Origin of the sequence: Pseudomonas sp. ANT_J12 (assembly GCF_008370045.1) — a bacterium.
In the GTDB taxonomy this organism is placed as follows: Bacteria; Pseudomonadota; Gammaproteobacteria; order Pseudomonadales; family Pseudomonadaceae; genus Aquipseudomonas.
Genome location: NZ_VOBN01000015.1, coordinates 56,560 through 149,709, shown reverse-complemented (window position 1 = coordinate 149,709; position 93,150 = coordinate 56,560). Strand labels below are relative to the sequence as shown.

The 93,150-nt window shown below is 61.6% G+C and carries 83 protein-coding genes (1 of these 83 only partly in view); 34 read left to right on the top strand and 49 right to left on the bottom strand.

The window, feature by feature from the left end; translation table 11 throughout:
- Window positions 1-455: 455 nt before the first annotated feature.
- From FQ192_RS25200 to FQ192_RS25155, 10 genes are all read right to left on the bottom strand, one after another.
- On the bottom strand, window positions 456-2,654 hold the full coding sequence (locus FQ192_RS25200; RefSeq protein WP_149660975.1) for an OsmC domain/YcaO domain-containing protein: 2,199 nt from the start codon (window positions 2,652-2,654) through the stop codon (window positions 456-458).
- 144 nt (window positions 2,655-2,798) lie between these two features.
- A complete protein-coding gene (locus FQ192_RS25195) occupies window positions 2,799-3,956 on the bottom strand; it encodes a glutathionylspermidine synthase family protein (protein ID WP_149660974.1) in 1,158 nt (385 codons plus the stop codon).
- A gap of 12 nt (window positions 3,957-3,968) precedes the next feature.
- Window positions 3,969-4,697, bottom strand: a complete 729-nt coding sequence (locus FQ192_RS25190) for a DUF1190 domain-containing protein (protein WP_149660973.1) — start codon at window positions 4,695-4,697, stop codon at window positions 3,969-3,971.
- A 20-nt stretch (window positions 4,698-4,717) separates the two neighbouring features.
- Entirely contained in the window at window positions 4,718-5,146 is a 429-nt protein-coding gene (locus FQ192_RS25185) for a DUF350 domain-containing protein (RefSeq protein WP_149660972.1), read from the bottom strand.
- 16 nt (window positions 5,147-5,162) lie between these two features.
- Entirely contained in the window at window positions 5,163-5,837 is a 675-nt protein-coding gene (locus FQ192_RS25180; protein ID WP_149660971.1) for a DUF2491 family protein, read from the bottom strand.
- On the bottom strand, window positions 5,824-6,858 hold the full coding sequence (locus tag FQ192_RS25175; RefSeq protein WP_149660970.1) for an ion channel: 1,035 nt from the start codon (window positions 6,856-6,858) through the stop codon (window positions 5,824-5,826). The genes FQ192_RS25180 and FQ192_RS25175 overlap by 14 nt, the downstream gene beginning before the upstream one ends.
- 60 nt (window positions 6,859-6,918) lie before the next feature.
- Window positions 6,919-7,482 carry a rhomboid family intramembrane serine protease gene (locus tag FQ192_RS25170; protein WP_149660969.1) on the bottom strand — a complete coding sequence of 188 codons (564 nt, stop codon included), beginning with the start codon at window positions 7,480-7,482 and terminating at the stop codon, window positions 6,919-6,921.
- Between the two features lie 219 nt (window positions 7,483-7,701).
- Entirely contained in the window at window positions 7,702-8,400 is a 699-nt protein-coding gene (locus FQ192_RS25165; RefSeq protein WP_149660968.1) for a PspA/IM30 family protein, read from the bottom strand.
- A 24-nt stretch (window positions 8,401-8,424) separates the two neighbouring features.
- The gene (locus FQ192_RS25160) at window positions 8,425-9,006 is read right to left on the bottom strand and encodes a YjfI family protein (protein ID WP_149660967.1); all 582 of its coding nucleotides are present in this window, start codon (window positions 9,004-9,006) and stop codon (window positions 8,425-8,427) included.
- 292 nt (window positions 9,007-9,298) lie between these two features.
- Window positions 9,299-9,853, bottom strand: a complete 555-nt coding sequence (locus FQ192_RS25155; protein ID WP_149660966.1) for a cysteine hydrolase family protein — start codon at window positions 9,851-9,853, stop codon at window positions 9,299-9,301.
- 101 nt (window positions 9,854-9,954) lie between these two features.
- On the opposite strand from FQ192_RS25155, the gene FQ192_RS25150 reads away from it, so the two are divergent.
- The 3 genes from FQ192_RS25150 to FQ192_RS25140 all read left to right on the top strand — a co-directional run bounded on the left by FQ192_RS25150 (window position 9,955) and on the right by FQ192_RS25140 (window position 13,064).
- Window positions 9,955-10,944 (top strand): GlxA family transcriptional regulator, encoded by a 990-nt coding sequence (locus tag FQ192_RS25150; protein ID WP_149660965.1) that lies wholly within the window; start codon window positions 9,955-9,957, stop codon window positions 10,942-10,944.
- 262 nt (window positions 10,945-11,206) lie between these two features.
- Window positions 11,207-12,316 (top strand): DUF3182 family protein, encoded by a 1,110-nt coding sequence (locus FQ192_RS25145; RefSeq protein ID WP_149660964.1) that lies wholly within the window; start codon window positions 11,207-11,209, stop codon window positions 12,314-12,316.
- A complete protein-coding gene (locus tag FQ192_RS25140; RefSeq protein WP_149660963.1) occupies window positions 12,306-13,064 on the top strand; it encodes a S9 family peptidase in 759 nt (252 codons plus the stop codon). Before FQ192_RS25145 ends, FQ192_RS25140 begins: the two co-directional genes overlap by 11 nt.
- 136 nt (window positions 13,065-13,200) lie before the next feature.
- Here the strand turns inward: FQ192_RS25140 and FQ192_RS25135 are convergent, their stop codons facing one another.
- The 5 genes from FQ192_RS25135 to FQ192_RS25115 all read right to left on the bottom strand — a co-directional run bounded on the left by FQ192_RS25135 (window position 13,201) and on the right by FQ192_RS25115 (window position 18,563).
- Window positions 13,201-14,187, bottom strand: coding sequence for a lysylphosphatidylglycerol synthase domain-containing protein (locus FQ192_RS25135; protein ID WP_149660962.1), 987 nt, complete (start codon window positions 14,185-14,187; stop codon window positions 13,201-13,203).
- Window positions 14,174-15,466 (bottom strand): cardiolipin synthase ClsB, encoded by a 1,293-nt coding sequence (gene clsB / locus FQ192_RS25130; RefSeq protein WP_149660961.1) that lies wholly within the window; start codon window positions 15,464-15,466, stop codon window positions 14,174-14,176. Before clsB ends, FQ192_RS25135 begins: the two co-directional genes overlap by 14 nt.
- Window positions 15,463-16,260, bottom strand: a complete 798-nt coding sequence (locus FQ192_RS25125) for an endonuclease/exonuclease/phosphatase family protein (RefSeq protein WP_149660960.1) — start codon at window positions 16,258-16,260, stop codon at window positions 15,463-15,465. The genes clsB and FQ192_RS25125 overlap by 4 nt, the downstream gene beginning before the upstream one ends.
- Window positions 16,257-17,183 carry a DUF72 domain-containing protein gene (locus tag FQ192_RS25120; protein WP_149660959.1) on the bottom strand — a complete coding sequence of 309 codons (927 nt, stop codon included), beginning with the start codon at window positions 17,181-17,183 and terminating at the stop codon, window positions 16,257-16,259. The genes FQ192_RS25125 and FQ192_RS25120 overlap by 4 nt, the downstream gene beginning before the upstream one ends.
- A 177-nt stretch (window positions 17,184-17,360) precedes the next feature.
- Window positions 17,361-18,563: an MFS transporter gene (locus tag FQ192_RS25115; RefSeq protein WP_149660958.1), complete on the bottom strand. Its 1,203-nt coding sequence runs from the start codon at window positions 18,561-18,563 to the stop codon at window positions 17,361-17,363.
- A gap of 373 nt (window positions 18,564-18,936) precedes the next feature.
- Here FQ192_RS25115 and FQ192_RS25110 point away from each other — a divergent pair, with 373 nt between their 5' ends.
- Entirely contained in the window at window positions 18,937-21,057 is a 2,121-nt protein-coding gene (locus tag FQ192_RS25110) for a mechanosensitive ion channel family protein (RefSeq protein ID WP_149660957.1), read from the top strand.
- 132 nt (window positions 21,058-21,189) lie between these two features.
- On the opposite strand, the gene FQ192_RS25105 is transcribed toward FQ192_RS25110, so the two are convergent.
- Window positions 21,190-25,509: a DEAD/DEAH box helicase gene (locus FQ192_RS25105; RefSeq protein ID WP_149660956.1), complete on the bottom strand. Its 4,320-nt coding sequence runs from the start codon at window positions 25,507-25,509 to the stop codon at window positions 21,190-21,192.
- A gap of 346 nt (window positions 25,510-25,855) precedes the next feature.
- On the opposite strand from FQ192_RS25105, the gene FQ192_RS25100 reads away from it, so the two are divergent.
- Window positions 25,856-26,740: a sugar nucleotide-binding protein gene (locus tag FQ192_RS25100; protein ID WP_149660955.1), complete on the top strand. Its 885-nt coding sequence runs from the start codon at window positions 25,856-25,858 to the stop codon at window positions 26,738-26,740.
- A complete protein-coding gene (locus tag FQ192_RS25095; RefSeq protein ID WP_149660954.1) occupies window positions 26,733-27,662 on the top strand; it encodes an NAD-dependent epimerase/dehydratase family protein in 930 nt (309 codons plus the stop codon). Before FQ192_RS25100 ends, FQ192_RS25095 begins: the two co-directional genes overlap by 8 nt.
- A gap of 231 nt (window positions 27,663-27,893) precedes the next feature.
- Here the strand turns inward: FQ192_RS25095 and FQ192_RS25090 are convergent, their stop codons facing one another.
- From FQ192_RS25090 to FQ192_RS25070, 5 genes are all read right to left on the bottom strand, one after another.
- Window positions 27,894-28,592 (bottom strand): OmpW family protein, encoded by a 699-nt coding sequence (locus tag FQ192_RS25090; protein ID WP_149660953.1) that lies wholly within the window; start codon window positions 28,590-28,592, stop codon window positions 27,894-27,896.
- 247 nt (window positions 28,593-28,839) lie between these two features.
- Window positions 28,840-29,352 (bottom strand): DUF3299 domain-containing protein, encoded by a 513-nt coding sequence (locus FQ192_RS25085; protein WP_149660952.1) that lies wholly within the window; start codon window positions 29,350-29,352, stop codon window positions 28,840-28,842.
- A gap of 11 nt (window positions 29,353-29,363) precedes the next feature.
- Window positions 29,364-30,629 (bottom strand): ABC transporter permease, encoded by a 1,266-nt coding sequence (locus tag FQ192_RS25080; RefSeq protein WP_149660951.1) that lies wholly within the window; start codon window positions 30,627-30,629, stop codon window positions 29,364-29,366.
- A gap of 1 nt (window position 30,630) precedes the next feature.
- Complete coding sequence (locus FQ192_RS25075) at window positions 30,631-31,341, bottom strand: ABC transporter ATP-binding protein (RefSeq protein ID WP_149660950.1); 711 nt, start codon at window positions 31,339-31,341, stop codon at window positions 30,631-30,633.
- A 136-nt stretch (window positions 31,342-31,477) separates the two neighbouring features.
- Entirely contained in the window at window positions 31,478-32,056 is a 579-nt protein-coding gene (locus tag FQ192_RS25070) for a DUF2796 domain-containing protein (protein ID WP_149660949.1), read from the bottom strand.
- A 135-nt stretch (window positions 32,057-32,191) separates the two neighbouring features.
- Here FQ192_RS25070 and FQ192_RS25065 point away from each other — a divergent pair, with 135 nt between their 5' ends.
- Complete coding sequence (locus tag FQ192_RS25065; protein WP_149660948.1) at window positions 32,192-32,542, top strand: hypothetical protein; 351 nt, start codon at window positions 32,192-32,194, stop codon at window positions 32,540-32,542.
- A gap of 219 nt (window positions 32,543-32,761) precedes the next feature.
- Here FQ192_RS25065 and trxA read toward each other — a convergent pair whose 3' ends face one another.
- The 3 genes from trxA to FQ192_RS25050 all read right to left on the bottom strand — a co-directional run bounded on the left by trxA (window position 32,762) and on the right by FQ192_RS25050 (window position 34,927).
- Entirely contained in the window at window positions 32,762-33,634 is an 873-nt protein-coding gene (gene trxA, locus FQ192_RS25060) for a thioredoxin (RefSeq protein WP_149660947.1), read from the bottom strand.
- A 175-nt stretch (window positions 33,635-33,809) separates the two neighbouring features.
- Window positions 33,810-34,466, bottom strand: coding sequence for a methyltransferase (locus FQ192_RS25055; protein WP_149660946.1), 657 nt, complete (start codon window positions 34,464-34,466; stop codon window positions 33,810-33,812).
- Window positions 34,463-34,927, bottom strand: a complete 465-nt coding sequence (locus tag FQ192_RS25050; RefSeq protein ID WP_149660945.1) for a hypothetical protein — start codon at window positions 34,925-34,927, stop codon at window positions 34,463-34,465. The genes FQ192_RS25055 and FQ192_RS25050 overlap by 4 nt, the downstream gene beginning before the upstream one ends.
- Window positions 34,928-35,054: 127 nt before the next feature.
- On the opposite strand from FQ192_RS25050, the gene nrdR reads away from it, so the two are divergent.
- The 12 genes from nrdR (at window position 35,055) to FQ192_RS24990 (ending at window position 43,757) form a co-directional block, all read left to right on the top strand.
- Window positions 35,055-35,519 carry a transcriptional regulator NrdR gene (nrdR, locus tag FQ192_RS25045; RefSeq protein ID WP_003228656.1) on the top strand — a complete coding sequence of 155 codons (465 nt, stop codon included), beginning with the start codon at window positions 35,055-35,057 and terminating at the stop codon, window positions 35,517-35,519.
- Entirely contained in the window at window positions 35,516-36,649 is a 1,134-nt protein-coding gene (gene ribD, locus FQ192_RS25040) for a bifunctional diaminohydroxyphosphoribosylaminopyrimidine deaminase/5-amino-6-(5-phosphoribosylamino)uracil reductase RibD (protein ID WP_149660944.1), read from the top strand. Before nrdR ends, ribD begins: the two co-directional genes overlap by 4 nt.
- Before the next feature lie 43 nt (window positions 36,650-36,692).
- Window positions 36,693-37,358, top strand: coding sequence for a riboflavin synthase (locus FQ192_RS25035; RefSeq protein WP_149660943.1), 666 nt, complete (start codon window positions 36,693-36,695; stop codon window positions 37,356-37,358).
- A gap of 16 nt (window positions 37,359-37,374) precedes the next feature.
- A complete protein-coding gene (gene ribBA, locus FQ192_RS25030; protein ID WP_133837507.1) occupies window positions 37,375-38,466 on the top strand; it encodes a bifunctional 3,4-dihydroxy-2-butanone-4-phosphate synthase/GTP cyclohydrolase II in 1,092 nt (363 codons plus the stop codon).
- Between the two features lie 91 nt (window positions 38,467-38,557).
- Complete coding sequence (gene ribE / locus FQ192_RS25025) at window positions 38,558-39,034, top strand: 6,7-dimethyl-8-ribityllumazine synthase (RefSeq protein WP_003185938.1); 477 nt, start codon at window positions 38,558-38,560, stop codon at window positions 39,032-39,034.
- A complete protein-coding gene (gene nusB / locus FQ192_RS25020; RefSeq protein ID WP_123509921.1) occupies window positions 39,031-39,531 on the top strand; it encodes a transcription antitermination factor NusB in 501 nt (166 codons plus the stop codon). Before ribE ends, nusB begins: the two co-directional genes overlap by 4 nt.
- 22 nt (window positions 39,532-39,553) lie before the next feature.
- On the top strand, window positions 39,554-40,519 hold the full coding sequence (thiL, locus tag FQ192_RS25015; RefSeq protein ID WP_149660942.1) for a thiamine-phosphate kinase: 966 nt from the start codon (window positions 39,554-39,556) through the stop codon (window positions 40,517-40,519).
- On the top strand, window positions 40,516-41,019 hold the full coding sequence (locus FQ192_RS25010) for a phosphatidylglycerophosphatase A (protein WP_149660941.1): 504 nt from the start codon (window positions 40,516-40,518) through the stop codon (window positions 41,017-41,019). Before thiL ends, FQ192_RS25010 begins: the two co-directional genes overlap by 4 nt.
- A 21-nt stretch (window positions 41,020-41,040) precedes the next feature.
- A complete protein-coding gene (locus FQ192_RS25005; RefSeq protein ID WP_149660940.1) occupies window positions 41,041-41,775 on the top strand; it encodes an ABC transporter substrate-binding protein in 735 nt (244 codons plus the stop codon).
- Window positions 41,776-41,923: 148 nt separating this feature from the next.
- On the top strand, window positions 41,924-42,541 hold the full coding sequence (gene ribA / locus FQ192_RS25000) for a GTP cyclohydrolase II (protein WP_054052350.1): 618 nt from the start codon (window positions 41,924-41,926) through the stop codon (window positions 42,539-42,541).
- Window positions 42,538-42,957, top strand: coding sequence for an MFS transporter (locus tag FQ192_RS24995; RefSeq protein ID WP_149660939.1), 420 nt, complete (start codon window positions 42,538-42,540; stop codon window positions 42,955-42,957). The genes ribA and FQ192_RS24995 overlap by 4 nt, the downstream gene beginning before the upstream one ends.
- The gene (locus FQ192_RS24990; protein WP_149660938.1) at window positions 42,957-43,757 is read left to right on the top strand and encodes a cobalamin-binding protein; all 801 of its coding nucleotides are present in this window, start codon (window positions 42,957-42,959) and stop codon (window positions 43,755-43,757) included. The genes FQ192_RS24995 and FQ192_RS24990 overlap by 1 nt, the downstream gene beginning before the upstream one ends.
- A 112-nt stretch (window positions 43,758-43,869) precedes the next feature.
- Here the strand turns inward: FQ192_RS24990 and FQ192_RS24985 are convergent, their stop codons facing one another.
- The 5 genes from FQ192_RS24985 to FQ192_RS24965 form a co-directional block, all read right to left on the bottom strand.
- Window positions 43,870-45,753 carry a TonB-dependent receptor domain-containing protein gene (locus tag FQ192_RS24985; protein ID WP_149660937.1) on the bottom strand — a complete coding sequence of 628 codons (1,884 nt, stop codon included), beginning with the start codon at window positions 45,751-45,753 and terminating at the stop codon, window positions 43,870-43,872.
- Between the two features lie 138 nt (window positions 45,754-45,891).
- Window positions 45,892-47,790: a 1-deoxy-D-xylulose-5-phosphate synthase gene (dxs, locus tag FQ192_RS24980; RefSeq protein WP_149660936.1), complete on the bottom strand. Its 1,899-nt coding sequence runs from the start codon at window positions 47,788-47,790 to the stop codon at window positions 45,892-45,894.
- Between the two features lie 91 nt (window positions 47,791-47,881).
- A complete protein-coding gene (locus FQ192_RS24975; protein ID WP_149660935.1) occupies window positions 47,882-48,769 on the bottom strand; it encodes a polyprenyl synthetase family protein in 888 nt (295 codons plus the stop codon).
- Window positions 48,766-49,008, bottom strand: coding sequence for an exodeoxyribonuclease VII small subunit (locus FQ192_RS24970; protein ID WP_056743654.1), 243 nt, complete (start codon window positions 49,006-49,008; stop codon window positions 48,766-48,768). The genes FQ192_RS24975 and FQ192_RS24970 overlap by 4 nt, the downstream gene beginning before the upstream one ends.
- Window positions 49,009-49,229: 221 nt before the next feature.
- Window positions 49,230-50,369, bottom strand: coding sequence for a Fic family protein (locus FQ192_RS24965; protein ID WP_149660934.1), 1,140 nt, complete (start codon window positions 50,367-50,369; stop codon window positions 49,230-49,232).
- A 277-nt stretch (window positions 50,370-50,646) separates the two neighbouring features.
- Between FQ192_RS24965 and FQ192_RS24960 the strand changes: the two genes are divergently transcribed.
- The 6 genes from FQ192_RS24960 to FQ192_RS24935 are packed head-to-tail and all read left to right on the top strand — an operon-like array spanning window position 50,647 to window position 60,860.
- Window positions 50,647-51,438 carry a YfaP family protein gene (locus FQ192_RS24960; protein WP_149660933.1) on the top strand — a complete coding sequence of 264 codons (792 nt, stop codon included), beginning with the start codon at window positions 50,647-50,649 and terminating at the stop codon, window positions 51,436-51,438.
- A gap of 51 nt (window positions 51,439-51,489) precedes the next feature.
- Complete coding sequence (locus FQ192_RS24955) at window positions 51,490-53,214, top strand: DUF2138 domain-containing protein (RefSeq protein WP_149660932.1); 1,725 nt, start codon at window positions 51,490-51,492, stop codon at window positions 53,212-53,214.
- Window positions 53,184-53,849, top strand: coding sequence for a DUF1175 domain-containing protein (locus tag FQ192_RS24950; RefSeq protein WP_372242362.1), 666 nt, complete (start codon window positions 53,184-53,186; stop codon window positions 53,847-53,849). Before FQ192_RS24955 ends, FQ192_RS24950 begins: the two co-directional genes overlap by 31 nt.
- A complete protein-coding gene (locus FQ192_RS24945; RefSeq protein WP_149660930.1) occupies window positions 53,846-58,420 on the top strand; it encodes an alpha-2-macroglobulin in 4,575 nt (1,524 codons plus the stop codon). Before FQ192_RS24950 ends, FQ192_RS24945 begins: the two co-directional genes overlap by 4 nt.
- Window position 58,421: 1 nt before the next feature.
- On the top strand, window positions 58,422-60,041 hold the full coding sequence (locus FQ192_RS24940; protein WP_149660929.1) for a DUF2300 domain-containing protein: 1,620 nt from the start codon (window positions 58,422-58,424) through the stop codon (window positions 60,039-60,041).
- Window positions 60,042-60,044: 3 nt separating this feature from the next.
- A complete protein-coding gene (locus tag FQ192_RS24935) occupies window positions 60,045-60,860 on the top strand; it encodes a YfaP family protein (RefSeq protein WP_149660928.1) in 816 nt (271 codons plus the stop codon).
- Window positions 60,861-60,929: 69 nt separating this feature from the next.
- Here the strand turns inward: FQ192_RS24935 and FQ192_RS24930 are convergent, their stop codons facing one another.
- The 6 genes from FQ192_RS24930 to FQ192_RS24905 form a co-directional block, all read right to left on the bottom strand.
- Window positions 60,930-61,895, bottom strand: a complete 966-nt coding sequence (locus FQ192_RS24930) for a fatty acid desaturase family protein (protein WP_149660927.1) — start codon at window positions 61,893-61,895, stop codon at window positions 60,930-60,932.
- Window positions 61,896-61,936: 41 nt separating this feature from the next.
- Window positions 61,937-63,031 (bottom strand): glycosyltransferase family 1 protein, encoded by a 1,095-nt coding sequence (locus tag FQ192_RS24925; RefSeq protein ID WP_149660926.1) that lies wholly within the window; start codon window positions 63,029-63,031, stop codon window positions 61,937-61,939.
- Entirely contained in the window at window positions 63,028-63,762 is a 735-nt protein-coding gene (locus FQ192_RS24920) for a hypothetical protein (protein ID WP_149660925.1), read from the bottom strand. The genes FQ192_RS24925 and FQ192_RS24920 overlap by 4 nt, the downstream gene beginning before the upstream one ends.
- On the bottom strand, window positions 63,759-64,793 hold the full coding sequence (locus tag FQ192_RS24915) for a hypothetical protein (RefSeq protein WP_149660924.1): 1,035 nt from the start codon (window positions 64,791-64,793) through the stop codon (window positions 63,759-63,761). Before FQ192_RS24915 ends, FQ192_RS24920 begins: the two co-directional genes overlap by 4 nt.
- Window positions 64,794-64,845: 52 nt before the next feature.
- Entirely contained in the window at window positions 64,846-65,907 is a 1,062-nt protein-coding gene (locus FQ192_RS24910) for a glycosyltransferase family 2 protein (RefSeq protein WP_256672368.1), read from the bottom strand.
- A gap of 65 nt (window positions 65,908-65,972) precedes the next feature.
- Window positions 65,973-67,433, bottom strand: coding sequence for a fatty acid desaturase (locus FQ192_RS24905; protein ID WP_149660922.1), 1,461 nt, complete (start codon window positions 67,431-67,433; stop codon window positions 65,973-65,975).
- Window positions 67,434-67,638: 205 nt separating this feature from the next.
- On the opposite strand from FQ192_RS24905, the gene FQ192_RS24900 reads away from it, so the two are divergent.
- Window positions 67,639-68,304, top strand: coding sequence for a hypothetical protein (locus FQ192_RS24900; RefSeq protein ID WP_218585800.1), 666 nt, complete (start codon window positions 67,639-67,641; stop codon window positions 68,302-68,304).
- The gene (locus FQ192_RS24895; protein WP_149660920.1) at window positions 68,298-69,410 is read left to right on the top strand and encodes a hypothetical protein; all 1,113 of its coding nucleotides are present in this window, start codon (window positions 68,298-68,300) and stop codon (window positions 69,408-69,410) included. Before FQ192_RS24900 ends, FQ192_RS24895 begins: the two co-directional genes overlap by 7 nt.
- Here the strand turns inward: FQ192_RS24895 and FQ192_RS24890 are convergent.
- Both FQ192_RS24890 and FQ192_RS24885 read right to left on the bottom strand, forming a co-directional pair.
- Entirely contained in the window at window positions 69,398-70,048 is a 651-nt protein-coding gene (locus FQ192_RS24890; RefSeq protein ID WP_306108900.1) for a hypothetical protein, read from the bottom strand. The two genes, FQ192_RS24895 and FQ192_RS24890, sit on opposite strands and share 13 nt — an antisense overlap.
- Before the next feature lie 245 nt (window positions 70,049-70,293).
- Window positions 70,294-71,172, bottom strand: a complete 879-nt coding sequence (locus FQ192_RS24885) for a metal-dependent hydrolase (RefSeq protein WP_149660918.1) — start codon at window positions 71,170-71,172, stop codon at window positions 70,294-70,296.
- Between the two features lie 175 nt (window positions 71,173-71,347).
- Here FQ192_RS24885 and FQ192_RS24880 point away from each other — a divergent pair, with 175 nt between their 5' ends.
- From FQ192_RS24880 to FQ192_RS24870, 3 genes are read left to right on the top strand one after another with little or no spacing between them, the layout of a single operon-like run.
- On the top strand, window positions 71,348-72,277 hold the full coding sequence (locus FQ192_RS24880; RefSeq protein ID WP_149660917.1) for a fatty acid desaturase: 930 nt from the start codon (window positions 71,348-71,350) through the stop codon (window positions 72,275-72,277).
- On the top strand, window positions 72,277-73,878 hold the full coding sequence (locus FQ192_RS24875) for a GH3 auxin-responsive promoter family protein (protein WP_149660916.1): 1,602 nt from the start codon (window positions 72,277-72,279) through the stop codon (window positions 73,876-73,878). Before FQ192_RS24880 ends, FQ192_RS24875 begins: the two co-directional genes overlap by 1 nt.
- Window positions 73,863-74,948: an aromatic ring-hydroxylating dioxygenase subunit alpha gene (locus tag FQ192_RS24870; protein WP_149660915.1), complete on the top strand. Its 1,086-nt coding sequence runs from the start codon at window positions 73,863-73,865 to the stop codon at window positions 74,946-74,948. The genes FQ192_RS24875 and FQ192_RS24870 overlap by 16 nt, the downstream gene beginning before the upstream one ends.
- A 70-nt stretch (window positions 74,949-75,018) precedes the next feature.
- Here the strand turns inward: FQ192_RS24870 and FQ192_RS24865 are convergent, their stop codons facing one another.
- The 10 genes from FQ192_RS24865 to FQ192_RS24815 all read right to left on the bottom strand — a co-directional run bounded on the left by FQ192_RS24865 (window position 75,019) and on the right by FQ192_RS24815 (window position 86,129).
- The gene (locus FQ192_RS24865) at window positions 75,019-76,059 is read right to left on the bottom strand and encodes a YhcG family protein (protein WP_149660914.1); all 1,041 of its coding nucleotides are present in this window, start codon (window positions 76,057-76,059) and stop codon (window positions 75,019-75,021) included.
- A gap of 576 nt (window positions 76,060-76,635) precedes the next feature.
- The gene (locus FQ192_RS24855; RefSeq protein ID WP_149660913.1) at window positions 76,636-77,373 is read right to left on the bottom strand and encodes a S24 family peptidase; all 738 of its coding nucleotides are present in this window, start codon (window positions 77,371-77,373) and stop codon (window positions 76,636-76,638) included.
- Window positions 77,374-77,604: 231 nt separating this feature from the next.
- Window positions 77,605-78,132 (bottom strand): inorganic diphosphatase, encoded by a 528-nt coding sequence (gene ppa, locus FQ192_RS24850; RefSeq protein WP_054052377.1) that lies wholly within the window; start codon window positions 78,130-78,132, stop codon window positions 77,605-77,607.
- Window positions 78,133-78,245: 113 nt separating this feature from the next.
- Entirely contained in the window at window positions 78,246-79,058 is an 813-nt protein-coding gene (locus FQ192_RS24845) for a zinc-dependent peptidase (protein ID WP_149660912.1), read from the bottom strand.
- Window positions 79,059-79,063: 5 nt separating this feature from the next.
- Complete coding sequence (locus FQ192_RS24840) at window positions 79,064-79,720, bottom strand: DedA family protein (RefSeq protein ID WP_149660911.1); 657 nt, start codon at window positions 79,718-79,720, stop codon at window positions 79,064-79,066.
- A 352-nt stretch (window positions 79,721-80,072) separates the two neighbouring features.
- Window positions 80,073-80,534 carry an N-acetyltransferase gene (locus FQ192_RS24835; protein WP_034148104.1) on the bottom strand — a complete coding sequence of 154 codons (462 nt, stop codon included), beginning with the start codon at window positions 80,532-80,534 and terminating at the stop codon, window positions 80,073-80,075.
- A gap of 113 nt (window positions 80,535-80,647) precedes the next feature.
- Window positions 80,648-81,472, bottom strand: coding sequence for an ethanolamine ammonia-lyase subunit EutC (gene eutC / locus FQ192_RS24830; protein WP_149660910.1), 825 nt, complete (start codon window positions 81,470-81,472; stop codon window positions 80,648-80,650).
- A gap of 8 nt (window positions 81,473-81,480) precedes the next feature.
- Window positions 81,481-82,875 carry an ethanolamine ammonia-lyase subunit EutB gene (locus tag FQ192_RS24825; protein ID WP_149660909.1) on the bottom strand — a complete coding sequence of 465 codons (1,395 nt, stop codon included), beginning with the start codon at window positions 82,873-82,875 and terminating at the stop codon, window positions 81,481-81,483.
- Window positions 82,876-83,046: 171 nt separating this feature from the next.
- The gene (eat, locus tag FQ192_RS24820) at window positions 83,047-84,417 is read right to left on the bottom strand and encodes an ethanolamine permease (protein WP_149660908.1); all 1,371 of its coding nucleotides are present in this window, start codon (window positions 84,415-84,417) and stop codon (window positions 83,047-83,049) included.
- Between the two features lie 191 nt (window positions 84,418-84,608).
- On the bottom strand, window positions 84,609-86,129 hold the full coding sequence (locus tag FQ192_RS24815) for an aldehyde dehydrogenase family protein (RefSeq protein ID WP_054052388.1): 1,521 nt from the start codon (window positions 86,127-86,129) through the stop codon (window positions 84,609-84,611).
- Window positions 86,130-86,430: 301 nt separating this feature from the next.
- On the opposite strand from FQ192_RS24815, the gene FQ192_RS24810 reads away from it, so the two are divergent.
- The 4 genes from FQ192_RS24810 to FQ192_RS24795 all read left to right on the top strand — a co-directional run bounded on the left by FQ192_RS24810 (window position 86,431) and on the right by FQ192_RS24795 (window position 90,872).
- Complete coding sequence (locus tag FQ192_RS24810; RefSeq protein ID WP_149660907.1) at window positions 86,431-88,350, top strand: sigma-54-dependent Fis family transcriptional regulator; 1,920 nt, start codon at window positions 86,431-86,433, stop codon at window positions 88,348-88,350.
- A gap of 251 nt (window positions 88,351-88,601) precedes the next feature.
- Entirely contained in the window at window positions 88,602-89,951 is a 1,350-nt protein-coding gene (gene mpl, locus FQ192_RS24805; RefSeq protein WP_149660906.1) for a UDP-N-acetylmuramate:L-alanyl-gamma-D-glutamyl-meso-diaminopimelate ligase, read from the top strand.
- Window positions 89,948-90,595 carry a flavin prenyltransferase UbiX gene (gene ubiX, locus FQ192_RS24800; RefSeq protein ID WP_149660905.1) on the top strand — a complete coding sequence of 216 codons (648 nt, stop codon included), beginning with the start codon at window positions 89,948-89,950 and terminating at the stop codon, window positions 90,593-90,595. The genes mpl and ubiX overlap by 4 nt, the downstream gene beginning before the upstream one ends.
- On the top strand, window positions 90,588-90,872 hold the full coding sequence (locus tag FQ192_RS24795; protein ID WP_149660904.1) for a YceK/YidQ family lipoprotein: 285 nt from the start codon (window positions 90,588-90,590) through the stop codon (window positions 90,870-90,872). The genes ubiX and FQ192_RS24795 overlap by 8 nt, the downstream gene beginning before the upstream one ends.
- Window positions 90,873-90,967: 95 nt before the next feature.
- Here FQ192_RS24795 and FQ192_RS24790 read toward each other — a convergent pair whose 3' ends face one another.
- Both FQ192_RS24790 and FQ192_RS24785 read right to left on the bottom strand, forming a co-directional pair.
- Complete coding sequence (locus FQ192_RS24790) at window positions 90,968-91,609, bottom strand: oxidoreductase (protein WP_149660903.1); 642 nt, start codon at window positions 91,607-91,609, stop codon at window positions 90,968-90,970.
- A 27-nt stretch (window positions 91,610-91,636) separates the two neighbouring features.
- Window positions 91,637-93,150 carry the 3' portion of a C13 family peptidase gene (locus FQ192_RS24785; RefSeq protein ID WP_149660902.1) on the bottom strand. 205 nt of this gene lie beyond the right edge of the window, so the window shows 1,514 of its 1,719 coding nt (coding positions 206-1,719); its start codon lies beyond the right edge, outside the window — the gene reads right to left on this strand; it ends in the stop codon at window positions 91,637-91,639.

The window sequence follows — 93,150 nt, the reverse complement described above, 5'->3', positions numbered from 1 at the left end:
TGCCTGAAAGTGTCCGGATGGCCGTGGAATCGGTGTCCGGATGCTCGTGGAATGAGTGTCCGGATCAGCGTGGAATCAGTGTCCGGATGTTGGTGGAATGGGTGTCCGGATGGTCATGGAATCCCCAGCTGTGCTACTAGCTTTACGAAAAGCTTTACAGAGCGGCTTTGTCCGTCACTTTTCAAGTGATTTTCCTGGCTCCTTGCTTCCTCTTTCGATCTTTACAGAATCAGGAAGCGCTAGCTTTACAGATGTTCAGCCGTGACTATCGAGCTGATTTTCAAGGAATTTGCTTTACAAAATTAAGTCTGGAGACCTTTAAATATATGAAAAAGATATATTAATCAGTGTCTTACAGTCTTTTATCAGCACCCCCATTTTGATCCCTAACTGGTTCAGAACCGCGAACAAAAAAAAGCGAAGCCATCTGGCTTCGCTTTTTTGTGGGCGCTGTTTTAACGGGCGTTCACATTGGCCCGGGCCGAGTGCAGCTTCTTGTAGCTTTCGATCAACCGCAGGTGCCGGTCGAGCCCCTCGAGTTTCATGCTGGTCGGCGTCAGGCCGTGGAAACGTACGCTGCCGTCCACCGAGCCGATCGCTGCTTCCGTACGCTCGTTGCCAAACATCCGGCGGAAATTGGCCTCGTAGTCTTCCAGTTCCAGGTCTTCGTCCAGTTTCATCTCCAGCACCACATTGACCGCCTGGTAGAACAAGCCGCGCTCAACCGTGTTGTCGTTGTACTGCAGGAACATTTCTACCGCTTCTTTCGCCTCTTCATATTGCTGCAGGGCGAGATAGATCAGCAGCTTCAACTCCAGGATCGTCAGCTGACCCCACGCCGTGTTGTCGTCAAATTCGATGCCGATCAACGAGGTGATGTCGGTGTAGTCGTCCAGCTCGCTTTCCACCAGACGTTCAACCAGCGCTTGCAGTTCGTCTTCGTCCAGGCGATGCAGGTTGAGGATGTCGGCGCGGAAGAACAGCGCTTTGTTGGTGTTATCCCAGATCAGGTCGTCCGCAGGATAGATTTCCGAGTAGTCCGGCACCAGGATGCGGCACGCCGTTGCGCCGATGTGCTCGTAGACCGCCATGTACGATTCTTTGCCCATGGCTTTAAGAATGCCGAACAAGGTCGCGGCTTCCTCGGCGTTCGAGTTTTCACCCTGGCCGGAGAAGTCCCACTCTACGAATTCGTAATCCGACTTGGAGCTGAAGAAGCGCCACGACACCACGCCGCTGGAGTCGATAAAGTGCTCGACGAAGTTGTTCGGCTCGGTCACCGCATGGCCTTCAAAGGTCGGCTGTGGCAGGTCGTTGAGGCCTTCGAAGCTGCGACCCTGGAGCAATTCGGTGAGGCTGCGTTCCAGCGCCACTTCCAGGCTCGGGTGCGCGCCGAACGAGGCGAATACACCGCCAGTGCGCGGGTTCATCAACGTGACGCACATCACCGGGAATTCACCGCCCAGGGACGCATCCTTCACCAGCACCGGGAAGCCTTGTTCTTCCAGCGCCTGAATACCGGCCAATATCCCGGGGTACTTCGCCAGCACCTCGGCCGGCACATCCGGCAGAGCAAATTCGCCTTCGATGATTTCGCGTTTGACCGCGCGCTCGAAGATCTCCGACAGGCATTGCACCTGGGCTTCAGCCAAAGTATTGCCGGCGCTCATGCCGTTGCTCAGGAACAGGTTCTCGATCAGGTTGGACGGGAAATACACCACTTCACCGTCCGACTGGCGCACGTACGGCAGCGAGCAGATGCCGCGCTCTTCGTTGCCCGAGTTGGTATCGATCAGATGGGAGCCACGCAGCTCGCCGTCGCGGTTGTAAATCTTCAGGCAGTACTCGTCGAGGATTTCGCTCGGCAGTGCATCTTTACGGCCAGGCTTGAGCCAGCGTTCGTCCGGGTAATGCACGAACGGCGCGTTGGCGATGTCTTCGCCCCAGAACTGGTCGTTGTAGAAGAAGTTGCAGTTCAGACGCTCGATAAACTCGCCCAATGCCGACGCCAATGCGCCTTCCTTGGTCGCGCCCTTGCCGTTGGTGAAACACATCGGCGAGTGCGCGTCGCGGATGTGCAGCGACCATACGTTGGGCACGATATTGCGCCACGAAGCGATTTCAATCTTCATGCCCAGGTCAGCCAGGATGGCCGACATGTTGGCGATGGTCTGCTCCAGCGGCAGGTCCTTGCCGGCAATAAAAGTGCTCGCCTCGGAACTGGACGCCGGCATCAACAATGCCTGGGCATCGGCGTCGAGGTTGTCGACTTCTTCGATGACAAACTCAGGCCCGGCTTGCACCACTTTTTTCACGGTGCAGCGGTCGATGGAACGCAGGATGCCTTGGCGGTCCTTGTCGGAAATGTCCGCGGGCAGCTCGACCTGAATCTTGAAAATCTGGTTGTAGCGGTTTTCCGGATCAACAATGTTGTTCTGCGACAGGCGGATGTTTTCCGTGGGAATGCTGCGCGTGTCGCAGTACAACTTCACGAAATAAGCCGCACACAACGCCGAGGACGCCAGGAAGTAATCGAACGGACCCGGTGCCGAGCCATCGCCCTTGTAGCGGATAGGTTGATCGGCCACCACCGTGAAGTCGTCGAACTTGGCTTCAAGTCGAAGGTTGTCGAGAAAGTTGACCTTGATTTCCATGGGGGATTACCAGCATGACGGCAGACGAATTGGCCGCCATTATCCGGCTTTTCAGACGTATGTCTTGTCGTTGTCGGGGCCAGAGCCTGTTTCACCCGAAAGCCCGATGCACGGCACCGGGCTTTTTTATAAGTGAAGTGCCGATCAATCAAGAATCAGGTGCGGCAGAAACCGGCTCGAATCCTTGGTGATCAGGCTGTTGTCTTCCCGCACGCCGATGCCGGCCGCCTGGTCGCCAATCACCCACGAACCCACCAGCGTGAAGCTGTCGCCAAACTGCGGCAACGGCGCAAATTCCTGAAGGATAAACGGCGCATCCGTGTAGGGCCCGTCCTCTTTCACAATCAGACCGTCGGCCGTTTGCAACTCGATGTTGGCGCCTTCCCGGGAGAAAAAAGGTTTACGCACCCAGCCTTTCGGCACGGCTTTGTTCGGGTCGGTATCCACGTGCGCCGCGAGCAGATTCGGGTGACCTTTGTTGAACGCCCACAACAGCGGCAGGATGCCTTTGTTGGAGATGATCGCTTTCCAGGCTGGCTCGAAAAACTGCGTATCGCTCTGGGCAATCGCAGCGCCGAACGGTTCGTGGAAGATGAATTCCCAGGCATGCAGCTTGAACAGGTGCGGGATCCAGCGATCTTCAAGATCGACGAAACGTCCGTCACTGGTCAGGCCGATGTCTTCGAGGTCGATGTGGCGGGATTCGATTCCGACCTTCTCCGCAATCAGGCGCAGGTAGTCGGTGGTGCCTTTGTCTTCGACCGAACCTTTCATCGAGGCGAAATAGAACGGCTGCTTGAGTTGCAGTTGGGCAAAGGCCTGGTGCAGCTTGGTGTCGATGCTGTTGAACTGGTCAGCATGCTTGGGCAGCAGGCCGCGTTCGATGCATTGCTCCAGCCAACCCCACTGAAACGCCGCCGCTTCGTACAGGCTGGTCGGCGTGTCGTAGTTGAGTTCCAGCAACTTGGCCGGGCCGCTGCCGTTGTAGGAGAAGTCCATGCGCCCGTACAAATGCGGGTGGCCTTCGAGCCATGAAGTACGGACCAGGTCGAAGAACGGCGCGGGAATGCTCAGGCGCTCCAGCAATTCCTCGCTCTGCACCACCCGGGCCACCAAGTCCATGCACATCTCATGCAGCTCGGTGGTCGGGTCTTCCAGGTCGTTCTCGATCTGCTTGAGCGTGAACTGGTAATACGCGCTCTCGTCCCAATAGGGCTCGTCGTCGATGGTGTGGAACATAAAGCCGAGGCTTTCGGCAGTCTGTTTCCAGTCGGGACGCTCTGCGCAGAGGATTTTCTTCATGGCCCTGTTCCCTTAGCTGCTTGAGCCGCCCGAACTCTTGCCCGAACCGCCCCAGCCACTGCGTGCGCTGGCCTGGCTGCCGAAGCCGCCGCGAGAGGTCGCTGAGGAAACCGTCGCCGACTTGCTGCGGCTGACGGTGTCGGCGTAATTGCTGCTGCCGTAGCGCGCCTGATTGGACTTGTTGAAGGTCGAACCCGACGAAACCCGCTGGCTGAGTGTCGAGTTCGAGTAGCTGCCGCGATCATCGCGGTAGCGGTAGACGGGTTCGGAGTAGTAGCTGCTGCGGTTGCCGCTGAGCATGTTGCCCACCAACATCCCCATCAGCAGGCTGCTGCCGGAGAATCCGGAATCACCGACGGCGCTCGCTTCCGACGCCGGCAGTTTCGACTTGGCCGCGTCCACTTCCGATTGCGTCACCTCGCCATCGGCGTTCAGTTCGAAACCGCCAAGTTTGGGGATGAACTTGCCGGCGGAGTCCTGTTGGCACCAGTCGGCGACGAAGTCAGCATCGCAATCGGCCTTGTTGTCGTACACCGGCGCAATGCTGCGATGCTGGGTCATGGCCTTCATGTAGGCGTCAGAGCAGATGTCGACCGGAAGCTTTTCATCGGCACACTGCTGGACGGACTGGAAGTTGTACTTCTTGTGGATCTCGTAGGTTTTTTCTGATGGCCCGCAGCCTGAGATCGCCATGGCAACTGACGCGGCGAGCGAGAGCTGAACGTACTTGCTTCGTTTCATCACAATCTCCGTTTGCGCGATCAGTTCTGGGACGGGGTCATGCACGCGGCGTTGAGCATGCCGACGCTGATGGCCACGGCTGCCACGTAGATGCCGGCAGCGATTTCACCGTTGCGAATGCGCTCGGACGTGCCCTTGAGTACCAGGCTGGTCATCAGGAACGCCAGCAGTTGGACGAACGCGGCAATGACCGCCCAGACCACGAAGTCGAGGATGCTGATCGAGTAGGCAATCACGTTGCTGGCCGGAATGGCGAAGCCGATGATCGCGCCGCCCAGGGCAATCGCCGCCGCGACGTTGCCCGAGCGGATCAGTTCGAACTCTTTGTGCGGGGTAATGCGGGTATAGATGAACTGGAACAGCGCGAACAGCACGGCCGCGCCGATGATATAGGCGACAAACCCGAGCACAGCGGCCTTGTTCAGGGAGATAGAGAGCGCTTCTAGCATGGCATTCTTCCTTTTTTTAAATGGTGTTCAGATCGGTGGTGTACAGCGAAATGCCCAGCGATGTGCTCAAGCTGATGCTGCCTTCGGCGTCCTCTTCGACGGAGAACAGCAGGAATTCCCGTCGATCGGTCAGCCCGGTTTCACGGGCGTACAGCATCGAGCGGTGCTCAATGGTGTAGGCCTCGTTCGGGTTCTTCAGGTTTTCGCTCAGGGCGACCAGCTCGGTTTGTCCGTTCTCGGTGCCCCATTCGCGGGTGAATTCGACGCCTTTGTGGGCGTAGTACGGCAGCCCGATCAGGCTTTGCGGGCCGGCCAAGCGACTCAACTCCGCCTCACTGCTGATGGTCACGTAGCTGAGGTAGTTGAACAGGATGACCGACTCGACCTGCCCGGCGATGTCGCCGGTGGTGTGCACTTGCAGCCAGTAGTCTTCGTCGTTCATGTAATAGCGTGACAGCCAGTTCGACTGCCCGAGATCGACCGTGCCGGCGCACCAGATCTGCTGGGAGCCGGGGATGGTCACGGCGGTTTTTTCGTCGAGCAGCAATGTGAGCGTGCTGTCGAACATCACGCCTTTACCCAGCGCCAGGCCCAGCGGGCCGACTGCCTGCTGGCTGGCGTTGGCTGTCCAGTTCGGGTCCGCTTTAGGGGCCGGGGCCTCAAGCCCCATCAACTGTTTAAACCATCCCATTGGAGATTTCCTTGAGGCGAGTGGAGGCGATGTAGAAGAGTTCACCGCCCTCAATGCGCGTGGCGTTGGGCGGATTGATCGATGGTTGCTGGGCGCCTTTGGCGCGATAGCCGATGAGGGTCGCGTTGTGGCGGTCTTTCATGCGCGCGTACAGCTCGCCGAATGTTGCCACATAGTCCGGCGCCAGTTTCATGAGGTATTGCGTGGCGCCCTGGCCGACGCATAACAACTCGTTGATGACCACGGACGAGCCCGGGTCCTGCGACGCGCGCACCAGCATCTCGATGGCCATGCTTGAGGTGCATTCCAGGCTGGGCGCGTAGGAGCTGGCGAGGGCGGCGATTTCGCTTTCGTTGAAGTGCGCCACCACGTGTCCGACCGGGCTCAGTTGATTGACCGCCAGCACGGTGGCCAGGGTCAGGTCGTCGGAATGGGTGCGCACCAGCACGCGTTCGGCACCGGGCACACCGGCCCGTATCAGTAGCGCGCTGGAGGACAGGCTTTCACCTTTGATGAAGGCGGCTTTGCCCGGCATGGGGTTTTCTTCGAGGTCGCAATCGCAAATGACGATCAGGTTGTCATTGGAGGTTTCATCCTCCAGCAGCAGCTCGATGACCCGCTCACTGGACGAACCTTCCCAGCCAATCAGCACCGTATGGCCGGACTTGCCGCTGAAATCGCCTTTGCCCTTCATGCCTTTTCTCCATACATCAATGACGCTGCTGGTGGTTTTGCCGATGGCTGCCGTGAGCAGCGCAATGCCGCCAAGCATGACCCAAGTGGCCACGAACACCCGCCCGGCCGCCGTTTGCGGCGCGAGATCGCCGTAGCCGACCGTCAGCGTGGTGGTGAGATAGAAGTAGGTGAACGTCGCGGGGGCGGTGAGGTGTTGTTCGCCCAGAAGCACCAGGCCGAGGTAAGCCGTGCTCAGGTGTATGCCCAAGGCAATTGCCAGTCCTGCCCAGCCGAAACGGTGGAAGAAGGTCGCGGCATACACGCGTAATAAAAGAAAAATCGACATGGCGTCCCTGACTCCGTGGGAAAACTCGTTCCAGGCACTATGCGTGGTTCGAATCCGCATCTACCGGGCGGCATTAAACCTGTTGCCGGGCGCCGAGAGAAGTACCTTTGCCGCAATAAATCCGGCGAATGCCCCGGCGATATGGCCTTCGAAAGAAACCCCCTGGCGCGGCAGGAAGCCAAACACCAGCCCGCCATACAACAAGGCGACGACCGCCGCCGTGATCAGGTTGCCCCAACTGTGCTGGAACCAGGCGCGGAACAGAATGTACGCCCACAACCCGAACACCCAGCCGCTGGCGCCGATGTGCAGGCCGGAAAAACCGAACAGCCAGACCAGCAAACCACCCAGGCCAATGATGATCGCGCTGACGGCCAGGAAGCGGTTGAGCCCATCGACGATGACCAGGGTGCCGAGGATCAAAAAGGGAATCAGGTTGGCGCTCAGGTGCGCGAACGAGGCGTGGAGGAAAGGCGAAGTGAGGATGCCGGGCAGTCCGTAGAGTGTCCGCGGGACCAGGCCGAATGACAGCAGGCTGTAGCCGCTCACGAAATTGAGCACTTGCAGCGCCACCATGAAAAGGGCCAGGCCGGCGATTGTCTTGAAACCCTTCAGGGCATCCATTCTTGACCTCGACTCTACAAAAAAGGGCAAACAGGTGCGACGAACACACACCTGTGGCGAGGGGGGCTTGCCCCCGTTGGGTCGCGCAGCAGCCCCAAAACCTGCAAACGTCCTGTATCAGGTACGCCGCTTGAAACGGTTTGCGACTGCTTCGCAGCCGAACGGGGGCAAGCCCCCTCGCCACAGGATGTTCGTCGCGCTCCAGATTGCCCGGACCGATTACTCAGCCGATTTTTTCTTCAGACGATCCAGGATCGCATTGGCACTGCCCGAATCCGGGGTGATGCCAGCTTCGCGCAGTTTGCGCTCCAGGTCCGTGCCGGTCGACGCGTCGGCCAGTTCATCCTGGGCTTGCAGTTCGGCAGCGCGTTGCTGCTGCTTGGCCTGCAAACGGTTCAGCGTGCCGACGGCCGTTTCCAGCTTGCCGTTGGCGCCGCCACTGGCGATCGAAGCGCTGACCTGGGCTTTCTGTACGCTTTCGCGCGCCTTGGCCATGTCCACTTGCTGGCGCAGGCTCTTGATGCGGTTTTCGGCCTTGGTGATGTCTTTGCGCATGTTGTCCGCGTAACCGCCGAATTCGCTGGCCTGCTTTTGCTCGACCTCGAGTTCGTTGGTCAGGGTCGAAATGGCTTCGGCGACTTCCAGCGCCAGGTCTTCGCGGTTGGCCTGGATCGCGGCCATGGCCTTGGTTTCCAGGTCCTGGATCTTGGCGTTGTACTCGGCCACACGATCCGCCGACAGTTTGTGCTTGGCCATGATGGTGACCAGCTCGCGCTTGGCGTTGGCCAGGGCGGTGTCAGCATCGCGGATTTCCTGGTCGAGGATGCGCAGGGCCTGTTGATCGACGATGGCTTCGCCGACTTCACTGGCACCGCCGCGCAGCGCGGTGAACAATTTGCTCCAGATGGACTGAGTCATTGGATATGCCCTATGGCTGAATAATTAATGGAAGAAACGTTCAAAGGCTTCGCTGGCGCGCTGCACATTGTCGACGAGGGTTTTGACCTCGGTCACGACGTTGGTCAGGCTCGAATCGGAGCTCAGGGCGCCGAACATGTTGTAGACGACCTGGCCGTTCGGCATCGACTCGATACCAATCGAGGACAGCGGGAACAGCTCGCGGCTGCGCAGCACGGCGTCGTTGAAGGCTGCGACGTCCTTGATCGACTCGACGTCCACCAGCACGGTGTCGACGATGATCTGCTCGCCCACGACCGCGATGTAAATCGGCAAGCCGCCAAAGTCGTTCATTTCCAGCTTGATGCTGGATTCGGAGCCTTGAACGAGGGAAAGGGTGATGTCGTTGGAAACCACGTCATCCAGGGCCTGGAGGGCGCTGAAGAGGCGGTCGATGTTCCAGTTGTTACCTGCGCTCATGAAATTCTCCGACATGAATGAGCCAGCCAGGATCGGTTGGCGTAGCTGTTTCTCCATCTGCTTGAGCAGGCTTCGGTTTTCGGGAAGCACCCAAGTCTCGTGTTTCACATAACCGGCGGCACCCAGGCCCGCGCGCATCTGCTTCATGTAGAAGCTCGACGGTTTTTTCGCGGACGGTTTCGAGCGCTCTCCCTTGCGACTCGCTGTATCGGTAACAGGCTCGGCAGGCGGACCTGATGCAGAGCTGCTTTTCATACTGGTGACTCCGTTGTGAAATCTCACGCGTGAGAAACACTACAGGGATTGTCTGGCCCTCTCAATAGCTCACGCGTGAGGATTTTTACCAACGGAAATACAAAAGCCCGCAGCGCGAAAACACTGCGGGCCTCAAATCGCCTCCCGAAGGCTGCGATCTTTTGATTTTTCTCAGGTCATGCCGTTAGCGCCCAGCCCCAAGAAACTCATCAGCCGACACCACGCTCGCATAAGCAAACCCCAGTGCCGACATAAACGCGGCGTGAACGTGGGCGGCAGGCACCGTAACGCCATTGAACTCCAGATCGCGAGTGGCGCAGGCGTCATGGATCACGGTCACGGTGTAGCCCAGGTCGGCGGCGGCGCGGGTGATGCCATCGACGCACATGTGGCTCATGCTGCCGACGACCACCAGATGCTCGATGCCTTGTTCATCGAGGATGGCTTGCAGCTCGGTTTCGCGGAACGAGTTGACGAAATGCTTGAGCACCACCGGCTCGTCGGCGCGGTTGAGGACTTTGGGGTGCAGCTTCGCGCCGTCCGATCCCGGGGTGAAGAACGGCGCGGCGTCGGAAGTGAATTCATGGCGGATATGCACCACCGGGTCGCCGGCTTCGCGAAAGGCGTTGATCAGGCGTACGGCGTTGTCCGCCGCCGCGTCGGCGCCGACCAACGGCCACTTGCCTTGGGGGAAGTAGTCGTTCTGGATATCAACTACGATGAGCGCTTGCTTGGCCATGGGTGTTTCCTCGAAGTGTGTGTAGGTGTGGAATCAAGTATTGGCGCTGGCCGACCTTCCGGGGATTGGCCGCACCGACAATAAAAGGGGGAAAACTGACAATGGGCCTAGAAAGAGCGGTCGCCGAACTGGGTGTGCTGATCTATCCCGGCGCGCAGATGGCGGCGGTGCATGGGTTGACGGACCTGTTCGGCGTTGCCAACCGGATCGCCGCCGAGCATCAGGCGGCGCAATTGCCGTTGCTGCGGGTCAGTCATTGGCGGGGCGAGGGCGATCAGGTGCCCGAGCGGGTGTATGACAGTCATCCCGGCCCGGACAGCGGCTTGGTGGCGGTGATGATCCCGCCGTCGATTGGCGGTTTTTCCGAAGGTCAGGCGCCCCAAGGGCTGCTGCGCTGGATTCGTCAGCAACACGGGCAAGGCGCGACGCTGGGCGGCGTGTGCGTGGGTTCGATCCTGTTGGCCGAAAGCGGTTTGCTCGATGGTCGCAGCGCCACCACCCACTGGACCTCGGCCAAAGCCTTTGCCGAACGTTACCCGGCGATCAAGCTCCTGGCCGATACGCCCATTGTCGATGACGGCGACCTGATCACCACCGCCGGGCTGATGGCCTGGTCCGAGCTGGGCTTGCGCATGGTCGACCGCTTGCTCGGGCCGAGCATCGCCGCCAGCACTGCGCGGTTTCTGGTGATCGAACACAGCGACAGCGCGAGCCAGTGCGGCAGCAACTTTGCGCCGATCCTCAGCCATGGCGATGGGTCGATTCTCAAGGTCCAGCATTGGCTGCAAAGCACCGGCGCGACCGACGTGTCGCTGACCGCGATGGCCGAACGGGCAGGGTTGGAGGAGCGCACCTTCCTGCGCCGATTCCGCGCGGCGACCGGGCTCAAGCCTACCGAGTATTGCCAGCACCTGCGGGTCGGCAAGGCCCGGGAAATGCTGGAGTTCACCAACGGCACCATCGATCACATCGCCTGGACCGTGGGTTATCAGGACCCAAGCGCATTTCGCGCCACGTTCAAGAAAATCACCGGGCTGGCGCCGAGTGATTACCGGACCCGGTTCGGCATAACACCGCCTCGAAACCTGTAGGAGCGGAGCTTGCTCGCGAAAGCGTCGGAACATCCAACATCGATCTGCCTGACAGGCCGCCATCGCGAGCAAGCTATGCTCCTACAGAGGAGCGTCGTGCAAAATGCCGGGGCCCGGGAACAGGTCGTGCAGAATAAACGGGCTCAATGCCACCACGGCTAGAGCAAATGACTGATCTCAAAGTCATTTCCAACCGGCCACCGTTGGCCTGATCTCTGCACCATCAAGCCACACTCATCAAGCGCAGATTGAAGGGGGACGCATGACCCCAACAAACCGCAAAAAACTGGTCGTCGCTCATTCCGTGCGGCCTGAAGCCCCGCTGCACGAAGTCGAGACCAATCGCGCGCTGGCCCGTTGGCTGGCGCAGATCCTCGGGCTCAAATACGGCGGCAGCTACGACCCCGAATTGCACAACGGCCGAGACTTGTACCTGTTGCCGACCCAGACGCTGGTCGGCGCCGCCGCTGCGCTTAAGTTTGGCGTCAAGGGGCCGGAAGATCTGTGGGGCGGTTATGTCGACTACGACTTTATCTGCACCAAAGCCATCAGCCACGGTTTGCTCAACCGCGATGCATTCGCCCCCGAAGGCTGGTCGCCACTGTTTTCCGAGCGGGTGCGCAGTGTGGTGCTCGACGGTCTTAGCGTGTTTTCCCTGGAGGATGCGCGGCCGGCGGCGGAGCACTTGCTCTACAGCGGCCCGATCCGCCTCAAACCGATTCATGCCTGCGCCGGGCGCGGCCAGGAAGTGATCAAGAGCCTCGACCAGTTCGATGCCATCCTCGCCCGCCCCGACGCCGAGCAATTGTTCACCGAAGGCGTGGTGCTGGAGCAGGACCTCGACCAGGTCATCACCCACAGCGTTGGCCAGACGTTTATCGGCGACAAAGTGCTGAGTTACTGCGGTGATCAATACTTGACCGAAGACGGGCAGGGCGAGCAGGTTTATGGAGGCTCCAATCTGCTGGTGGTCCAGGGTTACTACGAGGACCTGCTGGAACTGGACCTGCCCGAGGATGTGCGCCTGGCGATTCAGCAAGCCCAGGTGTTCGACAGCGCGGCGGACGAGGCTTACCCCGGTTTTTATGCGTCGCGGCGCAATTACGACATCGCCCAGGGCCTGGACAGCAACGGCAAACAGCGCAGCGGCGTGCTTGAACAATCCTGGCGCATGGGCGGTGCCAGCAGCGCCGAAATCGCGGCGTTGCAAAGCTTCGTCAACGATCCGGGGATGCGCGCGATTCGTGTGTCGTCGGTGGAAACCTACATCGAGCAGCCGCTGCCGGCGGACGCCATCGAGGTCTATCGTGGCCCGGCGCAAGACAGTGACTTTCTTCTCAAGTACGTAACGGTCAAATCCTATGACGGCTAGAAGCGAAACCATAGAAATCGACATCGACGGCGAACAGATGACCGGGCATTTCCTCAGCCCCAAATCGAAAGTCCCGGGCGTGTTGTTTGTGCACGGCTGGGGCGGCAGTCAGGAACGGGATCTGGAACGGGCCAAAGGCATCGCCGGCCTCGGTTGTGTGTGCCTGACCTTCGATCTGCGCGGGCATACCGGCGGCACCGGCATTGCGTTGTCCCAGGTGACCCGGGAAGACAATTTGCGCGACTTGCTGGCGGCGTACGATCGCCTGCTCGCGCATCCGGCCCTCGATACTTCGGCGATTGCGGTGGTCGGCACCAGTTATGGCGGTTACCTGGCGGCGATCCTCACGTCCTTGCGCCCGGTGCGCTGGCTGGCGCTGCGGGTCCCGGCGCTGTACCGCGACGAGCAGTGGCACACGCCCAAGCGCGAACTGGACAAGGTGGATTTGCTCGATTACCGCAGCACGCTAGTACATGCCGCGAACAATCGGGCGCTGCATGCCTGCGCGGCGTTTACCGGGGATGTGTTGCTGGTGGAATCGGAGACGGATGATCACATTCCCCATGCGACGATCATGAGTTACCGCGCGGCGTGCCAGCAGACCCATTCGCTGACCCACCGCATCATCGACGGTGCCGATCACGCGTTGACCGACCCGATTGCACAGCAGGCCTACACCTCGATCCTCGTGGACTGGATCACGGAAATGGTGGTGGGTGAGCGGTTGAGCATTATTCAGTCCAGTTGAATTTGCGGTGTTCTTAAGACCATTCGCGGGCAAGCCTCGCTCCTACAGGGGATGTGTCGTTCGCGAAATCCCATTCACCACGAGCCCGTAGGAGCGAGGCTTGCCCGCGAAGGCGTCTTCCGCATCACCGCTAATCTCAAGAAGGTTTCTTCGAAATCCGCAATGATTTGGCCTTCGCCTCCACCACCAGGTACATCACCAACGCAATCAACAGCGGCAAGATGAAATAAATCGCCCGATACGCCAGCAACCCCGCCACCAGACTGCCCCGCGACACCTCATGTTGCAGCAACGCCACAAACACCGCTTCCAGCACCCCGAGCCCCGCCGGAATGTGGGTGATGACCCCGGCAATCGCGCTGATCAGCAACACTCCCAGCACCAGCGGATAGTCGAGCTTGCTCGGCAGCAGGGTGAAAATCACCGCCGCCATCAACGACCAGTTCAATGCCCCGAGCGCCAGTTGCAGCACCGCCATGCGCAGCGACGGCAAGTCGATTTCCACCCCGCGAATCGCCCACTCCCGGCGCTTGGAAAACTGACACGCCGCCAGATACCCCGCGCTCAGCAGCAGCAACACCACCCCGACGATTTGCAACGCATCGCTGCTCAGCTTCCAGCCCGGCGGCATCCTCACCAGCCCGCTGCTGAAGATCGCGCCGGCAATTAGCATGTAGCCAATCCAGTTGGTGGCCAGGCTCAGCCCGAGGATTTTCGCGATGTTGCTTTTGCTCACGCCGAGGCGCGAATACAGGCGATAACGCATGGCGATGCCGCCGACCCACGCGCTCAGATTCAGGTTGAAGGCGTAGCTGATGATCCCCACCGGCAGGATCTGTTTCCAGGTCAGGTCCTGGCGGATGTAGGTGCGGCCGATCAGATCGAAGCAGGCGTAAACCAGGAAACTCAGCAGCGTCACGCCAGACGCAATGATCAGCGTGCGCACCTTGAAATCCGCCAGGGTGTCGAACACCTCGTTCCATTCCAGGCGCTGGGCGAGCATCGTCAACAGCACGATCAGCGCCAGGAAAAACAGCATCGTCAGCGGTTTTTTCCAGCGGCTCCAGCGGGATTTTGCCGGGCTGTCGGCCTGGGCGACGGAGGGGGCATCAGCGCGGCTCATGGTGGTCGCTCCCGGTCGGATGAGTGAAGGGTTTGAGCCGCGGCTTGTGCGCCGGCAGCCAACCGGCCCACGCCGGGAAATGGCGCAGGAAGTGGAACACCAGGAAGCCCACGGTCATGTGCCAGACCCGCCCGCGCGGTGCCTTGTCCGGGGACATGGCCTTGCAGTGGTGATTGCTCAGCTCTTCCAGGCGTTCGAATAACTCGCGGTTGAAGGTCCGGTCGCGGATCAACACGTTGGCTTCCAGGTTCATCGACAGGCTCAACGGGTCGAGGTTGCTCGAACCGACGGTGCTCCAGTCCTCGTCCACCAGCGCCACTTTGCCGTGCAACGGTCGGTCGCAATATTCGTAGATCCGCACCCCGGCCTTGAGCAAATAGTCATAGGTCATGCGCGCCGCCAGCTTGGCCACCAGCATGTCCGGCTGGCCTTGCAGGATCAGCCGCACATCCACGCCCCGGCGCGCGGCGTTGCGGATCTCGCGCAACAGGCGATAACCGGGGAAGAAGTAGGCGTTGGCGATCACCACCCGGCGTTGGGCGCTACGCAACGCCAGGCGATAAACCTCCTCGATGTCGGTGCTATGGTCGTTGTTGTCGCGGTACACCAGCCGCACCTGGCCGTCATGGTCGCTGAACGCCAGTTCCGAACGTCGTTGCCGACGGCGCTGCCACCAGTATTTGGCCCGGGCCGGACGGCCGCTTTGCAGCAGCGCGAAGTGATGAATGTCCGCCACTGCCGGGCCTTGGACTTCAACGGAATAATCCTGCTTGGCCTCCGGGCCGAAGTCCGCCAGGTGATCGCCGGAAAAATTGATCCCGCCGATAAACGCGATGGTGCCGTCGACCACCACGATCTTGCGGTGCAGGCGCCGGAACCAGTTAGTGCGAAAGCCCAAATGCTTGGGCGCCGGGTCAAACATCTGGATGTGCACGCCGGCCTCGTTCAGCGCCGCGAGATACCCCGTGCTCAGTTCGCCGCAGCCAAAACCGTCGAGGCTGATGGTCACCCGCACGCCACGCCGGGCCGCGTCCATCAGGATCTGCTGCAACTCGGTGCCGACCTTGTCCTCCCACAGGATGAAGGTCTCCAGGAGGATTTCACTCTTGGCTTCGCGCAACACCTCAAACACCCGGGGGAAATACGCTTCGCCGTTTTCCAGCAACTCGACCCGGTTGTTGCCGTGCCAGGCGTATTCCACGTCGGCCGCTGCCGGCTCGCCCAGTGGCGGCGCGGCGATGTGTTCCACGGCGGCTTTTTCCATCGATGGATTGTTCATAGCTCGATCTCCACCGACAGCGGTGCATGGTCGGAAAGGTGGGACCAGGGCCGCGCCGCCAATACTTGCGGGCGGCTGGCCTTGAGGTTGCGTACGTAGATGCGGTCCAGGCGCAACGTCGGCCAGCGCGCCGGAAAACTGCGCGCCGGTTTGCCGTGGTGTTCGGCGAAAACCTCGCGCAAACCACAGGGTTTGAGCAAGGCATCGGCACGCTGGCGCCAGTCGTTGAAATCGCCCGCGACAATCACCGGCGCATCGCTCGGCAGTTCTTCCAGGCGTTCGGCCAGCAACTTGAGTTGTTCCGTGCGATGGCTTTCCCGCAGCCCGAGGTGCACACAAATCGCGTGCACTTCCTGGCCGTCACCGGGCAGGCGCAGTACGCAATGCAGCAGGCCACGGTTCTCATGGCCGCTGATGGACACGTCGAGGTTGTCGTGGCGGATGATCTGGAATTTCGACAGCAACGCATTGCCGTGATCGCCCGCCGGGTACACCGCGTTGCGGCCATAGGCGAACTGCGGCCACAGGGTGTCGGCGAGGAATTCGTATTGCGGCATGGGCGGCCAATTGCTGTAGCGCTGGGGATGCTGCTCGTGGGTGCCGTGGACTTCCTGCAAAAACACCACGTCGGCGGAGACACTGCGCACCGCTTCGCGCAGTTCGGGCAGGATGAAACGCCGGTTGAGCGCGGTGAAACCCTTGTGGGTGTTGACCGTCAGCACGGTAAAGCTGCGCACTCCTGTGATCACGGTTTGCTGCTCGTCGGTGCTGCCTATCGGTTCGGAAAGGCTCATGACAGCACCCCTTCGGCGGCGGGCTCGCCGGGGCGGGTGGCGAGCTCTTTATCGAGATGGAAGCGTTCCAGCAGGCGGCGTGCATCGAAAGGTGCGCGGACCTTGATGTCGTTATCGAAATAGCAGAACACTTCCCGGGATTTGCGCACCTTGGGTTTCTGTCGTGGCGCGATCAACTGCGGATCGGTGGGTTGTTGACCGTGGTTCCACGCCTCGATCCGCTCGCCCCAACGCTTCAGCGCCTGGGGCGTGTAGCCGCTGGCGTAGAGTGCTTCGGCACCGTGCAGGCGCAGGTAGACGAAATCGCTGGTGAGGTCTTCGCGGTACGGCCATTTGCCGGCGGTGTCGGCGATCACCAGGGCGGTGTTGTAGCGTCGCAGCAGACGGGTGAAGGCCGGGTCGACGAAGCTCTCGTGACGAATTTCCACGGCGTGGCGCATCGGTTTTTTGCCGTGGGCCTTGAGGCTGGCGTGGCCGTGCAGATGCGAATCATGCTGGCGGGCGAGGGCGGCGGCCTGTTCGGTGGTGTGGGGCAGTTGTTCGAGAAAGTGTTCAAACAGTTCGGCGTCGAATTTGAAGCTGGGCGGGAATTGCCAGAGGATCGGGCCGAGCTTGTCCTTGAGCTCCAGCACCCCGGAGGCGAAGAAATTCGCTAGGGGTGTATGGATGTCCCGCAAGCGGCGGATGTGGGTGATGAAACGCGGGGCCTTGACGCTGAAGACGAAGCCCGACGGGGTTTCGTCGTACCACTGCAGATAGCGTTCGGGCCGTTGCAGGGCGTAGAACGATCCATTGATTTCGATGCTGTTGACCGCCCGTGAGGCGAATTGCAATTCGCGCTTGTGGGTCAGGCCTTTTGGATAGAAGCCCCCGCGCCACGGCGTGTAGCGCCAGCCGGAAATACCAATGTGAATCGCCGCCATGTGTCCCTCCCGTCGTTTGCCCGCCATTTCTGGATGACTGTCGGGCAAACGAGAAAGTTTCCGTGGGACTACGGACGGTACACACGCAACGCATCACACCTGTGGGAGCAACGCTTGCTCGCGATAGCGGTCTATCCGTCACATCAAAGCCGGATGTGCCGCCGTCACCGCAAACGGTCAGTGCCCGGCGACAATCCGCGTCGAGCTCTCGGCATACACCGGCCCCAACCGATCAAGACGACCACTCCACATGGTCAACGCCAGGGCCACCAACACCACCAGCCCGCCAATCCACGCCGTGTGAATCAGCCCCATGTGCGCGACGATCAACCCGCCACCCCACGCACCCCCGGCAATCCCGAGGTTGAACGCCGCAATGTTCAGCCCCGAGGCCACATCCACCGCCTGCGGGGTGTGATGCTCGGCCTGACGCACCACGTAAACCTGCAAGCCCGGCACGTTGCCGAACGCCACCGCACCCCAGACCAGCACGGTGGCCAGGGCCAGCCATGGATTGCCGGCGGTGAAGGTCAACACGAACAACACGGCAGCGAGCAGGGCGAAGATGATTTTCAGGGCGCTGATCGGGCCGCGTTTGTCCGCCAGTTTGCCGCCCCAGATGTTACCGACCGCCACCGAGATGCCGTACACCAGCAACACCAGGCTGACGGTGCTGGCGCTGAAACCCGAGATGTCCTGAAGAATCGGTGCCAGGAAGGTAAACGCAATGAACGAGCCGCCGTAACCGACCGCCGTCATGGCATACACCAGCAGCAGGCGCGGTTGTTTGAGCACCTGCAATTGCTGCAACAGCGACGCGGGTTTGCTGTGGGCGATGTTTTTCGGCACGTAGATCAGGCTGCCGATAAACGCGATCACACCCAGGGCCGACACGGCGAGGAAGGTTTCACGCCAGCCGAAATGCTGACCGATAAACGTCCCCAACGGCACACCGGTGACCAACGCCACGGTCAGGCCCGTGAACATGATTGCAATCGCGCTGGCGGCTTTTTCCTTTGGCACCAGGCTGGTGGCGATGGTCGAGCCAATCGAGAAAAACACCCCGTGGGCCAGGCCGGTGACGATCCGCGCAATGATCAGCGATTCGTAGCTTGGGGCTTTCCAGGCCAGCAGGTTGCCGAGGGTGAACAGCACCATCAGCGACAACAGCAGCAATTTGCGCGGGACTTTGCCGGTGAGGGCAGTCAGCACCGGCGCGCCGATGGCCACACCCAGGGCGTAGAGGCTGACCAGCAGGCCGGCGGACGGCAGGCTGACCCCGAGGTCGGCGCCGATGGTGGGTAACAGGCCAACGATGACGAACTCGGTCGTCCCGATGGCGAAGGCGCTGAGGGTCAGCGCGAGCAAGGCAATGGGCATGACTGCAACTCCGGTGGGTTATTTGATGGAGCGCAGTGTCGGGGTTTGGGGTATGCGGAAAAATAGAGGGCTGGGCATTTGATATTTGCGTGCGGGTCAAATATCACCAAGAACGGTGATGACCTGTGGCGAGGGGGGCTTGCCCCCGTTCGGCTGCGAAGCAGTCGTAAACCCGGCAAACGCGGTATACCTGAAGAACAAGGTCGGAAGGTTTTAGGGCCGCTTCGCAGCCCAACGGGGGCAAGCCCCCTCGCCACAGAGGGTGTTCCACGCCACAGAGAGCCTCTGGGCTGGTTATCTCGCGGCCAAAACCGAACTTGCCGGGCATTTGCCGATCAGTTCCTTACAGACCCTTCGCAAGGAGCTCCGCGTTTTGTTCAAGTTCAAGACCGCGATACTACTGGGGGCGTTGCTGATTCTGGGGAGCAGCGAGCTGGAAGCCGTGACGCTGCCGGGTGTTCCCGCCGCCACTGAAGAGGCCGCAAAACCTGAGCCGCTGGTCCAGGGCGGCTTGCTCGGGGCCATCAGTTCCAGCATCGACGACGTGCAGGACAAACTCGAGCTCAACGACAACCTGGTCGACGCCTGGCGCCTGCGGGCGGATCGGGCGGCCGATGAAGTCGACAAACTGGTCAACCAGCCCTCGGCGCGATCCGGCTGGAGCGTGGCCGGCGATTTCCTGATGTTGTCCGGTATCTGGCTCGGCACCTTTGCCTTGCTCACGGTGCTCGGCGGGATTGCCGCCAAGCGCTTGAGCCTCGGCCATTGGTTGCGCACCCGGCAACGCAGCCAGGACCTGCTCGGCTACTTGTTGCCCTACACTTTGCCCGCTATCGCCTCGCTGCCACTCACGCTGTACGTCAGCCACTTCATGCAGGCCTCGGCCGGTCGGGCGCTGGCGCTGTGTTTTGCTTACGCCACCAGCAGCGGCATTTTCTCGACCTCGATGCTGCTCTGCGTGATTGTCATGTTCAACACCGGCCACAAGCGCCCGGCGGTACAGATCATCCGTGACTACTGCCCCAAACCGCTGTTTCTGATCGGCTTCCTCGCGGCACTCAGCGATGCGTTGACCAGCCCCCAGATCGCTCGACAACTGGGCGGCAATATCACCAGCAGCGTCGCGGTGTTCACCGGGTTGTTTGCCTCGATCATCTTCGGTTATCTGGTCATCCGTCTGCGCCGGCCGGTGGCGCATCTGATCCGCAACCGCCCCTTGCCCCAACGCATCAAACAACCCTCGCTGCAGGATTCCCTGCGAATCTTTTCCGGGCTCTGGTACTGGCCGATCCTGTTGATGGTGATGGTCTCGGCGATCAACCTGATCGGCGTCGGCGAGGACAATCAAAAAGCCCTGCGCTGCGCGTTGTTCACCACGATATTGCTGATCGCCACGGTGTTCCTGAGCACGATTTTCCAGCACCTGTTCAAATCCCGGAAAGTCGAAAGATTCCAGCGCAGCAGCGCCTACAAGGACCGCTTTCTCAGCTTGTTGCACGCCTTGTTGCGCATCGTCATGGCCGTGGCGTTCATCGAGATCCTTGGACGGATCTGGGGCATTTCGCTATTCGAGTTCGCCGAGCAGAATTCGGTGGGGCGTGCGATCAGCAACTCGCTGAGCAGCATCGGGTTGATCTTCCTCGTGACCTGGCTGCTGTGGGTGGTGCTCGACACGGCGATTCAGGAGGCGCTGAAACCACCGGTCAGTAAACGCTCGGCGCGCCAGCCCAGTACTCGAGTCAAAACCATCCTGCCGCTGCTGCGCAACGCGATAAAAATCATCCTGGTGGTGATTTGCGCGATCACCACCATGGCCAACCTGGGGATCAACGTGGCACCGCTGCTGGCCGGTGCCGGGGTGGTCGGCCTGGCCATCGGTTTTGGTTCCCAGCAGTTGGTGCAGGACGTGATCACCGGGCTGTTCATCATCATCGAAGACACCCTGTCGATCGGCGACTGGGTGGTGCTCGACTCCGGCCACGCCGGTACGGTCGAAGGCCTGACCATCCGCACCTTGCGCCTGCGCGACGGCAAGGGTTTCGTGCACTCGGTGCCATTCGGGCAGATCAAGGCGGTGACCAACCAATCGCGGCAATTTGCCTATGCGTTTTTCTCGGTGCAGTTCACCTACGACACGGATGTGGATAAAGCCATTGAGCTGATTCGCGAGGCGGGGGATTCGATCCGCGACGACGCGTTCCTCAAGTACAACCTGCAAGGGCCGCTGGATGTGTTTGGCGTCGACAAAATGGACCTCAATGGCGTGGTGCTGACGGCGCAGTTCCGCACGGTGTCCGGCGGGCAATATGCGGTGAGCCGGGCGTTTAACCAGCGGCTGAAAAAGCTTGTGGACAACAGCCCGTGGGTGCACTTCGCGCAGACTTATCCACAGCAGGTGTTGATGCCTCGGCATGGCGTGGTTGAAGCGCAAGAGGAGGGGCCGGCGCCGGAGCATTCGGCGGTGTTGTTGCCGGATCAGCCGCGCACCCAGTGACGATCGTTCTTACGGGTCGCATGAGAATGGTCAAACACAATCCCCTGTAGGAGCGAGGCTTGCCCGCGAAGGCGATCTGTCAGTCAACATCTCTATTGGCTGTGATGGCCTCTTCGCGGGCAAGCCTCGCTCCTACAGGTAATGGTGTCTGGTCAGCTTATTGTGTAATTCAGCACTGGCCTGCTGATCCAACTCCACCCAAGTAACCTGTTTGCCGGCAATCTCTGCTGCAGCCGGCAACCCATCCCGATACACCAACCGATTACTCGCCAGCGCCGGCACTTTCGCCCCCGGCAACAACGTCCCGGCCAGGTTCAGCGGATCCACCCCGCACACCGCGACCAGGCTCCCGTCATGGGGCCGGCGCCGCACTTCCCGCAGCAGGGGAATCGCCTCGGGCAGCGCAAATTGTTCACCGGCCAAACCACTGACAAACCGCCCGCCACGAATCTCCCCCCGGGCCTCCAGCCGATGGAAGGTACGCAGCAATTCGCGCCAATTCGGCAGCCAGTCCGCCTCCCGTTCCAGCAAACGCCAGAACACCACGCCATAACGGCGCAGCAAAGTCATGGCAATGTGTTCCAGGGTGTCGGCGGGCGTCGGCGCCGGGCGTTTGTTATCCACAACCACCGGCGGTGGCCCGCGTCGCAGCAAGGCCCAGCGTCCGGCATCGTCCATGCCGCCGACAAACGCCCCGCGCCCGCGCCGACTGCTGCGTTGCTGGCGTTTGCTCGCCGGCGTGATCAGCGCGCGCAGCCCGGCGAAGCTGTCGGCATTCACCAACCCGGCGCCCACCAGTTCCTGCAAGGCGATTTCCAGTTCCGTGCGCAGCAGGTGCGCTTCGTGGATCAGCTCATCGAAAAACAACGCGCCGTGCTGGCTCAGGGCTTCGAAGACTTTTTGCGTCTTGGGCGAGAGTTCGCTGACTGGCGTTTGCTCGGTCAAGCCGCTCCACAACCCGACCTGGCTACGCGGCAACAGCACAATCGGTGTGCTGCGCAGCGCGGTGCTCGTGTTGCGCGCGGTCAGGCGCGTCCACACCAGTTTGCCGCTGCGGCACAGGTCATCCAGCCAACTCGCCGAGTAGTCCTTGAGCCGCGCCGGCAGGAGGTCGCTGTCCCATGCCGACGCGGCGGCGGGATAGCCTTCGAACTGACTGACAATCGACGGCAACACCGCGCTGCCCTGACCTTGGGTCGCCGGGGACAGGTGCTGCCAGTCGAACAGGAAACGCATGAAATCCTGCAACGCCACCGGTTCGATTTCCCGGCGCAGACGCTTGACCGTGTAGCGATGAATCCGCGCCAGCAGATGCCGCTCGCACCATTCGTCCTGATCAATGCCCGGCGTGAACTGACCGCGCAGCACGTAACCTTCGCGCTCCAGGTGTGCCAGGGTTTGAGTGACTTGAATCGCCGGTAAGCCCAGCGGCTCGGCAATCGCCTTCAACGGTAACGGGCCAAACGCGCTGAGCCGTGCGCGGATCACTTCCAGCACCGCTTCGTCGGCGTCCCAGGCTTCATCGAAACCGGGCAATGCTTCCAGTGGCGGCAGCCAAATCCCCTGTGGATAAATCGCCCGCAGGCAGGTTAGCCGTTCCAGCGCCAGCCACAACGATTGATCCGGCTTGATCTGCAAGCGGCTGGCGCGACCGCTCTCGGCAAGGGTGCTCAGCCATTCCAGCCAATGCGGGTTGGCCCGGGCCTCGGCATCGCTGATGCACGCCAGGCTCATCAACGCCTCATGCATTTCATCCACACCTGCGGGCGCGGGCCAGGCTTCGTCGCGTACCGCTTGAATCGCTTCGGCATCCAGTGCGCCGAGGTCGTCGGTGGATTGCGGATCGGTCCAGCGCCGATTGAGCACGGCTTGGGTGCGGCGTTCTTCCAGCGGCGCGTCGTCGAGAAAGGTGTAAGGCCGGGCGCTGAGAATTTCTGCCGCCAGCGGCGAGGGCGCCGGCAGGTCGCGGCTGATCAGGCGGACATCGCCGCTTTCCATGCGCCGCAGCAGCGCCAGCCAGCCCTCGGTGTCCATCGCTTCGTGCAGGCAATCGTCGAGGGTTTGTTCCACCAGTGGATGCTCGGGCACCTCGCGCTCGCCGGCGAGGTTTTCCACGCAGGCGATCTGGTCGGGGAACACGCTGGCGATCAGGTCTTCGCTTTTCATGCGTTGAATCTGCGGCGCGACTTTGCGCCCGCCGGTGTAACGCGGCAGCGCCAGGGCGACCCCGGCATTCCAGCGCCAGCGCACGCCGAACAGCGGCGCTTCGAGCACGGCTTGAATCAGGATGTGCTCGGCGCTGTTGCTGTGCAGATAGCGCCAGACATCATCGAGTTCAAAACTGTGGCTGGTGGACAGCGACAACACGATCGCGTCTTCGCTGGCGGCGGCCTGTAATTCGAAGTTGAAGGTGCGGCAGAAGCGCTTGCGCAGGGCCAGGCCCCAGGCGCGGTTGATGCGACTGCCAAACGGCGTGTGGATGATCAGTTGGGTGCCGCCGGACTCGTCGAAAAACCGCTCCATCAGCAACGTGTCTTGTGAGGGCAAAGCACCGAGGGTCAGGCGGGCGCGGGCGAGGTAATCCACCAGTTGCTCGGCGCTGGCGAGGTTCAGGCCCAGGGTGTCGGTCAGCCAGTCAATCGCAGGCTGCAAGTTGCCGGGTGTGGCGCCGAGCAGTTCATCAAGTTGCGCTTGCAGGCGCGCCACTGCAAATGACAGTTCCGCGCTGCGCCCCGGCGCTTCGCCGAGCCAGAACGGAATGGTCGGCGGCTGGCCCTGGGCGACTTCGACGCGGACCTTGCCGGTGTCGACCCGCAGGATGCGATACGAGGTGTTGCCGAGTTGGAACACGTCGCCGGCAATGCTTTCCACGGCGAAGTCTTCGTTGACGCTGCCGATGTTCAGCCCTTGGGGTTCCAGCAACACGCTGTAGTCGGCGTTGTCGGGGATGGTGCCGCCGCTGGTCACGGCCGTCAGCTTGGCACCGCGGCGACCGCGCAGGGTACGACTTACGGCGTCGCGATGCAGATAAGCGCTACGGATGCCCTGGCGACCGTTGTAGCCCTCGGCGAGCATCTGCAACAGCGCCTGATAGTGTTTTTCGTCGAGGTGGGCGTAGGGCGAAGCCTGGCGGAACAACGCCAGCAGCGCATCCTCCTGCCATTCCTGGCAACTGACTTCGGCGATGATTTGTTGGGCCAGCACGTCCAGCGGCGCGACCGGGATCAACAAGGTGTCGAGTTCGCCCCGGCGCACGCAGTCGAGCAGGGCGGTGCATTCGATCAGATCGTCGCGGGTGGTGGCGAACAAACGACCCTTGGGCGTGCCGCCGACCTGGTGCCCGGAGCGGCCGACCCGTTGCAGGAACCCGGCAATCGAACGCGGCGAGGCGATCTGGCAGACCAGATCGACATCGCCGATATCGATCCCCAACTCCAGTGACGCCGTGGCGATCAGCACTTGCAGGTCACCGCGCTTGAGCCGTTGTTCGGCGTCGAGGCGAAATTCCTTGGCCAGGCTGCCGTGGTGCGCGGCCACCGCTTCTTTACCCAGGCGTTCGCTCAGGTGCCGGCTCAGGCGTTCGGCCAGACGCCGGGTATTGACGAAAATCAGCGTGGTGCGGTGTTCACGGGCGAGGACGGCGAGGCGGTCGTAGACCAGTTCCCACACGTCATTGGCCATCACCGCCGACAGCGGCACGGGCGGCACTTCGATGTCGAGATCTCGCGGGCGGGCGTGGCCGATGTCGATGATGGCGCACTCGCGATCACGGCCGACCAGGAAACGTGACACCGCTTCGATGGGCTTTTGCGTGGCGGACAGGCCGATGCGCATCAGCGGTTCGGGGCACAGCGCCTGTAACCGTTCGAGGCTCAACGCCAAGTGGCTGCCACGTTTACTGGCGGCGATGGCATGGATTTCATCGACGATCACCGTGCGCGTAGTGCCGAGCATTTTGCGCCCGGAGTCGGAACCGAGCAGCACATAAAGGGATTCCGGGGTGGTCACCAGGATGTGCGGCGCGGTCTTGCGCATCGCCGAGCGGTCTTTTTGCGGCGTGTCGCCGGTGCGCACGGCGGTGTTGATCTGCAATTCGGGCAGGCCCATGACGCGCAATTGCTCGGTGATCCCGGCCAGCGGGGTTTGCAGGTTGATTTGGATGTCGTTGGATAGCGCCTTGAGCGGCGAAACGTAGACCACCAGGGTTTCGTCCGGCAGATGGCCGCCGTTCTCCAGGCCTTGGTGAAACAGGTCATCCAGCACGGCGAGGAACGCGGTGAGGGTTTTGCCGGAACCAGTGGGCGCGGCAATCAACGTCGAGCGGCGCTGGCGAATCAACGGCCACGCCCGAGCTTGGGCGGCAGTCACCGTCGGGAAGGTGTTGCGGAACCAGGCGCTGACGGCGGGGTGGAAGCCGGCCAGGGCGCTGTCGGCGGGGATGGGCAGGTTCATGGGGTAAGTTATGCGGGTGGGGTGGGGAAGATGCAAGTCTTGAAAGCCGACCGGTACTACTGTGGCGAGGGGGCTTGCCCCCGTTCGGCTGCGAAGCAGTCGTGAAATTGAACGACGCGGTGTGTCATTAAAAACCGGGAGGCCGGTTTTGGGGGCGCTTCGCAGCCCAACGGGGGCAAGCCCCCTCGCCACAAGGGCCGCGACAAAATCCGGGGATCTACACTTTACGGATGACGGTTGCGCACTAAACCCGCAAAATGCAACGATTCCGGCAACTATCGACGGCATTGCCTGCGGGCGCTGTCGATTAAGCCATTGTTCCAATCAGACTGGGCCTGCTGACTCTATGCGAATGCGCCTTATGTTACTGGGCGGCGGAAATGCCCTTGGGCAGGCGCTGATTCGCCTCGGTGCGGAGGAAGACATCGGTTTCCTCGCCCCCCGCCCACCACAAGACGGCTGGGATGCCGCGAGCCTGACGCAACTGCTCGACGACACCCGCCCGGATGCGCTGATCAACCTCGCCTACTACTTCGACTGGTTCCAGGCGGAGACCGTCAGCGAGCAGCGTCTTGCCGGGCAGGAGCGGGCGGTCGAGCGCCTGGCCGAATTGTGTCAGCACCACAACATCGTGCTGCTGCAGCCGTCGAGCTATCGCGTCTTCGACGGTTCGCGTGCTACCGCCTACAGCGAAAAAGACGAGCCGGTGCCCCTGGGCCTGCGCGGTCAGGCCTTGTGGCGGATCGAGCAAAGCGTACGCGCCACCTGTCCGCAACATGTGTTGTTGCGTTTCGGCTGGTTGCTCGATGACAGCGCCGACGGCATCCTCGGGCGCTTCCTCGCCCGGGCCGAAACCCCGGAAGAATTGCTGATGGCCGACGACCGCCGGGGCAATCCGACGCCCGTGGACGACGCGGCCCGGGTGATCATTTCGGTGCTCAAGCAACTCGATTGTGCGGCGCCGCTGTGGGGCACCTACCATTACGCCGGACATGAGGCGACCACGCCGCTGGCATTGGGGCAGGCGATCATCACCGAAGCACGCAACCTGCACGAGCTGGCCATCGAAGCACCGACCGCCCAGGCCCACGCCGCGCGGCCCGATGCTGCCGAAGAGCCGCAACACGCGGTGCTGGCCTGCAAGAAAATTCTGCACACCTTCGGGATCAAGCCCCGCGCCTGGCGCGCGGCACTCCCGGGCTTACTGGATAGGTTCTATCGCCATGGCTGACGGCCCAGTTTTAATCACCGGCGGCGCCGGTTTCATCGGCTCGCACCTCACCGACGCCTTGCTCGCCAAGGGCCACGCGGTGCGCATCCTCGATGACCTGTCCACCGGCAAGCGCAGCAACCTGCCGCTGGACAACCCCAAGGTCGAGCTGATTGTCGGCGACGTCGCCGATGCGGCATTGGTCGCGCGCTCGATGCTCGGTTGCAGCGCCGTGGCGCATCTGGCGGCCGTGGCCTCGGTGCAGGCGTCGGTGGACGATCCGGTCAAGACCCATCAGAGCAATTTCATCGGCACCCTGAATGTCTGCGAGGCCATGCGCCAGGCTGGCGTCAAACGGGTGCTGTTCGCCTCCAGCGCGGCGGTGTACGGCAACAACGGCGAAGGCGAGTCAATTGACGAAGACACCGCCAAGGCGCCGCTGACGCCTTACGCCTCGGACAAACTGGCCGGCGAGTATTACTTTGATTTCTACCGCCGCCAGCATTGCCTGGAGCCGGTGGTGTTCCGCTTCTTCAACATCTTCGGCCCGCGCCAGGACCCGTCCTCGCCGTACTCCGGGGTGATCAGCATCTTCAGCGAACGCGCGCAGAAAGGTTTGCCAATCACCGTGTTTGGTGACGGCGAGCAGACCCGGGATTTTGTCTACGTCGAGGATTTGGTGGATTTGCTGGTGCAGGCGATCGAGAAACCGCAGATCGAAGTCGGCGCGGTGAACGTTGGCTGGAATCAGGCAACGACCCTCAAGCAGATGCTCGAAGCGCTGTCCCAAGTGGTGGGTGAATTGCCGCCAGTGAGCTACGGCCCGGCGCGGTCTGGTGATATCCGTCACTCGCGGGCCAATAATCGGCGCTTGCTGGAGCGGTTTACCTACCCTGAACAGACTCCGATGAGCGTTGGTTTGGCGCGGTTGCTGGGACGCTGAGTTTTTCGCCGCCATGAAAAAGGCGCCTTTCGAGGCGCCTTTTTTGTGGCTGGCATTTTAGCTCAGGTTGACTCAATCCCTGTGGCGAGGGAGCTTGCTCCCGCTCGGCTGCGCAGCAGTCGCAACCCAGTGAACGCGGTGTGCCAGATGAATCGCGGTCGCAGGTTTTGGGTCTGCTGCGCAGCCCAGCGGGAGCAAGCTCCCTCGCCACAAAAGCAATTCAGGTCTTTCTTAGAACTTGTAACCCAGGCCCACCATGTAGATGAACGGATCCACATCCACATTGACCTTGGCCCGAGTACCCGGAGCCACGGCGTTGTTTTCCACGGTCGCGCGGGTGTCAATGTCGATGTAGCGCACCTGGGCGTTGAGCATGATGTTGTCGGTGATCATGTAGTCGGCGCCGACCTGGAACGCCATGCCCCAGGAGTTTTTCGCCTTGAAGTTGCTGAAGCCGTTGGCCTGGGCTTCGCTGCCGACGTGTTCGTCGTAGATCCAGGTGTAGTTGATACCGGCGCCAACGTAGGGCTGGAACACGGACTTGCCGTCCAGTGGGTAGTACACAACGCTCAAGGTCGGCGGCAGGTGTTTCAGGGTACCGAGTTTGCCGTTGGCCGCGCCCAGGGCGGTGCCTTTGATCTTCACGTCGTGCTCAAACGGCGAGGCCGCGAGCAGCTCGATGCCCCAGTGGCTGTCGATCATGTAAGCGAAGTTCAGACCCAGTTGCGTGTCGCTGCTCATGGTCGCCTTGCCACCCAGATTGGTACCCGCCAACGGGCCCTGGTCAACCTTGACGCTGGAGCTGTCAGCCTTCGGGTTGACGGTGATCGCACCGGCGCGAACGATGATGTCGCCGGCTTCGTGGGCGTGGGCGAGCGGGGCTGCGAGCGCGAGGGCAAACAGCGAGGCACTGAGCAAGGACTTGTTCATGAGGGCTCCAAAGGACGTTAAAAATGTTCGATGTCCAATGGTAAAGAGCCATCTGATACGGTCTTTTGATTCAGCTCAATGAAACAGTGATGGGCCTGGTTTTTGTGGAACCTTTGCGGGCGCCTTCGCGGGCAAGCCTCGCTCCTACAAGGTTTGTGGCGTTCGCGGTATTGCGGCAAACACAAACCCTGTAGGAGCGAGGCTTGCCCGCGAAGGCGTCTTCACAAACAACACCGAACCCCCGGATTCACTCCGGCAATTCATACACATAAATCTTGTCCGCCTCCATCTGATACCCCGCATCCGCCAACTCGCTGCTGGACGTTTTAACCTGCAAAGCCCCCTCGATCCAGTACGGCTGATACAGCTCATCCAGCTTCACGCCGACTTTGCTTTTCACATGCACGATCTGGTTCGACGGCGGTGGCGGCACGTGGATGCAGGCGCCGAAATACGGCACCAGCAGAAACTCCGTGGTGCGACCTTCTTCACTGACTTCCAGCGGCACGATGTAACCCGGCAAGCGGATGTTCTTGCCATCGAGGCTTTTCACCACCGGTGCGTTGGGCATGTCCTGCTTGGCGGCCGGGGCCGACTCCAGCGTGCTGCTCATTTGCGACAGATCGTGCAGCGGCGTCATGTTCGGCACTTCCGCCGGGGCGTCTGGCGGGATCATTTCCGACCAGGTCAAATCCGCAGGTTCGGCCGCCCACAGCGGCAGGGCGACCAGCATCAACAGCGCGAGCAGAGCGCGGGGCATCTTTAACGTCCTCATAAACGGATCGACAGGCCATCGGCCAATGATTGGCGATACGCGCGCCAGGCCGGCACGCTGCCCATCAGCAGCGCGGCGATCAGGATGCCACCGAGCAGCGTCCATTCATATTCGCTCGGCCACGACAGCGGCAGGTACAAGCCGTAATTGGCCTGCACGTAACCCTGGGCGGCGGCGATGCACACATACAGCAGCGCCACGCCGGCAATCACCCCGGACAGCGCCAGGGCAAAGGCTTCCAGCACCAACAACGTCGCGATGTGCCACGGCCGCGCGCCCACCGAACGCAGGATCGCCATCTCGCGCCGCCGTTCATTGAGGCTGGTGAGAATCGCCGTGAGCATGCCGATCAACCCGGTCAACACCACGAACAACGAGACCACGAACAGGGCTTTTTCCGCCGTGCTCATCAAACTCCACAGCTCTTGCAACGCCACGCCCGGCAGGATCGCCAGCATCGGCTCGCCACGGAATTCGTTGATCTCGCGTTGCACCGCGAATGTCGAAATCTTGCTGTTGAGGCCGAGCATGAACGCAGTGATCGCTTGCGGCGTCAGGTCCATGTTGCGCGCCTGATCGGCACTGATCCGGCCTTTGCCTTGTGCGGGCACGCCGTTGTGCCAGTCGATGTGGATCGCCTCCATGCCGCCGAGGCTGATGTGCAACGTGCGGTCCACCGGGGTGCCGGTGCGTTTGAGAATGCCGACCACGGTGAACGGTTTGTCGTCGTGCTTGACCAGGCTGATCACCGCCACACCGTGGGCCAGCACCAGTTTGTCGCCGAGTTTGTAGTGCAGCGCATCCGCCACTTCGGCGCCGAGCACCACTTCGAACGGGTCGGTGGCGAAGGCGCGGCCGTCGGCCAGTTCCAGGTGTTGTTGACGGCCGTACTGGTAGTGCTCGAAGTACGCCTCGGTGGTGCCCATCACCCGATAACCGCGATGGGAATCGCCAAGGGACATCGGGATCGCCCACTTCACTTTCGGGTTGTTGGCGAAGTGTTCGAAGCTGTCCCAGCGGATGTTGTTGGTGGCGTTGCCGATGCGGAACACCGAGTACAGCAGCAGGTTCACCGACCCGGAGCGGGCGCCGACGATCAGGTCGGTGCCGCTGATGGTGCTGGCAAAACTGGCCTTGGCCTCGGTGCGTACACGTTCAACGGCTAAAAGCAGGCACACCGAGAGGGCGATGGCGAACGCGGTGAGGATCGCGGTGAAGCGGCGGTTAGCCAGGCTGGCCAGGGCTAGACGAAACAAATACATCTCAGACCTCGAACGGGGTGGCGGCGCGATTGAGCTCGGCCAGCGACAGGTTGCGGTCGAACAGCGGCGCGAGGCTCTGGTCATGGCTGACGAACAACAGGCTCGACCCGGCTTCGCGGCATTCGGCGAACAGCAGGCGAATGAAGTTCTCGCGGGCGTCGTAGTCCAGGGCCGAGGTCGGTTCGTCGGCGATCACCAGTTCCGGCTGACCGATCAACGCCCGCGCGGCGGCGACCCGTTGTTGCTGGCCGATGGACAGCGAGTCGGCGCGGCGACTGAGGATGCTTTCATCCTTCAAACCCAAATGCGCGAGCAGGGTCGCGGCGGCCTGGTCGACGCTGCCGTGGCGCTGTTTCGCCCGTTCGGCGCGCAATGTGGAGAAGTGGCAAGGCAACTCGACGTTCTCGCGTACCGAGAGAAACGGCAGCAAGTTGAACTGCTGGAAGATGTAGCCGGTGTGATCGACGCGAAAGCGGTCGCGGGCGCCAGCGCCGAGTTCGGTCAGTTCCTGGCCGAGCAAACGAATGCTGCCGCGATCGGGCTTTTGCACACCGCCGAGCAGACCGAGCAGGGTGGTCTTGCCGCTGCCGCTGGGGCCTTTGAGGAACAGGGTTTCACCGGGTTCCAGGCGAAACGCCGGGATATCCAGCAGCGGTGGGTGACCGGGCCAACTGAAGCCCAGGTCGGACAGTTCGATGAGTGCTTGGGTCATGTGAAACCGGTCAGGTAATGAAGTGAACCCTTGTAGGAGCGAGGCTTGCCCGCGAAGGCGATCTATCCGTCGACATCTGTGTTGAATGTGACGGCCTCTTCGCGGGCAAGCCTCGCTCCTACAGGATCGGGGTGGATCAGAATTTCAGGGCAGCCGCCTTGGACGTCACTTCAACGCCTTGCTGGCCGCTCGGGCTGATCAGTTGTACCTGAATCTTCTGGGTCGCCGGGAAGGTGTTGAAGAGGTTCGCCAGATCCAGGGTCTTCAGCGCGCCGGGTGCCGAGCAACTGAATTGATAGTGGGCGTGGATTTCACTGTGGTCGTGGTGATGCTCGTGACCGTCCTTGTCCGCTTCGTCGTGTTCATCATCGGCGTCGGGCTTGTCACCGAACAGCGGGCTTTCCAGTTCCTGGGTCGCGACTTTGCAACCGGCGGCTTTCGGCAGGTTGAACAGCACCAGCGGATTTTCCAGTTTCACCTTGGCGGCGGCGACTTTGGCTTTATCGGCGTCGCTGGTGGCGACGTGTTCGAAGCCCACCAGATTCATCGCCGGGCTTTCCAGCTCCAGCTCCAACGTCTGACCGTCCAGCGCCGCATTCAAACGACCGACGCCATGTTCGTGGGCGCCTAGGCTGCCGTGTTCAGGTTCATTGGCCGCAAAGGCAGCGGCCAACGGCAACAGGGCAAACGGCAGAGCGAGCAGCAGACGACGCATGGCGGGTCTCCGGAAAGTAAAGTGAAAGGTTTGTTATGTAATCTTATAACGAAAGTGCGGAGAGTTTGACCGCCCGCTTTGCGATACACAAGACCCATGGGAGCATGCAGGTCAGAAATGTGCAGGAGCGGACCTATGTTGCGAATACGCGGAAGCATCGGCGACTGGCCGGTGGATTTGACCCTGGAGATGGATGACGGCGATTGGGCGCGGCTCGGCGCGCAGTTGCAGGTGGGCAAAACCGAGGACGTCAGCGCCCCGGCGGCCAAGCCGCTGAACCAGGATGACGCGCTGTGGCAGATCGCCAAGGACCTGCTGCGCAAGGCCGGGCAATTGAGCGGGCCGGATTTGCTGGAGCAGTTGGAAGGGCTGACCGGTAGTGCGGCGTCGGGTAAGCGCTTGCTGGTGCGCCTGCGCCATTGTGCGGATGTGAAGGTGGTGAGCGGCGGGGATACGCCGCTGTACAGCTGGGTTGAACCTGCGTAGGAACTGTAGGAACAAAGCTTGCTCGCGATGGCGATCTTACGGACGCCATCGCGGGCAAGCCTTGCTCCTACAGCGATGGCGATCATACGGACGCCATCGCGGGCAAGTCTTGCTCCTACGGCGATGGTGATCATACGGACGCCATCGCGGGCAAGCCTTGCTCCTACAGCGATGGCGATCTTACGGACGCCATCGCGGGCAAGCCTCGCTCCTACAGAATCAATAAAGCGCGGCGAACAACTTGCGCCGGTACGTGGTCACCAGCGGGTGATCATTGCCCAGCAGTTCGAACACTTGCAGCAAGGTCTTGTGCGGCAGGCCTTCGCTGTAGCTGCGGTTGCGGATGAACAGCTTGAGCAACGAATCCAGCGCCGGTTCGTATTGCTGGCGGGCCAATTGCTGGATTGCCAATTGATACACCGCTTCATCGTCCTGCGGGTTTTTCGCCAGACGCGCTTTCAGGTCGGCGGCATCCGGCAAATCCTTGGCCTGGCCCAGAAACTGAATCTGCGCCTTGGCGCCGGCCAGCGCGGCCTTGTGCTCATCGGTCTTGACCGCGTCGAGCACAGTTTGCGCTTCGCCCAGTTCGCCACGCTCGGTGAGGCAGCGGGCGTAAAGGATCAGCGCTTTGGCATTGGTGTTGTCTTCGCCCAGCAGCACTTTGAGGATGGCTTCGGCGTCGGCAAAGCGGCCTTCATCGAACAACGCCTGAGCCTGTTCGAACGGATCGGCAGCAGCCGGCGGCGGCATTTGCACATGGGGTTCAAGCATGGCGCGTACGGCGGACTCCGGTTGCGCACCGGCAAAACCGTCCACCGGTTGACCGTCCTTGAACAGCACCACGGTCGGCAGGCTACGGATGCCGAAGCGCGAGACGATGTCCGGCTCGACGTCGCAATTGACCTTGGCCAGCAACAACTCGCCCTGATAGCTCTCGGCGATGGTTTGCAGCATCGGCATCAGCGCCTTGCACGGCGCACACCATTCGGCCCAGAAATCCACCAGCACTGGTTTGTGAAAAGAGTTCTCGATCACCGACTGGTCGAAATCGGCAGTCGTGGCGTCGAAGATATACGGCGTTTCCTGACTCATGGGGGATCTCTTGGAAGCGTGAATGAGGCCACTATAAGGCTTGGCGGGGGGTGGCCGGAAGCGGGAACACAGATCGTTCCCACGCTCTGCGTGGGAATGCCTCAATGGACGCTCTGCGTCCGCTTTGGGACGCGGAGCGTCCCGGGCTGCATTCCCACGCGGAGCGTGGGAAGGATCATATGCGGGTGGCGTGATAGAGGCTCACATGCCGAAACTCTTCGGGCTCGGCCAGATCGGGCAAGGTCATCGCCTCCAGCATTTCAATGCGCCGGTACAACGGATGACGAAAATCCCGAACCCGCGAATCCGCGACCAAGGCTTCCTTGCCGCGACTCAAAAACTCATCGAGCAGCGGCAGATTCGCCCGGTCATACAGCACGTCGGCCACCAGTATCAGATCAAAGCGATCCGCCTCGGCAAAGAAATCCGTCGAGTAGTTGAGCTGCACCTCATTGAGTTCAGCATTCGCCCGACACGCCGCAATCGCCAGCGGGTCCAGGTCACAGGCCACCACTTCCAGCGCCCCGGCCTTTACCGCCGCAATCCCCGCCACACCAGAACCCGCGCCAAAATCCAAAACGCGCTTGCCTTTGACCCACTCGGGAAACGCCGCGAGATACCGCGCCATCGCCAAGCCACTGGCCCAGCAGAAACTCCAATAGGGCGGTTCATGCAGGATTCGCCGGGTTTCTTCCGGGCTGAAGGCGCGGTCCATGTTGTCGCCGTCGATCAGCCAGAGTTTCAGGTTGGTGTCCGGCAAATGGCAGGCGACGAGTTGCGCGTCGCCGAGCAGTTCACCTAACGCCTGTTGCAGGTCGAGCGGTGCAATCATGGGGCTTTGACGAATTGCAGTTGGCCCAGGGCCTGGGTTGTCGGCTGGGTGATGGTCTGCGACGGCAGGTGCAGGATCAACTGGCCGGACTGGCTGGCGCGGCCGCGCAGTTCAACCCGGGCACCGACCGGAAAGGATTCCGGGTTGAAACGCAGGTGAAACGGCAGGATTTGATTGGTGCCGATCAGGCTGGAGCTGGCGAGCAATTGTTGCGGGCGGGATTTGTCGTCGATCACCAGCAGCGCCAGTTCCACTTCGGCGCCGGCGGGCACGCCTTGCAGGGTGCCGCTCAATTCACGCTGAAAGGCCGGCAGCGGGCCGAGGTCAGCGGATTCTTTGGCTTTCTTCTGCGCCGCTTGTGGCGCGGGGCCCGGGGTCGGCGGCTGCGGCTTGGGCGCATCGCTGCCGCAGGCCACCAGCAGGCTTAAAACACTGAGCAGGACGAGCGGTCGTAGCGACATTTGTGGCTCCAGCAAGGTGAAATCCATGAATCAAACATATTGCTCGTCTGTATACCGCAAACCCTATGGCTTGTCTTGCCACGGGGATGCGCTACCATGGCCCTCCCTTTTTTTGTTGCCTGCCACCATGCACTGTCCCTTCTGCGGTGCCAACGACACCAAGGTCATCGACTCGCGTCTGGTCGCCGAGGGCGAACAGGTGCGCCGCCGGCGTGAATGCCTGGCCTGCGGCGAGCGTTTCACGACGTTCGAAACCGCCGAACTGGTGTTGCCGCGCCTGATCAAAACCGACGGCAGCCGCCAGCCGTTCGACGAAGAAAAACTCCGCGCCGGCATGCAGCGGGCGCTGGAGAAGCGCCCGGTGAGTGTCGAGCGCCTCGAATCGTCGCTGGTGCACATCAAACACAAACTGCGCGCCACCGGCGAACGCGAGGTCAAATCCCTCGTGGTCGGTGAACTGGTGATGGCCGAGCTGCAAAAGCTCGACGAAGTCGCCTACATTCGTTTCGCCTCCGTGTATCGGCGCTTCCAGGACCTCAACGAGTTCCGCGAAGAGATCGATCGCCTGGCCCGTGAGCCGGTGAAAGAATGACCACCTCCGCAGAACAAGCCATCCTCGACGCCCATTACATGGCCCGCGCCCTGGAACTGGCGCGCAAAGGTCACTACACGACTCACCCCAACCCACGGGTTGGCTGCGTGATCGTCAAGGACGGGCAGATTGTCGGCGAAGGCTGGCATGTGCGCACCGGCGAACCCCACGCCGAAGTCCATGCGTTGCGTGCGGCGGGTGACAAGGCCCGTGGCGCCACCGCTTACGTGACCCTCGAACCCTGCAGCCATCACGGCCACACGCCGCCCTGCGCTGATGCGCTGGTGAATGCCGGTCTGGCCCGTGTGGTTGCAGCGATGCAGGACCCGAACCCGTCGGTCGCCGGTCGCGGCATGCAGCGCCTGGCCCAGGCCGGGATCGCCATCGAAAGCGGTGTGCTGGAAGGTGAAGCGCGCAAGCTCAACGAAGGTTTCCTGAAGCGCATGGAACATGGCTTGCCGTTCGTGCGGGTCAAGTTGGCCATGAGCCTCGACGGTCGCACGGCGATGGAAAGCGGCGAAAGCCAATGGATCACTGGCCCGGCCGCTCGCTCGGCAGTGCAACGCCTGCGTGCCCAGGCCAGCGTAGTGCTGACCGGCGCCGACACAGTGCTGGCCGACAACGCCCGTTTGACCGTGCGCGCCGCCGAATTGGGCCTGGACGCCGAGCAAACCACGCTGGCCATGAGCCGTCCGCCGCTGCGCGTACTGATCGACGGCCGCTTGCGCGTGCCGCTGGATGCACCGTTCTTCAAGGCGGGCCCGGTGTTGGTCGCCACCTGCATGGCGATCGAAGAGCAATACGCCAACGGCCCGGAATGCCTGATCGTGGCCGGCGACGATGGTCTGGTGGACCTGCGCAAACTGCTGGTCGAACTGGCCAACCGTGGGGTTAACGAAGTGTTGGTCGAAGCGGGGCCGCGCCTGGCCGGGGCGTTTGCCCAGCTAGGTCTGGTGGATGAGTTCCAGATCTTCATCGCCGGCAAGTTCCTCGGCTCCTCGGCTCGCCCGTTGCTGGACTGGCCGCTGGCGCACATGAAGGACGCGCCCGAGCTGAAAATCACCGAAATTCGAGCGGTTGGCGATGACTGGCGAGTCACTGCCATTCCTTCGCCAGCCGCGAGCGTATAATTCCCGGCCTGAGCCAAGACGGCCTGTTCTCGAGGAGGACTCCATGTTTACCGGCATCATCGAATCCATCGGCAGTATTCGTGCATTGACCCCAAAAGGCGGAGATGTGCGGGTTTACGTAGAAACCGGCAAGCTCGACCTGAGCGACGTCAAACTGGGCGACAGCATCGCGGTCAACGGCGTGTGCCTGACCGCAGTTGAACTGCCAGGCAACGGCTTTGCAGCGGATGTCAGCCGCGAAACCCTCGACTGCACCGCCATGAATGACTTGAAAAGCGGCAGCCCGGTCAACCTGGAAAAAGCCCTGACCCCGACTACCCGACTGGGCGGACACCTGGTCAGCGGCCACGTCGATGGTGTGGGCGAAGTAGTGACCCGCACCGAGAATGCCCGCGCTGTGGAATTCCGCATCCGCGCGCCGAAAGACCTCGCCAAGTACATCGCCCATAAAGGCTCGATCACCGTCGATGGCACCAGCCTGACCGTGAACGCAGTCGATGGCGCCGAGTTCTTGCTGACGATCATTCCCCACACCCTGAGCGAAACCATCATGGCGTCTTACCAGCCAGGTCGCCGGGTGAATCTGGAAGTGGACTTGCTGGCACGTTATCTGGAGCGCCTGTTGCTGGGCGATAAGGCCGCAGAGCCTACAAAATCCGGGAACATCACCGAAAGCTTTCTGGCCCAAAACGGCTACCTCAAATCCTGACTCAAGGGGGTGCCTTGTGGCGCTCAATAGCATCGAAGAACTGGTTGAAGACATCCGCCAAGGCAAGATGGTCATCCTCATGGATGACGAAGACCGCGAGAACGAAGGCGACCTGATCATGGCCGCCGAGTGCTGCCAGCCTGAACACATCAACTTCATGGCCAAGCACGCCCGTGGCCTGATCTGCATGCCGATGAGCCGCGAGCGCTGCGAACTGCTGAAGCTGCCGCTGATGGCGCCGCGCAACGGTTCCGGGTTCGGCACCAAATTCACCGTCTCGATTGAAGCCACCACTGGCGTGACCACCGGCATCTCCGCCGCCGACCGCGCCCGCACCGTGCAGGCCGCTGCCGCCAAGGACGCCAAGGCTGAAGACATCGTCAGCCCCGGCCACATCTTCCCGTTGATGGCCCAACCGGGCGGCACCCTCGCGCGTGCCGGCCACACCGAAGCTGCTTGCGACCTGGCGCGTATGGCCGGTTTCGAGCCGAGCGGCGTGATCTGCGAAGTGATGAACGACGACGGCACCATGTCCCGTCGCGCCGAACTGGAAACGTTTGCCGCCGAACACAACATCAAGATCGGCACCATCGCCGACCTGATTCACTACCGGATGATCCACGAACGTACCGTTCAGCGGATTGCCGAGCAGCCGCTGGACAGCGAACTGGGCCAATTCAACCTGGTGACCTATCGTGATTCCGTGGAAGGCGACGTGCACATGGCCCTGACCCTGGGCACCGTGTGCGCCGACGAGCCGACCCTGGTTCGCGTGCACAACATGGACCCATTGCGCGACCTGCTGATGGTCAAGCAGCCGGGCCGCTGGAGCCTGCGCGCCGCCATGGCCGCGGTCGCCGAGGCTGGCAGCGGCGTGGTGCTGTTGCTCGGTCACCCGCTCGATGGCGATGTATTGCTGGCACATATCCGCGAAACCGCCGAGCACGTCCCGGCGAAAAAACCGACCACCTACAGCATCGTCGGTGCCGGTTCGCAGATCCTGCGGGACCTGGGCGTTCGCAAAATGCGCCTGATGAGTGCGCCAATGAAATTTAATGCGATATCCGGTTTCGATCTGGAAGTTGTAGAATACGTGCCCTCCGAATAATGACCGGTTGTTTCCGGGCCTTGATTCGCGGTTAACACATCACTGAGGGACGCGTAGAAAACGCGTCCCGGCTCTTTAAGAGATCTAACGAATGACCCTGAAGACCATCGAAGGTACCTTCATCGCCCCTAAAGGCCGCTACGCTTTGGTAGTAGGCCGTTTCAACAGCTTCGTCGTTGAAAGCCTGGTCAGCGGTGCAGTTGATGCCCTGGTTCGCCATGGCGTGAGCGAAAGCGACATCACCATCATCCGTGCCCCTGGCGCCTTCGAAATCCCGCTGGTTGCGCAGAAAGTAGCCCAGAAGGGCGAATACGCGGCAATCATCGCCCTGGGCGCGGTCATTCGTGGCGGTACTCCGCACTTCGAATACGTGGCAGGCGAATGCACCAAGGGCCTGGCCCAGGTGTCCATGGAGTTCGGCGTTCCAGTCGCTTTCGGCGTGCTGACCGTTGATTCCATCGAGCAAGCCATCGAACGTTCCGGCACCAAGGCCGGTAACAAAGGTGCCGAAGCTGCCCTGTCCGCTCTGGAAATGGTCAGCCTGCTGGCACAGTTGGAGGCCAAGTGATTAGCGACGACAGCGATCAGTTCAACCCACGCGATCCAAAGCCTGCGGATGCCGGCAAGCCATCGAAAAGCGTCAAGCGTCGCGAAGCCCGTCAGCTCGCGACTCAAGCGCTGTACCAATGGCACATGGCCAAGCAGTCGCTGAACGAGATCGAAGCGCAGTTCCGGGTCGATAACGATTTCAGCGATGTCGATGCCGCCTACTTCCACGACATCCTGCACGGCGTTCCGGCCCACAAGCCTGAGATTGACGCTGCGCTGTCGCCTTGCCTGGACATCACCATCGAAGAGCTGGACCCGGTTGAACTGGCGGTTCTGCGCCTGTCCACATGGGAACTGCTCAAGCGCGTCGACGTGCCGTACCGCGTTGTGATCAACGAAGGTATCGAGTTGGCGAAAGTCTTCGGTTCCACCGACGGCCACAAGTTCGTCAACGGTGTACTCGACAAGCTGGCCCCGCGTCTGCGTGAAGCTGAAGTAAAGGCGTTCAAGCGCTGATAAGCGCTTGAATGGCTGCCAAATGGGCGAGTTTGAGCTGATCCGCAATTTCTTCGCCGCCGCGCCTTGTGCGCAGGGCGGCGAGGGCGTCGCACTGGGAATCGGCGATGACTGCGCCTTGCTGGCTGTTCCTCCCGGGGAGCAGTTGGCAATTTCCACCGACACGCTGGTTGCCGGCGTGCATTTCGCAGATCCTTGCGACCCGTTTCTGCTCGGTCAGCGCTCGCTGGCTGTCGCGGTCAGTGACCTGGCCGCCATGGGCGCCACCCCCGTTGCCTTTACCCTTGCCCTGACCTTGCCGACGGTGACCGCCGATTGGCTGGACGCCTACGCCCGTGGCTTGAATGTCATGGCCCAGGGCTGTGGCGTGGCGCTGATCGGCGGCGACACCACCCGTGGGCCGTTGAGCCTGACCCTGACCGTGTTTGGCCGCGTGCCGAGCGGCCAGGCCCTGACCCGCAGCGGCGCGCAGCCGGGGGACTTGCTGTGTGTCGGCGGCGAGTTGGGCAATGCCGCTGGCGCGTTGCCGCTGGTGCTTGGCCAACGGACTGCGGACGAGGCCATCGCCGATCCGCTGCTGCGCCATTACTGGTCGCCGCAACCGCAACTGGCCCTCGGTCAGGCGTTGCGCGGCCACGCCACGGCGGCGCTGGATATCTCCGACGGCCTGCTCGCCGACTGCGGGCACATCGCGCTCGCTTCGAAAGTCGGCATTCAGATTGACCGGAGCAAGCTGCCGGTGTCCCAAGCGTTGGTGAGCTTCCTCGGCCAGACAGGCGCCGAAAACGCCGCCCTGAGCGGTGGCGACGACTACGTGCTGGCCTTCACCGTGCCGCCCGTCGTTTTGCCCCGGTTGCTGGCGGACGGCTGGCCGGTCCATGTGGTGGGCTGGGTCGTGGCCGGGCAGGGCGTCAGGCTGCTGGACGCCGATGGGCGCGACATCACCCCGCAAACCCGGGGTTATCAACATTTTCCGGAGACCCCGTGACCGATCATCCCAAGCAGACGCCGGCGGAATTCGTACCGCCTTCGGTCTGGCGCAACCCTTGGCATTTCCTGGCGTTCGGCTTCGGCTCGGGCACCTTGCCAAAGGCTCCGGGCACCTGGGGTTCGTTAGTTGCGCTACCCTTTATCCCGTTGTGGCAGATGTTGCCCGACTGGGGCTACTGGCTGATGCTCGGCATCACCATGCTGTTCGGGTTCTGGCTGTGCGGCAAAGTGGCCGACGATCTGCGGGTACACGATCACGAAGGCATCGTCTGGGATGAGATGGTCGGGATGTGGATCACCCTGTGGCTGGTGCCGGATGGCTGGTACTGGTTGTTGGCGGGGTTCCTGATGTTCCGCTTCTTCGACATCCTCAAGCCGTGGCCAATTCGCTGGATCGACCGCCATGTGCACGGTGGTGTCGGGATCATGCTCGACGACGTATTGGCCGGGGTCTTTGCATGGCTGGGGATGCAGGGGCTGGTGTGGTTTTTCGCCTGAGTGGTGAAGCAGGGATTAGGCATGGCTCGACGCTGGTTGATGGTGGTTTTCGCGATGTTCTGCTCGCTCGCCCAGGCGGGGGACGCTACGCCGACGCCGTCCGTGATTCATCTGGCCAGCGAAGCCTGGGAAGACTACACCGCCGCTGACGGTCATGGCCTGGGCTGGGACGTGCTGCGCGCCATCTTCGAACCGGCCGGGATCAGGCTCGATATCCGCACCGAGCCCTACACCCGCGCCGTTGGCCTGGCCCAGCGCGGGGAAGTGGACGCCTGCGTCGGCGCCTATCGCGACGAAACCAGCGACGTGCTTTATCCGCACTGGAACTTCGACTCCGATCACATCTATGCCCTGGGCCTGGCGAGCAATCCGTCGCCGACCCTCGATAATCTCGGCAGTTACCGACTGGCCTGGGTGCGCGGCTACAAGTATCAGGCGTACCTGCCCAACGTGCAGCGCTACAACGAAGTGGTGCGGCGCGCCGGGATCCTGTCGATGCTGACCCACAACCGCGCCGACTATTACATCGATGCGCTGACCGAAATCGATTACCTGCTCGCCCGGGCCAGGGATCCGTCGCTGTTCCGCCGCACCCACATCGCCGAGTTGCCGCTGTACCTGTGTTTTGCCGACAACCCCAAGGCCCGCGCGTTGATGGCGTTGTTCGACCAGCGTATGGAACTGCTGGTGAAAAGCGGCCAGTTGAGACCGATCTTTGCCAAGTGGAAACAGCCTTATCCATTTGATGCGAATTGAACACGGGCCAATGGGCCGGCGGGACTTGGCCGCTTGATCAAACTTTTTGATCGTTATGCCTCATAATTCAGCCTAAGCGTCGGTCGGAACCTGCTGTTACAATGCCGCCTCTGCGAATCTCCAGTACTTATTGATCAGGAGCACACAGGTGCCTGTCGTTTTTGTCGCCGCTTCGAAGCTGCCAACACCTTTTGCGCAATTCACCATGCACGGCTTTCTCGATGAAGAGAACGGGCGCGAGCACGTGGTGCTGAGCCTGGGTGATTTCGCCGACGGTGCCCCGGTGCTCGGCCGGTTGCACTCCGAATGCCTGACCGGCGATGCCTTGTTCAGCCAGCGTTGCGACTGCGGCTCGCAACTTGAGGCCGCGTTGCAGGCCATCGCCCGTGAAGGTCGTGGCGTGTTGCTGTACTTGCGTCAGGAAGGCCGGGGCATTGGCCTGCTGAACAAGATCCGCGCCTACGAGTTGCAGGACGGCGGTGCCGACACCGTTGAAGCCAACGAGCGCTTGGGCTTTGCCGCCGACCAGCGTGACTACGCCATGTGCCTGCCGATGCTGCAGCATCTGGGCGTGAAATCCCTGCGCCTGATGACCAACAACCCACGCAAGGTCAAAGCCTTGACCGACATGGGTATTGTCGTCGCCGAGCGCGTGCCGCTGCACACCGGGCACAACCCGCACAACAAACTGTACCTGGCCACCAAGGCCAGCAAGCTCGACCACATGATGGGCAACGAGCATCAGGGCGAGGCTGATCGGGCGTGACTCGCGGTCAAGTGCGGCGGCGACTGTCCTTCAACTGGTGGCAATACCTGGCGCTGGCCTTGGTGCCGCTGTTCGTGATCAATGGCGTGTTCGGCCAGAGCGAGGCGATCCTGCCGGTGCTGGCGATGCCGCTGTTTATCGCCGGTGTGGCCTCGATGTTTGTCAGCCTGAAGTTTTTCGGCGGCTACAAACATGCGCTGATCGCCACCCAGAAAGCCCTCGATACCCCTGAAGAACCGGCGGCCTGGATTGCCCTGGCAGCCAAGCGTCGTATCGCCTTTCTGGCGGCGAGCCTGCCAGCGTGGATCGGTGCGTTGGCCGTGTTCGTCGGCCTCGAAGCGGTGCCGTTGGTGTTGCTGGCGCTGTCCACCGCGGTGCTGTTCTACCTCTACCGTATCCCGCGTCAACTCGGCTGATGCTGCGCGTCTGGCTGGCGGTTTTGCTGCTGGCCGTCAGCGGCTCGGCTTATTCCGTCGAACGCGTGGTCAGCCTCGCGCCTTCTCTCTCTGAAATCGTCGTTGAACTGGGCTCCGCCGACTTGTTGGTCGGAGTGCTGGATGCGGGTGAGCGTCCGGTCGAACTCAAGCACCTTCCCTCGGTTGGCAGCTATGGCCAACTGGACATGGAACGGCTGCTGAGCCTCAAGCCCGACCTGTTATTGCTCTGGCCCGGCAGCGTCGGCCCGGCCCAGCGGGACCAGCTCAAGCGCTTGAACATTCCCACCTACGTCGCCGAACCCCACAACCTCGACCAGCTCACGGCGCAGATTGAAGCGATTGCCACGCAACTCGGCCGACCGGAGCGGGGCGTCGCGCTGGCAGCAGGTCTGCGGCAGAAACTGGATAACCTGCGCCAGCGCTATCGCCGGGATAATCCGCTGACGGTGTTCTATCAAGTCTGGGATCGGCCGCTGTACACCGTGGGTGGCGGGCAAATCATCAGCGATGCGCTGGAGGTGTGCGGCGCGCGCAACGTGTTTGCCGACCTGTCCTTGCCAGCGCCGCAGGTCAGCGTGGAAGCGGTGTTGCAGCGCAATCCCGAGGTGATTCTGGCCAGTGATCAGGCGCAGCTCGATGCCTGGAAGGCGTGGCCGCAGGTGGCGGCGGTGGTGCAGGGGCGGTTGTTGTTGGTGACGGACAAGGGATTGGAGCGGCCGAGCGGGCAGATGATTGAGGCGACGGCCAAGTTGTGCCGGATTATCGCGCCGGGCCGTTAAGACCGAGTCGCGGCCTTCGCGGGCAAGCCTCGCTCCTACAGGTATCGGTGGCGCCCCTGTAGGAGCGAGGCTTGCCCGCGAAGAGGCCGGCCCAGGCGCCGTTAATCCGGGATCAGAACTCCGGCGTCCAGGTCACCCCAAACATCCACGCCCGACCTTCCTCGCGATACCCATACTGACTGCCTTCATAGCTGTACAACGCCCGGCTGTAACCCTTGTCCAGCAGGTTATCGACCTTCAATTCCAGCTTCACTTCCCGATTCAGCGCCCAACTGCTGCGCAACCCAAGCAACGCATAGCCACCCAACGGCTGCTGATTGTTCTCATCGTCATAACTACCGCTGACCGCCTGCCAACTGGCGCCGAGCCCCAACTGATCAAACTGGCGATCCAGATCCAGACTTAACGTGCGCCGCGCACGCCGGGCCAAGGTGTGACCGCTTTCGCGATCCCGTGGGTCGATGATCGCCACGCCGAGGTTGCTCTGCCAGCCGAACAGTTCCTGTTTCAGCGCGGCTTCGAAACCATTGATCCGCGCCGACGCCACGTTCTGCGGGCGGTTGTTGCTGCCGAAGATGATCGCGTCTTCCAGGTCAGTGCGGTATAGCGACGCTTCCAGACGACTGGTGTCGGTCAACTGGCTGCGCCATTGCAGCTCATAGCTTTTCGAGGTTTCAGGCTTGAGGTCCGGGTTGCTGTAATCCGGGTAATACAAGTCGTTGAAGGTCGGCGCGCGGAAGCCTTCGCTGTAGGTCAGCAGCACATCGTTGTCCGGGTTCAGCGGCAGGGTGAAGGTGCCGCTCCAACTGTTTTGCCCGCCGAATTGCTGGTTCTGGTCGCGACGCAGGCCCAGTTCCGTGGAGAAGCTGTCCGTCTGATAGCGATGCTGGATAAACGCCGCGCGATTCCAGCGACTGTCTTCATCAAACGGCGTGCTGCTGTTGATCCGGTCTTCGTACCAGTCGCCGCCGACGATCAAACTGTTGCGCTCGTTGAGCGTCAGGTCGTTCTGCCAGTTCACCGAATCGCGGTAGGTGTTGAACACCGTGCGTTCATCGCTGAGCTTGTCGAGGGTCTTCTCGCGGTTTTCGCTGTGGCCGAATTCCAGGCGGGTTTTCCATACGTCGTTGATGCGCGCGTCGATGTAACTGCTGACGCTGCTGACATCGAACTCACTGTAAGGCTGCTGCTGGACCGATTCGAAGGTGTTCATGTCGAAGCGGCCGAACGGGTTGTCGAACGCGCTTTTACCGTGGTTATCCAGCACATTCGCGCCGATTTCGATGTCATCTGTCAGCGCGTGGCTCAGGCTCAAACTCACCGATTTATTGCGGTATTCGTCGTGATCGCCATCGCTGGGATACGACTCATGGGTGCGATTGATCCCGGCGGTTTCATCCAGGCTGGCGCCCAGATTGAAACGGGTTTTCTCGTCACCGCCGGACAGCCCGAGGCTACGCTCCCACGTCTGATTACTGCCAAACCCCATATGCAGTCGCGGTTGCAGGCCTTGTTCGCCGCCACGACGGGTAAAGATCTGAATCACCCCGCCAATCGCATCGCTGCCATAAATCACCGAACGGGAGCCGCGCAACACTTCCACGCGCTCGACCTGTTCGATGTTGATGTGTTGCAGATTGCTGTCGCCGGAGGTGGTGCTACCAATACGCTGGCCGTCCACCAGCACCAGGCTCTGGGCCGATTTGGTGCCGCGAATGTAGATCCCCGGCAAGCTGCCGCGCCCGCCGGTTTGCCCGACTTGCACGCCCGGCACCCGACGCAATAGATCCGTGACGCTGCTCGGTTGCAGGCGATCGATGTCTTCGCGGGTGAACACCGTGTTGGCCGCGCTGCTGTCGTTGCGCGCCTCGACCTGGCGGTTGGCGCTGATCAGCACGTCGGGGAGCTTGAGGGCTTGATCGCGTTCGAAGGTGTCGGCCAGGAGGTGGCCGGCTGGCAACAAGGTCAGCGTCAGGGCGAGGCGGGAGAAATTCATGATGTATTCGTAAAAATCGAAAAAAACGCGGTCCTTGTAGGCGCGAGGCTTGCTCGCGAAAGCGTCTTAACAGGCAACAATGATGTTGAATGTTATGGCCTCTTCGCGGGCAAGCCTCGCTCCTACAGGGAAAGGGGGTTACTTGGTGAGCAGTTGCAGGCGCTGACGCACCGACGCTTCGATCCCGGCTTCATCCAGTCCGCATTCGGCCAGCATCTGCGCCGGTTTGGCGTGTTCGACGTAGCTGTCCGGCAAGCCCAGGTGCAGCATCGACTTGAGGATGTTCTCCCGGGCCAGGAATTCGCTGACCGCGCCACCGGCGCCGCCCATGATCGCGTTCTCTTCGATGGTCACCAGCAATTCATGGCTGTTGGCGACTTCACGAACCAGTGCTTCATCGAGGGGTTTGACGAAGCGCATATCGACCACGGTCGCGTCCAGCGTCTCGGCGACTTTCAGCGCTTCAGCCAGTTGCACACCAAACACCAGCAGGGCGACTTTGTTGCCCTGACGGCGAACCACACCCTTGCCGATTTCAATCGGTTGCAGGTCTTTTTCGATCGTCGCGTTCGGGCCATTGCCGCGCGGGTAACGCACTGCCGCCGGGCCGTTGTACAGGTGGCCGGTGGTGAGCATTTTGCGCAGTTCGTTTTCGTCGCTCGGGGTCATCACCAGCATGCCGGGGATGCAGCGCAGGAACGACAGGTCGAAACTGCCGGCGTGGGTCGGGCCGTCTTCGCCCACCAGACCGGCGCGGTCGATGGCGAACAACACGTCGAGGTTTTGCACCGCCACATCATGCACAAGCTGGTCATAGCCGCGTTGCAGGAAGGTCGAATAGATCGCCACCACCGGTTTCGCGCCTTCGCAGGCCATGCCGGCGGCGAACGTCACCGCGTGTTGCTCGGCAATCGCCACGTCAAAATAGCGCAGCGGGAAACGCTCGCTGAACGCCACCAGGTCCGAGCCTTCCTTCATCGCCGGGGTGATCCCGACCAGACGCGGGTCGGCCGCGGCCATGTCACACAGCCATTCGCCGAACACACCGGAATACTTCGGCCCGCCGGACTTCTTCGGCGCCGCGGCCGGAGCGTCCAGAGGATCGAGTTTGGTGATGGCGTGGTAACCGATCGGGTCGACTTCCGCCGGGGCGAAGCCTTTGCCTTTCTTGGTGACCACGTGCAGGAATTGCGGGCCTTTGAGATCGCGCATGTTGCGCAGGGTAGCGATCAGGGTCGGCAGGTCGTGGCCGTCGATCGGGCCGATGTAGTTCCAGCCCAGCTCTTCGAACAGCGTGCCCGGGACCAGCATGCCCTTAGCGTATTCTTCGGTACGCCGGGCGATTTCCCAGGCGCCGGGCAGGCGCGACAGGACCTTTTTGCTGCCTTCACGCATGCTGGCATACGTGCGGCTGGAAAGGATTTTCGCCAGGTAGTTCGACAAACCACCGACGTTGCGCGAGATCGACATGTCGTTGTCGTTCAGGATCACCAGCATGTTGGCGTTCACTTCAGGCGCGTGGTTCAGCGCCTCGAAGGCCATGCCGGCAGTCAACGCGCCATCGCCGATCACCGCAATCGCCTTGCGATCACTGTTCTGCAGGCGGGCGGCAATCGCCATGCCCAGCGCGGCACTGATCGAGGTGCTGGAGTGGCCGACGCCAAAGGTGTCGTACTCGCTCTCTGAGCGGCGCGGGAAGGCAGCGACGCCGTCCTTCTGGCGCAGGGTGCCCATGCGCTCGCGACGGCCGGTGAGGATTTTGTGCGGATAGGCCTGATGACCCACGTCCCACACCAGCCGGTCGTCCGGGGTGTCAAACACGTAATGCAACGCGATGGTCAGCTCGATGACGCCCAGGCCGGCACCGAAATGCCCACCGGTCTGACCGACCGTGTAGAGCAATTCCAGGCGCAATTCATCGGCCAGGGTTTCCAGCTCGGCTTCGCCTAACCGGCGCAGGCCGTCCGGCGTGTTAGCACGGTCGAGCAGGGGCGTGGTCGGGCGCTTGCGGGGAATCTCATGAAACGTCGTGGGCATCAGGCGAATCGTTATAGGTATAGAAGAGGCGGCAGTTTACCCGATGCATCGGCCCCTGCCCACGCGTTACTCTTTTTTGGCGGATACGCTGTCAGCTACGTCGTTCGACGATATAGCGGGCCAGATCGCGTAAAGGCTCGGCGGCCGCGTCAAACGGTCGCAGCGCATGCAGGGCCTGATCGCGCAATTCCAGGGCATAAGCCTTGGCCGCGTCGAGACCGAGCAGGGCCGGGTAGGTCGGCTTGTCGCGCGCGATATCGGCGCCCTGGCGTTTGCCGAGGGTTTCGGTGTCACTTTCGACGTCGAGAATGTCGTCCTGCACCTGAAACGCGAGGCCGATGGCCTGTGCATAGGTCTGCAAGGACTTCAGTTCGTCTTTCTCGGCGCGACCACTGGCCAGGGCGCCGAGTTTGACGCTGACCTCGATCAGCGCGCCGGTCTTGTGCCGGTGCATGTATTCAAGGGCTTTCTGATCCAGCTTCAAGCCCACCGAGCCAAGGTCGATGGCCTGACCGCCGACCATACCCGCCGGGCCTGCGGCCAACGCCAGGGCGCTGACCATTTGCAAAAGAATCTCTGCGTCCGAGGTGCTCAGGCGCGGGTCGAGCAGGGCGCTGAACGCCAGGCTTTGCAAGCCGTCACCGGCGAGGATCGCGCAGGCTTCATCGAATTTCTTGTGGGTGGTCGGTTGGCCGCGACGCAAATCGTCGTCGTCCATCGCCGGCAAATCGTCGTGTACCAGGGAATAGGCGTGGATCAGCTCCACCGCACACGCTGCGCCGTTGGCCTGCTCAGCCTTGCCGCCCAGCGCTTCGCACGCGGCGTAGGCCAGCAGCGGACGCACGCGCTTGCCGCCATTCATCACGCTGTAGCGCATGGCGTCATAGAGGCGGGCGAGCTCGGGGCTTGGCGGGTTGAACAGGGTTTCCAGCGCTGCGTTAACGCGGGCCTGGCTGGTCGCCGAATACGCTGCAATCATTCTGGCTGATCCGCTTCAAAGGGTTCCTCGGCCAGCTCGCCATCACGCTCGAGCAGCACTTGAACCTTTTGCTCAGCCTGGGCCAGTGCTGCCTGGCAATCGCGGGTCAGACCGATGCCTTGCTCGAAAGCCGTCAGCGAGTCTTCCAGCGACAACTCGCCGTTCTCCAGTCGCTCTACCAGCGTTTGCAGGTCAGCGAGGGATTGTTCGAAATCCAGTGCAGCTTTTTTGCGGGCCATGGCGGCTATTTCCGGTTGACGTTAAACCGGCGCGACACTAGCAGACATGGGGGGTATGGGCAAATGAGCGGGGGTTTTGACGCAACCTTTGTAGCCGCTGGCGAAGCCTGCGTTCGTTTTGTAGGAGCAAGGCTTGCCCGCGATAGCATCCTCAAGACCGCCATCGCGGGCAAGCCTTGCTCCTACAATCCGAGCGCAGGCTGCTACGGATCGTTGTGGCATCAATCAACGCCAGGATGGTTAATTGCGTAGCGCGTACTGCGCCCGCCACCAGGAAGGCGTTGGAGACAGCCCTTTTCCAGCAATTCAGCCAGATGACGCGTCGCCGTCGCCTTGGACACCTTCGCCACCGCCTGATATTGCGCCGCGCTGATCCCTTGCTCGAAACCGCGCTCCCCGCCATCCAGCAAGCGGTTCAGCACCTTGGCCTGCTCCGCCGTCAACGTTGATTCTCGATGCACCTGCCAGAACCGCGCCTTGCCCAGCACGGATTCAATCCGCGCCATCGCCTGTTGCAAGCTGCGCAGCAGGGTTTTCAGGAACCATTCCAGCCACTCGGTGATGTCCGATGTTGCCTTCTGACTGGCTTCCAGCACTCGGTAGTACCCGGCGCGATCCTCAAGGATGCTCGCCGACATCGCATAAAAACGAATGGCCAGCGCTTCGCCCTGGGCCAATGCCAGATCGGTAATGGTACGCGTCAGGCGCCCGTTGCCGTCATCGAAGGGATGCAGGGTGACGAACCAGAAGTGCGCAATCCCGGCCCGCAGCAATGGATCGAGCTGTTCCTGGCTCCGACTGTCTTCAAACCAGGTGAGGAAAGTGTTCAATTGCTGCTCAAGGCCCAGGCGAGGTGGTGCCTCGAAGTGAACGGTCGGCCTGTCGAGTCGTCCTGAAACCACCTGCATCGGCTCATCACCGCGTAATGCACCGACCCGGACCGAATGGGCAGAGAAGTCCGCTTCCTGATCCGGAAACAGCCACGCATGCCATTCCAGCAATCGCTCCAACGTCAGGGGCTGCGCAAACTGCTGGGTGGCATCGAGCATCAACTGCGCCAGCCCTTCGCTGCGTTGGCTGACGTGATCGTCGTCGAGCTGTTCCAGCCCCAAGCGCCGCGCCAGGGATGAGCGAACCGAGCCGACATTCAGCGTTTCGCCTTCAATAGCCGAGGACGTCACGATGTTCTGCAGCAGTGCGTCCAGTTCGCTCTGGGCGCTCAACGAACTGCCCACGGAACTGGCCATCCCCATCAACCGACCTTGCGCCTGCACGCACTCGCGCAATAGCGGCGCCAAGCGGTCGGCCTGCCAATTGAAGTTCGGCCAGTCGGGCTGTTGCCAGATCCAGTGCGACGCCATGAATTCGGGTACTCCAAGGTCAATGAGCCGAATAATAGTCTTATTCGGCTCATCCCGTGAGCCGAATAACCCCGCTATTCGGCTCACACCCAACAATCACCGTGATTTTCACCACAAATAAAGATGTATCTGATTGTTAAAAAATCGCTACATCGCTAACCTTCGTGCCTTCTACGACCCGATAGTCATGGGTCATTTTGACGAAACGCAGTTTTTGCAGCTGTAACGCGCCGAGGACCGGGCGCAGGGTTTCGTTGTGCATGGCAGGAGGCGTCACATGCGTTGCTTTCTTTCACTGCTGATCATGCTGGTCTGGGCCTGCGCGGCCCGGGCGGAGCCGACGGCCGAGTTGTCGGAGCCGGTAGGCGGCTGGCGTTACAACGGCTTGCTGGACCGCAGTGAAAACCCGCAAGTCGCCTATCCCACGCCGCCCATCGACCGCGGCATCCAGCGCAATCGCACGATGATCGAAGGCCAGCTCAAGGCCATCGGCACCCAGCGCGGGCCGCACACGCTGGCGGTCAACGGCAATCCACTGAACCTGTACACCGACGACGAAGGGCGTTTCGCCCGGCCGTATGCCTTTGGCGCCGGCTCCAACAGCGTCGAAGTGCGCAGCGCCGAAGGCAAATCCCTCAAGCGCGTTCAATTCTATGAAGCCAACAACCTGCGCACCCCGGCGCGGATTCGCGTGGTGCTGGGTTGGGACGACCCGAAAGCCGAACTCGACTTGCACATCATTACCCCGGACGGCCAGCACGCGTTTTTCGCCCATACGGCGTTGACCAACGGCGGCGGCCTGGACCCGGACGGCGTCGATGGTCCCGGCCCGGAAATGTTCACCATGACCGCGCCGATGCACGGCACCTATCTGGTTTACGTGAACTATTGGGGCAACTTCGGCAGCGAAGGCTATAACTTCGATGAGACCAGCAACCAGAACGAGGTCATCACCTCGCAGATCAACCTGGTGCTCAACGAAAACACCGTCGACGAAAAACGCGAGACCTTCATCGTGCCCCTGCGGGCCATCGGTGACCTGTTGCTGGTCAAGACTTTCAACTATTAAGCATCCCGCTCCACGGATGAACTGCTGAGCTTTGGGAACATGAGCGTGAACATGAGCGATAACACGATTTCACCAGCGGCTTCTCCGGCCGCCGAAACCCCTGCCGCCAAACCTCCACGGCGCTGGCCTGCCGTGCTGATCGGGCTGTGCCTGGTGGCTGGTGTGGCGGGCGGGTTGGGCTGGTTCATGCACAAACCCAAAGAGCCGCTGGCGGTGTTGGCCAGTGACAAACTGGGCATGGGCCGCCCGGACGGTCTGCTGGAAACCCATTCCTTGAGCCAATTGCCCAAGGACTTGCTGGCCGTGCCGTTCCTCAAGGAAACCCTGACCGAAGATTTCGTCTTCTATTACGAAGCCCACGCCGATCGCCTCGGCTTGATCGGCAGCCTGCGGCGGATCATTTACGAACATGACCTGAAATTGCAGGACAGCCTGATCGAGCAACTCTTCGATCAACCGGCAGACGTGGCGCTGTGGCGTGGGGCGGACGGTCGACTCAAAGATTTCCTGTTGGTGATGGATCGCGGTGGCCTGGCCAAGCTGCTGGAGCCGTTGGCCAAAGTCGCGCTGGATGACACGCAACTGACTCAGGTCGGCACCGTGAAAGTCGGCACCGACGACGTGGCGCTCTATCAACTGACCTACAACGCCACCAAAGCGCTGCTGTTCGCCTCCCATGGCGACAAACTGGTGGTGCTGTCGAACCCGGCCAAGCTGTACGAAGGCGGCCATGGTCCGGTCGATGAACCGGGCATGGTTTCGACTCAGTCGCTGGAAGCCCTGCTCGGCGGCCAAAAACTGTTCCCCGAAGCCTTCGGCCTGCAACCCCGCGCGCCGGAAGTGAAGCAACGCCTGTCGGTCAACGCCAGCGTATTGGCCATGGGTTATCAGCGCTTCATCCCGAACTTCGCCGGCCTGCGTTTCGACATGGACGACAAGGGCTGGCACAGCTTCCTCGCCATGGACGAACTGGATAACCAGCCGGACTTCGATTTCAAACCGATCTGGCAAGCCATGCCGATGGGCGCCAGTGCTTGCGTAGCCTTGCCGCTGGCGGCGGAGCAACAGAAACCGCTGCTGGTCAAACTCGGCGCCGAAGAAAAAGTCGCCCAGGCCCTGACCGAACACATGGCCGGCGCGGCGGGCCTGTGCTGGTACGCCGATTCGCGGCTGTACACGCCGCTGCTGGTGGCCAGCCTGAATGACAGCGACAGCGCCAAACTCGACGGCGACCTGGGCAACCTGTTTGGCTCGATGGTCGGCGCCTATGAAGGCAACGTCGAAGAACACGCCTTCCCGGTGGTCGAGAAAACGGAAGGCGAAAGCCATCAGTGGCAGCGTCAGGTCAGCTCCAACTTCGGTCCTTATAAAGCCAAGGACGCCGAGAACCCGGACGCGATCACCGGCAAGGCCTTCATGAAGGTCAGTCTGGCGCGCCACGGTTCGACCCTGCTGTTTTCCCTCGACGACAAGCTGGTGGATAAAGCCCTCGGCACCCTCGACAAACGCTTCCCGCCGATGGCCGACGTGGTGCCGAAAGACCTGCTGATGCCGGTCTACTTCGGCCCGGATTCCATGGCGCAACTGATGCAACAGGAAACCCTCGACAGCCTGCCCCAGGACATGGAACCGGTGTTCTACAACGCCGCGCAAACCTACCTGATCCCGAAACTGCGCAAGCTCGGCGGTTACGGCAAATATGCGCTGACTCTGCCAAAAGGCAGCGAGCCCGACGGCCACTGGCAATGGTTGCCGCTGGAGTGGAAAGCCCTGTGACAGCCCTTATCCGAGGCCTCGGCCTGCTGGCGATGTTGCTGGGCAGTCGGGTGTTCGCCACCGAAGCCGCGCCGTTGGATGCGCAGCAATCCCAGGTGTTCCGCGCCTGGTTCGTGCGCATCGCCCAGGAACAACTGACCCAAGGCCCGAGCCCGCGCTGGTTCCAGCAGGATTGCGCGGGCCTGGTGCGTTTCGCCGCCAACGAAGCGCTGAAAGTCCATGACGACAAATGGCTGCGCAGCAATGGCCTGTCCAACCGCTACCTGCCGCCGGAACTGCAACTGAGCGAGGCCCAGCGCGGCCTCGCCCAGCAATGGCAGCAGGGCGGCGGCAAGGTCGGGCCGTACGTCAACGCGATCAAATTGATTCAGTTCAACAGCCATCTGGTCAGCCGCGACGTGTCCCAGGCCCGGCCCGGCGACCTGATGTTTTTCGATCAGGGCGACGACCAGCACCTGATGATCTGGATGGGTCGCTACATCGCCTATCACACCGGCACCACCACCCCCACTGACAACGGCATGCGATCCGCGAGCCTGCAGCAACTCATGACATGGAAGGACACCCGATGGATACCCGACGCAGCCAACCCCAACTTCATCGGCGTCTATCGACTGAACTTTCTCTCCCAATGATCGGTGCCCGCATGCTGCGTATCTGCTCAAAAATTCCTTTGCTGTTGGCCTTGTTGGTTCCTATTGCCACGGTCAACGCCGAAGACACCGTCGAGCCGAGCGGCTATACGCCGGTGGCCGGTGAAAGCTTTTTCCTGCTGGCCGACAGCAGTTTCGCTGCCGACGAGCAGGCGATGGTGCGCCTCGAAGCGCCGGGTCGCGACTATCGCCGGTTCCGCATGGAGCCTTACGGCGGCGCCGACATTCGCGTGTACCGCATCGACAAGCCGCTGGATTTCCTCAAGCGCCAGAAGAACCTGCACCGCGTGGTCAGCGACGGTCAGTTCAAGGGCGAAGGCCTGTCGAACACCCTCGCGTACCTGTGGGACAACTGGTATCGCAAATCCCGGCGCGTGATGCAGCGGGCGTTTTCCTACGAGTCGCGCAAACAAGTCACCGAGGAAGTGCCGGAGCTGAAGATGGGCACCGCGATTGCCGCGCCAACGCCTTACGACGCTCAGCCGCAATTCGCGCTGATTCCGGGCCTGCCCGTTGTCAGCCAATTCCGTTATCCGCTGTGGGAAGCCAAACCGATCCAGCCGCCTGCGGGCGTGAACCTGGCCGGTTCGTCCAGTGAATTCGTCAGCGTGGCACCGGGCAATGTGTACATCCCGTTGGGTCACCTGAAACCGGGCCTGTACCTGGTGGAAGCGCTGATCGGCAAGTACCGCGCAACCACCATGGTCTTCGTCTCCAACACCGTGGCGGTGAGCAAGATTGCCGGTGATGAATTGCTGGTGTGGGCCGCGCGCAAACACGAAGGCAGTTCGGTGCCGAAAGTGAATGTGCTGTGGACCGATGGCCTGGGTGTGATGAGCAGCGGTGCGACCGACGCCGACGGCTTGCTGCGCCTGAAACACGTCAGCCCCGAGCGTTCGTTCGTGATCGGCGAAGACGAAGAGGGCGGGGTGTTTGTCTCCGAGAACTTCTATTACGACAGCGAAATTTACGACACCAAACTCTATGCCTTCACCGACCGGCCGCTGTATCGGCCGGGGGATTGGGTGTCGCTGAAAATCGTCGGTCGCGAGTTCAAGAACGCCCGGGATTCCGTGGCGCCGAGCGCTGCCGACGTTAACGTGACCGTGCTCGATGCTACCGGCACCGCGCTGCAATCCCTGGCGCTGAAGCTGGATTCCAAGTCCGGCACCCAGGGCCGTTTCCAGTTGCCGGACAACGCGGTGGCGGGCGGTTATGAGCTGCGTTTCAGCTACAAGGATCAGGCCTACAGCAGCGCCTTCCGCGTCGCCGAGTACATCAAGCCGCACTTCGAAATTTCGTTGAACCTGGCCAAGCAGGACTACCGCACCGGCGAACCGGTGAAAGGCAGCCTGGTGCTGTTGTACCCGGACGGCAAACCGGTGGCCGACGCCAAATTGACCCTGAGCCTGCGCGCCCAGCAACTGTCGATGGTCGATAACGAGCTGCAATACCTCGGGCAATTCCCGATTGAGCTGACCAGCACCGAACTGACCACCGACGCCAAGGGCAACGCGACCCTCGACCTGCCAGCGGCCGACAAACCGAGCCGCTACATGCTCACCGTGTTCGCCAGCGATGGCGCGGCGTATCGGGTCAAGACCACCAAGGAAATCCTCATCGACCGTGGCGCTGCGAGCTTCAGCCTGCGTGCACCGCAACGCTTCAGCGCGGTGGGTGACAAGGTTGCCTTCAGTTACATGAACGAAGGCGGCAGCGAACAAACCAAAGCCGTCACCCCGAGCAGCTACAGCTGGGTACGCCTGGAAGACCAGACCTCCGGCGACGGCAAGCTCACCGCGAAAGACAAAGGCTTCAGCGTGGCGTTCGCGCGGCCGGGCACCTACAACCTGACGTTGAAGGATGACCATGGCCGCGTGGTCGGCGCCACCGGGCATTCGGTCACCGGCGAGGGCGTCAAAGCCGTGCCGGGCACCGTGGAAATCGTCCTCGACAAACCCGAGTACAAGGCTGGCGACGAAGCCATGGCGTTGATCACCTTCCCGGAGCCGGTCAGCGATGCGCTGCTGTCCCTGGAGCGGGACAAGGTCGAGGCCACGGCGCTGCTGTCCAAGGGCGCTGACTGGCTGAAGATGGAAAAACTCAGCGACACCCAATACCGCGCACGGATTGCGGTGAAGGATAACTTCGCACCGAACCTGACCTTCTCCGTGCTCTACACCAAGGGCGGTCAGTACAGCTTCCAGAACGCCGGCATCAAGGTGATTACGCCGCAAATCGACGTGGCCATTGCCACCGATAAAGCGTCGTATCAGCCGGGGGATACCGTGTCGGTAGACCTGACGACGCAGTTCGCCGGCAAGCCGATTCCGGCGCACCTGACGGTCAGCGTCGTGGATGAAATGATCTACGCGCTGCAACCGGAAGTCGCGCCGACCATCGACCAGTTCTTCTACCACCCGCGCCGCAACAACGTGCGCACCAGCGCCAGCCTGTCGTTCATCAGCTACGACGTGGCGTTGCCGGGCAGCCCCGGCGCGCCGGGCAAAGCCAACCGCAGCGAACGTGGCGTGAAAGTGCTGGAGCGGCCCCGTCGTGAAGACGTCGACACCGCCGCGTGGCAGCCGGAATTGATCACCGACGCCAACGGTAAGACCCGCTTCACCTTCAAGATGCCGGACTCCCTGACCCGTTGGCGCATCACCGCCCGGGCCATCGCCGATGACGGCCAGGTCGGGCAGAAGAAGCAATTCGTGCGCTCGGAAAAACCGCTGTACCTGAAGTGGAGCGGCCCGACCAAGTTCCGCAATGGCGACAAGCCGGCCCTCGGCGTGTTCGCCTTCAGCCAGGCTGAGAAACCGGTCAAGGCTGAACTGGTGATCCATTACGGCGGCGCCGAGCAGCGCATGCCGGTGACTCTGAACAGCGGCATCAACTACATCGCGCTGCCGGCGTTTGCCCTGGCGAGCGGCGACTGGACCGCCGAGCTGGTGCAGGACGGCAAGACCGCCGACGCCCTGGCCGTGCGCCTGACCGCGACCGGCGAAGGCTGGCAAGTCACGCAAAGCCAAGTGGTGGACGCGCTCAGCGGCGATACCGCGCTGACCTTGCCGGCCGACGCGACGGACATTCGCCTGCGTCTGGATGACAGCCCGCAAGCGCTGTTCCGTTCGGCCCTCGATGATCTGCTGAGCTATCCGTACGGCGGCGTCGAGCAGACCGCCAGTCGTTTGTTGCCACTGAGCATTGCCTATCCTTCGCTGTCGTCGAACCCGCAGGTGCGTGATCGCTTGCGCCTGATCATGCAAAACAGCCGTCTGCGCCTGGTGCAAATGGCCGGGCCTTCGGCGAGCTTCACTTGGTGGGGCCAGGACGGCGAGCCGGACGCGTTCCTCACCGCTTACGCCTATTACGCCGACTGGTACGCCAGCAAAGCTCTGGAACTGAGCCTGCCGCCGGAGCATTGGCAGCGGGTGTTGGAGGTGTATTCGAAGCAGGCGAAGAACACGCCGCTGCTGCAACGGGCGCTGATCCTGTCGTTCGCCAAGCAGATGCAATTGCCGGTGAACACCTTGCTCAGCGGCTTGATGGATGACTTGGCGAAGGCCGGCGACGGCAATGCCGCGAACCTGATGGACGATGGCGAAGACAGCCTGGTCATGAGCGATCCGGATTCGGCGCTCGGGTTGGCGGCGGCGCGTGCGCTGACGGCTTCCCTGGCCAAGCAATCCAAGGTCACGCTGCCCGATGCGTTCAATCGGCAAGTGCCGGATGCGCAACAGCGTCTGGCCGTGAGTTCGCAGCCGTTTGCCGAAGCCTTGAACCTGTCGCTGCAAGCTTTCGATCAGGCTCACGCGCAACAGTTGTTGCAACGTCTGCTGCCACAGCAATCGACCCTCGAACGCGCCTTGGCGCTGAGCTGGTTGCAACACAGCATCGAACAGGCGTCGCCGACCATCGCCCTGGCGCCGGGTGAAGGCTGGAAGAAAAACTACGGCAGTACCGGCGAGATGTACTGGACCTGGCAGGGCGCTACGCCGGTACCGGCGGCGTTGTCGTTGACCGGAACCCAGGAACGTCCGCTGCGTGCCGCGCTGAGCTATCAGACCCAGCAACCGGCCATCGACCCGATGGCCGTGACCATCACCCGTCGCCTGTCGCGTCTGGTGCCGGGTGACGAAGCCTTCGAATTCAAACTCGAAGCGGTCGGCACCAAGCCGTTGTCCAGCGACAGCCTGTACCTGGACGAAGTGATCATCACCAGCAAAGCTGCCAAGCCGCTGCGCTACGGCATGATCGAAGTGCCGCTGCCACCGGGCGCCGATGTCGAGCGCACCACGTGGGGCATCAAGTTGCTGGGCAAGGCTGGCACCGAACCGACCGCGCTGGAGAAGGCGCGCTTCGAACCGGGCCAACTGGCCTACGCGATTCCGGTGGACGCCTTGAGCGGCGAATTGCGTGTGCGGCATCTGGTGCGCTTCTCGCAGAAAGGCCAGTTCAATCTGCCGCCGGTGCGTTTCACCCAGGTGTATGCGCCACAGCATCAGGCCCAGGAACAGAAACCGGCGCTCGGCCAGGTCACGGTCAACTGACATGACCCGGCCTCTGGTCTGGTGGCTGCTGTGTTTGCTCCCTGCGCTGGCGACCGCGCAGGACGAACCGTTGCGACTGGGCTTCAAGGGTGAATTGCTGTCGCTGAGCCGGACCCAGGTGATGGCCCGCGAGCCGTTGCCTTCCGATCTGCAGACGCCGTTAGGGAGTTTGTGGAAGCTGTTTGTCTACGGCTGGCTGGTGGACACCGGTGCGCGGGAACCTGCGTATGAGTGTCGCGGGCAATCCAAGGAAGAAGTGTATTGCTGCACCGCGGGCGGCAAGATTGGCCGCGATCAAGCGTTGGTGAAGTCGTGCGGCTTGTACTTCGAGCCGGCGCGATTGGGGATTAATGGCGCTGATTGGCGCAGCTATTGGCAGGCACGCCAAGCGCCGCAATGGTTGCTGAACCTGCCGTCATTGCAGCCGGCTACGCGGGTTTCCGTGGCGGAGTTGCTGAAAGTGCTGGCGGTGATGCCCGCTCAGGATCAGGCCCGACGCGTGTTGCTGGACGTGGTGTTGAACGCCGCTGACGGCAACGCCGTGGGCGAACTCGGTGGCCGGTTGCGGGTGAAAACCTGGAGCTGGTTGGGGGATCAGGACTCTTCGTCGCGTCAGGGCGGATTCGCCGGATGGACGCTGGATGGCACGCCGATCTGGGCCGGTGGACGCGGGACCAGTCAAATGGTGCTGCGCCATTACGGTCAGGCGCTGGCGTCAGTGTTGCCGACGGGTTGGCCGGCGGATGCGGGACGTTGTGTCGAAGTCGGGCTGTTTTCACGGTATCCGATCGGCCGCGTCCTGGCGGGGGATCGGGTTATTCCGTCGGGCCCTTTGCAGGGCGACTACCGCGTCGAATTTGCCAACGGCAATCAACTGGACATCCACAGCGACGGCGAATTGTTTTTACTCAACGACAAGCTGGTCGCGCGCCTGGACCGCGAAGAGTACGTCGCCCGCGTGCTGCAACGGGAAGCCAAATCCGAACCTGCCGAAGCCGCGAAAGCACTGGCCATCGCAATCAGAACCTACCTGCTGCAAAACGCCACGCGCAACGGCGACTGCCTGAGCATCGATGACAGCAGCAGCCGCCAACGGGTCGCCCCACGCCCGGCGACGGCCGAATCCCGCGACATTGCCGCGTGGACCAACGACCTGGTCCTGGCCGGCAGCACCGTCACCTATCACTCCGACCAACCCGGCCCGGACAAACTGTCCTGGCAACAAGCCGTTGAACAAGCCAACGCCGGCCAACGCTACGACGCGATCCTGCTGCACGCCTACCCGCGCGCCAGCCTCAGCCGCTGGGACAACCCCGTCGCCTCCTGCGAAGCGTTACCCGCCGCGCAAGACTGGCTACAAAAACAACGTCGCGGCTGGCGCCCACAACTCGAAAACGAAGTCGGCTACAACGAAGTCAACACCTTCGCCGTCTGCCGCCTGGCCTTCGGCCGCCCCTACGTCGACCGCGAACGCCAGCGCATTTATGTGCGCGGCGTGCTGTCGCTGCAGGACCGCCTCGACCTGACCCACGAATACCTGCACCTGGCCTTCGAAGCACACCCCAACGGCCAGGATGAAACCTACATCGAAGGGCTCGCCCGCCACCTCTTGCTGGAATAGGCCATGAAACTCCGTTATCCACAGGTCTTCCTGTTCCTCTGTTCGTTTTGCGTATTGCCGACGACCTTCGCCGCCGATGCCGCGGTCAAACTCGACACCCCCATCGGTGGCTGGCGTACCGGCGCCCTCGAGGGCGAAGGCGAAAACTTTCGCCAGAGCGTCAACTACCCGGCCTCGTCGGTGAATACACCGCCAGGCCAAGCCAACACCGCGCGCATTACCGGGCAGATCAACGCCACGCCCAAGTCGAAAGAACCGGGACGCTTGATCGTCAACGGTATCAGCATGCCGCTGAAAATCGACCCGGCAGGCCGTTTTGATCGCCCGTATTCATTCCCCAATGGCAGCAACAGCGTTGAAGTCCGCAGCCCCGATGGCCAGCAACGGCATCGCACCCAGTTCCTGAATGTCAGCGGCGGGGCGACGCCGGCCAAGTTGCGGGTGCTGCTGTCGTGGGACAGCGACAACACCGATCTGGACCTGCACCTGATTACCCCGGACGGCGCCCACATCTGGTACGGCGACCGGGTGGCACCCAATGGCGCAGCGCTCGATGTCGACGTGACCACGGGGTATGGCCCGGAAATCTTCGCGATGCCGGCGCCGATCAAGGGGCAGTACCTGGTGTATGTGAATTACTTCGGCGGCGGCTATCGCAATGACGAAGAAGGGCAGGAGGATGCGGTTCAGGCGTTGACCACGGCGCAAGTGACGGTGATTACGGAGGAAGGCACGCCCAACGAGAAGATGGAGACGTTTCTGGTGCCGATGCGGGCGGTGGGAGAGTTGACGCTGGTCAAGGGGTTCAGCTATCCGTGAGGGGGTAGCCAGAGGACTGTGAACCCCAAAGTCGACGCCGCCAGTTGAGCAATCCCGCAGGATGTCGAATCAGGCGGCCGGCATTTTAGCGGCCGCAAGACTGACATCGCGCAAAACCCCGATGTAACCGTTATACAGATTGCCGGTGGGCACCAACTGCCGGGCCACGAGTTGCTGATGCACGCTACGCAAATGGTAGAAGGGCACGCGCACAAACAGGTGGTGCTCGATGTGGTAGTGAATGGCATGCGGGCCGAACACGAAGGTCTGCCAGTTGCTCCGGACAATGCTCCGCGCATTCTGGCTCTGGTCATCGCAGGCGGGCAGGCCGGCGTGTTCCATGATGGCGCGGATGCGGCCCATGAACGGCAGCAGGGTGATCGCCGGCAGCAACCACAAGGCCGGGTAGAGCCAGGCGTGCCCGGACCACGCCAACACGCCGAGCAGCAGGCCGTTGCTGGCGAGCATTGAAAACACTTCCCACGTAACCCGGCGGGGTGATTTGTCGACCTTGGGCATGATGTCCCGATAGTCGCCCCGGGCAAACTGGCCGGCGCTGATGAAGTAGCCCACCCCACAGAGGTCCGCCAACAGCTTGGCGGCGAGCTTGCCCCTGGGTAGCGGAAAGTCACCGAGACCAAACACTGCGACCACCGGGTCGTCATGCCGCATCGGCGCGAGGTGATGTTTTAAATGCCCGGCGCGGTAGGTGTGCAGCGACAGGAACAACGGCCCGGCGGCAAACAACTGCCCGATAACATCATTCAGGCCCTGGTGGCGCACGACCACGCCGTGGGCGCTTTCATGCATGATCACCGCCAGCGCCAATTGGCTGCGGGCAATGATGATCGCCGCCAGCAGGTAAGTGACCGGGTGCGGCCACAGCGCCGCCGCCGCCAATGACGCGGCGATCAAGCCCCAGTCCGCCAGCAGCGCCAACAGGGTCAGCCACGGTTTCAACGCAAAGAATTCTGCGGGCAGCGTGTAAGCATTCAGGGCCGGATTGTCGCCGGCACGGGAACTGGGTCTGGACACGTGCGTCACCTCCTTGTGTGTGGCGGCGTGAGTGAGCGGATTCACACGCTGAGCAAGCGACTGACCCACGCGTCGATCCGCGCCTGGGCGCACGCGTTGCCGGCTGCCCCGTCGGAATCCGGCGCTTGAGCCTCGGTCAATTGCGCGGCAGCTTGTGCCACCTGACGGCGAAAATCAGCGGCGTCACCGCGCCAGGTCACCACTCGGTGCTCCAACTGCAGCTGTGCCGCGCGGGCGGCATTGGTCGCCTGCTCGGGCTGATCGGTAAGGACCAGAATGATCGGCCGCCGATAGACCCGCGCGATCGACAGCGCAGCCATGCCCGGTGCCGACACGATCACCTGTGCCTGCGCCGCACGGCTGGCCCAGTCCGGGTCAACCCCGAGCCAGCCGCCAACCCCGGCGTAACCTTCACCCACCTGATGAGCGCTCAGGCCCGCATCGGCGATGCCCGCGCTCAAGGCTTCGGCCAGGAGGATATCGCTGAAATGCGGGTTCAGATAAATCGCCGCGCCCACCGCTTTTTGCGTCGTTTGCGTGTCAGCCAGGGCGACGGGCGTCGGCAATCGAAACACTGCCGGTGCCTGGGTATCGTCGACCTCATAGGCGAAGTCATGCTCGATACACGAGCGCGCCGCGTCGATCTGCAGGCCGACGATCCAGCCGAATAACCGCCCGAAAAAACGCGGCCACATCCCCTCGAAATTGTTGATCAGCGCGACCTTCAGGCTCGCGCCGTACACATGCACGACCTTGCGCCGCCACCCGGGCACCGCGCCCATGAACAGCAGCGCCGGGTGGAAGGAGTCATTGATCACCAGGTCGGCGCTGCGCAGTTTGCGGCGCAAGCGCAGGATGTCGCGAAGCATCCGGCCCGGCCGGAAAACATAGTGCGCCACGTTGCTGTTGGTCGCCTTGCGCAGCATGTTCTGCCCGCTGTCGAACTGCACCGCGTAGTGCCGCGACAGGATCTCGGCCTGGATACCGAAGCTTTCCAGAAAGCGCTGCCCTTGATCCGAAGTGGTCAGTACTTCGACCTGCGCGCCCGCCTTGTGCAACGCGTGCACCAGCAGTTGGGCGCGCATCAAATGACCCCGTGCATCGGCGGTGGCGAGGTAGAGAATGCGCGAAGTCATCGGTGACCACCGCGCGTCCCGCCATAGACCCAGCCGGCCACGTACATCGCCAGTGCGCCGGTCACGCCGAAGCCGGATTCGATCGTGCGGATCTCGGCCAGCAACGTGCGCAGGTGGCCGGTTTCCTGGGGGCCGACGATGCGCCGCAAGGTGTGTTCGCACAGTCGGACGTGGGCTTTTTCGTCGGCCAGCACCCGGGACAACAACGGGTAGAACCCATGCTCGGGGCCAATCACAGCGCAGTGGCGACTGAGGACGCGCTCGGCCATCTGCTCGGCGCACAGGCCTGTTGCGTAAGCGGGTACCAGCAAACCGTGCTCGAAATGTTTTGCATAGCGATGCGCCAGGCGCTGCCAGCGCTGGATCTTGCGGCGGCTGAGCCAGTCCGGGGCCAGGCGCGTCTCGCCGTCATCCCCCACCGCGCGCAAGGCTTCGCTGAACAGCGTCACATGCCGGCGCTCATCGGCCAGGTGTTGCTCGACCTGACGCTCAAGCCAGTCGGGCGACTGTGGCAACAACTCTTCCAGCAAGGCGCGTTCTGTTGCGTCTTCCCCGGCAAGGTACATGCGCAGCAGCAACCTTTCGCCGCGTTGGCTGCGGTGCAAACGTGCCAGTGCGGCACGCTTGATCCGGTCCACCCAACGCGCCTGCACCGCGCCCAGGCCTTGTGCCTTGGGTGTGGCCAAACAGGTAAATCCGTCTTCGGTGCCGGTTTGTTCCATCACCCTCATTGCGCCGACTGCTGTGCGGTAGCCGAGGTGGTTTGCGCTTCCGGCTTGCGGTGCCAGGCCAGGATCAAGCCGATAAAGCTGTCCTGCATAAAGGCGTAGCCCGAAGTGGCGGCAGCGGGGAAGGCTTCTTCACGGTCGTTGTAACGCAGATAACCGGTGCCGTTGCGCGCCCCGAATTCCAGCGTGTCCTGTTTATTAAAGCCACGCTCGCGCACGTCTTTCAGAAGCGGGCTGTCTTCGAGACCGAAAATAAACAGCTGGCGCTGCACCACCCACACCGGAATGTGGCTGCTCAACGCCTGCAACTTGAGGCTCCAGCTGCCATTGGTGAGCAATTGATTCAGGTCGGTAGTCGTCGGTTCTTCCGAGGTAAAACCGGCCCGCATCAGCGACTTCGAGACCTTGCCGACGCCGAGGGAAATCGTGATGTCGTTGGCGGAAGGATGCTTCTCATCGCTTGGGCGCACGACGACAAAGTAGTTGGCCACCCGCGCAGCGAGTGATGGGTGCGCGAGCAGATTGCGCGCCTGTTCGGCGGTGAACAGCACGCGCTCAGTGCTGCCTTCGCGGACGCTGATCCGGTACGGGGGCATCACGATGTCGTCGAATTTGCCGCGCACCGGCGAGTGCACGTAGGTGTCGGGCTTCCAGGTCTTGCCTGATCGACGCAGCAGCACGTGCAGGCTCAACGGCACACGCTGACCGTCAGCCGCGATACCGCTGCCATGCAGCAACACGTCGCCAATCACGGCTTTGCTGTCATGGGCGGCATCGGCAGATATCACGATGGTATGAGCGTCAGCGTCGAGGCTGGCGTGGGCATCCGGCACATCCAGCGCGATGCGGTTGCACTGCGCGTTATTGCCCGTCGTACCGCCCATGAGGTCGGGCGGGCAGCCTTCGGTGGAGGCGAAGTGAAACACGCCACGGCCGGTAAACTCGGCGGGCGCGGCGTTGGCCTGGATGCTCAGTGACAGCAGGACCAGGCTCGTCAGGTAGGAACAGCGTGAAACGAAGGAGTCAGTTTTCATCATTACTTCCTGTAATCGGGTTACGTGCAAAAATCTGCGGCGTTGCCCGGAATCAATCCAAAGGTCGGTGATAGGACAGTGCTTCAGAGTGGCGAGCTTTCCCGCGACCGGCAGAGATGCCCAGCCCCCGAACGACTGCGCCTGCGGTGTCGAGCAACGACATGCCAATCACCATCGATATCCCGGCGAGGCGTCGCACACCGTGCAGCGGCGGCAAATCCTGATGGTTCAAGGCGCGCAGGCTGTAACCGAGACGGCCCGCCATCACGCAAAAAGGGCCTACGGGCCCGCTGCGGCCGAGCCATTGCAGCCAGGCCGGCATATAGGCGCGCACCAGGTACGGCGTGAGGCCGACGCTGTCGCCGCCCCTGAGCCAACGCAGTTTCACCACTTCGCCACGGGTGTCCGGCAATTTGTGTTCGGTGTGCGCGCGCGGGGCGTACAGCACCGCCACCCCGGCAGCTTGCAGGCGCAGGCCCATGACCTGGCAATGCGCGCGGTACACGCCATCGAGCGGTTCATAGCGATGCTGTTCGAAGGTGTCACAGCGAAACGCGACGTTATTCGCGTAGAAGTTGCGCGTGGCGCCTTCGCGCAACGGGCTGGGGAAATACATGAAGTCGATCGCGGTCAGGGCACTGCCCGTCGGGCTCGCGTCGTAACTGGTGCGCCCGGCGACCGCCAGCGGTGCCGTCGCCCCGGGCTGGGCGAAGGGCGAGAGCAACTGCTCCAGCCAGTCGAGGCAGGGACTGCAATCGGCATCGGCAAACACCACGTATTGGCAGCGGCTTTGATCGATCGCGTCGAAACCGACATTTTTCGCATCGTAGTAGCCGGTGCTCGAATCGATTTCGATGAAGTCGATCGGCCGCCCGGCCAGTTCTGAAAGCTCGTTGCACGCCTGAGCATCCAGACCGTCATGGGTGATGACCCACTGCGCAAAAGTCTGCGGTGCCAATGTTTGTTGGCCCAGGGCGCTGATCAGCCGTTTCAGGCTCGCCAACGCTTCCTGTGAGTCATGGCCGCCGCGCAGATTATTGGTTTCGACGACTAATGCCGTGTTGGCTGCGACGACATCCAGTCCGCTCGTTACTTCCTTGTTTCCATGCGCCATTGGCATCCCGAGTTGCTTCGTAATAAGTGTGTTAGCCCAAGCGTTTTCGCCCGAAGCGAATGAACTCAGCCTTTTTGCTTCGACCCCGACCAGAGCAGGGCCAGCAGCGCCCGGGAGTCCATGAGGCGATCATCGGCGCTGACCAGTTCCGGCAGGGCATGCCATGGCAGGTTGGCGTTGCGATGATGATGCAGATGCAGGTTGATGTGATACGGCCAGATGAAAAACCGGCCGATACAGCCTACGCGCCATGCGTACGTCCATTCCGGCCAGCCGGGGGTTACACCCGGTCCACCGCTGTGTTCGGCAATGCTGCGGATTTTCTGCAACAAAGTGCCCAGCGTGGCCAGTGGCACAAACCATAGCAGGGCCAGCAGCAACAGTGTTTGTGCAGAACATTGCCAGACCAGCACTGACAACAGCGCCAGCCAGATAATGCCCGCCGCCATAACTGGCCGGGTCATCTTCAGTGACGCGCCGCCGGCGTTTTTATAAGCGCGCAGGTTACGCAGCATATTGATGATCAACAAATCGCCCAGTAATTGCCGGAGCAGCAACCTCCCGCTCAAGGGCCGGAACTGCCAGGGTTGCCGATGATAAAGAAAGCGCCGCTCCGGGTCCCGTGCTGCCCCCGTGTGCTGATGATGCTCGAGGTGCAGCGGTCGATAGAACTCGATGGGCACCGTGCCCGGAACGCCGATGGCCAGGTTGATCAGAAAGTCGTTGAGACGGCGATGGCGCGTCAGGTGGTAGTGCGTGGCGTCGTGGTACAGGATGAACAGCGCATGTTGGCGCGCGGCAATGATGACGAAGGCCAGGCCGTACACGCGCCAGTCCGCGACATAGATCGCGATGCGCAGCGTCACGATGATGCACAGCCATTCCAGCAGGATCGCGCCCAGGGTGCGCAAATCCACCTTCAGGCGAAGCAGCAGGACGGTGATCAGGCCTGCGACGGCGCCAACGGCGATGCCATACACCGCGTCGAGAAAGACATGTTGTCCGGTGGTCAGCACGGTTATCACCAGCACCAGGCTCCACAGCGCAAACAGCCAGGCCTGGCGAACGCGCAGGTAACTCAGGACCACGCTGATCGCCACCGGCAGCGCGACATGGCCGCTGGGCGAGGCGGCCAGCGGTGAGTCGATCTGGTAGAACCACGTAAGCAACTGTGACGAGGTGTCCGGGCGCATCACCAGGGTGGGCCAGAACAGGTGGCTCACCAGGCAGGTCCCGGAGGCCAGGGCGGCGGCAAAAAAGGCCGGCAGCAGCCACTCGCAACGCCGACCCATCAACACCAGGGTCGGCATGATCAACAGATAACTCAAATACAGCGCCAGCGTGAAAGGCAACTTCTTGATGTGCGCGTCAATCATGCCCGGCTGAATAACCCGCACCGGCCCCATCGGAAAGTGCGTGACCAGAAAATATAAAAGACCGGTCACCACGGTGTAGACCACGAGCCAACTAAAGGGGCGGGTCACGCGGGACGTATTAAAACCAAGACCGGTAGCGCTGTGGGGCATGAATTAAGGGCACCTGGATATATCAGGACACGTAGTCATTAAGTTTGTCATTGGAAGACCTGTTTGACCCACGGAAGTCTACGTTGCATTGACCGATTGATCCCGCCAGAATCCGGCCATCTTGCTCTTGATGCAGAAGGTCTCCATGAGTTTATGCGCAACGTCCTTTGAATGCTCCCGGCTGCGCCTAAATGAAATTGATCGGATGTTCGAGATTTATTCTGCGTCGTACCACGATACTTCGCGTTTACGCTTTGATCAGGATCTCAAGGACAAAACCCACTGCATCGTTTTGCGTGGTGCGGATGAAGTTATTGTCGGTTTTACCACCCTCAAACTGTATGAAAAAACCTGGGCCGGCCAACCGATTAAAGTGATTTTTTCGGGCGATACCATCATTGACCGTGAACATTGGGGCAGCCAGCAACTGGCATTCGCCTGGATGCGCCTGGCGGGGGAGATCTGGCAGGCGATGCCTGAAGTTCCGCTCTACTGGTTCCTGATCTGCAAGGGCCACCGCACCTATCGCTATCTGGGCGCCATGGCGCTGAACTATGCCCCGCGCGCGGGCAGGGTGACGGATTGTGATACCCAGGCCTTGCTCGATCACTTGGCGATCGATCGCTTTGGCGACGCCTACGATCCGAACACCGGCGTGCTGTCCTTCGACGTGCCCCAAGGTCGCCTGACCACGGAACTGGCCGAGGTCCCCGGGCCTCACTTGCGCCTGAACAACGTTTTATATTTCCTCGAAAAAAATCCCCGCTACGCCTCGGGCGATGAGTTGGCCTGCCTGTGTGAATTGCGCCCCGATAATCTTCGGCCGTTGGCGTTGCGCCTGTTTGCCGACGCGCGCCCGTCGCCATGCTGATCCGCCAGGCCAGCGCCGCCGACAACCTGAAACTGCTGGATTTCCAGGCGCAGCGGGCCATGCAAGGTGGCTTGCCGATGCGCTTTGATCGCGGGCCGGACTATTTCGCGCTGCACCATTGCCATGCCGCGGACCATCGGACCTGGATGGCCGAAGGCGAGGGCGGTGAGTTGAAGGGCATCGCCAGCCTGGTGGTGCGTGAGGGCTATTTGCAGGAACGCATTCAGCCCGTGGCGTATCTGGGGGATTTGCGCCTGGTGCCAGACCGGCGCCTGTCAAAGTCGTGGATGGCCGAGGTCAAGGTTCGGCTCGCAGCCTTGGCCGACGAAACCGGGGTGCAGCACGCCTATTGCTGTGTCATTCGCAGCAATCGGCTGGCGGCACACTCGCTGCTCGGTGGTCGGCGTGCCAATCCGCTGATGCTTTCCCACTGGCGCGGCTACAGCAACGTCGCCGTGTATGGTCAGCGCGGCTGGGGAAGTGCGCCGCGAACGGTGGAGAACGTGCGCATTGTCCAGGCGCAACCCCGCCATGCCGATGCGCTGCGGGCCTTTCTCGACCGTGAATCGGCGGGCCAGCCGTTTGGCAGCGTTTTTAGCGAGGCGCAGTTTTCGCGGCGCCTGGAGACCTGGCCGGACTTCGGTATCGAGTCCTTTCTGCTGGCCGTGGACGCGCAAGACAATCTGCTCGGTTGTGTCGCCCCTTGGGATGCCGGGCGTATCAAACGGGTGGTGCTGGAGAAACTGCCGCTGTCCCACCAGGCGCTGCGCCTCGCGTTCAATGCCTGCGCGCCGGCGTTGGGGCGTCCGGCGATTGCCGCCCCGGGCGAGGCGCTGCAGGACATTTACCTGACTCATCTACAGGTTCGGGAGCGAAACCCGCAGATTTTTGCCGCCCTGCTGGATGTCGCCTGGGCGCGTCTTCGCGGTTGGTACGCGCTGATGCAACTGTGCCTGTATGACAATGATCCGCTGTGGACGGCGATGAACCGCTATCGCTCAGTGTCCGTGCCCATGGATTTGTACACGGCGCCTTGCGTCAGTAGCGCACCCGCGCTGGCGCTGGATGCCGGGCGTATCCCGGGGTTTGAGATCTATCTGGTCTGATCGGGCCGGATCTCATGCAAGACGTTCAGCAGCGTCAGCCAGAACCGGGTCGCGTCGAAACCACCACCGCCCAGCACAGGCTGGCCGTGATCGAGTCGCGGCAGGCAAATCTGCGGCATGCCCTCGATGCACAGGTTCTCGAGGTAAAACTGGCCGTCATGGGCACAGCCCGGTCGTTGCGCATTGAGGCGCGCATGATGGGTGTCGAAGCGTGAGCTGGGGGCGGCGGTCCAACTGACGACGTGGGCTGCATGCAAGTCGGCGGGCAGTTGATTGAGCAGTTGAGCGATCTGCGGGTCGCGCCGGCTGCTGATATCCCGTGTGCCCGCGGCCATCCACGGCGTTTTGGCCAGCACCCGGCGAACGCGGTCGAGGGGGTAGCCGTGGGCGGATAGCCCGGTGGCGCAACCCAGCACTTCATCCATGACCGTCGAAGGACCGGTCGGCGGTTGCACCAGCGCAACGCCATCACAGGCGTCGTTCAAGGCGCGGTCCTGAGACAGTGCCGCCAGCGCATCGAGCCCGCCCTTGCTGTGCGCCAACACGACAAAGCGTTGCCCTGGCTTGAGTTCGGCGGCCAACACTTGGCGGATATGCATGCCTTGCGCCATCACCCCGCGCGAAGAACGTACAGGCATGCGCAGCACCTGATAACCCGCGCGCCTCAGCGCCTGTGCGCACTCCTGAAAACACCGTGGCAACCACTCGGAAAACAGCCCGGCCACCAGCACCACCAGAGTGCTTTGGGGAAGGTCTGGTGTGGGTTTGTCCCAGCACGAGATAAATCGCCCCGTCCAATCCAGGTGTGCCGTCGGCCTTGCGAATGGTGTGGCCGGAAAATGCAGCGGCCAATCGTCAAAGCCCTCTGGCACCCAAGGCGTGTTCATCGAGTGGGCCCGGCGTATTCGTCGAGTGTTTGGCGTGCCGCGTCCAGGGCTTGAGTGGTGTCGAGGCGGTTGGGGTGAAACCCTGGGACGAACCAGAACAGCCACCTCGGAAAGGCGCGTGTCAGCGGGCCGGGGTTGACGAATAACCACCACTGCAAGCGCAGCCAGCCTCGCCAGTTACGGCGTTGCCCGTCATTCCTGGCCAGTCGGTAAATGAAATACAGGACGTCGACGGCAAAGTACGCCGTCATGGTCAGCATGACCCCGCAGCGCATCAGGTAGCGCCACAGCGGATGACGCACCACCGCGCACAGCACGTCGAAGGCGACGGCCTTGTGTTCGGTTTCTTCGATGGCGTGCCAGCGCCACAACATAGCCATCCTCGGGTCGGCGCCTTCCAGCACGGCGGGATGGCGCAGCAACTGGTCGGAGAGTATGGCGGTGAAATGTTCCAGGCTGGCGGTCATGGCCAGACGCGTCGCCGGCATGAACCGATTGCCGACTTCCTGCCGGCGCAGGAGCAGTTTCTCCAGTTCATCAATCGGCGCTCCCTGTGCCGCCAATAGTTGGTTGTACAACCGATGTTCACGGATATGCGACGCTTCCTGATAAACAAACGCGTCAACTGCCCTGGACAGCGTGGCATCTGTTTCGATCGCGCCACGAAAGTGCACGACACTATCAATGAACAGTTTTTCGCCGAGGGGAAACATGATCGACAGCCCATCAAAAAAACGCGTGACGTGGGGCCAGTCTCGATACCAGTAACGGGGAATACTCGCATCCAGTGCAAAGCGAACGTTGCGATGGGGGATTGTTGTATTAGTTGATTGCGCAGGCGGGCACCGGGAGAACAGGCGTTTGAGATACGACATATCGACGGGAGCTGCCTTGAAAAACTACAGGCTATCTCTTTCTTGAGTACCGCAACTAGTAGTCATAGCGAAGTTGTCCGCGATGCGTCGTTGCCGCATGGCCCCGGCAACTTATCGTGAGCGCGCAGAACTGGGCGTTATACTCGCGGCCTATGACCTTTCCACAGGATCCCTCATGCGCCGTTCCACTGACATTTCGCCAACCCGTCGTTTCGACGTGGCTAACCTGTGTGTTCTGGCGCTGCAAACCCTGGTGTGGGGGGCGACACTGACCTGGCTTTCACACACTGATGTGGGTGGGCTCAAGTGGCTGGTCCTGATTCCGTTTTGCCTGGTCATGCAAGGCGTGTTCTCGATGATGCACGAGTCCTTTCATGGGTTGGCCCACAGTAAGAAGTCGCTGAACTACTTCGTCATGTGGTGGGCTTCAACGCTGTTTGGGGCCTCGGCCACGCTGATCCACATCAACCACCTGGGCCACCACACGCGTAATCGCACTCGTGCCGAACTGGCGGATTTCGCGGTCGCGGATGAGTCGCTGCTGCGTAAGCGGGTCGAGTACTACTTCGCGGTGCTCGGCGGGATCTGGCTGGCGGCGTTTGTCGGCAGTCTCTTGTTGCCGCTGCTGCCGGCGCGGATCACTGACAAATGGTCGCAAACCGCCGAGGTCAATACCTACGCCGCGGCCTTCAAGGACTTCTCCAACAGTGACTTCCGGCGTATCCGCCTGGAGGTGATCGCCAGTCTCGCGGTGTGGCTGTCGGTCGGGCTGGTGCTGGGCTGGACATGGCAGGTGGTGCTCATGGCCTACCTCGCTTTTGCATTTTCCTGGTCGTCGTTGCAGTGGGTGTACCACATGCGCACGCCGCTGGATGTAGTCGAGGGCGCCTATAACATGCGGGCGCCGCGCCTGGTGCGCTGGGCATTCCTGAACTTCAACTACAACCTGACCCATCATCGGCAATCGGGGCTGCATTGGCAGCAGATGCACAGGGCCTCCAACCTCAAGGAAACCCGGCCGTTGTGGTTTGGCTGGCTGCAAGTGTTCCTGCCGCCCCAACGCCTGCCCGACGACTTGACCCAGCTCGACAAGACCTACTTTTGATGAGCGCCGACAACGGCGCCAAACGCGCTCTGTGGCAGGGGTTTATCGACAGTGCCCAGCCCGCTCTTGAGCATTGGCGCGAACAACTTGAGCAGCCGGAATTGGCGCAAGAATGTGTGTTGCAGCGCCTGCTCAACGCCAATCGTGACTGCGCGTTCGGGCGTGCCCACGGCTTCGCCCATATCGCCGATTCAACGCAGTTTCGCGACAACGTACCGATCCACACTTATGCGCAACTGCATCCCTGGATCGAGCGTGCGCAACACGAGTCGCAAGCGATTTTGACCTCCGTCCCGCCGGTGTTTTTCGAGCGCACGAGCGGCAGCAGTGCGCTGCAAAAAGCGATTCCCTATACGCGTGCCTTCCTCGGTGAAATGCACAGCGCGCTGAACGTCTGGCTCGCCGACATGTATCGCCAAGTGCCGGAAATCAGTCATGGCTCAGGCTACTGGTCGATGTCGCCGCCGCTGCAAATGCCGGTGGCCGCGCCGAATGGGATCTCCATCGGTTCCGCCAGTGATCTGGAGTACTTGAGCGGTAGCAACATCGCCAGCCTGGCGGGGACGTTGCTGATTCCAGGGTTTGCCGGCGATCCGTCACAGTGGCGCCGGCAGACCCTGCTGGCGTTGCTGGCCGATGCTGATTTGAGTTTCATCAGTGTGTGGAGCCCGACGTTCCTGACCAGTCTGTTGCAGCCGTTGTTTGACGGCGAAACGCCTGAACATGCACAAACATTTGCATGGTTGGAAGAGGCGCTTCCCGCCTCGCGCAAGTCCGCCTTGCGCCGGGCAAGATCCCAGGGCGTGTGCACCGAACTGTGGCCACGCCTGGCCGCCGTCAGTTGCTGGGTGGACGGCCCCAGCCGTCACTATTTCAAGGCATTGGCGGCGCGTTTTCCCCAGGCGCAATGGCTGCCCAAAGGCCTGTTCGCCACCGAAGGCGTGGTCAGCGTGCCCTATGGCGACGGCGCCGGGTGCCCGCTGGCGATCGGCAGTCATTACCTGGAGTTTCTCTGCGAAGACGGTGCCTTGCGTAATGCTCATGCGTTGCGCATGGGCGAAACCGCGCAAGTCCTGCTCACCACCGGTGGCGGTTTGTATCGCTACGCATTGGGCGATCGGGTCCGGGTTGTCGGTGTGCAGGGGCGTACGCCGCGCGTGGAGTTTATCGGGCGCGCCGAGGTGACCAGTGACCTGGTCGGGGAGAAGCTCGATGAGCAAATCGTCCAGGGCATTTTTGAACGTTGCCTTACTACAGAGGCTGCCGCGTGCCTGATCCCCAATGCTTCGGCCACGCCACCGTATTACCTGGCGTTGGTCGCCACCGGCGAGGACATCGATTCACCCGCGCTGGCGCTGGCGATCGAGTCAGCGTTGTCGGGCGCCTTCCATTACGCCCAGGCACGCAGCCTGGGGCAACTGGCGCCGCTACGGGTTCGATGGCTAAAAGGTGACGCCGATCTGCTCGCCCAGGTCCTGCAACAGGCAGCGGAGTTGAGCGGCATCCGCGCCGGGGACGTCAAACCGCGCCCACTTATCAATCGGCTTGCAACAGCCGACGCCATCCTTGCCCTGACGGAACCCCAATGTCCGCACTTCTGATCAGCACCGTCGAGGTGCCTTGCGATGCCACCCTCGAACAATGGTATGTGGCGTGCTCCAGCCAGGAATTGCCCAAGGGCAAGCCGCACCGGGCAAGGATTCTTGAACTCAACCTTGTGCTCTTCCGTCAGCGAGACGGCCAGGTCGCGGCATTGCTCGACCAATGCGTGCACCGAGGCACGCGATTGTCGGCAGGCAAGATCGCCGACGATTGCCTCGTCTGCCCCTACCATGGCTGGCGCTATGACGCCCAGGGCCAAGTGGTGCATATCCCCAGCGTCGGCGATAAACAATGCTCATCGACACCGCGAGAGCCTCGATTCAAACAGCGCCATTTTGCCGTGCAAGAACTCGACGGACTGATCTGGGTGTACACCGGCACCGGCGACCCGCAGGCCAAACCGGTGTTCAGGCTGCCGGCCTATGCGGAAAAAGGCTGGCAGTCTTATTTCATGATCAACACCTTCGAAGCCGACGTCGGCAGCCTGGTGCAAAACTTCATGGACGTGCCACACACCGTCTTCGTCCACGAAGGCATCTTCAGGTCCGGCACCGGCCGCACCATGGAAGCCACACTCGCCTGCAAGGCACACAGCATCGAAGTGACCTATCACGACGACGGCGACAAAATCGGGCTCCTGAACTGGCTGAGCAACCCCGACGGCGAGCCACTGGTCCACACCGATCGCTTCTTTGCCCCCAATGTCACCCGCTGCGACTACCAATGGGGCGACCGCTCGGCCTTCTACATCATCAGCCAAATCACCCCGATCAACCCCCGCCAATCCCGCGTCTACACCTACATCGCCTACCGCTTCCGCTTACCCCACTGGCTACTGCGAACCTTGCGCCCGTTCATCCACCTGTACACCCGCATCGTCATTCGCCAGGACGTGAAAATCATTCAGGCGCATAGAGAGGGGCTTGATAATGCGGCGGGTTTCAAGCCGGCGAATGTGCAGGCGGATGCGGTGCATGTGGGGGTTGAGCAGTTGTTGGTGGCGGTGAGGCGGGGGGAGGAGTTGCCGGTGGGGCAGCGGCGGGAAAGTCGGATACGGTTTGAGCTTTGAGGGGCTGAACCTTCTGATACAGGTATCCGTGGTGCTGCAGGCCGTTCTGGCCTGCATGCAAAAAGTGAATCTAGACGTCATCACTGGCCAGCTCACGCTCAATCTGCTCAATGCTGGGCAGGCTGGTTTGCAGCTCTGCCGGCAAGGACTCCACTAATTGATATTCGGCCACGCCAATGGGGCGGGCGTTATCACGCAGGGCATATTCGGCCACTACCGTGTTCTTGCTCTTGCATAGCAACAGGCCAATGGTCGGGCCGTCCTGCGGATGTTTGAGTTGGGCATCCACGGCGGCGAGGTAAAAACCCAGTTGCCCCAAATGCCCGGGTTTGAACTTGCCAGCCTTGAGTTCGATCACCACATAGCAACGCAGCTTGAGGTGATAAAACAGCAGGTCGATGAAAAACTCGTCACCGCCTACGTCCAGCAGCACTTGCTTGCCGACGAAGGCAAAGCCTGCGCCCAGCTCCAATAAGAAATCGGTGACGTGCTTCACCAAGGCGTTTTCGATCTCGCGCTCCTGGGCATCAAGGGTTAGGCCGAGGAAGTCGAAACGGTAAGGGTCTTTCAGTGTTTCGCGGGCAAGGTCGGATTGCGGTTTAGGCAACTGACTATCGAAGTTACTGACTGCGTTGCCGCTGCGCTCCAGCAGACGGGTTTCGATCTGCATCACTAAAATGTTGCGCGACCAGTTGTGCTCGATGGCTTTGGCTGCGTACCAGCGGCGGGTTTCAGGGGCGTGGAGCTTGTCTAGCAGCACTAAATTGTGACCCCAAGGCAATTGTGCAGCAGCTTGTTGCACAAATTCCGAGTCCGGCCAAGCTTCGGCAAATGCGCGCATGTACTTCAGGTTACGTGGCGAAAATCCTTTCATATCCGGAAACGCCGCGCGCAAATCCTGAGCCAAGCGGTCGATCACCTTGGTTCCCCAGCCCTGTTGGGCCTGGCGGGACAAAATATCCTGCCCGATCTGCCAATAGAGCAGAACCAACTCGCGATTCACCGCCAGCGCGGCGCGCTGCTGGGCATTGTGGATGCGGCTTTTGAGGTCGATCAGCCAATCACCGTAGCCTTCGGGGGGCGTGGTCAGGCCTGCGGGGGTGTCGCTCATGCTTTTGTCCTTTGAGCTCTTTCGGCCGAAGGCTAGACAGCGCATTTATCAGGCGCAAGCGGGTTTGGCTTTCCAGGAAATTTCCTTCAGAAGAAAGCGAAGCGGCTTACTTTTAGGTTTCTATCGCTGATAGAGAGAAAGGTTGCTGCACTGCTGAAGCTGGACAGGAGACTTTTCGACAGGCATTAAAAAGCCGGCTTGTGGCCGGCTTCTCGGGGACTGGCTTGGTTCATTTTTGGTAAACCGCGCCAGCCTTCAAAACGTACACCCGGATCTTGCGTCCGGCTGTGGGACTTGGCGAGAAAATCATCTGCCTTGTCGGTGCGATCAGCGCCGCGGGGCGGGGTGATCGCAAATGTGGGGCGCAGCATACTGATTTTTTTGGGGGATTCCCAGTAGGAAGTGCAGGGTAGAGCGATTGCGCTGATGTGTAGCAGTTGCCGAAGGCTGCGTTCGGCGGCGCAGCAGTCGTAAAACCATAATTTGCGGTGTCCAGGGAAGACCGCGATTGACGGGTTTACGTCTGCTGCGCAGTCGAACGGGGGCAAGCCCCCTCGCCACAATGGATTGCATGCGTTACAGGAACGGCACCGGCGGCCGTCGCTTGTTCAGCGTTGAGCACCAGAACACCCAGCCCAATACCCGAATGTTCTGTTCCTCGATCTGCGCCGCCCGAAAAACCTCATCCGGATACTCGGCGCTGTTGTGGCTACGCAATCGCAACCCGTTCCCGGGCATTCGGTGCAGGTATTTGATTCGCAACATGCCGTCATGCTCGATCGCGTAAATCTCCCCGTCGATGATCTGTGTCAGGCCGCGATCGATGGCCAGGGTTGAACCGTCTTCTATCTTCTCGGCCATGCTGTTGCCGATCATGCGGGCGCAGATGGCGTCTTTATGGTCGATTTCCAGGGCGTCGAGATAGCTGCGGGGCAGGCGAATGGGGTGGCTGTTGTCTTCGATGACGTGGGTTTTGCTGGAGCCGGGCGTGACAGGCATTTCTTTGTAGAAGGACAGCTCGACATCGGTGGGTTCGACGACGGTATAGACGCCTCGGATGGCCTGGGCGTCGTAGGTGTTGGCAGACTCGTCGAACAGGCACAGGTCTTTGGGGCCTTCGGCGGCTTTGAGCCAGTTGCTGTTGACGGACAGCTTTCGGGCGACTTCTTCCATGCAGTGGGCGGGCACACCGCGGGTGTACCAGTTGTGGACGTTTTGCGGCGCCGTGTTCAGGAATTCGGCGAATCCTGTTGTCGAGATGTTCGCCGCTTTGAGCAGCGCTTTAAACCGTGGACCGCTAGTGTTCTTTTTCATGAACGCGAGTTTACGGGCGCGGGGGAGGGGTTTGAATAAACGAACCGTTCAAATTGAGCGGGAATTTTACGACCGGATGTAAGACGCTTTTCGGGATTTTTAAACAATAAAAAACCAAACGGCCAACCAGTTAAACGTCTTGTTTAAGTCGGCATTTGTCAGCGCCCACAAAAAACCCCGGATCAACCGGGGTTCTTCTTGAAGCTTAAAGCTTGCAGCTTAAAGCTGGCTTCAGCCCTTGTAGGCAGCAACCGACTTCATGATCTCGGTGCGAGCGGCTTCGGAGTCGCCCCAACCTTCGATCTTCACCCATTTGCCTTTTTCGAGGTCTTTGTAGTTCGCGAAGAAGTGCTCGATCTGCTGGATCAGCAGTTGTGGCAGGTCGCTGCATTCCTTCACGTCGACGTACAGCTGGGACAGCTTGTCGTGTGGGACTGCGATGACTTTGGCATCGCCGCCGCCGTCGTCGGTCATGTGCAGGATGCCGATTGGACGGGCGCGGATCACGGAACCTGGGGCAACCGGGTAAGGGGTCACGACCAGCACGTCGAGGGGATCACCGTCGTCAGCCAGGGTGTTCGGGATGAAACCGTAGTTGGCCGGGTAGAACATCGGGGTAGCCATGAAACGGTCAACGAACAGGCAATCGCTGTCTTTGTCGATTTCGTACTTGATCGGCGCGTGGTTGGCCGGAATCTCGATCGCGACGTAGATGTCGTTCGGCAGGTCTTTGCCAGCCGGAATCTTGCTGTAGCTCATTGGGCGGTGCCCCCGTTAGTTGACCAAAAACACTTGGCCGGATTGACCAAAAAGTGGCGGCGATTATAGGCATATTCCGCCACCGTTGCTATGTGCCAGAGGTCGTGTAGACCTTAGTCGTGTGCCTGATAGACCGGGTTCTCGGCCAGAAGTTGCTGCAGCCGGGCCAGCGGGTCCTGGCGGTAAAACAGCTGCAACTGCTCGTAGACCTGTGGATAAGCCTTGTGCAGCAAATCCGGGGCGCTGAAGAAGTACTCGCTGGTGACGGCGAAGAACTCCGCCGGGTTCTCGGCGGCGTAAGGGTCGATGGCGGTTTCGGTGTCCGGATGACGGTCAAGTTTCCGGTTGAGGTCATCGTAGGCTTGTTGCATGACCTTGGCCCAGTCACTGACGCGCATGTCGGGGTGCAGCGGCGGCAGGCCGTTCGCATCGCCGTTGAGCATGTCGAGTTTGTGCGCCAGTTCGTGAATCACCAGGTTGTAGCCTTCCCAGCCGCCGCTGGCCATGACGCCGGGCCAGGCCAGGATGATCGGGCCTTGCTGCCAGGCTTCGCCGCTGTGTTCGCCGTCCCATTCGTGTTCGACGCCGCTGGCATCGCGATGACGCTGGGGGCTGAGGAAGTCGTCGGGGTAGAGGACGATTTCGTGAAAGCCCTGATACCAGTTCAGATCGCCGAGGTTCAGCAGCGGCAATTGCGCCTGGGCGGCGAGCAGCAGGCGTTGCTCCTGATGGAGTTCGACGCCGGGCAGGGCGGTCAGGTGTTTGTCTTCCAGAAACAGCACGCTGGCTTCACGCAGCCACTGGTCCTCGGCGGCGCTGATGCCGTCGAGAAAGCTCAAGTGCTGGCGCACCCGCTGCCACATGTCGTCGGCAATCGGGTGCCTGGCCAGGATGCGCCGGCGACGCCAGGCGCTCAGGGACCACATGGGGCTTAGCGGGTTTCGGCTTTGGAGCTCGAACCGCCGAAGCGGCTGCGCACGACGCCGATGATCATCGGTACCAGCGACAGCAGGATGATGCCCACCACCAGCAACGACAGGTTTTTCTTGATGAACGGGACGTTGCCGAAGAAGTAGCCGAGGGTCACCAGGCCGCCGACCCACAGGATCGTGCCCAGCACACTAAAGAAGAAGAACCGCGGGTAAGGCATCCGGGCGATGCCGGCGACGAACGGTGCAAAGGTGCGGATGATCGGCAGGAAGCGCGCCATGGTCACGGTTTTGCCGCCGTGCTTGTCGTAGAAATCGTGGGTTTGTTGCAGGTAGTCGCGGCGGAAGATTTTCGAATTCGGGTTGCTGAACAGGCGCTCGCCCGCCGTGCGTCCGATCACGTAGTTGGTGCTGTCGCCGAGGATCGCCGCCAGCATCAGCAGGCCGCCCAGCAATACCGGGTCCATGCCGCCACCGGCCGCGACGGCGCCGGCGATAAAGAGCAGGGAATCACCCGGCAGGAACGGCATTACCACCAGGCCGGTTTCGCAGAAGATCACCAGGAACAGAATGGCGTAGATCCATGGACCGTAATTGGTTACCAGCATGTCGAGGTACACATCGAGATGCAGGATAAGGTCGATCGGGTTGAAATCCATGGGGGGCACCTGTGGTGATGGTCCGGCTCAGCAGACCTGTGCATATGACTTCGTGTAAGACTACATGCGGGTGTAGTTTTTCTTACAAGCCGGGAAGCTCGGGATTATACGGCGGGAATAGTGAAAAGCGCGTCGAGTTTGTAGCGGGGGATGTCGCGGGTAATCAGTGGCCGACAGGCTGCACACAAATCCTTGTGGCGAGGGAGCTTGCCCCCGTTGGGTCGCGAAGCGGCCCCCTGCAATCCTGGGAGTGCCGCAGCGTCTGGATTACGACGGCTTCGCAGCCAAACGGGGGCAAGCCCCCTCGCCACAAAAGCGCCCTCGCCAAAGACCAGGCCACGCCCCGGTGTTGTTATAACTCGTCGCTAATCGGCAACACGTAGTTCTTGAATTCGGTGTCTTCCTTGAAGCCGATCGACTCGTAAGTTTTCTGCGCCACTTCGTTGTTGCTGCTGGTGGAAACGCGCATGCGCACGGCGTTGGTTTCCTTGGCCATTTTCTTCGCGGTGCGAATCAGGTTGTCGGCGACCAGTTGGCGGCGGGCGTCTTCGGCGACGTAGATGTCGTTGAGGATCCACACGCGTTTAAGCGACAGCGACGAAAAGCTCGGGTACAGCTGACAGAAACCCATCAGTTTGTTGTTGTCGTCATCGGACAGGGCCAGGTAGATGACCGATTCCTTGCGACGCAGGCGTTTTTCGAGGAACGCCCGGGACGAGTCCGGGTAAGGCAGGGAGCCGTAAAACTCGCGGTATTTGACGAATAACGGGGTCAGCAGGTCCAGGTGTTCGAGGGTCGCTTGAATAATCCGCATGGTAGGTCTCGCTTCAAATGGCTGGCTTACGTGCGTGACGGCGATGGGAAACCCCTGGCGGCCGTGCGTCGATCCTGCCTGAAAACGAATCAGAAACGCAATGCGGAAACGGTTCAGGCATCCGGCGGGCTGAGTAGGAAATTTCCTTTCATGTCCGCCCCAGCGTCCGACTCCAGTGTCTGAACCTGGGCTTCGTCCTTCAGATTGACCCCCGACAACTGCCGCCGACAGGCTTCGCGCATCAGGTACAGCAAGCGGTGCGCCGCCATGCCGTAACTGAGGCCTTCCAGTCGGACATTGGAGATGCAGTTGCGATAAGCATCGGTCAGGCCAATCTTTGGATTGTAGGTGAAATATAAACCCAGACTATCAGGAGAGCTGAGCCCAGGGCGTTCACCAATCAAGATCACCACCATTTTTGCGCCCAGCAACTCGCCGATTTCGTCGGCCACCGCGACTCGACCTTGTTCCACCAGGATCACCGGCGCCATGGACCAGCCATCCGCCGCAGACTGTTCCTCCATGCGTGTCAGAAACGGCACGGTATGGCGATGAACCGCCAACGCCGACAGGCCATCGGCGACCACGATCACCAAATCCACGCCGCCCGGATGGGCCGAGGCGTAATCACGCAGGGTCTGCGCCGACTCGTCGCTCAACTTGCGCCCCAGATCCGGGCGCTGCAAATAACTGTTCCGGTCCGTGGCAGCGCTGTGCAACAGCAGACTTTCCCGGCCGCGCTCGGCCAGTTGCGCGCTGAGCCCGGCGTGGTCGAACGGCAAATGCACAGCATCCCGGGCCTGGGCGTGGGCGAACTGGAAATCCAGTTGTGCCTTGGTTGGCATGCTGGTGCCGGTGCGGCCCAGGGCAATGCGCGCCGGGGTCAGGCGCCGCAGTTCAAGCCACGGGTTTTGCGGATCGACGGGTGGTTTATCCATATCAACACTCATCCCAGTTGCGCCAAAGCCTGGCGGAAGGCCGGCGGCAGGTTGTTGCCGAAGTGAACCTTGCCGTCGGCCTGGGTGAAGATGCCCATGTTCGCCAGCCATTGTTCGAACTCCGGCGCCGGTTTCAAGCCCAGGGTTTGCCGGGCGTAGAGGGCGTCGTGGAACGAGGTGGTCTGGTAGTTGAGCATGATGTCGTCGGAGCCGGGGATGCCCATGATGAAGTTGATCCCGGCCACGCCCAGCAAGGTCAGCAGGGTGTCCATGTCGTCCTGGTCGGCTTCGGCGTGGTTGGTGTAGCAGATGTCGCAACCCATCGGCACACCGAGCAGCTTGCCGCAGAAGTGGTCTTCGAGGCCGGCGCGGATGATCTGTTTTCCGTTGTAGAGGTATTCCGGGCCGATAAATCCTACGACGGTGTTCACCAAAAACGGCTTGAAATGTCGCGCCACGGCGTAGGCCCGCGTCTCGCAGGTCTGTTGATCGATGCCGTGGTGGGCGTTGGCTGACAGCGCGCTGCCCTGGCCGGTTTCGAAATACATCAGGTTTTGCCCGAGGGTCCCGCGATTCAGGCTCAAACCGGCGTCGTAGCCTTCCTGCAATACGTTGAGGTTGATGCCGAAACTGGCGTTGGCCGCTTCGGTGCCAGCGATCGACTGGAACACCAGGTCCAGGGGCACGCCACGGTTCACCGCTTCGATTGAGGTGGTGACGTGGGTCAGCACGCAGGCCTGGGTCGGAATGTCGTAGCGCTGGATGATCGCATCGAGCATTTCCAGCATGGCGCAGATCGAGGCGATGCTGTCGGTGGCCGGGTTGATGCCGATCATCGCGTCGCCGTTGCCGTACAGCAGACCGTCGAGAATGCTCGCGGCGATGCCGGCGGGTTCGTCGGTCGGGTGATTGGGTTGCAGGCGTGTGGATAAGCGCCCGCGCAGGCCCATGGTGCCGCGGAATTGCGTGACCACGCGGATCTTCTGCGCCACCAGCACCAGGTCCTGCACGCGCATGATCTTCGACACGGCGGCGGCCATTTCCGGAGTCAGGCCGGGGGCGAGGGCGCGCAAGCTCTGTTCGTCGGCGGCGTCGCTGAGCAGCCAGTCGCGAAAACCGCCGACGGTGAGGTGGCTGACCACGGCGAAGGCTTGTTTGTCGTGAGTGTCGATGATCAATCGGGTGACTTCATCGGCCTCGTAGGGAATCAGTACTTCTTGTAGGAAGTGTGTCAGCGGGATGTCGGCCAACGCCATTTGCGCGGCCACACGCTCGCCATCGTTGAGCGCGGCGACGCCGGCCAGAAAGTCCCCGGAACGCGCCGGGCTGGCCTTGGCCATGACGTCCTTGAGGCTGTCGAAACGGTAGGTCTGGGCGCCGACGGAATGGGCAAATGCGGCCATGGGACGGGGTCCTCCTGATTAAAAGTGTGGCCCGTAGGAGCGAGGCTTGCCCGCGAAGAACGATGACGCGGTGAATCTGTCGGACCGCATTATCGTTCTTCGCGGGCAAGCCTCGCTCCTACGGAGCAGGGGTGCTCTCAAATAGGGCATTGAGCCCGGCACCGGTGCAACTCAGATACCTTCGAGCATAGCGTCTGCCGGCGCGTCGGCGCGCTGCTTGGCGGTCAACTGGAAGTACAGATAACCCGCCGCCATGAACCCGAGGAACACCAGGCCAATCACCGTGTTGAACCACGCCATCGCGATCAAACACACCACCGCCAGAAACAGCGCGATCCCCGGCACAATCGGATAGCCCGGCGCGCGGAAGGTGCGTTCCAGGTTCGGCTCGGTTTTGCGCAGTTTGAACAGGCTGAGCATGCTGATGATGTACATCACGATGGCGCCGAATACCGACATGGTGATCATCGCCGCTGTCAGGGTCATGCCTTGCAAGTTGACCAGGCCATCGCTATAGATCGCGGCGATGCCGATCACGCCGCCGGCCAGGATCGCCCGGTGCGGGGTCTGGAAACGCGAGAGTTTGGCCAGGCCTTTGGGCAGATAACCGGCGCGGGCCAAGGCGAAGAACTGCCGCGAGTAGCCCAGAATGATCCCGTGGAAACTCGCCACCAGGCCAAACAGGCCGATCCAGACCAGCATGTGCATCCAGCTCGAATTGTTGCCGACTACGGCTTTCATCGCCTGGGGCAGCGGATCGTTGATGTTCGACAGTTGGCGCCAGTCGCCAACGCCGCCAGCCATCACCATCACGCCGATAGCGAGGAACACCAGGGTCAGGATGCCGCTGACGTAAGCCTTGGGAATCGTGCGTTTCGGGTCCTTGGCTTCCTCGGCCGCCATGGCCGCGCCTTCGATGGCGAGGAAGAACCAGATCGCAAAGGGAATCGCCGCAAAGATCCCGGGGATCGAGGCCATGGTGAATTCGTTGGAACCCGACCAGCCGTTGAGCACGAAGTTGCTGAAGCTGAAGCCCGGCGCCACTACGCCCATGAACACCAGCAATTCGGCAACTGCCAGCACCGTGACCACCAGCTCAAAGGTAGCGGCGATGCTGACGCCGAGAATGTTCAGGGTCATGAACACGAAATACGCGCCGACCGCCGCAATCTTCGGGTCCAGTTCCGGGTACTGCACGTTGAGGTACGCGCCGATGGCCATGGCAATCGCCGGTGGCGCAAAGACGAATTCAATCAGGGTGGCGATGCCGGCGATCAGTCCGCCTTTTTCGCCAAACGCCCGTCGGCTGTAGGCAAACGGCCCGCCCGCGTGGGGAATCGCGGTGGTCAGTTCGGTGAAACTGAAGATGAAGCAGGTGTACATCGTCGCCACCATCAGGGCGGTGACGAGGAAACCCAATGTGCCTGCGGTGCCCCAGCCGTAACTCCAGCCGAAGTACTCGCCGGAAATCACCAGGCCGACGGCAATGCCCCATAAATGCAGGGTGCCGAGTGTGGGTTTGAGCTGTGTAGTAGAAGTCATAAGTCCTCTCTATTTTTTATTGTTTGATCGGTTGGACTTTCGGGTGTGGCGGTACAGCAGGCACGCAAAGCCCGTGCCAGAGCGGCAGGGCGATGATTTACGGTGTGATTGAGGGCGTCATCGCGAGCAAGCCACGCTCCCGTAGGAGCAAGGCTTGCCCGCGATGGCCGTTACGCGGTCCCGCGTCGGGTTTAGAAGAAGCCCAACGGATTGATGTCGTAGCTCACCAGCAGGTTTTTGGTCTGCTGATAGTGATCGAGCATCATCTTGTGGGTTTCACGCCCGACGCCGGACTTTTTGTAACCACCGAACGCGGCGTGCGCCGGGTACAGGTGGTAGCAGTTGGTCCACACACGACCGGCCTTGATGGCGCGGCCCATGCGGTAGGCGCGGTTGATGTCGCGGGTCCAGAGGCCGGCACCCAGGCCGAACTCGGTGTCGTTGGCGATGGCCAGGGCTTCGGCTTCGTCCTTGAACGTGGTGATGCTCACCACCGGGCCAAAGATTTCTTCCTGGAACACGCGCATTTTGTTGGTGCCCTTGAGCAGGGTCGGCTGGATGTAATACCCGGTCGCCAGGTTGCCCTCGAGTTTTTCCACCTTGCCGCCGGTCAGCAGCTCGGCGCCTTCGCCCTTGGCGATTTCCAGGTACGAAAGGATTTTGTCGAATTGCTGCTCGGACGCCTGGGCGCCGACCATGGTGTCGGTGTCCAGCGGGTCGCCACGTTTGATCGACAGGACTTTCTTCATCACCACTTTCATGAAGTCGTCGTAGATCGATTCTTGCACCAGTGCGCGGGACGGGCAGGTGCAGACTTCGCCCTGGTTGAAGAAGGCGAGCACCAGGCCTTCAGCGGCTTTCTCGATGAAGGTTTCTTCGGCTTGCATGATGTCGGCGAAGAAGATGTTCGGCGACTTGCCACCCAGCTCCACGGTGGACGGAATAATGTTTTCGGCGGCGGCGTGCATGATGTGCGAGCCGACCGGGGTCGAGCCTGTGAAGGCGATCTTGGCGATGCGTTTGCTGGTGGCCAGGGCTTCGCCGGCTTCTTTGCCGAACCCTTGCACCACGTTCAGCACGCCGGGTGGCAGCAGGTCGCCGATCAGTTCCATCAGCACGGTGATGCCCAGCGGGGTTTGCTCGGCAGGCTTGAGCACCACGCAGTTACCGGCGGCCAGGGCCGGGGCGAGTTTCCAGGCGGCCATCAGGATCGGGAAGTTCCACGGGATGATCTGCCCGACCACGCCCAGGGGTTCATGGATGTGGTACGCCACGGTGTTGCCGTCGATCTCGGCGGCGCTGCCTTCCTGGGCGCGGATGCAACCGGCGAAGTAGCGGAAGTGATCCGCCGCCAGCGGGATGTCGGCGTTGAGGGTTTCGCGAACGGCTTTGCCGTTGTCCCAGGATTCGGTGATCGCCAGCAGTTCCAGGTTCTGCTCGATGCGGTCGGCGATTTTCAGCAGCACCAGCGAGCGCGCCTGGGCGGACGTGGCGCCCCAGGCATCGGCAGCCGCATGGGCAGCGTCCAGGGCTTTGTCGATGTCTTCGGCCGTGGAACGTGGGAATTCGGCAATCGGTTGGCCATTCACGGGCGAAGTGTTGGTGAAGTACTGACCTTTGACAGGCGCGACGAACTCGCCGCCGATGTAGTTACCGTATTTGCTCTTGAACGAAACGATAGCGCCTTCAGTACCGGGGTGAGCGTAACGCATGGTGAGTTCTCCTTGGCTTTGTACTTATTAGAGAGACGCGCATGTGCGCTTGCTATAAGCGTAGAGCAAAGGTTGGGCCACTGCCTTGCAGGGCAGGCAAATCAAGGCCTTGCGCGGTTTTTGTCGGACAGGCGGGTGGTGCCTGTGACGGTTTCGGTACAGCTTGGGTGACAGTTTGTACCGCTTGTGGCACAGCGAGCGAGGGGGTGGCCTTGCCAGCATTGCAAAGCACGCCGACGTGGAGGATGCTCGACCTCAACGCGCTGCAGGGTTCGTGGACCCTTTCGGGGAATAATAAGAAATGCACGACAACCATTTGAGTCGCCATGCCCGGCAAGTCCTGACCGTTACCCAGGGCAAGTCGCACCTGCACGGCCCCGGCAGTGATCCGTCGATTGCCCGTTCCTGGCTGCGTTGTCTTGAGGACTATCACCTCGACCCGGCCCTGACCATGGCACCCACGGTGCTGGAACATGGGCGCGTGCTCGAAAGCCGCGAACGCTTGCAGCAAGTGCTGCACATCGCCGGCAACGAAATGACCAGCCTGCACCAGCAGCTTTCCGGCGCCGGCCACGCGGTGCTGCTGACCGATGCCCGTGGGGTGATCCTCAACTGCGTCACCGCCCCCGCCGAACGCAAGATTTTCGAGCGTGCCGGGCTCTGGCTTGGCGCCGACTGGAGCGAAGCCTGCGAAGGCACCAATGGCATCGGCACTTGCCTGGTGGAACGCCAGGCGCTGACCATTCACCAGGACGAACACTTTCGCGGCCGCCACACCGGCCTGACCTGCTCGGCGAGCCCGGTGTTCGACCCCCACGGCGAACTGCTGGCGGTGCTCGACGTGTCCTCGGCCCGGCATGACGTCTCGCGCCAGAGCCAGTTCCATACCATGGCCCTGGTCAACCTCTCGGCGAAGATGATCGAGAGCTGTTATTTCCTGCGTTACTTCGACAATCAATGGCTGCTGCGTTTTCACCTGCAGGCCGAGTCCGTCGGGCTGTTCAGCGAGGGCCTGTTGGCGTTCGATGGCGAAGGGCGGATCAGCGCGGTCAACCAAAGTGCGTTGAACCTGCTCGGGCATATTCGCGGCGGGTTGCTGGGCAAACCGGTGGAAGCGCTCTTCGATTGCTCGCTGGATGAATTGCTGGGGCGTGCCAGTGTGAATGCCAGCGCCAGTTGGCCGCTGCGCACTCGCGATGGGCGCAGTCTATTTGCGCTGCTGCGGGGTCAGCCTCGGAGTATTCCGGTGCCGGTGGTGCCAAGTCCGATAGTGGCCGAGCGTCCGCGCTTGTCCGGCATTTGCCTGGGCGATGCCGCGTTGCAAGAGGATTTCCGCAAGTCCCTGCGCGTATTCGAACGGGACGTGCCGCTGCTGATCAATGGCGAAACCGGCTCCGGCAAGGAAGCCTTCGCCAAAGCCGTGCACCAGGCCAGTCAGCGGGCGAACAAAGCCTTCGTCGCCCTCAACTGCGCGGCCATCCCGGAAAGCCTGATCGAAAGCGAACTGTTCGGCTATCGCGGCGGCAGCTTCACCGGCGCGCGCAAGGAAGGCATGCGCGGCAAGTTGCAGCAGGCCGATGGCGGCACGTTGTTCCTCGATGAGATCGGCGACATGCCCCTGGCTTTGCAGACTCGGCTCTTAAGAGTTTTGGAAGATCGCCAGGTAGTGCCGATTGGCGGGGAACCGGAGTCGGTGAACGTCAGAATTATCAGCGCGACCCACCGGAATTTGCTGGATCGGGTGCGGGACGGCAGTTTTCGCGAGGACTTGTACTACCGGCTCAATGGCCTGGAACTGGCATTGCCGGCCTTGCGCGACCGCAGCGACAAATCCCAGTTGCTGGATTTCCTGCTGGCGGAAGAGGCGGGCGGGGAAGCAGTGCTGATTGATCAACCGGCACGGGAAGCCTTGCTCGGTTTCGCCTGGCCAGGGAATGTGCGGCAGTTGCGCAATGTGCTGCGGACCTTGGCGGCGTTGTGTGATGGCGGGCGGATCGGGTTGGAGGATTTGCCGGCGATGATTCGCCAGGTGCGGCCGGTGGTGGCGTTGGTGGTGGAAGAGCCGTCGGAGCATCCGCTGGACGATGCCGAGCGGCTGGCGTTGCTCAATGCGTTGGAGCAACAGCGGTGGCATATGACGCATACGGCGGAACAGCTCGGTGTCAGTCGCAATACCCTCTATCGAAAGCTGCGTAAACACGGCATCGCCCGCTCTGCCTAACTGATCGTTCCTACGCTCTGCGTGGGAATGCCTCAACGGACGCTCCGCGTTCGGCTTTGGATGGGACGCGGAGCGTCCCGGGCTGCATTCCCACGCGGAGCGTGGGAGCGATCACAACCTGACACACCGCTTTCGCGGGCAAGTCGGATCGCCGCACCGCTCGCGCCTACGGGTTCTGCGATCAGCCTTAAACAAAGGTGCGAATTTTCCCACCCTAGGCTAACCTGCGGCCATGTTTTACGAGGTCGACTATGCATATTCATATTCTTGGTATCTGCGGCACTTTCATGGGTTCGATGGCGGTTCTGGCCAAAGAGCTGGGCCATCACGTGACCGGCTCCGATGCCAACGTCTATCCGCCGATGAGCACTCAGCTTGAGGCCCAGGGCATTCAGTTGACCCAAGGCTACGACCCGGCGCAGCTCGATCCGGCCCCGGACCTGGTGGTGATCGGCAACGCCATGTCCCGTGGCAACCCGGCGGTCGAATACGTCCTGAACAAAGGCCTGCCTTACGTCTCCGGCCCGCAATGGCTGGCCGAACACGTACTGCGCGGCCGTTGGGTACTGGCCGTCGCCGGCACCCACGGCAAGACCACCACCAGCAGCATGCTCGCCTGGGTGTTGGAGCACGCGGGCATGAGCCCGGGTTTCCTGATTGGTGGCGTGCCGCAGAATTTCTCGGTGTCCGCGCGCCTCGGCGGTACGCCGTTCTTCGTGATCGAAGCCGATGAGTACGACAGTGCGTTCTTCGACAAGCGTTCGAAGTTCGTTCACTACGGTCCGCGCACAGCGATCCTGAACAATCTTGAGTTCGATCACGCCGACATCTTCCCTGATCTGCCGGCCATCGAGCGACAGTTCCACCATTTGGTGCGGACCATTCCGAGCGAAGGCCTGGTGATCCATCCGACCACAGAACCTGCCTTGCAGCGTGTGATCGAGATGGGTTGCTGGACCCCGGTGCAAACCACCGGCGCCGGCGGTCAGTGGCAGGTCAAGTTGCTGAGCGAAGACGGCTCGAAGTTTGAAGTGATGTTCGAAGGCGTTGCCCAAGGCGTGGTCGAGTGGGACATGACCGGCCAGCACAACGTCGCCAACGCGCTGGCCACCCTGGCGGCGGCGCGGCATGTCGGCGTTGTGCCGTCGATGGGTATTGAAGCGTTGAGTGCGTTCAAAAGCGTGAAGCGTCGGATGGAGAAAGTCGCGGAAGTCCGTGGCATCACGATCTACGACGACTTCGCCCACCACCCGACCGCCATCGCCACCACCCTCGACGGCTTGCGTAAGAAGATCGGCGATGCGCCGTTGATCGCGATCATCGAGCCGCGCTCCAACTCCATGAAGCTCGGCGCGCACCGTGACGGTTTACCGGAAAGCGTGGTCGATGCCGATCAGGTGATCTGGTACGCGCCGGCCAACCTCGGTTGGGATTTGGGCGCGACCGCCGCGCTGTGCACCGTGCCCTCGATCGTCAGCGATTCCCTGGAAGGCATCATCGAACGCGTGAAAAGCCAGGCCCAGCCCGGTACCCACGTGGTGATCATGAGCAACGGCGGCTTCGGCGGCCTGCACGGCAAACTCGCCGAGGCGCTGCAATGAACACTTTTGCCCAGAGCGGCGGCCCGGAACGCATCACGCTGGCGATGACCGGTGCGTCCGGCGCACAGTACGGTTTGCGCTTGCTCGATTGCCTGGTGCGTGAAGACCGCGAGGTGCATTTCCTGATCTCCAAGGCTGCGCAACTGGTGATGGCCACCGAGACTGATGTCACGTTGCCGCCCAAGCCGCAAACCATGCAGGCTTTCCTCACCGAATACACCGGCGCCGCTGCCGGGCAGATCAAGGTGTATGGCAAGGAAGACTGGATGTCGCCAGTGGCCTCGGGCTCCGGTGCGCCAGCCGCGATGGTGGTGGTGCCGTGTTCCACCGGAACCTTGTCAGCCATCGCCACCGGCGCCTGTAACAACCTGATCGAACGCGCCGCCGACGTAACCTTGAAGGAGCGCCGCCAGTTGATTCTGGTGCCGCGTGAGGCGCCGTATTCGAGTATTCATCTGGAGCACATGCTCAAGTTGTCGAACATGGGCGTGACGATCCTGCCAGCCTCGCCGGGGTTTTATCACCAGCCACAGACCATCGACGACCTGATCGACTTCGTCGTCGCGCGGATTCTCAATCTGCTGAATATTCCTCAGGACATGCTGCCGCGTTGGGGCGAGCACCATTTGAGCAGCGATGAATAAGCTGCTGGTGGTCGTGCTGGCGCTGCAGCTGGCCGGCTGCGCCACGGCGCGCACGCTCGATGCCGCGAAGCCGGGGGCACCGGTGGTGTATTCGGGGACGCGGCTGGATTTGTATGCGATGAACGGTGGCTGCTGCGCCATGGATCGGTTTGGTGCTGAAGCGCCGAGCTATCCCGGGGTGGATTTGCCGGGCAGTGCGTTGCTCGACACGCTGCTGTTGCCGCTGTCACTGCTGACGGTGATTGGCGTGAGTTTCCAGGCGACGGGCGGACTTTGACGATCGTTCCCACGCTCTGCGTGGGAACGATCAAACGCTACCAACCTGTAGGAGCGAGGCTTGCCCGCGAAGGCGTCGGCTCCGGCACCGCAGAATTACTTGCCGAGCTTACGCAACTCATCCGACTCAACCACTCGCACCCCATCCTGCTCTTCCAGCGCCAGGCGCCACATTGCGCGGGCCAGTTGGCAGGCTTCGATGCCGCGGTATTTGCCCGGGATCAAGCGCGAAAACGGTCCGGCGAATTGCTCGGCCATGCGCGGTTCCAGGCGGTCACCCAGCAACAGGGACGGCCGACAAATGGTCAACTGCGGCCAGTTCTGCGCGCGCAGTGCGTGTTCCATCTCGCCTTTGACCTTGTTGTAGAAAATCGAGGATCTGCGATCGGCCCCCAAGGCGCTGATCACGATCAAGTGCCGTGCGCCCATCTCCCGTGCACGCTTGGCGAACGCCACCACCATGTCCAGGTCCACCGCGCGAAACGCCTCCTCGGAGCCGGCCTGTTTGATGGTAGTGCCGAGGCAGCAGTAAGCGATGTCGACGCGACCATTGAGTTGCGGCAGAAATACTGCCGGGTCGCCGACGGGGTTTTCCAGGTGGGGATGCTCGGCCAATGGCCGGCGTGAAGGTGCCAATACCCGCGTAATCGTTGGCTCATTGAGCAAGCGATCAAGCAAATGTTCGCCGGTTAATCCGGTAGCTCCGGCAAGCAATACATGCTGAGGCGTCAAGTACATAGTGTTTCCCCCTTGATACTGTTCAGCTTAGTTGAGCTTGGCGTCCTTGCTGCTGATAGCAGCACTTTGTAATGCTTTACGCGCTTGTTGCTTGCGCAGCAGTTGCCAATGGGAGAGCACGGTTTTCGGTGCCCAGATCTGCGGTTCAGAGGCTTCGAAGTTGTCCGCCAGTTCCCGCTCGGCCACGGTGGCCTTGGCCAGTTTGAAGGCTTGCTCCAGATCGTCGGTCTGGTTCAGTGCCTGGGCGAACAGTGCGTCGCCGAAGTAGGTGAAGTTGGCCTCCTCGGAGCAACCGAAGGACACCCGGTCCGCCCGCGACGCGGTCATGATCAGGGTGCGTTCGTCTTTCAGCGCCGGGATGAAACCACCGGAATAGCAGGAAGAGATGACAATGATCTTGTCGCGATTCTTCAGCGGGGCGAGGACTGCCGCCAATTCGTCGGCCGGCAGATCGGCCAGTTCCATGCGCGGCTGGTCGAGTACGAATTCATGTTCGCTGGTGCCGTGGCTGGTCAGGTAGATGAACAGCAAGTCTTCCGGGCCGCTGCGTTCGGCCAGGGTCTGGGCGGCACGGCGCAGGTTTTCCCGGGTGGCCATCGGCCGGTCGGCGAGGTGTTCACGATGGTTGACCAGGCGAATCTGCCCATAAGCGCCGAAGCGGCTGGCGAGCATGTTCGCGACATAGTCGGATTCACGCAGGAACACACTCTGCTTGCCGTCGCCGCCGAGGGTCAGGGTGTACAGCTCGACCGCCGGGGTCGAGGCGGGCACGGCCGCCAGCGCTTCGTCGAGCAAGCGGCCCTGGGCGAGCAAGCCGAGTTCCAGGGTGTCGGGCAGCAACTTGCCATCGGCGTCGCGCACACGCTGGCCGTTGATCCAGGTGCCGCTCATCACCGTGCCATCGGTCAGCACCAGGGTGCCGCGCCCGGAATAACTGTCGTTGTCGAAACCACCGACGTAAAAACTGCCATCCGCCAGGTTCAAGCGGCCCGGGCCGGTGAAGCGCCAATCGCTGAACTGGCCAATGTAATGGCTGCCGTCGGTGCCGATCAGCTCGCCCTTGCCGCTGAGCACGCCTTCCTTGAACTGGCCGATCCAGACGTCGCCATCGGCGTTCTCGTAGCGACCCTTGCCGTTGAGCTGGTTGTCCTTGAAACCACCGACGTAGATATCGCCGTCTGCGCTGTTGAACGTGCCGTTGCCTTCCAGCTGGCCATCGACGAAATGCCCGCTGAACTGATTGCCACTGGCGTCGCCGCGCTGGCCTTCGCCGTTGGGCTTGCCGTGGGCGAACTGGCCTTGATACGAGCTGCCGTCTTCGAGTTCGAGACGACCGAGCCCTGAATACTGATCGGCCTTGAACTCACCGCGGTAAGTCATGCCGTTTTCTTTGAGGGTGCCTTCGCCGTCGCGTCGGCCCAGCTTGAAGCCGCCGGTGTAGCTGCTGCCATTGGTGGTCAGCGTGCCCTGGCCGTCGAACAACCCTTGCTGGAATTGCCCGCGATAGACTTCGCCATTGCTGCCGTGCCATTCGCCCTGGC

Bases quoted from the DNA above. Each gene is read 5' to 3' on its own strand.
- FQ192_RS25200 (WP_149660975.1), bottom strand. From the start codon at position 2,654: ATGGAAATCAAGGTCAACTTTCTCGACAACCTTCGACTTGAAGCCAAG.
- FQ192_RS25195 (WP_149660974.1), bottom strand. From the start codon at position 3,956: ATGAAGAAAATCCTCTGCGCAGAGCGTCCCGACTGGAAACAGACTGCC.
- FQ192_RS25190 (WP_149660973.1), bottom strand. From the start codon at position 4,697: ATGAAACGAAGCAAGTACGTTCAGCTCTCGCTCGCCGCGTCAGTTGCC.
- FQ192_RS25185 (WP_149660972.1), bottom strand. From the start codon at position 5,146: ATGCTAGAAGCGCTCTCTATCTCCCTGAACAAGGCCGCTGTGCTCGGG.
- FQ192_RS25180 (WP_149660971.1), bottom strand. From the start codon at position 5,837: ATGGGATGGTTTAAACAGTTGATGGGGCTTGAGGCCCCGGCCCCTAAA.
- FQ192_RS25175 (WP_149660970.1), bottom strand. From the start codon at position 6,858: ATGTCGATTTTTCTTTTATTACGCGTGTATGCCGCGACCTTCTTCCAC.
- FQ192_RS25170 (WP_149660969.1), bottom strand. From the start codon at position 7,482: ATGGATGCCCTGAAGGGTTTCAAGACAATCGCCGGCCTGGCCCTTTTC.
- FQ192_RS25165 (WP_149660968.1), bottom strand. From the start codon at position 8,400: ATGACTCAGTCCATCTGGAGCAAATTGTTCACCGCGCTGCGCGGCGGT.
- FQ192_RS25160 (WP_149660967.1), bottom strand. From the start codon at position 9,006: ATGAAGCAGATGCGCGCGGGCCTGGGTGCCGCCGGTTATGTGAAACAC.
- FQ192_RS25155 (WP_149660966.1), bottom strand. From the start codon at position 9,853: ATGGCCAAGCAAGCGCTCATCGTAGTTGATATCCAGAACGACTACTTC.
- FQ192_RS25150 (WP_149660965.1), top strand. From the start codon at position 9,955: ATGGGCCTAGAAAGAGCGGTCGCCGAACTGGGTGTGCTGATCTATCCC.
- FQ192_RS25145 (WP_149660964.1), top strand. From the start codon at position 11,207: ATGACCCCAACAAACCGCAAAAAACTGGTCGTCGCTCATTCCGTGCGG.
- FQ192_RS25140 (WP_149660963.1), top strand. From the start codon at position 12,306: ATGACGGCTAGAAGCGAAACCATAGAAATCGACATCGACGGCGAACAG.
- FQ192_RS25135 (WP_149660962.1), bottom strand. From the start codon at position 14,187: ATGAGCCGCGCTGATGCCCCCTCCGTCGCCCAGGCCGACAGCCCGGCA.
- clsB (WP_149660961.1), bottom strand. From the start codon at position 15,466: ATGAACAATCCATCGATGGAAAAAGCCGCCGTGGAACACATCGCCGCG.
- FQ192_RS25125 (WP_149660960.1), bottom strand. From the start codon at position 16,260: ATGAGCCTTTCCGAACCGATAGGCAGCACCGACGAGCAGCAAACCGTG.
- FQ192_RS25120 (WP_149660959.1), bottom strand. From the start codon at position 17,183: ATGGCGGCGATTCACATTGGTATTTCCGGCTGGCGCTACACGCCGTGG.
- FQ192_RS25115 (WP_149660958.1), bottom strand. From the start codon at position 18,563: ATGCCCATTGCCTTGCTCGCGCTGACCCTCAGCGCCTTCGCCATCGGG.
- FQ192_RS25105 (WP_149660956.1), bottom strand. From the start codon at position 25,509: ATGAACCTGCCCATCCCCGCCGACAGCGCCCTGGCCGGCTTCCACCCC.
- FQ192_RS25100 (WP_149660955.1), top strand. From the start codon at position 25,856: ATGCGAATGCGCCTTATGTTACTGGGCGGCGGAAATGCCCTTGGGCAG.
- FQ192_RS25095 (WP_149660954.1), top strand. From the start codon at position 26,733: ATGGCTGACGGCCCAGTTTTAATCACCGGCGGCGCCGGTTTCATCGGC.
- FQ192_RS25090 (WP_149660953.1), bottom strand. From the start codon at position 28,592: ATGAACAAGTCCTTGCTCAGTGCCTCGCTGTTTGCCCTCGCGCTCGCA.
- FQ192_RS25085 (WP_149660952.1), bottom strand. From the start codon at position 29,352: ATGCCCCGCGCTCTGCTCGCGCTGTTGATGCTGGTCGCCCTGCCGCTG.
- FQ192_RS25080 (WP_149660951.1), bottom strand. From the start codon at position 30,629: ATGTATTTGTTTCGTCTAGCCCTGGCCAGCCTGGCTAACCGCCGCTTC.
- FQ192_RS25075 (WP_149660950.1), bottom strand. From the start codon at position 31,341: ATGACCCAAGCACTCATCGAACTGTCCGACCTGGGCTTCAGTTGGCCC.
- FQ192_RS25070 (WP_149660949.1), bottom strand. From the start codon at position 32,056: ATGCGTCGTCTGCTGCTCGCTCTGCCGTTTGCCCTGTTGCCGTTGGCC.
- FQ192_RS25065 (WP_149660948.1), top strand. From the start codon at position 32,192: ATGTTGCGAATACGCGGAAGCATCGGCGACTGGCCGGTGGATTTGACC.
- trxA (WP_149660947.1), bottom strand. From the start codon at position 33,634: ATGAGTCAGGAAACGCCGTATATCTTCGACGCCACGACTGCCGATTTC.
- FQ192_RS25055 (WP_149660946.1), bottom strand. From the start codon at position 34,466: ATGATTGCACCGCTCGACCTGCAACAGGCGTTAGGTGAACTGCTCGGC.
- FQ192_RS25050 (WP_149660945.1), bottom strand. From the start codon at position 34,927: ATGTCGCTACGACCGCTCGTCCTGCTCAGTGTTTTAAGCCTGCTGGTG.
- nrdR (WP_003228656.1), top strand. From the start codon at position 35,055: ATGCACTGTCCCTTCTGCGGTGCCAACGACACCAAGGTCATCGACTCG.
- ribD (WP_149660944.1), top strand. From the start codon at position 35,516: ATGACCACCTCCGCAGAACAAGCCATCCTCGACGCCCATTACATGGCC.
- FQ192_RS25035 (WP_149660943.1), top strand. From the start codon at position 36,693: ATGTTTACCGGCATCATCGAATCCATCGGCAGTATTCGTGCATTGACC.
- ribE (WP_003185938.1), top strand. From the start codon at position 38,558: ATGACCCTGAAGACCATCGAAGGTACCTTCATCGCCCCTAAAGGCCGC.
- thiL (WP_149660942.1), top strand. From the start codon at position 39,554: ATGGGCGAGTTTGAGCTGATCCGCAATTTCTTCGCCGCCGCGCCTTGT.
- FQ192_RS25005 (WP_149660940.1), top strand. From the start codon at position 41,041: ATGGCTCGACGCTGGTTGATGGTGGTTTTCGCGATGTTCTGCTCGCTC.
- FQ192_RS24990 (WP_149660938.1), top strand. From the start codon at position 42,957: ATGCTGCGCGTCTGGCTGGCGGTTTTGCTGCTGGCCGTCAGCGGCTCG.
- FQ192_RS24985 (WP_149660937.1), bottom strand. From the start codon at position 45,753: ATGAATTTCTCCCGCCTCGCCCTGACGCTGACCTTGTTGCCAGCCGGC.
- dxs (WP_149660936.1), bottom strand. From the start codon at position 47,790: ATGCCCACGACGTTTCATGAGATTCCCCGCAAGCGCCCGACCACGCCC.
- FQ192_RS24975 (WP_149660935.1), bottom strand. From the start codon at position 48,769: ATGATTGCAGCGTATTCGGCGACCAGCCAGGCCCGCGTTAACGCAGCG.
- FQ192_RS24970 (WP_056743654.1), bottom strand. From the start codon at position 49,008: ATGGCCCGCAAAAAAGCTGCACTGGATTTCGAACAATCCCTCGCTGAC.
- FQ192_RS24965 (WP_149660934.1), bottom strand. From the start codon at position 50,369: ATGGCGTCGCACTGGATCTGGCAACAGCCCGACTGGCCGAACTTCAAT.
- FQ192_RS24960 (WP_149660933.1), top strand. From the start codon at position 50,647: ATGCGTTGCTTTCTTTCACTGCTGATCATGCTGGTCTGGGCCTGCGCG.
- FQ192_RS24955 (WP_149660932.1), top strand. From the start codon at position 51,490: ATGAGCGATAACACGATTTCACCAGCGGCTTCTCCGGCCGCCGAAACC.
- FQ192_RS24950 (WP_372242362.1), top strand. From the start codon at position 53,184: ATGGTTGCCGCTGGAGTGGAAAGCCCTGTGACAGCCCTTATCCGAGGC.
- FQ192_RS24945 (WP_149660930.1), top strand. From the start codon at position 53,846: ATGATCGGTGCCCGCATGCTGCGTATCTGCTCAAAAATTCCTTTGCTG.
- FQ192_RS24940 (WP_149660929.1), top strand. From the start codon at position 58,422: ATGACCCGGCCTCTGGTCTGGTGGCTGCTGTGTTTGCTCCCTGCGCTG.
- FQ192_RS24935 (WP_149660928.1), top strand. From the start codon at position 60,045: ATGAAACTCCGTTATCCACAGGTCTTCCTGTTCCTCTGTTCGTTTTGC.
- FQ192_RS24925 (WP_149660926.1), bottom strand. From the start codon at position 63,031: ATGACTTCGCGCATTCTCTACCTCGCCACCGCCGATGCACGGGGTCAT.
- FQ192_RS24920 (WP_149660925.1), bottom strand. From the start codon at position 63,762: ATGAGGGTGATGGAACAAACCGGCACCGAAGACGGATTTACCTGTTTG.
- FQ192_RS24915 (WP_149660924.1), bottom strand. From the start codon at position 64,793: ATGAAAACTGACTCCTTCGTTTCACGCTGTTCCTACCTGACGAGCCTG.
- FQ192_RS24910 (WP_256672368.1), bottom strand. From the start codon at position 65,907: ATGGCGCATGGAAACAAGGAAGTAACGAGCGGACTGGATGTCGTCGCA.
- FQ192_RS24905 (WP_149660922.1), bottom strand. From the start codon at position 67,433: ATGCCCCACAGCGCTACCGGTCTTGGTTTTAATACGTCCCGCGTGACC.
- FQ192_RS24900 (WP_218585800.1), top strand. From the start codon at position 67,639: ATGTTCGAGATTTATTCTGCGTCGTACCACGATACTTCGCGTTTACGC.
- FQ192_RS24895 (WP_149660920.1), top strand. From the start codon at position 68,298: ATGCTGATCCGCCAGGCCAGCGCCGCCGACAACCTGAAACTGCTGGAT.
- FQ192_RS24890 (WP_306108900.1), bottom strand. From the start codon at position 70,048: ATGCCTGTACGTTCTTCGCGCGGGGTGATGGCGCAAGGCATGCATATC.
- FQ192_RS24885 (WP_149660918.1), bottom strand. From the start codon at position 71,172: ATGTCGTATCTCAAACGCCTGTTCTCCCGGTGCCCGCCTGCGCAATCA.
- FQ192_RS24880 (WP_149660917.1), top strand. From the start codon at position 71,348: ATGCGCCGTTCCACTGACATTTCGCCAACCCGTCGTTTCGACGTGGCT.
- FQ192_RS24875 (WP_149660916.1), top strand. From the start codon at position 72,277: ATGAGCGCCGACAACGGCGCCAAACGCGCTCTGTGGCAGGGGTTTATC.
- FQ192_RS24870 (WP_149660915.1), top strand. From the start codon at position 73,863: ATGTCCGCACTTCTGATCAGCACCGTCGAGGTGCCTTGCGATGCCACC.
- FQ192_RS24865 (WP_149660914.1), bottom strand. From the start codon at position 76,059: ATGAGCGACACCCCCGCAGGCCTGACCACGCCCCCCGAAGGCTACGGT.
- FQ192_RS24855 (WP_149660913.1), bottom strand. From the start codon at position 77,373: ATGAAAAAGAACACTAGCGGTCCACGGTTTAAAGCGCTGCTCAAAGCG.
- ppa (WP_054052377.1), bottom strand. From the start codon at position 78,132: ATGAGCTACAGCAAGATTCCGGCTGGCAAAGACCTGCCGAACGACATC.
- FQ192_RS24845 (WP_149660912.1), bottom strand. From the start codon at position 79,058: ATGTGGTCCCTGAGCGCCTGGCGTCGCCGGCGCATCCTGGCCAGGCAC.
- FQ192_RS24840 (WP_149660911.1), bottom strand. From the start codon at position 79,720: ATGGATTTCAACCCGATCGACCTTATCCTGCATCTCGATGTGTACCTC.
- FQ192_RS24835 (WP_034148104.1), bottom strand. From the start codon at position 80,534: ATGCGGATTATTCAAGCGACCCTCGAACACCTGGACCTGCTGACCCCG.
- eutC (WP_149660910.1), bottom strand. From the start codon at position 81,472: ATGGATAAACCACCCGTCGATCCGCAAAACCCGTGGCTTGAACTGCGG.
- FQ192_RS24825 (WP_149660909.1), bottom strand. From the start codon at position 82,875: ATGGCCGCATTTGCCCATTCCGTCGGCGCCCAGACCTACCGTTTCGAC.
- eat (WP_149660908.1), bottom strand. From the start codon at position 84,417: ATGACTTCTACTACACAGCTCAAACCCACACTCGGCACCCTGCATTTA.
- FQ192_RS24815 (WP_054052388.1), bottom strand. From the start codon at position 86,129: ATGCGTTACGCTCACCCCGGTACTGAAGGCGCTATCGTTTCGTTCAAG.
- FQ192_RS24810 (WP_149660907.1), top strand. From the start codon at position 86,431: ATGCACGACAACCATTTGAGTCGCCATGCCCGGCAAGTCCTGACCGTT.
- mpl (WP_149660906.1), top strand. From the start codon at position 88,602: ATGCATATTCATATTCTTGGTATCTGCGGCACTTTCATGGGTTCGATG.
- ubiX (WP_149660905.1), top strand. From the start codon at position 89,948: ATGAACACTTTTGCCCAGAGCGGCGGCCCGGAACGCATCACGCTGGCG.
- FQ192_RS24795 (WP_149660904.1), top strand. From the start codon at position 90,588: ATGAATAAGCTGCTGGTGGTCGTGCTGGCGCTGCAGCTGGCCGGCTGC.
- FQ192_RS24790 (WP_149660903.1), bottom strand. From the start codon at position 91,609: ATGTACTTGACGCCTCAGCATGTATTGCTTGCCGGAGCTACCGGATTA.